The sequence below is a fragment of the Streptomyces purpurascens genome (assembly GCF_045040895.1).
GTDB lineage: Bacteria > Actinomycetota > Actinomycetes > Streptomycetales > Streptomycetaceae > Streptomyces > Streptomyces purpurascens.
Map to the genome: position 1 here is coordinate 4,493,269 of NZ_CP108341.1, position 111,891 is coordinate 4,605,159.

Annotated in this window: 105 protein-coding genes, 5 tRNA genes and 1 riboswitch (2 of these 111 cut by a window edge); of the genes, 57 read left to right on the forward strand and 53 right to left on the reverse strand. The window is 71.1% G+C overall.

The window, feature by feature from the left end; all coding sequences use genetic code 11:
- Positions 1 to 88, forward strand: the final stretch of a protein-coding gene (locus OHU35_RS20450; RefSeq protein ID WP_189727302.1) for a hypothetical protein. It extends 254 nt beyond the left edge of the window; 88 of the gene's 342 nt are visible here — the last part of the coding sequence; the start codon falls outside the window, past its left edge; its stop codon occupies positions 86 to 88.
- Positions 89 to 156: 68 nt separating this feature from the next.
- Positions 157 to 288 (forward strand): hypothetical protein, encoded by a 132-nt coding sequence (locus OHU35_RS20455; RefSeq protein WP_267943305.1) that lies wholly within the window; start codon positions 157 to 159, stop codon positions 286 to 288.
- 38 nt (positions 289 to 326) lie between these two features.
- Here OHU35_RS20455 and OHU35_RS20460 read toward each other — a convergent pair whose 3' ends face one another.
- Positions 327 to 1,958: a helicase HerA-like domain-containing protein gene (locus tag OHU35_RS20460; protein WP_405509284.1), complete on the reverse strand. Its 1,632-nt coding sequence runs from the start codon at positions 1,956 to 1,958 to the stop codon at positions 327 to 329.
- Positions 1,959 to 2,064: 106 nt separating this feature from the next.
- Here OHU35_RS20460 and OHU35_RS20465 point away from each other — a divergent pair, with 106 nt between their 5' ends.
- Positions 2,065 to 2,361: a type II toxin-antitoxin system VapB family antitoxin gene (locus tag OHU35_RS20465; RefSeq protein WP_003999914.1), complete on the forward strand. Its 297-nt coding sequence runs from the start codon at positions 2,065 to 2,067 to the stop codon at positions 2,359 to 2,361.
- Positions 2,362 to 2,492: 131 nt separating this feature from the next.
- Positions 2,493 to 3,110 (forward strand): LytR C-terminal domain-containing protein, encoded by a 618-nt coding sequence (locus tag OHU35_RS20470; protein WP_405509286.1) that lies wholly within the window; start codon positions 2,493 to 2,495, stop codon positions 3,108 to 3,110.
- A gap of 15 nt (positions 3,111 to 3,125) precedes the next feature.
- Here OHU35_RS20470 and upp read toward each other — a convergent pair whose 3' ends face one another.
- Entirely contained in the window at positions 3,126 to 3,761 is a 636-nt protein-coding gene (gene upp, locus OHU35_RS20475) for a uracil phosphoribosyltransferase (RefSeq protein ID WP_193482977.1), read from the reverse strand.
- A gap of 131 nt (positions 3,762 to 3,892) precedes the next feature.
- Here upp and OHU35_RS20480 point away from each other — a divergent pair, with 131 nt between their 5' ends.
- From OHU35_RS20480 to OHU35_RS20515, 8 genes are all read left to right on the forward strand, one after another.
- Positions 3,893 to 4,126: a hypothetical protein gene (locus tag OHU35_RS20480; RefSeq protein ID WP_189727368.1), complete on the forward strand. Its 234-nt coding sequence runs from the start codon at positions 3,893 to 3,895 to the stop codon at positions 4,124 to 4,126.
- A 461-nt stretch (positions 4,127 to 4,587) separates the two neighbouring features.
- Entirely contained in the window at positions 4,588 to 5,124 is a 537-nt protein-coding gene (locus tag OHU35_RS20485) for a hypothetical protein (protein WP_189727367.1), read from the forward strand.
- Positions 5,125 to 5,180: 56 nt separating this feature from the next.
- Complete coding sequence (gene tadA, locus OHU35_RS20490; RefSeq protein WP_229873178.1) at positions 5,181 to 5,612, forward strand: tRNA adenosine(34) deaminase TadA; 432 nt, start codon at positions 5,181 to 5,183, stop codon at positions 5,610 to 5,612.
- 45 nt (positions 5,613 to 5,657) lie between these two features.
- Positions 5,658 to 5,742, forward strand: a tRNA-Ser gene (locus OHU35_RS20495).
- A gap of 116 nt (positions 5,743 to 5,858) precedes the next feature.
- Positions 5,859 to 6,035 carry a hypothetical protein gene (locus OHU35_RS20500; RefSeq protein ID WP_189727299.1) on the forward strand — a complete coding sequence of 59 codons (177 nt, stop codon included), beginning with the start codon at positions 5,859 to 5,861 and terminating at the stop codon, positions 6,033 to 6,035.
- Complete coding sequence (locus tag OHU35_RS20505; protein WP_189727298.1) at positions 6,035 to 6,328, forward strand: Dabb family protein; 294 nt, start codon at positions 6,035 to 6,037, stop codon at positions 6,326 to 6,328. Before OHU35_RS20500 ends, OHU35_RS20505 begins: the two co-directional genes overlap by 1 nt.
- Positions 6,329 to 6,481: 153 nt before the next feature.
- A complete protein-coding gene (locus OHU35_RS20510; RefSeq protein ID WP_189727297.1) occupies positions 6,482 to 7,348 on the forward strand; it encodes an RNA polymerase sigma factor SigF in 867 nt (288 codons plus the stop codon).
- A 269-nt stretch (positions 7,349 to 7,617) separates the two neighbouring features.
- Positions 7,618 to 8,520: an RNA polymerase sigma factor SigF gene (locus tag OHU35_RS20515; RefSeq protein ID WP_189727296.1), complete on the forward strand. Its 903-nt coding sequence runs from the start codon at positions 7,618 to 7,620 to the stop codon at positions 8,518 to 8,520.
- Positions 8,521 to 8,915: 395 nt separating this feature from the next.
- On the opposite strand, the gene OHU35_RS20520 is transcribed toward OHU35_RS20515, so the two are convergent.
- Entirely contained in the window at positions 8,916 to 9,116 is a 201-nt protein-coding gene (locus OHU35_RS20520) for a hypothetical protein (RefSeq protein WP_189727295.1), read from the reverse strand.
- Between the two features lie 215 nt (positions 9,117 to 9,331).
- Between OHU35_RS20520 and OHU35_RS20525 the strand changes: the two genes are divergently transcribed.
- The 3 genes from OHU35_RS20525 to OHU35_RS20535 all read left to right on the forward strand — a co-directional run bounded on the left by OHU35_RS20525 (position 9,332) and on the right by OHU35_RS20535 (position 13,290).
- Entirely contained in the window at positions 9,332 to 9,820 is a 489-nt protein-coding gene (locus OHU35_RS20525) for a MarR family winged helix-turn-helix transcriptional regulator (protein ID WP_189727294.1), read from the forward strand.
- 13 nt (positions 9,821 to 9,833) lie between these two features.
- The gene (locus OHU35_RS20530; protein ID WP_405506269.1) at positions 9,834 to 12,380 is read left to right on the forward strand and encodes an MFS transporter; all 2,547 of its coding nucleotides are present in this window, start codon (positions 9,834 to 9,836) and stop codon (positions 12,378 to 12,380) included.
- Between the two features lie 88 nt (positions 12,381 to 12,468).
- Positions 12,469 to 13,290: a YceI family protein gene (locus OHU35_RS20535; protein WP_189727292.1), complete on the forward strand. Its 822-nt coding sequence runs from the start codon at positions 12,469 to 12,471 to the stop codon at positions 13,288 to 13,290.
- Here OHU35_RS20535 and OHU35_RS20540 read toward each other — a convergent pair.
- Positions 13,273 to 13,983, reverse strand: a complete 711-nt coding sequence (locus OHU35_RS20540) for a GAF and ANTAR domain-containing protein (protein ID WP_189727291.1) — start codon at positions 13,981 to 13,983, stop codon at positions 13,273 to 13,275. The genes OHU35_RS20535 and OHU35_RS20540 overlap by 18 nt on opposite strands.
- A gap of 58 nt (positions 13,984 to 14,041) precedes the next feature.
- Positions 14,042 to 14,764 carry an ANTAR domain-containing protein gene (locus OHU35_RS20545; RefSeq protein ID WP_189727290.1) on the reverse strand — a complete coding sequence of 241 codons (723 nt, stop codon included), beginning with the start codon at positions 14,762 to 14,764 and terminating at the stop codon, positions 14,042 to 14,044.
- 216 nt (positions 14,765 to 14,980) lie between these two features.
- Here OHU35_RS20545 and OHU35_RS20550 point away from each other — a divergent pair, with 216 nt between their 5' ends.
- Positions 14,981 to 15,334: an STAS domain-containing protein gene (locus tag OHU35_RS20550; RefSeq protein ID WP_372498763.1), complete on the forward strand. Its 354-nt coding sequence runs from the start codon at positions 14,981 to 14,983 to the stop codon at positions 15,332 to 15,334.
- A 10-nt stretch (positions 15,335 to 15,344) separates the two neighbouring features.
- Positions 15,345 to 15,815, forward strand: a complete 471-nt coding sequence (locus tag OHU35_RS20555) for a PPOX class F420-dependent oxidoreductase (protein ID WP_189727288.1) — start codon at positions 15,345 to 15,347, stop codon at positions 15,813 to 15,815.
- Positions 15,816 to 15,828: 13 nt separating this feature from the next.
- Here the strand turns inward: OHU35_RS20555 and OHU35_RS20560 are convergent, their stop codons facing one another.
- The 8 genes from OHU35_RS20560 to OHU35_RS20595 form a co-directional block, all read right to left on the reverse strand.
- The gene (locus OHU35_RS20560) at positions 15,829 to 16,584 is read right to left on the reverse strand and encodes a TetR/AcrR family transcriptional regulator (protein ID WP_189727287.1); all 756 of its coding nucleotides are present in this window, start codon (positions 16,582 to 16,584) and stop codon (positions 15,829 to 15,831) included.
- 128 nt (positions 16,585 to 16,712) lie between these two features.
- Entirely contained in the window at positions 16,713 to 18,209 is a 1,497-nt protein-coding gene (locus OHU35_RS20565) for an MFS transporter (RefSeq protein WP_189727286.1), read from the reverse strand.
- Positions 18,210 to 18,327: 118 nt separating this feature from the next.
- Positions 18,328 to 20,532, reverse strand: a complete 2,205-nt coding sequence (locus OHU35_RS20570; protein ID WP_189727285.1) for a glycosyltransferase family 39 protein — start codon at positions 20,530 to 20,532, stop codon at positions 18,328 to 18,330.
- Positions 20,529 to 21,974: a bifunctional glycosyltransferase family 2/GtrA family protein gene (locus OHU35_RS20575; RefSeq protein ID WP_189727284.1), complete on the reverse strand. Its 1,446-nt coding sequence runs from the start codon at positions 21,972 to 21,974 to the stop codon at positions 20,529 to 20,531. Before OHU35_RS20575 ends, OHU35_RS20570 begins: the two co-directional genes overlap by 4 nt.
- A 14-nt stretch (positions 21,975 to 21,988) precedes the next feature.
- Complete coding sequence (locus OHU35_RS20580) at positions 21,989 to 23,644, reverse strand: cell wall metabolism sensor histidine kinase WalK (RefSeq protein WP_189727283.1); 1,656 nt, start codon at positions 23,642 to 23,644, stop codon at positions 21,989 to 21,991.
- A complete protein-coding gene (locus OHU35_RS20585; RefSeq protein ID WP_189727282.1) occupies positions 23,641 to 24,381 on the reverse strand; it encodes a response regulator transcription factor in 741 nt (246 codons plus the stop codon). The genes OHU35_RS20580 and OHU35_RS20585 overlap by 4 nt, the downstream gene beginning before the upstream one ends.
- Before the next feature lie 200 nt (positions 24,382 to 24,581).
- Positions 24,582 to 25,454: a DUF2797 domain-containing protein gene (locus OHU35_RS20590; protein WP_189727281.1), complete on the reverse strand. Its 873-nt coding sequence runs from the start codon at positions 25,452 to 25,454 to the stop codon at positions 24,582 to 24,584.
- A gap of 133 nt (positions 25,455 to 25,587) precedes the next feature.
- Positions 25,588 to 25,971 (reverse strand): hypothetical protein, encoded by a 384-nt coding sequence (locus OHU35_RS20595; protein ID WP_189727280.1) that lies wholly within the window; start codon positions 25,969 to 25,971, stop codon positions 25,588 to 25,590.
- 103 nt (positions 25,972 to 26,074) lie between these two features.
- Between OHU35_RS20595 and OHU35_RS20600 the strand changes: the two genes are divergently transcribed.
- Complete coding sequence (locus OHU35_RS20600) at positions 26,075 to 26,551, forward strand: MarR family winged helix-turn-helix transcriptional regulator (RefSeq protein ID WP_189727279.1); 477 nt, start codon at positions 26,075 to 26,077, stop codon at positions 26,549 to 26,551.
- On the opposite strand, the gene OHU35_RS20605 is transcribed toward OHU35_RS20600, so the two are convergent.
- The 3 genes from OHU35_RS20605 to OHU35_RS20615 all read right to left on the reverse strand — a co-directional run bounded on the left by OHU35_RS20605 (position 26,521) and on the right by OHU35_RS20615 (position 28,523).
- Positions 26,521 to 27,045 (reverse strand): NUDIX hydrolase, encoded by a 525-nt coding sequence (locus OHU35_RS20605; protein ID WP_405506275.1) that lies wholly within the window; start codon positions 27,043 to 27,045, stop codon positions 26,521 to 26,523. The genes OHU35_RS20600 and OHU35_RS20605 overlap by 31 nt on opposite strands.
- An 88-nt stretch (positions 27,046 to 27,133) precedes the next feature.
- Positions 27,134 to 27,400, reverse strand: coding sequence for a hypothetical protein (locus OHU35_RS20610; RefSeq protein WP_189727278.1), 267 nt, complete (start codon positions 27,398 to 27,400; stop codon positions 27,134 to 27,136).
- 148 nt (positions 27,401 to 27,548) lie between these two features.
- Entirely contained in the window at positions 27,549 to 28,523 is a 975-nt protein-coding gene (locus OHU35_RS20615; protein WP_405506278.1) for an SGNH/GDSL hydrolase family protein, read from the reverse strand.
- Positions 28,524 to 28,937: 414 nt separating this feature from the next.
- Here OHU35_RS20615 and OHU35_RS20620 point away from each other — a divergent pair, with 414 nt between their 5' ends.
- Positions 28,938 to 29,237, forward strand: coding sequence for a hypothetical protein (locus OHU35_RS20620; RefSeq protein WP_031102606.1), 300 nt, complete (start codon positions 28,938 to 28,940; stop codon positions 29,235 to 29,237).
- Positions 29,238 to 29,313: 76 nt separating this feature from the next.
- Here the strand turns inward: OHU35_RS20620 and OHU35_RS20625 are convergent.
- Both OHU35_RS20625 and OHU35_RS20630 read right to left on the reverse strand, forming a co-directional pair.
- Positions 29,314 to 29,386: transfer RNA gene (locus OHU35_RS20625), tRNA-Arg, on the reverse strand.
- 184 nt (positions 29,387 to 29,570) lie between these two features.
- Positions 29,571 to 29,661: transfer RNA gene (locus OHU35_RS20630), tRNA-Ser, on the reverse strand.
- Between the two features lie 164 nt (positions 29,662 to 29,825).
- On the opposite strand from OHU35_RS20630, the gene OHU35_RS20635 reads away from it, so the two are divergent.
- Together OHU35_RS20635 and OHU35_RS20640 are read left to right on the forward strand one after the other, a co-directional pair.
- Positions 29,826 to 30,341 carry an SSI family serine proteinase inhibitor gene (locus tag OHU35_RS20635; RefSeq protein ID WP_359891390.1) on the forward strand — a complete coding sequence of 172 codons (516 nt, stop codon included), beginning with the start codon at positions 29,826 to 29,828 and terminating at the stop codon, positions 30,339 to 30,341.
- Positions 30,342 to 30,707: 366 nt separating this feature from the next.
- Positions 30,708 to 35,264: a PAS domain-containing protein gene (locus OHU35_RS20640; protein ID WP_405506281.1), complete on the forward strand. Its 4,557-nt coding sequence runs from the start codon at positions 30,708 to 30,710 to the stop codon at positions 35,262 to 35,264.
- A gap of 22 nt (positions 35,265 to 35,286) precedes the next feature.
- On the opposite strand, the gene OHU35_RS20645 is transcribed toward OHU35_RS20640, so the two are convergent.
- Positions 35,287 to 35,865 carry a TetR family transcriptional regulator gene (locus OHU35_RS20645; protein WP_189727274.1) on the reverse strand — a complete coding sequence of 193 codons (579 nt, stop codon included), beginning with the start codon at positions 35,863 to 35,865 and terminating at the stop codon, positions 35,287 to 35,289.
- A 164-nt stretch (positions 35,866 to 36,029) separates the two neighbouring features.
- Between OHU35_RS20645 and OHU35_RS20650 the strand changes: the two genes are divergently transcribed.
- Positions 36,030 to 37,229, forward strand: coding sequence for an MFS transporter (locus OHU35_RS20650; protein ID WP_405506283.1), 1,200 nt, complete (start codon positions 36,030 to 36,032; stop codon positions 37,227 to 37,229).
- Between the two features lie 106 nt (positions 37,230 to 37,335).
- The gene (locus OHU35_RS20655) at positions 37,336 to 37,878 is read left to right on the forward strand and encodes a GNAT family N-acetyltransferase (protein WP_405506285.1); all 543 of its coding nucleotides are present in this window, start codon (positions 37,336 to 37,338) and stop codon (positions 37,876 to 37,878) included.
- A gap of 43 nt (positions 37,879 to 37,921) precedes the next feature.
- Here OHU35_RS20655 and OHU35_RS20660 read toward each other — a convergent pair whose 3' ends face one another.
- From OHU35_RS20660 to OHU35_RS20685, 6 genes are all read right to left on the reverse strand, one after another.
- Complete coding sequence (locus OHU35_RS20660) at positions 37,922 to 39,601, reverse strand: long-chain fatty acid--CoA ligase (protein WP_189727271.1); 1,680 nt, start codon at positions 39,599 to 39,601, stop codon at positions 37,922 to 37,924.
- Between the two features lie 148 nt (positions 39,602 to 39,749).
- Entirely contained in the window at positions 39,750 to 40,310 is a 561-nt protein-coding gene (locus OHU35_RS20665) for a SigE family RNA polymerase sigma factor (RefSeq protein ID WP_189727270.1), read from the reverse strand.
- Between the two features lie 96 nt (positions 40,311 to 40,406).
- The gene (locus OHU35_RS20670) at positions 40,407 to 41,615 is read right to left on the reverse strand and encodes a lipid-transfer protein (protein ID WP_405506288.1); all 1,209 of its coding nucleotides are present in this window, start codon (positions 41,613 to 41,615) and stop codon (positions 40,407 to 40,409) included.
- Between the two features lie 409 nt (positions 41,616 to 42,024).
- Positions 42,025 to 42,444 (reverse strand): MaoC family dehydratase, encoded by a 420-nt coding sequence (locus OHU35_RS20675; RefSeq protein WP_405506290.1) that lies wholly within the window; start codon positions 42,442 to 42,444, stop codon positions 42,025 to 42,027.
- Positions 42,441 to 43,355: a bifunctional MaoC family dehydratase N-terminal/OB-fold nucleic acid binding domain-containing protein gene (locus OHU35_RS20680; RefSeq protein ID WP_405506292.1), complete on the reverse strand. Its 915-nt coding sequence runs from the start codon at positions 43,353 to 43,355 to the stop codon at positions 42,441 to 42,443. Before OHU35_RS20680 ends, OHU35_RS20675 begins: the two co-directional genes overlap by 4 nt.
- Before the next feature lie 166 nt (positions 43,356 to 43,521).
- The gene (locus OHU35_RS20685) at positions 43,522 to 43,848 is read right to left on the reverse strand and encodes a hypothetical protein (protein WP_189727266.1); all 327 of its coding nucleotides are present in this window, start codon (positions 43,846 to 43,848) and stop codon (positions 43,522 to 43,524) included.
- A 331-nt stretch (positions 43,849 to 44,179) separates the two neighbouring features.
- Between OHU35_RS20685 and OHU35_RS20690 the strand changes: the two genes are divergently transcribed.
- The 4 genes from OHU35_RS20690 (at position 44,180) to OHU35_RS20705 (ending at position 47,005) form a co-directional block, all read left to right on the forward strand.
- Positions 44,180 to 45,046, forward strand: coding sequence for a bifunctional DNA primase/polymerase (locus OHU35_RS20690; protein ID WP_405506294.1), 867 nt, complete (start codon positions 44,180 to 44,182; stop codon positions 45,044 to 45,046).
- 325 nt (positions 45,047 to 45,371) lie between these two features.
- Entirely contained in the window at positions 45,372 to 45,830 is a 459-nt protein-coding gene (locus OHU35_RS20695) for a hypothetical protein (protein WP_405506296.1), read from the forward strand.
- 9 nt (positions 45,831 to 45,839) lie between these two features.
- Positions 45,840 to 46,397: a DinB family protein gene (locus OHU35_RS20700; RefSeq protein ID WP_189727263.1), complete on the forward strand. Its 558-nt coding sequence runs from the start codon at positions 45,840 to 45,842 to the stop codon at positions 46,395 to 46,397.
- 35 nt (positions 46,398 to 46,432) lie between these two features.
- Complete coding sequence (locus OHU35_RS20705; protein WP_405506299.1) at positions 46,433 to 47,005, forward strand: GNAT family N-acetyltransferase; 573 nt, start codon at positions 46,433 to 46,435, stop codon at positions 47,003 to 47,005.
- Positions 47,006 to 47,182: 177 nt separating this feature from the next.
- Here the strand turns inward: OHU35_RS20705 and OHU35_RS20710 are convergent, their stop codons facing one another.
- Positions 47,183 to 51,271, reverse strand: a complete 4,089-nt coding sequence (locus OHU35_RS20710) for an AAA family ATPase (protein ID WP_405506301.1) — start codon at positions 51,269 to 51,271, stop codon at positions 47,183 to 47,185.
- Positions 51,272 to 51,649: 378 nt separating this feature from the next.
- On the opposite strand from OHU35_RS20710, the gene OHU35_RS20715 reads away from it, so the two are divergent.
- The 3 genes from OHU35_RS20715 to OHU35_RS20725 are packed head-to-tail and all read left to right on the forward strand — an operon-like array spanning position 51,650 to position 53,162.
- The gene (locus OHU35_RS20715) at positions 51,650 to 52,120 is read left to right on the forward strand and encodes a hypothetical protein (protein WP_405506303.1); all 471 of its coding nucleotides are present in this window, start codon (positions 51,650 to 51,652) and stop codon (positions 52,118 to 52,120) included.
- Positions 52,121 to 52,163: 43 nt separating this feature from the next.
- Positions 52,164 to 52,373, forward strand: coding sequence for a ferredoxin (locus OHU35_RS20720; RefSeq protein WP_189727259.1), 210 nt, complete (start codon positions 52,164 to 52,166; stop codon positions 52,371 to 52,373).
- Positions 52,374 to 52,388: 15 nt separating this feature from the next.
- Entirely contained in the window at positions 52,389 to 53,162 is a 774-nt protein-coding gene (locus OHU35_RS20725) for a PIG-L deacetylase family protein (RefSeq protein ID WP_189727258.1), read from the forward strand.
- A 19-nt stretch (positions 53,163 to 53,181) separates the two neighbouring features.
- Here OHU35_RS20725 and OHU35_RS20730 read toward each other — a convergent pair whose 3' ends face one another.
- The 6 genes from OHU35_RS20730 to OHU35_RS20755 all read right to left on the reverse strand — a co-directional run bounded on the left by OHU35_RS20730 (position 53,182) and on the right by OHU35_RS20755 (position 59,352).
- The gene (locus OHU35_RS20730) at positions 53,182 to 53,940 is read right to left on the reverse strand and encodes a glycosyltransferase family 2 protein (protein ID WP_189727257.1); all 759 of its coding nucleotides are present in this window, start codon (positions 53,938 to 53,940) and stop codon (positions 53,182 to 53,184) included.
- Positions 53,941 to 54,167: 227 nt separating this feature from the next.
- Entirely contained in the window at positions 54,168 to 54,419 is a 252-nt protein-coding gene (locus OHU35_RS20735) for a hypothetical protein (RefSeq protein WP_189727256.1), read from the reverse strand.
- Between the two features lie 439 nt (positions 54,420 to 54,858).
- Positions 54,859 to 56,211: an ice-binding family protein gene (locus OHU35_RS20740; protein WP_405506306.1), complete on the reverse strand. Its 1,353-nt coding sequence runs from the start codon at positions 56,209 to 56,211 to the stop codon at positions 54,859 to 54,861.
- Between the two features lie 597 nt (positions 56,212 to 56,808).
- On the reverse strand, positions 56,809 to 57,096 hold the full coding sequence (locus tag OHU35_RS20745) for a cold-shock protein (protein ID WP_405506308.1): 288 nt from the start codon (positions 57,094 to 57,096) through the stop codon (positions 56,809 to 56,811).
- A 663-nt stretch (positions 57,097 to 57,759) separates the two neighbouring features.
- A tRNA-Ser gene (locus tag OHU35_RS20750) sits at positions 57,760 to 57,846 on the reverse strand.
- A gap of 63 nt (positions 57,847 to 57,909) precedes the next feature.
- The gene (locus OHU35_RS20755) at positions 57,910 to 59,352 is read right to left on the reverse strand and encodes a S1C family serine protease (protein ID WP_189727253.1); all 1,443 of its coding nucleotides are present in this window, start codon (positions 59,350 to 59,352) and stop codon (positions 57,910 to 57,912) included.
- A gap of 288 nt (positions 59,353 to 59,640) precedes the next feature.
- On the opposite strand from OHU35_RS20755, the gene OHU35_RS20760 reads away from it, so the two are divergent.
- From OHU35_RS20760 to OHU35_RS20770, 3 genes are all read left to right on the forward strand, one after another.
- Positions 59,641 to 60,468 carry a glycerophosphodiester phosphodiesterase gene (locus OHU35_RS20760; protein ID WP_189727252.1) on the forward strand — a complete coding sequence of 276 codons (828 nt, stop codon included), beginning with the start codon at positions 59,641 to 59,643 and terminating at the stop codon, positions 60,466 to 60,468.
- A gap of 153 nt (positions 60,469 to 60,621) precedes the next feature.
- A complete protein-coding gene (locus OHU35_RS20765; RefSeq protein ID WP_189727251.1) occupies positions 60,622 to 61,260 on the forward strand; it encodes an ATP-binding protein in 639 nt (212 codons plus the stop codon).
- Positions 61,261 to 61,382: 122 nt separating this feature from the next.
- The gene (locus OHU35_RS20770) at positions 61,383 to 62,348 is read left to right on the forward strand and encodes a DUF5926 family protein (RefSeq protein WP_189727250.1); all 966 of its coding nucleotides are present in this window, start codon (positions 61,383 to 61,385) and stop codon (positions 62,346 to 62,348) included.
- A 245-nt stretch (positions 62,349 to 62,593) separates the two neighbouring features.
- Here the strand turns inward: OHU35_RS20770 and OHU35_RS20775 are convergent, their stop codons facing one another.
- Together OHU35_RS20775 and OHU35_RS20780 are read right to left on the reverse strand one after the other, a co-directional pair.
- Positions 62,594 to 63,226, reverse strand: coding sequence for a hypothetical protein (locus tag OHU35_RS20775; RefSeq protein WP_189727249.1), 633 nt, complete (start codon positions 63,224 to 63,226; stop codon positions 62,594 to 62,596).
- 55 nt (positions 63,227 to 63,281) lie between these two features.
- Positions 63,282 to 63,947 (reverse strand): bifunctional DNA primase/polymerase, encoded by a 666-nt coding sequence (locus OHU35_RS20780; RefSeq protein WP_189727248.1) that lies wholly within the window; start codon positions 63,945 to 63,947, stop codon positions 63,282 to 63,284.
- A gap of 503 nt (positions 63,948 to 64,450) precedes the next feature.
- Between OHU35_RS20780 and OHU35_RS20785 the strand changes: the two genes are divergently transcribed.
- Complete coding sequence (locus tag OHU35_RS20785) at positions 64,451 to 65,965, forward strand: PP2C family protein-serine/threonine phosphatase (protein WP_405506312.1); 1,515 nt, start codon at positions 64,451 to 64,453, stop codon at positions 65,963 to 65,965.
- A 76-nt stretch (positions 65,966 to 66,041) separates the two neighbouring features.
- Positions 66,042 to 67,532 carry an aminopeptidase P family protein gene (locus OHU35_RS20790; RefSeq protein ID WP_189727246.1) on the forward strand — a complete coding sequence of 497 codons (1,491 nt, stop codon included), beginning with the start codon at positions 66,042 to 66,044 and terminating at the stop codon, positions 67,530 to 67,532.
- Positions 67,533 to 67,581: 49 nt separating this feature from the next.
- Here OHU35_RS20790 and OHU35_RS20795 read toward each other — a convergent pair whose 3' ends face one another.
- On the reverse strand, positions 67,582 to 68,391 hold the full coding sequence (locus tag OHU35_RS20795) for a triphosphoribosyl-dephospho-CoA synthase (protein WP_405506315.1): 810 nt from the start codon (positions 68,389 to 68,391) through the stop codon (positions 67,582 to 67,584).
- Between the two features lie 9 nt (positions 68,392 to 68,400).
- Entirely contained in the window at positions 68,401 to 69,036 is a 636-nt protein-coding gene (locus tag OHU35_RS20800; RefSeq protein WP_405506317.1) for a hypothetical protein, read from the reverse strand.
- 183 nt (positions 69,037 to 69,219) lie between these two features.
- On the opposite strand from OHU35_RS20800, the gene OHU35_RS20805 reads away from it, so the two are divergent.
- Positions 69,220 to 72,213 (forward strand): glycine--tRNA ligase, encoded by a 2,994-nt coding sequence (locus OHU35_RS20805; RefSeq protein ID WP_405506319.1) that lies wholly within the window; start codon positions 69,220 to 69,222, stop codon positions 72,211 to 72,213.
- Between the two features lie 89 nt (positions 72,214 to 72,302).
- On the opposite strand, the gene OHU35_RS20810 is transcribed toward OHU35_RS20805, so the two are convergent.
- Positions 72,303 to 72,770, reverse strand: coding sequence for an ATP-binding protein (locus OHU35_RS20810; protein ID WP_189727242.1), 468 nt, complete (start codon positions 72,768 to 72,770; stop codon positions 72,303 to 72,305).
- 244 nt (positions 72,771 to 73,014) lie between these two features.
- On the opposite strand from OHU35_RS20810, the gene OHU35_RS20815 reads away from it, so the two are divergent.
- The 9 genes from OHU35_RS20815 (at position 73,015) to OHU35_RS20855 (ending at position 82,888) form a co-directional block, all read left to right on the forward strand.
- The gene (locus OHU35_RS20815; RefSeq protein ID WP_189727241.1) at positions 73,015 to 73,827 is read left to right on the forward strand and encodes a hypothetical protein; all 813 of its coding nucleotides are present in this window, start codon (positions 73,015 to 73,017) and stop codon (positions 73,825 to 73,827) included.
- Positions 73,828 to 73,988: 161 nt separating this feature from the next.
- Positions 73,989 to 74,732, forward strand: a complete 744-nt coding sequence (locus OHU35_RS20820; protein WP_189727240.1) for a YcnI family protein — start codon at positions 73,989 to 73,991, stop codon at positions 74,730 to 74,732.
- A gap of 94 nt (positions 74,733 to 74,826) precedes the next feature.
- Positions 74,827 to 75,480, forward strand: coding sequence for an SCO family protein (locus OHU35_RS20825; protein WP_189727239.1), 654 nt, complete (start codon positions 74,827 to 74,829; stop codon positions 75,478 to 75,480).
- Positions 75,477 to 75,950: a copper chaperone PCu(A)C gene (locus tag OHU35_RS20830; protein WP_189727238.1), complete on the forward strand. Its 474-nt coding sequence runs from the start codon at positions 75,477 to 75,479 to the stop codon at positions 75,948 to 75,950. Before OHU35_RS20825 ends, OHU35_RS20830 begins: the two co-directional genes overlap by 4 nt.
- Before the next feature lie 13 nt (positions 75,951 to 75,963).
- The gene (locus OHU35_RS20835; protein WP_189727237.1) at positions 75,964 to 77,979 is read left to right on the forward strand and encodes a copper resistance CopC/CopD family protein; all 2,016 of its coding nucleotides are present in this window, start codon (positions 75,964 to 75,966) and stop codon (positions 77,977 to 77,979) included.
- A 6-nt stretch (positions 77,980 to 77,985) separates the two neighbouring features.
- On the forward strand, positions 77,986 to 79,275 hold the full coding sequence (gene efeB, locus OHU35_RS20840; RefSeq protein ID WP_405506323.1) for an iron uptake transporter deferrochelatase/peroxidase subunit: 1,290 nt from the start codon (positions 77,986 to 77,988) through the stop codon (positions 79,273 to 79,275).
- A 62-nt stretch (positions 79,276 to 79,337) separates the two neighbouring features.
- Positions 79,338 to 80,270, forward strand: coding sequence for a prephenate dehydratase (pheA, locus tag OHU35_RS20845; RefSeq protein ID WP_189727235.1), 933 nt, complete (start codon positions 79,338 to 79,340; stop codon positions 80,268 to 80,270).
- A 540-nt stretch (positions 80,271 to 80,810) separates the two neighbouring features.
- Complete coding sequence (serS, locus tag OHU35_RS20850) at positions 80,811 to 82,088, forward strand: serine--tRNA ligase (protein ID WP_189727234.1); 1,278 nt, start codon at positions 80,811 to 80,813, stop codon at positions 82,086 to 82,088.
- Entirely contained in the window at positions 82,085 to 82,888 is an 804-nt protein-coding gene (locus tag OHU35_RS20855) for an HAD family hydrolase (RefSeq protein ID WP_405506326.1), read from the forward strand. Before serS ends, OHU35_RS20855 begins: the two co-directional genes overlap by 4 nt.
- Positions 82,889 to 82,915: 27 nt before the next feature.
- On the opposite strand, the gene OHU35_RS20860 is transcribed toward OHU35_RS20855, so the two are convergent.
- The 6 genes from OHU35_RS20860 to OHU35_RS20885 form a co-directional block, all read right to left on the reverse strand.
- Positions 82,916 to 83,019: transfer RNA gene (locus tag OHU35_RS20860), tRNA-OTHER, on the reverse strand.
- Between the two features lie 268 nt (positions 83,020 to 83,287).
- Positions 83,288 to 83,584, reverse strand: coding sequence for a hypothetical protein (locus tag OHU35_RS20865; protein WP_405506328.1), 297 nt, complete (start codon positions 83,582 to 83,584; stop codon positions 83,288 to 83,290).
- A gap of 102 nt (positions 83,585 to 83,686) precedes the next feature.
- Entirely contained in the window at positions 83,687 to 84,406 is a 720-nt protein-coding gene (locus OHU35_RS20870; RefSeq protein WP_189727231.1) for an ABC transporter permease subunit, read from the reverse strand.
- 9 nt (positions 84,407 to 84,415) lie between these two features.
- Positions 84,416 to 85,327: an ABC transporter ATP-binding protein gene (locus tag OHU35_RS20875; RefSeq protein WP_184593781.1), complete on the reverse strand. Its 912-nt coding sequence runs from the start codon at positions 85,325 to 85,327 to the stop codon at positions 84,416 to 84,418.
- The gene (locus OHU35_RS20880; protein ID WP_189727230.1) at positions 85,324 to 86,241 is read right to left on the reverse strand and encodes an ABC transporter permease; all 918 of its coding nucleotides are present in this window, start codon (positions 86,239 to 86,241) and stop codon (positions 85,324 to 85,326) included. The genes OHU35_RS20875 and OHU35_RS20880 overlap by 4 nt, the downstream gene beginning before the upstream one ends.
- Positions 86,231 to 87,199, reverse strand: a complete 969-nt coding sequence (locus tag OHU35_RS20885; protein ID WP_359891548.1) for an ABC transporter ATP-binding protein — start codon at positions 87,197 to 87,199, stop codon at positions 86,231 to 86,233. The genes OHU35_RS20880 and OHU35_RS20885 overlap by 11 nt, the downstream gene beginning before the upstream one ends.
- Before the next feature lie 178 nt (positions 87,200 to 87,377).
- On the opposite strand from OHU35_RS20885, the gene OHU35_RS20890 reads away from it, so the two are divergent.
- The 4 genes from OHU35_RS20890 to OHU35_RS20905 all read left to right on the forward strand — a co-directional run bounded on the left by OHU35_RS20890 (position 87,378) and on the right by OHU35_RS20905 (position 91,798).
- Positions 87,378 to 89,135, forward strand: coding sequence for an SDR family oxidoreductase (locus OHU35_RS20890; protein ID WP_405506331.1), 1,758 nt, complete (start codon positions 87,378 to 87,380; stop codon positions 89,133 to 89,135).
- A gap of 152 nt (positions 89,136 to 89,287) precedes the next feature.
- Complete coding sequence (locus tag OHU35_RS20895) at positions 89,288 to 89,836, forward strand: RNA 2'-phosphotransferase (protein ID WP_189727228.1); 549 nt, start codon at positions 89,288 to 89,290, stop codon at positions 89,834 to 89,836.
- 84 nt (positions 89,837 to 89,920) lie between these two features.
- Positions 89,921 to 90,823, forward strand: coding sequence for an LLM class flavin-dependent oxidoreductase (locus OHU35_RS20900; RefSeq protein WP_189727227.1), 903 nt, complete (start codon positions 89,921 to 89,923; stop codon positions 90,821 to 90,823).
- Positions 90,824 to 90,910: 87 nt separating this feature from the next.
- The gene (locus tag OHU35_RS20905; RefSeq protein ID WP_405509289.1) at positions 90,911 to 91,798 is read left to right on the forward strand and encodes a Cof-type HAD-IIB family hydrolase; all 888 of its coding nucleotides are present in this window, start codon (positions 90,911 to 90,913) and stop codon (positions 91,796 to 91,798) included.
- A 38-nt stretch (positions 91,799 to 91,836) separates the two neighbouring features.
- Here OHU35_RS20905 and OHU35_RS20910 read toward each other — a convergent pair whose 3' ends face one another.
- The 4 genes from OHU35_RS20910 to OHU35_RS20925 all read right to left on the reverse strand — a co-directional run bounded on the left by OHU35_RS20910 (position 91,837) and on the right by OHU35_RS20925 (position 99,045).
- On the reverse strand, positions 91,837 to 92,889 hold the full coding sequence (locus OHU35_RS20910; RefSeq protein ID WP_189727226.1) for a M23 family metallopeptidase: 1,053 nt from the start codon (positions 92,887 to 92,889) through the stop codon (positions 91,837 to 91,839).
- Positions 92,890 to 93,010: 121 nt separating this feature from the next.
- Complete coding sequence (gene cydD, locus OHU35_RS20915; protein ID WP_405506334.1) at positions 93,011 to 96,499, reverse strand: thiol reductant ABC exporter subunit CydD; 3,489 nt, start codon at positions 96,497 to 96,499, stop codon at positions 93,011 to 93,013.
- 12 nt (positions 96,500 to 96,511) lie between these two features.
- Positions 96,512 to 97,516 (reverse strand): cytochrome d ubiquinol oxidase subunit II, encoded by a 1,005-nt coding sequence (cydB, locus tag OHU35_RS20920; RefSeq protein ID WP_189727224.1) that lies wholly within the window; start codon positions 97,514 to 97,516, stop codon positions 96,512 to 96,514.
- 20 nt (positions 97,517 to 97,536) lie between these two features.
- Complete coding sequence (locus OHU35_RS20925) at positions 97,537 to 99,045, reverse strand: cytochrome ubiquinol oxidase subunit I (RefSeq protein ID WP_189727223.1); 1,509 nt, start codon at positions 99,043 to 99,045, stop codon at positions 97,537 to 97,539.
- 139 nt (positions 99,046 to 99,184) lie between these two features.
- Here OHU35_RS20925 and OHU35_RS20930 point away from each other — a divergent pair, with 139 nt between their 5' ends.
- Positions 99,185 to 99,571 (forward strand): cyclophilin-like fold protein, encoded by a 387-nt coding sequence (locus OHU35_RS20930; protein WP_405506337.1) that lies wholly within the window; start codon positions 99,185 to 99,187, stop codon positions 99,569 to 99,571.
- A 23-nt stretch (positions 99,572 to 99,594) separates the two neighbouring features.
- Here OHU35_RS20930 and hisC read toward each other — a convergent pair whose 3' ends face one another.
- On the reverse strand, positions 99,595 to 100,674 hold the full coding sequence (hisC, locus tag OHU35_RS20935) for a histidinol-phosphate transaminase (RefSeq protein ID WP_405506339.1): 1,080 nt from the start codon (positions 100,672 to 100,674) through the stop codon (positions 99,595 to 99,597).
- A gap of 431 nt (positions 100,675 to 101,105) precedes the next feature.
- Here hisC and OHU35_RS20940 point away from each other — a divergent pair, with 431 nt between their 5' ends.
- From OHU35_RS20940 to OHU35_RS20950, 3 genes are all read left to right on the forward strand, one after another.
- Positions 101,106 to 102,218, forward strand: a complete 1,113-nt coding sequence (locus OHU35_RS20940; RefSeq protein WP_189727221.1) for a LacI family DNA-binding transcriptional regulator — start codon at positions 101,106 to 101,108, stop codon at positions 102,216 to 102,218.
- 310 nt (positions 102,219 to 102,528) lie between these two features.
- Entirely contained in the window at positions 102,529 to 103,620 is a 1,092-nt protein-coding gene (locus OHU35_RS20945) for a metallophosphoesterase family protein (protein ID WP_267943300.1), read from the forward strand.
- A 183-nt stretch (positions 103,621 to 103,803) separates the two neighbouring features.
- Positions 103,804 to 104,670, forward strand: coding sequence for a hypothetical protein (locus OHU35_RS20950; RefSeq protein WP_359891303.1), 867 nt, complete (start codon positions 103,804 to 103,806; stop codon positions 104,668 to 104,670).
- Between the two features lie 81 nt (positions 104,671 to 104,751).
- Here OHU35_RS20950 and thiC read toward each other — a convergent pair whose 3' ends face one another.
- Positions 104,752 to 106,536, reverse strand: coding sequence for a phosphomethylpyrimidine synthase ThiC (gene thiC, locus OHU35_RS20955; protein ID WP_405506342.1), 1,785 nt, complete (start codon positions 106,534 to 106,536; stop codon positions 104,752 to 104,754).
- Positions 106,529 to 106,718: riboswitch (TPP riboswitch) on the reverse strand. (Overlaps the previous gene by 8 nt.)
- Before the next feature lie 72 nt (positions 106,719 to 106,790).
- On the opposite strand from thiC, the gene OHU35_RS20960 reads away from it, so the two are divergent.
- On the forward strand, positions 106,791 to 108,428 hold the full coding sequence (locus tag OHU35_RS20960; protein ID WP_405506344.1) for a YibE/F family protein: 1,638 nt from the start codon (positions 106,791 to 106,793) through the stop codon (positions 108,426 to 108,428).
- Between the two features lie 191 nt (positions 108,429 to 108,619).
- Here the strand turns inward: OHU35_RS20960 and OHU35_RS20965 are convergent, their stop codons facing one another.
- From OHU35_RS20965 to OHU35_RS20980, 4 genes are all read right to left on the reverse strand, one after another.
- A complete protein-coding gene (locus OHU35_RS20965; RefSeq protein WP_184593809.1) occupies positions 108,620 to 109,054 on the reverse strand; it encodes an SsgA family sporulation/cell division regulator in 435 nt (144 codons plus the stop codon).
- Positions 109,055 to 109,152: 98 nt separating this feature from the next.
- Positions 109,153 to 109,887: an IclR family transcriptional regulator gene (locus tag OHU35_RS20970; RefSeq protein WP_268249378.1), complete on the reverse strand. Its 735-nt coding sequence runs from the start codon at positions 109,885 to 109,887 to the stop codon at positions 109,153 to 109,155.
- A 336-nt stretch (positions 109,888 to 110,223) separates the two neighbouring features.
- Positions 110,224 to 110,436 (reverse strand): DUF5326 family protein, encoded by a 213-nt coding sequence (locus OHU35_RS20975; protein WP_020271174.1) that lies wholly within the window; start codon positions 110,434 to 110,436, stop codon positions 110,224 to 110,226.
- A gap of 156 nt (positions 110,437 to 110,592) precedes the next feature.
- A complete protein-coding gene (locus OHU35_RS20980) occupies positions 110,593 to 110,910 on the reverse strand; it encodes a cupin domain-containing protein (protein ID WP_184593813.1) in 318 nt (105 codons plus the stop codon).
- A gap of 60 nt (positions 110,911 to 110,970) precedes the next feature.
- Between OHU35_RS20980 and OHU35_RS20985 the strand changes: the two genes are divergently transcribed.
- The 3 genes in view from OHU35_RS20985 to OHU35_RS20995 are tightly spaced (at most 6 nt apart) and all read left to right on the forward strand, a layout consistent with a single transcriptional unit that may run on beyond the window.
- Positions 110,971 to 111,348, forward strand: coding sequence for a phage holin family protein (locus OHU35_RS20985; protein WP_189727216.1), 378 nt, complete (start codon positions 110,971 to 110,973; stop codon positions 111,346 to 111,348).
- Between the two features lie 6 nt (positions 111,349 to 111,354).
- Positions 111,355 to 111,846: a low molecular weight protein-tyrosine-phosphatase gene (locus OHU35_RS20990; protein ID WP_405506348.1), complete on the forward strand. Its 492-nt coding sequence runs from the start codon at positions 111,355 to 111,357 to the stop codon at positions 111,844 to 111,846.
- Positions 111,843 to 111,891: the beginning of a cystathionine gamma-lyase gene (locus tag OHU35_RS20995; protein WP_405506350.1), read on the forward strand. The gene runs 1,157 nt beyond the window's last position; the window shows 49 of its 1,206 coding nt (coding positions 1–49); the start codon lies at positions 111,843 to 111,845; its stop codon lies off the right edge, out of view. Before OHU35_RS20990 ends, OHU35_RS20995 begins: the two co-directional genes overlap by 4 nt.

The following is a 111,891-nucleotide window of genomic DNA, read 5'->3' on the forward strand; positions in this document are numbered from 1 at the left end:
CGCGTACACCGCGCCGCGCCCCGCGCCCGTACCGCCGGGCCCGCCGCACGCCCCTCGCCCCCCGCGTTCCGAGGTCCTGCGCTGCTGACCCGACCGGACACCGGTCCCTCAGCCCCGCACGGAACAGGAACGACGAGGAACGACGAGGAAACAGCCATGCTTCAAGACCCGTACGCGGTCCTGCGCGCCCTGCTGCGCGCGGAGGCCGTGCGCAGCGCCCCCAAGCCCCACTCCCAGCCGGACACGCGGAAGCCGCAGCAGCCCTCGAAGGAACGAGACCGCGGCTGATCCACCCGCGGCGGCGGAGGCGGCGGCCGCACAGAGAACTACCGCCTCCGCCGCCCCGAACGCCGAGCCGTCCCGAACAGCGACCGCGTGATCTCCCGCCCGATCTGCGTCCCCACGGACCGGGCCAGGGACTTGAACACCCCACTGCCGACCACCTGCTCCACGGCGGACGGCCGTTCCTCCACACGTTCCTCCGCCCGTTCCTCCACCGGGGCGGTGACATCACGCATCTCGTCCGGCCCCTTCGCCCCGCGGCCGCCCCGGCCGCCCCGGTCGTCCGTCAGCCGCTCGTACGCCGACTCCCGGTCCACGGCCCGGGCGTACCGCTCGTACAGCGGCGACTCCTCGACCGCCCGGTCCAGGGCCTCCTGCCCGACCGGACCCATCAGGGACTCGGGCGCGCGCAGCCGGGTCGCGGCGACCGGCGTCGGGGCGCCCTTCTCGCTCAGCACCGTCACCACCGCCTCGCCCGTCCCCAGGTTGGTCAGCACCTCTTCGAGGTCGTAGGGGGACTTCGGGAACGTCTTCACCGTGGCGTTCAGGGCCTTCTGGTCGTCGGGGGTGAAGGCGCGCAACGCGTGCTGGACGCGGTTGCCGAGCTGGGCGAGGACATCGGCCGGTACGTCCTTCGGAGTCTGCGTCACGAAGAAGACGCCGACCCCTTTCGAGCGAATCAGGCGCACGGTCTGCGTGATCGACTCCAGGAACGCCTCGGAGGCGTCGTCGAAGAGCAGATGCGCCTCGTCGAGGAAGAAGACCAGCCGGGGCTTGTCGACGTCGCCCAGCTCGGGCAGGTCGTGGAAGAGGTCGGCGAGCAGCCACATCAGGAAGGTCGAGAACAGCTGCGGCCGGTCCTGTACGGCGTTCAGCTCCAGGACCGAGACGATGCCGCGTCCGTCCTCACCCGTCCGCAGCAACTCGGCCGTGTCGAACTCCGGCTCCCCGAAGAAACCGGACGCGCCCTGCGCCTCGAAGGCCGTCAGGGACCGCAGGATCACCCCGGCCGTCGCGGCCGACAGACCGCCGATCGTCTTCAGCTCCTGCCGACCCTCGTCCGAGGTCAGGAAGGTCACGACCGCCCTGAGGTCCTTGAGGTCGATCAGCTCCAGGCCCTTGGTGTCGGCGTAGTGGAAGATCAGGGCGAGGGACTGCTCCTGAGTCCGGTTCAGCCGCAGCACCTTGGACAGCAGCACCGGGCCGAAGCCGGTGACCGTGGCCCGGACGGGGATGCCGCGGCCGATGCCGCCGAGGGCGTAGTACTCCGCCGGGAAACCCGTCGCCGTCCAGCGCTGGTGGACGTCGTGGGCCCGGCCCTCGACCCGGGCGTCCGAACGGCCCGGCGCCGCGATCCCGGAGAGATCGCCCTTGATGTCGGCGAGGAAGACGGGCACGCCCTGGGCGGACAGCTGCTCGGCGATCAGCTGGAGCGTCTTGGTCTTGCCGGTCCCGGTGGCGCCCGCGACCAGGCCGTGGCGGTTGAGCATCGCCAGCGGCACCCGGATCTGCGCGTCCGGCAGGCACCGCCCGTCCCAGAGCAGGGCGCCCAGATGCAGGGCGGGCCCGGAGAAGGCGTAGCCGGAGGCGATCTTCAGGGCCTCCTGGGGGAGGGCGGCAGCGCGCTCCGACACTTCCGGAGCCGGGGCCGACGGCATGGTCTCGCGGTCCGGCATATTCACGCCCCTGTTCCCGGTTCGTACCGCCTTGTGGGGTTTTTTTCAGCGTCGCACTACGGCGCCATGGCTGCGCCCGGAACGTCTTGCCCGGTAGGCTTTCCGTGTGATCTTCAAGCGCATCGGAAACGGCCGGCCGTACCCCGACCACGGCCGGGAAAGCACCCGGCAGTGGGCGGACGTCGCGCCGCGCCCGGTCCGCCTCGATCAGCTCGTGACGACCAAGGGGCAGCTGGACCTGGAGACCCTCCTCGCCGAGGACTCGACGTTCTACGGCGACCTCTTCGCGCACGTCGTGAAGTGGCAGGGCGATCTGTACCTGGAGGACGGCCTGCACCGCGCGGTGCGGGCGGCGCTCCAGCAGCGCCAGGTGCTGCACGCGCGCGTGCTGGAACTCGACTGACCCCTCGCCGGTAACGGGTTGGCCCTTTCGGGTTCGTCTGGTTCGTCTGGGCGATGTCGAATGATCATCTAGTAGGCATCGTCGCCCAGGCGCACTACGCTGCGTTCATGAGCATGCTGACTCCCCCCGGCATGGGCGGCAAGTACCGCATCACGGGCAACAAGTACCCCCGGATGCGGGGCCCCCGGCGGCGCGGGCGGCTTGTCGTCGTGGTCGTCGCCTCCGTCGCCGTGCTCGGCGTGGGCGGCTGGGGCACGCTGCAGCTCATCGATGTCTTCACCGGCGGCGGCGGAAAGGCTTCGGCAGCCGGCAACGGCACGGACTGCGCCCCCAGGACCAAGGCGAGCGCCTCGCCCGCCGCGAAGGCGCTGCCCGAGCCGCGCACGATCACGGTCAACGTCTTCAACGCCACCACCCGCGGCGGCCTGGCGAAGAAGACCGCCGACGAGCTGAAGAAGCGCGGCTTCAAGATCGGCGACGTGGGCAACGCGACCAAGCAGTACGACAAGAAGGTCAAGGGAACCGGCGTGCTGCTCGGCCCCGCCACCGCCCTCGACACGTCGCTGCCCGTGCTCGGCACCCAGCTCCCGGACGCCGAACGGCGTACCGAGGCGGCCCGCAAGGATGCCGCGGTCGACCTCGTCATCGGCGACGGCTTCAAGGAACTGGCGAAGAGGCCCGACGCCGACCGGGCCCTGACCAAGCTGGCCAGGCCCGAGCCGGCGCCTACGCCGAAGAAGGGCTGCTGAGGGGCTCGGAGGTCCTTACTCCGCCGCGCCGTACATCCGGTCGCCCGCGTCGCCGAGGCCCGGCACGATGTAGCCGTGCTCGTTCAGGCGCTCGTCGACCGAGGCGGTCACGACCGTCACCGGGGTGCCGGCCAGCTCGCGCTCCATGATCTCGACGCCCTCCGGGGCGGCCAGCAGCACCACGGCGGTCACGTCGTCGGCGCCGCGCTTGATCAGCTCCTGGATCGCCGCGACCAGCGTGCCGCCGGTGGCGAGCATCGGGTCCAGCACGTACACCTGACGTCCCGACAGGTCCTCCGGCATCCGCGTCGCGTACGTGGAGGCCTCGAGCGTCTCCTCGTTGCGGATCATGCCGAGGAAGCCCACCTCGGCGGTCGGCAGCAGCCGGACCATGCCGTCCAGCATGCCGAGCCCGGCCCGCAGGATCGGCACCACCAGGGGGCGCGGGTGGGAGAGCTTGACGCCCGTGGTCGTGGCCACCGGCGTCCGGATGTCGACCAGCTCGGTGCGCACGTCGCGCGTGGCCTCGTAGGCGAGCAGGGTGACCAGCTCGTCGGCGAGACGGCGGAAGGTCGCGGAGTCGGTGCGCTGGTCGCGCAGCGTGGTGAGCTTGTGGGCGACCAGTGGGTGGTCGACGACGTGGAGACGCATGTCCACAACAGTAGCCGGGCCGGGTGAGCCGGGGCGCACGGCAAGCCCGTCGGCGGGCTGTCACCCGTTCACCGGCGTCAATCGCTCGTCCGGGGGAAGGCGGGAAGGACGAACTGGGGGTGATGAGCCAGATGCCCGACCGGGATTCCCGAGAAGATCTGTCGCCGCGCGCATGGCCCGGGGCGGACCCGGCAGCCGGCCGGACGGACGAGCCGGACGTGTCCTCCGCCGAGCGCCGCCGACGCCGCGCCCGCTTCCTGCGCGACCTCGCCGAGGCCCGCGAACTGCGCGACCGCGTCCAGCCCCGCCGCGCCAAGACGGCCCGCCTGCGACACGCCATGCGCATGCGCACGTTCCGCTGGTAACACCGGCCCGCGTCGACCGACAGCACCGCACGGGTTTGCCTGTGGCGCCCCGACCCGTCCGCCCGCGGGACCGGGACGCCTTTCACCGGTAGGACCCACACGCGTTCCGCCGGTGGGACCCGGGCGCGTTCGCCACCAGGAGCCGCACGCGTCCGACCGTGGGACCCGCGCGTGTTCCGCCGGTAGGAAACGGGTGAGGAAACCGTCGGAGAAGATCACGAACCGCGCGGGCGTTGTCGCGGTGACCGTGCGTGCAGTGGGGGAAAGCCGCGTACGATCCGCAGGTGGCGGCAACGAGCGTGCGATCAAAACTGCCGGACACAGGGTGCCGAAGACGTCCCCTGAACGCCTTGTTTCTGCCACGATTCCGAGTGGGCGGGGCTCGGACGAGCACTCCCCGCCCTCAACCTCCGCCGGGGGGACCCCCAACCGGCACGCCTATGACCAGTGGGAGAGTCACGGTGTACTTCGCCGCACTGCTCGCGCGCACCGAAGACGGGTGGAAAGCGAGCGACACAGAGCTCGACGATGTGGAAACCCTGTCGGATCTGGCCGACCTGGCCCGTGAATCCTCCCCCGACGAGGACACGGTGCTCGTGCTCATCGAGCAGGAGGACGCCTGGTTCGGCGTCGTCCGCGTGGACGGCGAGGACGACCCTCGTATCTACGTCTCGGACGCCGCAGCCGCTGCCCGCAGCAGCTACGGCGAGATCCTGCTCACCGACGAGCTGCTCGGCCGCGATCCGGACGACGGGGACGACCTGGACGCCCTCGACCTCGACGGCACCGAGGACGGTGAATCCGACGAGGACGAGGACGACGACGGCGCCAGGGCGACCGGCTCCGCCGACGCCGTCCCGCACGGCCCGGTCGGCGACCCCCAGATCCTCGACGACCTCGGCGTCAGCGAGAAGGAGCTGCGCCTGATGTCGACGGAGGCCGTCACCGAGATCGCCGAGTCCCTGGGCGCCTCGGAGACCCTGGAGACCGTCCGCTGACCGGTCCCGTCGGCCCGGGACCGCCCGATCCGGTACGCGACCCCTGGCGGCCGGCGATGCGACTCGCCCTGGACGAGGCCGCCGAGGCGGTCCGGGGCGGGGACGTCCCCGTCGGCGCCGTCGTCATGGCCCCGGACGGCACGACCGTGCTCGCGGCCGGGCACAACGAGCGCGAAGCCGGCGGCGACCCGACGGCCCACGCGGAGGTCCTCGCCATCCGTCGGGCCGCCGCCGGGTTGGGCCAGTGGCGGCTCGCCGGCTGCACCCTCGTGGTGACACTGGAGCCCTGCACCATGTGCGCGGGCGCCATCCAGCAGTCCCGCGTCGACCGTCTCGTCTACGGCGCCCGTGACGAGAAGGCCGGCGCGGCCGGCTCCCTCTGGGATCTGGTCCGCGACCGGCGGCTCAACCACCGGCCCGAGGTGATCGAGGGCGTGCTCGCCGGGGAGTGCTCCCGGCTACTCACCGAGTTCTTCCGGAGCCGCTGAATACCGATTTCAAAGCACGCCGCACCTTGCTGTAAGGTCTCCCTCGGTAGCGTGTCCGAGCGGCCGAAGGAGCTCGCCTCGAAAGCGAGTGTGGCGCAAGTCACCGAGGGTTCAAATCCCTCCGCTACCGCTTGAGAAGGGCCCCGTCTGATGACGGGGCCTTTCGTGCGATCTGCCCCTTCGTGCGCTCGGACCTTCGTGCGATCATGTGCGCTGCATGGGACATCAGTGACAGGGGAGGCCGCGATGGCGGTGAACGCGAAGAAGGTCGCCGTCTACGTCGTCGTGGTCTTCGCGACGTACGTGATCATCACGGACCCGGCCAAGGCCGCCGACTACGTCCAGATAGGCTTCCAGGGCATATCGGACGCCGCCGGGGCCCTCGGCGACTTCGCCACGTGGGTTGCGAACGGAGCAAAGTGATGATCCGCCACCTGGTCCTCTTCAAGCTCAACGAGGGCGTCGAGCGCGACGACCCGCGCGTCGTGAAGGGCGTCGAGGCCTTCCGCTCGCTCGACGGCGCGATCCCCGAGATCCGCTTCTGGGAGCTCGGCTGGAACGTCAGCGACCGCCCCATCGCCCATGACTTCGCCATCAACTCGGCCTTCGACGACGCGGACGCGCTGCGCCGGTACGTGGAGCATCCCGACCACCAGGCGGGTGTCGCGCTGTGGCGCGAGTTCGCCACGTGGGTGATCGCGGACTACGAGTTCTGAGGCCCGCGGCCCGAACTACTTCGAGCCCTCCGTCGCTTCGACGGGGGGCTTTCTGCTGCGCGAGCGCATGTACGCGGTAATTCATCCCTCAACACGTAGTTATGGGGTGCTTGCACACAGTGCGCATGTGTTGTGATGCTATGACCGCTTTTGATGGAGCGGTTGACGGACGGGTTGACGGATGACGAGGTGGAGTTGACCGTGCTGGCCAGTACTGCGCCTCAGGCACCGTCCTCGGAACCCGCTCCCCAGCGGAGCCGCGGCGCCGACACCCGCGCCCTCACACAGGTCCTCTTCGCCCAGCTCAAGGAACTCCAGCCGGGCACGCCGGAGCACGACCGGGTGCGCGGGGCGCTCATCGAGGCCAACCTCCCGCTCGTGCGCTACGCGGCCGCCCGTTTCCGCTCCCGCAACGAGCCGATGGAGGACGTCGTCCAGGTCGGCACCATCGGGCTCATCAACGCCATCGACCGCTTCGACCCGGACCGGGGCGTGCAGTTCCCGACGTTCGCGATGCCGACGGTCGTCGGCGAGATCAAGCGGTACTTCCGCGACAACGTCCGTACGGTCCACGTGCCGCGCCGGCTCCACGAGCTGTGGGTGCAGGTCAACAGCGCGACCGAGGACCTGACCACCTCGTTCGGGCGCACGCCGACGACCTCGGAGATCGCCGAGCGGCTGCGCATCACCGAGGACGAAGTGCTGTCCTGCATCGAGGCCGGGCGGTCGTATCACGCGACCTCGCTGGAGGCCGCGCAGGAGGGCGACGGACTGCCGGGGCTGCTGGACCGGCTCGGCTACGAGGATCCCGCGCTGGACGGCGTGGAGCACCGGGATCTCGTACGGCATCTGCTCGTACAACTGCCCGAAAGAGAGCAGCGGATTCTGCTGCTGCGGTACTACAGCAATCTCACGCAGTCTCAGATCAGTGCGGAACTCGGTGTCTCGCAGATGCATGTCTCGCGGCTACTCGCGCGTAGCTTCCAAAGGTTGCGGTCTGCGAACAGGATCGACGCGTAACCGCAAACAGGAGCGAGAGGGTCACTGAGGCGAGGGAATCGCTCATCAGGGCCGTTCCTGGCAGTTGTGAGCCGAAAGGCCGTCAGACCCCTTGTTTGCAGGGCTTATTCGCGTCTCAGATGTCGACATGTCACTACAGCGTGTTGCCGACATGTGACATTCTGCGTGAAGCGCGTTTGCCGGGGCTTCGGCTCCGGTATTCAGGTGAAGGCTGCGTTCCTCAGACGGGAGCGTTCGCCGCGACCGTCCCGCGACCCAAAGGGGGTGGCATGTCCGCAGAACAGGGCAGCTCGAAGGTGCTCACGCTCGCGGAGAGCGAGACAGCTCCCCATGCTCTCGACTCACTCGGCCCCATCGATAATGCTCCGGCACTGGCGGCCGAGCCCGTCCCGGCCCTGCCGGCTGCGGGCGCCATCGACACCCGCACCCTGTCCCGCTCCCTGTTCCTGCGGCTGGCCGCGCTCGACGAGGACAGCCCCGAGCGTGCGTATGTCCGTGACACGCTGATCGAGCTCAATCTGCCGTTGGTGCGGTATGCCGCGGCGCGGTTCCGTTCGCGGAACGAGCCGATGGAGGACATCGTCCAGGTCGGCACGATCGGGCTGATCAAGGCGATCGACCGGTTCGACTGCGAACGCGGGGTGGAGTTCCCGACGTTCGCGATGCCGACCGTGGTCGGGGAGATCAAGCGGTTCTTCCGCGACACGTCGTGGTCGGTGCGGGTGCCGCGGCGCCTGCAGGAGCTGCGGCTCGCCCTGACCAAGGCCAGTGACGAGCTCTCGCAGAAGCTGGACCGGTCTCCTACGGTCACCGAACTCGCGGCCGTGCTCGGGGTGTCCGAGGAGGACGTCGTCGACGGGCTGGCGGTGGGGAACGCGTACACGGCGTCCTCGCTGGACTCGCCGGCTCCGGAGGACGACGGCGGCGAGGGCTCGCTGGCGGACCGGCTGGGGTACGAGGACACCGCGCTGGAGGGCGTGGAGTACCGCGAGTCCCTGAAGCCGCTGCTGGCCAAGCTGCCGCCTCGTGAGCGGCGGATCATCATGCTGCGGTTCTTCGCGAACATGACCCAGTCGCAGATCGGCGAGGAGGTCGGCATCTCGCAGATGCACGTCTCCCGCCTGCTGACGCGGACGCTGGCGCAGCTGCGGGAAGGGCTGATCTCGGACTGACGACGCGGGGCGGCCCACGGCTCTCACCGTGAGGCCGCCTGCGGTTTCGTCGTGGACCGCCTATGGCTTCGTCGTGGGACGCCTGCACTTCGTCGTGGAGCGCCTGCGGTTTCGTCGTGGAGCGCCTGCGGTTTCGTCGTGGGTCGGGGCCGTGTCGGGGGGTGTCCGTCCTCGGAACGGCGCGATGGGGTTGGACGCCGACTCGCTGTTCGTTGACGCGCCAACCGCTGCGGGCGGACACCCCCCGACACGGCCCCTTGCGTAGCTCCCCAGCTGCGGGCATGCGTGCCGCTAAGGGCGGCACGGGTGGGCGCAGCGGCACCCCGCTTCGCCGGGGTGCGGACCCACCCGGCCTCAGCAGAAGCGCCGAGCAGCTGGAAAACCGGCCGTGCGCGTTACGCCAGCGCCAGCCAAGCCACCGCCGCGACCACCGCTACGGCGACTACGACGCCGAGGATGAGACCGATGCGTGGCCCGCCGCCGGCGGCCGTCGCCGCGGCCTGCCGCCCCTGCGGCGCCTCGTCGACGAACGCGCGGAACATCTGGGTGTTGCCGGCAGGGTCGTGATTGCCCTGGGGGGCCTGGTTGTTAGCCATGGCCCGAGACCCTAGCGAAAACGCCGGGGCTCCCCAAGTGGGGGTTGGCCTTCCGTTTGCCCCGGGACGACCGGTACCGCCACCCTCGTGGCCAGCACATTTACTGACGCAATACTTGCCTTTGCCAAGTTTTGATGCCGCATTCACCTCCTTTATTTGCCTTCAGCAACCAACAGCTCCTATGGTTGCCCTAAGCAACGAAAGCGGGAGGTGTCGTGGCCGAGAGGGCGCAGTACGAAGAGCTGGTCCGCCAGTTCAGTGCCTTCGGCGCCGTGAAGCGGGAGCTCGGCCGGATCATGCCGGCCGAATGCCCCGGCGGGTCGGCGGCCGTTCTGACCCTGCTGGGCCGCCATGGCGACATGCGCATGAGCAAGCTCGCCGAGCTGCTCGCGGTGGACATGTCGGTCACCAGCCGCCATGTCGCGCACGTCGTGGACCGGGGCTGGATCGAACGCTCCCCCGACCCCGCGGACAAGCGCTCACGCATCCTGCGCCTCACGCCCGCGGGCGACGCGCAGCTCGACGAGTTGTCCCGGCGGACCACCGAGGTGCTTCAAGAGCGCCTGAGCGACTGGTCCGACGAGGACGTCCGCCGGCTCACGCAGCTGATGGCGCGGCTGCGGGAGAGCTTCGACTGCCGGCCCGCGCCCCGGGCGGCACCACCCGCTGTCGAACAGACCACCCGTACACCCGCAAACACGTAAGAAAAGGAAGCCCATGGCAACGACCACACCAGCCGGTGTGCGGGCTCATGCCAAGCACGGAGGAGGCTCGCACAGTCCCTCCGGCGACGGCACTCCGATGACGCACCGGCAGATCATGGAGGCCCTCACCGGCCTCCTGCTCGGCATGTTCGTCGCGATCCTGTCGTCGACGATCGTCTCCAACGCCCTGCCCCGGATCATCGGCGACCTCGGTGGCGGCCAGAGCGCCTACACCTGGGTCGTGACCGCGTCCCTGCTGACGATGACCGCGTCCACGCCGCTGTGGGGCAAGCTCGCCGACCTGTTCTCCAAGAAGCTGCTGATCCAGGTCGCCCTGGTCATCTTCGTGCTGGGGTCGGCGGCGGCGGGCATGTCGCAGAACCCCGGCATGCTCATCACGTTCCGCGCGGTCCAGGGCATCGGCATGGGCGGTCTGTCCGCGCTGGCCCAGATCATCATGGCGGCGATGATCTCGCCGCGTGAGCGCGGCCGCTACAACGGCTACCTGGGCGCCGTCTTCGCGACGGCCATGGTCGGCGGTCCGCTGGTCGGCGGTGTCATCACCGACACCGACTGGCTGGGCTGGCGCTGGTGCTTCTACGTCGGCGTGCCCTTCGCCGTGATCGCCCTGATCGTGCTGCAGAAGACCCTGCACCTGCCCGTGGTGAAGCGGAAGGTCAAGGTCGACTGGGCCGGCGCGTTCTTCATCACCGCTGCCGTCTGCCTGCTGCTGGTCTGGGTGACCTTCGCCGGTGACAAGTACGACTGGCTGTCCTGGCAGACGTACGCGATGGTCGGCGGTTCGCTGGTGCTGCTGGCGGTGTTCGTCCTCATCGAGGCGAAGGCCAGTGAGCCCATCATTCCGCTGCGGCTGTTCCGCAACCGCACCATCACGCTGGCCTCCATCGCCTCCCTGTTCGTCGGTGTCGCGATGTTCTCGGGGACCGTGTTCTTCAGCCAGTACTTCCAGCTGGCGCGGGACAAGTCGCCGACGATGTCCGGGGTCATGACCATTCCGATGATCGCGGGGCTGTTCGTCTCCTCGACCGTCTCCGGGCAGGTCATCACCCGCACCGGGCGCTGGAAGGCGTGGCTGGTCGCCGGCGGTGTGCTGGTGACCGCGGGCCTCGGCCTGCTGAGCACGATCCGGTACGACACCGAGTACTGGCACATCGCGATCTTCATGGCGCTGCTGGGTCTCGGCATCGGCATGATGATGCAGAACCTGGTGCTCTGCACGCAGAACCAGGTGGAGCCGGGCGACCTGGGTGCCGCCAGCTCCACGGTGACCTTCTTCCGGTCCCTGGGCGGTGCCGTGGGCGTCTCGGCGCTGGGCGCGGTCCTGGGCAACAAGATCACCGACTACGTCAAGGACGGCCTCGCCGACCTCGGCCCCAAGGGCGCGGCCCTCGGCCACGCCGGCACGGGCGGGGGCGGCATCCCCGACCTCGACGCGATGCCCGCGCCGCTCCGCACCGTCGTGGAGAGCGCCTACGGCCACGGTGTCGCGGACGTGTTCCTCTACTCGGCTCCGTTGGCGCTGCTCGCGCTGCTGGTCTCGCTGTTCATCAAGGAGGTTCCGTTGAAGACGAAGGGCGGGCTGGCGCAGGCCGCCGAGCCGGAGACGCCTGCCGAGGCCGTGGCTCCCGCCGAAGCCGTGGCTCCCGCCGCGGAGAAGGCCGTGCCGAGCTGGGCCGTTGCCGAGACCGAGGCGGTCGACGGCACCGGGGCCGAGGGCACGCAGCGGCTCGCCGCCGTCGCCACGGCGGTCCGTGCGGAGGAGGCCTCCGGCGGTGCTCCCGGCGTCCCCGTTCACGGGTTCGTCCGCGGCGCCGAGTCCGCGCCCGTGCCGCAGGCCGCCGTCACGCTGATCTCGCTGGCCGGGCGTCAGCTGGGCCGGTCCGTGGCGCAGGCCGACGGCTCGTACGCGGTGGACGCCCCGGGCTCCGGCTCGTACGTCCTGATCGCCTCCGCCGACGGCTTCCAGCCGCAGGCGTCCACGGTCGTGGTGAACGGCGAGCCGGTCGCCTACGACATCCTGCTCAGCGGCACCAGCGGGCTGACCGGTCTGGTGCGGGCCGCCGAGAACGGGCAGCCGGTCAAGGACGCGATGGTCATCGTGACCGATGTGCGCGGCGACCTGCTGGCCACCGGGACCACCGGTGAGCAGGGCGACTTCACCTTCGCCGAGCTGGTGCCGGGGGCGGTGACCGTCGCGGTGAACGCCGCCGGGTACCGGCCGCGGGCCCTGCCCGTCGAGGTGGGCGGCACCGGGGTCACCCGGGTCGAGATAGACCTGGACTCGGGCGCCCGCGTCCAGGGTGTCGTCCGCGCCCCGCACGGTCCGCTGGCCGATGCCCGGGTGACGCTGGTCGACCAGGCGGGCAACGTCGTCGGCTCGGCCACGACCGGCACGGACGGGGCGTACGCCTTCACCGACCTGGACGGCGGCGAGTACACCGTCATCGCCACGGGCTACCCGCCGGTGGCCACCGCCCTGACGGTCACGGGCGCCGGCGCCGACGGCCACGACATCGAACTCGCCCACCCCGGCGAGTAGTCCGACCCCGGCCCGTGGCAGGTGGGCGCGCTCTGAGCGGAGGTGCGCCCCCTGTCGCGGGCCGGTTTCTTTCTGAGGAGTAGCTGAGATGGGACTGACCGCGAGGATCCGTACCCGGGACGGTTGGGCCGTGTCGCACGCGGTCGTCACGGTGGCGGACATGAGGGGCGCGCAGGTGCTGCGTGCCGAGGCCGACGCCGAGGGCGCCGTACGGGACGCGACGCCGCTGGAGGCGGGGGCGTACACCGTCATCGTCACGGCCGTCGGGTACGCGCCGGCGGCCTCCAGCGTGATCGTCACCGCGAGCGGGCGGGCCGAGGTCGGCACGGTGACGCTGGCGCGGCAGGGCGGCACCGAACTGCCGCCGCCGGGCCCGTGGACCGTCGACCCGGTGCACTCCAGCGTGGCCGCCGTGGCACAGCACCTGGGCATCTCCAGCGTGCACGGCCGGTTCACGGAGTTCTCCGGCTCGATCGAGATCGCCCCGGACGACGTCACCAAGTCCCGCGTGGAGGCGGTGATCCGGGCCGCGTCCGTCGACACCGGCAACGGCATGCGCGACGGGCACCTGAAGTCGCCGGACTTTCTCGATGTCGAGCGGTTCCCCGAGATCACCTACCGGTCGACCGGGCTGACGGCGGCCGGTTCCGACCGGTGGACGGTCCACGGCGAGCTGGGCATGCACGGTGTCGTACGGCCGGTCGACCTCGATCTGGCCTACCTCGGCACGGGCCCGGACCCCTGGGGCGGCACCCGCGCGGCGTTCCGCGCCACGACCGAGCTGCACCGCGAGGACTTCGCGATGAACTACAACCAGGTCCTCCAGGCGGGCATCGCCGCCATCGGCACGACGCTCAAGGTGGAGCTGGACATCCAGGCCGTGCAGGGCGAGTCACTTCCGGCTGCCTGAGGCCGGGTCCGACGGCCGGGACACTCTCGCCACCAACTGGTCGCACAGGTCGCGGAGTTTCACGTTCCGGTCCTGCGAGACCCGGCGCAGCCGCTCCAGCGCGATGCTCGCGTCGATCCGCTCCCGGGCCATGAGGATGCCGATCGCCTGGTCGATGACGCTGCGGGAGAGCAGCGCGGTGCGCACGTCGGCCGCGGACTGACGTCGGCGTTCGATCCGCAGCGCCACGTCGATCGCGTCCCCGGCCCGTGCCGCGAAGGCCCGGGCCGCCTCCAGGTCCGCGCCCAGCGCCCCGGGCCGCTCGCCGTAGAAGTTGAGCGCCGCGCCCGTCTCGCCCTCGACCTCGATGGGCACGGCCAGCACACACCGGACGCCCGTGGACAGGGCGTACCGCGTGTACGACGGCCAGCGGGACTCCGCCGACAGATCGGGGGCGTACTGCTCGGCACCGGTCTCGGCGGCCTCGACGCAGGGGCCCGAACCGTTCTCGTACTGGCGCAGGTCCAGGCCGCTGGGCAGGCCCTCGCTGCCGGCCAGGGTGAGCAGCCGCCCGGCCCGGCGCACCGTGATACTGCACGCGGCGGCGCCGGGCACCTCCATCACCGCACGGTCGGTCAGATCGTGCAGCAGGGTGTCGAGACCACTGCTGCGCACCATCGCCTGGTCCAGCGTGTCGGACGTCTCGGAACTCATGACCGTACGTGTATCCCGTCGTCCCGCGCCCACGCCCCCGGACGTAACCGGGCTCATGTCAGGTGCTGTTGTGCGTGCCGACGATCCGGCGGGCGAGGTCGCGCAGTTTCACGTTCTCCCGCTGGGAGGCCCGTACCAGGCTCTCGAAGGCCGCGGCCGCGTCGATGCCCTGGCGCTCCATGAGGATGCCGGTGGCCTGGCCGATCAGGTCCCGGGTGTGCATGGCCTCGGTGAGCTGCTCGCGCACGGTCGCGGAGTCCAGGGCGATACTGACGTGCGCGGTGAACAGCCGGCCGATGTGCGTCGCGTCCTCGTCGAAGACGCCCGGCTTGCGCGCGTAGGCCGTGAGCACGGTCAGCCGGCGGCGGTCGGCGCGCAGCCGCAGCGACAGCGCCGAGCGCAGCCCCAGGGCCGACAGCACGTCCCAGCCGTCGTCCGCCTCGCTGTCCCCTATCCGCGCGACCGGGCTGTTCCACAACCGCTCCCAGTGCCCGTGCGGTTCGCGGCCGGTGTGCCGGGCCTCGGCGGAGCGCACGACCTCGTCGGTCCAGGCGAGCGTTCGGAGCCGGCTGCCGCGCTCGAGCACGGAGACGCCGGCGTGCTCGGCCCCGGGCATGAGATGCACGGCCAGCCGGACGGCCGTACGCAGGGTGTTGTGGGGCGTGAGCGTCTCGTGCAGTTGCTGAGACGCCACCGTCAGGGCTTCGGCCAGCTCGGAGCCAACCGGAAAACGGGGCAAATCAGGAAACTCGGACGCAGCCACCACGAACCTCTTCGGCATGCACGGCCATGGCCGTGCGCAGGAGAGCTCCGCAGCACATTCCCGACTGCGAGCACAGGACGGACAGCACTCTAGCTGCTTGGTTGCGTCCAGGTGACGTCCGGCCGACGGCCGCGACAGGCGCTTCCGCAGCCGCGCCCCGGCGTGGTGGAATGGGCCCAAGGGTCAGGAAGCGGCCTTACCGGAATCCGGACGAACGTCTGCCAGGTGAGTGCTGTGACTTTCATCCCGAATCCCACCGAACCGCGGGACCTGCCCGGCCGTGTCTGCCTCACGATGCCCGCGGAGATCGACTTCTGCAACGCCGCCGAGCTGCTCCCGCTCATCATGTCCGCGGCCCGGGACCGTGGCGACCGGCTGGAACTGCTCGTCCTCGACCTCTCCTGCACGTCCTTCATGGATTCCCAGGGCGTCCGGCTCATCAACGACATCCGCCACCGGCTGCGCCCCGAGGCCCGGGTGCGTCTGGTGGCCCGGCCCGACGGCGTCACGAGCAGCGTCCTGGAGCTGACCGGACTGCGCCGGGACGTCCCCGTGTACGACAACCTCGCGGAGGCCATGGCGTCGTAGGCTGCCGCCCATGGCACCGAACATCGCGACGAACACCCGTGTCTCCCTCGACGAGTTGCTCGACTTCGTGCGGCCCCGGCACCACGCGATCCTGCTGACCCGGCGGTCCGGCGACGGCCCTCAGGGCTCGCCGCTGACCTGCGGTGTCGACGACTCCGGCCGGATCGTGGTCTCCACGTACCCGGAGCGGGCCAAGACCCGCAACGCCAAGCGGGACCCGCGCGTGAGCCTGATCGTCCTGAGCGACGACTGGAACGGCCCGTGGGTACAGATCGACGGCACCGCCGAGGTCATCGACACCCCCGACTCCATCGAACCGCTCGTGGAGTACTACCGGAACATCGCCGGTGAGCACCCCGACTGGGACGAGTACCGCGCGGCCATGGTCAAGCAGGGCAAGTCGATCATCCGGATCACACCGGAGCGGTGGGGGCCGGTGGCCACCGGCGGGTTCCCGGCGCGGCTGGTCGAGGGGGAGTAGCCCCGGAGGCGGCTCAGGCGCGGGCGACGATCGTCTCGATGCCGGCGATCAGCAGTTCCAGCGCGAACTCGAAGTCCCGCTCCAGCATCTCCGCCACCGTGTCGCCGCCGCGGGCCGCCATCATCTCCTGGGAGTCCCGGATGAGGTCGGCGGCCTGCGGGGACTCGGTCGCCGTGCTCATGGCGTCCTGGAAGTACTCGTCCAGGGTCATGCCGGTGGCCGCGGCCCGGGTGGAGAGATGGCCCTCGAGCGTGCCGTATCCGTAGACGAACTGGAAGACGGCCGAGATCGTGCTCGTCAGCCGGTTCGCGGGCAACCCGGTCCTGCGGATCACGCGCTGCACGGCCCTCGAGTACGCCAGGTTGTGGGGACCGATGTTGAGGTAGGTGCCGACCAGCTGCGACACCCAGGGGTGGCGCACCAGCAGGCCGCGGTACTCCCGGGCGAGGGCGCGCACCTGGTCGCGCCAGTCCTCGTCGGCTTCCGCCTCGGGCAGCCGCATCTCGCCCATGGCCCGGTCCAGGACGAGTTCGAGGAGGTCGTCCTTGGTGTCGACGTACCAGTAGACGGACATCGCGGTGACGTTCAGCTCACCGGCCAGCCGCCGCATCGAGAACTTGGCCAGCCCTTCGGCGTCCAGCAGCCGGGCCGTGACCTCGGTGATCCGATCCCGGTCCAGCCCCGACGGCTGCCCGCCACCGCGCCGCCGGTGCGCCTTGCCGCCCAGCCACACACTGCTCCGCGCGGCTTTGTCGGCTGCTTTCGCCATGGCGCACCTTTCCTGACTTTCCAACGCCGATCATGCTAGGCGCCCTGTCTTTTGCCCGGGAGCGCGGGGAACCGCGCGATCAACCACGGCGAAGCCGCACGCGCAGGACCACCGCACACCCCGAGCTCCTAGGCGGATTCTGCCCGCTCGGCCCGCCTCAACAACGCCGCCGCGACCAGCCCACCCAGCAGAACAGCCACCGCCCCCACCAACTGACTGCTCTCCAGGCCGGAGGCGAACGCGTCGGATATCCGGGCCTTCTCCGAAGCCGAGTCCGCCGCCGCCAGCGCCGCCGGCAACGACGTCGCGGACACGGCGACCAGCGACGCGAACCGCGAGTTGAGCACGGCGCCGAGGACCGCGACACCAAGGCCGTTGCCGAACTCCGCGAGCGTCCCGTTGATGCCCGCTCCCACACCCGCCTTCTCGGGCGGAATCGCGCTCATGATCGCGTTGGCCATGGCCGGCATGGACAACGCCACACCCCCGCCCATGACGATCAGACCGAGCAGCATCCCGCCGTACCCCTGCCCGCCGAACAGCGCGATCGCCGCCAGCCCCGCGGACACCAGCGTCATACCGAGCGCGATGGCCGCCGGCGTACCGGCCTTGAGCACCAGCTTCGCCCCGAGCCCGGAGAAGTTGAGCACGACGACGGTCAGCGCCAGCGGCGCGGTCCGCAGCCCGGCGTCCAGCGGCTCGTAGCCGAGGACGAACTGGAGGTGCTGCGTGAGCAGGAACAGCGACCCCGTCATGCCGAACGCCACGAGGATCGTGCCCGCGACCGCGCCCACGAACTTCTGGTTGCGGAAGAAGTGCATGTCGAGCATGGGGTTCTCGATGCGCAGCTCCCACATCACGAACACACCGAGTACGGCCACGCCGATCAGCGCGGAGACCAGCACCTGGCCGGACGTCCAGCCGTGCTCGGGCCCGGTGATGATCGCGTACACGCATGCCGCCATGCCGATGGTCGACAGCACCGCGCCGACCAGGTCGGGCCGGTCGCCCTCCTTGTGCTTGGACTCCGGGACGAGCGCGGCGACCGCGACCAGGCCGAGCACGGCGACCGGGATGTTGATCAGGAAGATGGCGCCCCACCAGAAGTGGTTCAGCATCACACCGCCGATCAGCGGCCCGGCCGCGAAGCCGAGCGAACTGACCGTCGACCACAGCGCGATGGCCTTCACCCGCTCCTTGTCGTCGAAGATCTGCATGACGACGGCGAGGATCGTGGTCATCAGCAGCGCGCCGCCGACGCCCATGCCCGCACGGGCCGCGATCAGCTGGGCCGGGCTCTGGGAGAGGCCGGCCGCCAGCGAGCCCACGCCGAAGATCGCGAGGCCCGCCATCAGCAGCAGCTTGCGGCCGTAGCGGTCGGCGGCGTTGCCCGCGGTGAGCAGCAGGCCGGACTGGACCAGCGCATACGCGTTCATCATCCACTGGACGTCGGCGGTCGTGGCGTCCATCTCGCGGGTGAGCGAGGGGATCGCCACGTTCAGGATGGTGTTGTCGAGCAGCACGGTGAGCTGCGCGAGGCAGATGACACCGAGGATCAGCCAGCGTTGGGGGTGGCCGCCGGAAGCCGTCTGGGGTGGGGCCTGCTCCTGTGGGGATGTCGTCATGCTGTACACCGTAGAACAGTTCCCATACGGCGTACAACAGAGATACGGCGAGGGGCGGTGGCACTCGGCCACCGCCCTTCGCCGTACTCAGCCGTACTCGACCGTCCTCGGGGGACTGTCAGCCGCTCGCCTTCTGCGTGAGGTCGTAGAAGGTGGCCGAGCCGACCGTGACCTTCTTGAAGGTGGCCTCGATCCAGGAGGTGATCTGGGAGGACGTGCCGTCGCTGCTGCCGCCCATGCCGCCGCCGCTGCCCGAGCCGATGAAGTAGTGGATCTTTCCTTCCGCCACGTACTGCTTGAACTGGGCCAGCGTCGGGGACGGGTCCGTGCCGTTGAAGCCGCCGATGGCCATCACCGGGTCGCCGGTGGACAGCTGGTAACTCGCCGCGTTCTGGGCGCCGATGGCCGCCGCGACCCAGGTGTAGTCACCCGCGTTCTTCTCCAGCAGCGCCTTGGCCTCGGCGCTGACGCTGGCGCCGTTGAGCAGGCCGCCCATGCCGCCACCGCCGCCGCCCATGCCACCGCCGTCGCCGGTCCGGCCGCCGGGGCCGCCCTGCTGCTGGTTCTGGCCCTGGGTGTTGCCGTTGCCGTTCCGCTGACCCTGCCCGCCCGGCATGCCGCCGCCGGGGAAGCCGTTGCCGTTCGGCTGGTTCTGGCCGCCCTGCTGGTTGTTCCGGCCCTGCTGGTTGTTCTGGCCGGGCATGCCGCCCCCGCCGGGGCCACCGCCCATGCCACCGCCGGGGCCGCCGCGACCGCCCGAGACCGCCGGACCCGCGGTGACGATCGAGCCGGAGTGTCCCTCGTTCAGCGTGGTGAGGGTGTACGCCGCCGGACCGGCCAGCGCGGCGACGAGGCCGAGCCCCGCGGCCCCCAGGGCCAGTCGACGGCCCAGCCGTCCGGCGAAGACCAGGCCGAGGGCCGCGGTCAGACCGCCGACCAGGACGAGCCACTTCAGCCAGGGCAGGTAGTCGGAGGAGCGGTTGAGCAGCACGTAGCCCCAGGCCGCGGTGGCCGTCGTCGCGGCCGCCAGGGTCAGCGACGCCCACGCCTTGTCGCGCTTCTCCCAGAGCAGCGCCGCGCCCATGCCGACCAGCGGGGCGATGTAGGGGGCGAGGGCCACGGTGTAGTACTCGTGGAAGATGCCCTGCATGTAGCTGAAGACCACCATGGTGATCAGCAGCGAGCCGCCCCACACCAGGAACGCACCGCGGGTCGCCGAGGTCCGGCGGGCCTTGCGTGTCGCCACCAGGCCCGCGACGAGCAGGATCAGCGCGGCCGGGATCAACCAGGAGATCTGGCCGCCGATGGAGGAGCTGAACATCCGGTCCCAGCCGGTCTCGCCCCAGGCGCCGCCGCCGTTGCCGCCTCCTCCGCCGCCGCCCCCGACGCTGCCGGTCTCGTCGCCGTTGAGGCGGCCCAGGCCGTTGTAGCCGAAGGTCAGTTCCAGGAAGCTGTTGTTCTGCGAGCCGCCGATGTACGGCCGGGACGACGCGGGCCACAGCTCGACGATCGCGACCCACCAGCCGCCGGAGACGACGATCGCCGCGAGGCCGGCCGCGAGCTGGCCGATCCGCTTCCTCACCGTCACCGGGGCGCAGACGCCGTAGACCAGCGCCAGCGCCGGGAGGATCAGGAAGGCCTGGAGGGTCTTGGCGAGGAAGGCGAAGCCGATCGCGGCACCGGCCCAGAGCAGCCACTTCGTCCGGCCGTCCTCCAGGCCCCGGATGACGAAGTAGCAGGCGGCGGCCATCAGCAGCGCCAGCATCGCGTCCGGGTTGTTGAAGCGGAACATCAGCGCCGCGACGGGGGTGAGCGCGAGCACCGCGCCCGCGATCAGACCGGCAGCGGGGCTGAACCGGCGGCGCACCGCCGCGTAGACCACGGCGACCGTGCCGACGCCCATGAGGACCTCGGGGGCGAGGATCGCCCAGGAGCTGAGTCCGAACAGCCGCACCGACAGGGCCATCGGCCACAGTGCGGCCGGGGGCTTGTCCACGGTGATGGCGTTGGCCGCGTCCAGCGAGCCGAAGAAGAACGCCTTCCAGGACTGGCTGCCGGCCTGCACGGCCGCCGAGTAGAACGAGTTGGCGTAGCCGGAGGCGCTCAGGTTGTAGAGGTAGAGCGCGGCGGTCACCAGGAGCAGGCCGAGGAAGGCCGGGCGGGCCCAGCGGGGGTCCTCGGGGCGGCCGTGCCACAGGCGTCGCACGAAGGGCTTCTTGGGTTCATCGGCGCCGGGAACGGATGCCGGTGGGGTCGGGGGACGGGTCCAGGCACTGGTACTCGTGTCTCTGTCCGCGGTCTGCTGGTCGTAGTGGATCGTCATCGGGAGTCCCTCGGGTCGGTGTCGTGCGGGCGCACCGGCTGCAGCTGCATGGTGGCGTCCCTGCCCCACTGAGCGGTGTCGTGCGGGTACCGGGGGGTGCGCTGCGGGAGCGGCCCGTACGGGTCGTGGCGCGCTGTGGAGAAGGTCGCTGAGGACAGCGGGTGGACCGGAGTGTGCGAGTCGGCCACCGCCGGGTCGCCGTCGCGCCGCTCCGGGAACACCCACGCCCGGAAGAGCAGGAAACGCAGCACGGTCGCCGCGAGGTTGGCGGCGATGAGCACCGCCAGTTCCGTGGAGTGCGCGGGCTCGGACGTGGCCGCGTTGAGCGCCGCGAGCGAGCCGCTGGTCAGGGCGAGTCCGATGCCGAAGACGACCAGGCCCTGCGCCTGGTGCCGTACGGCCCCGCCGCGCCCGCGCACCCCGAAGGTGAGCCGCCGGTTGGCCGCCGTGTTGGCGATCGCCGAGACCAGCAGGGCGAGCGCGTTGGCGAACTGGGACCCGGTGAAGACGCGGAAACCGCTGTAGAGGAGCAGGTAGAAGAGGGTGGACAGGGCGCCGACCACGCAGAATCCGACGAGCTGGCGGGCCAGGCCCTTCGGTACGTCCTTGATCTCGCGGTCGCGCGGGTCGTCCCCGAACGGCCGGGCGATCCGGTCCAGCGGCAGCGATCCGGTGGCCAGGGCCCTGCCGATCCGCCACACGCCCTTGAGGTCGTCGGTCGCGGTCTTGACGATGTGCACGGTCGAGTCGGGGTCGTCGACCCAGTCGACCGGCACCTCGTGGATACGGAGCCCCGCGCGCTCGGCGAGCACCAGCATCTCGGTGTCGAAGAACCAGCCGGTGTCCTCGACGAGGGGCAGCAGCACCTGCGCCACGTCCCGGCGGATGGCCTTGAACCCGCACTGGGCGTCCGAGAAGCGGGCCTGCAGCGAGCCGCGCAGGATGAGGTTGTAGGCCCGGCTGATGAACTCCCGCTTGGGGCCGCGCACCACGCGCGAGCTACGGGCGAGCCGGGAGCCGATCGCGAGGTCCGAGTGGCCGGAGATCAGCGGCGCCACCAGCGGGAGCAGCGCGTTGAGGTCGGTGGACAGGTCCACGTCCATGTACGCGAGCACCGGGGCGTCGGAGGCCGACCAGACGGCCCGCAGGGCACGGCCGCGGCCCTTCTGCTCCAGCCGGAAGAGGGTGACCTCGGGGATCTCCGCCGCCAGCCGCGCCGCCACCCGCGGAGTCGTGTCCGTGGAGGCGTTGTCCGCGATCGTGATGCGGAACGCGTACGGAAACGTCCTCTCGAGGTGCTCGTACAGTCTGCGGACGCACGGCTGGAGGTCCTTCTCCTCGTTGTAGACGGGGATCACTACGTCCAGGACAGGCGTACCGGCTGGCGCGGCCGGGAGGTGCTCCCGCGCCGGCAGGGTGCCGGGAGAAGAATCGGTTCGCATGGAACCGACTCTCGTCAGGCGCCCTGTTGTACCGATGTGGTGACGCTGTGGCGTGCCTGTGAGTGCTGTTGCCAGCTCATTTCCGGCTGCGGCGGGGCCGGGAGCGCGGGCAGGTGCACCGTGAAAACGGTCCGCCCGGGCACGCTGTCGACGGTCACGGCACCGTCGTGCGCGGTCGCCACGGCCTGCACGATGGCGAGGCCGAGACCGGTCGATCCGGTGGTGCGGGAACGCGCGGAGTCGCCGCGCGCGAACCGTTCGAAGACATGCGGGAGCAACTCGGCCGGAATGCCCTGCCCGTTGTCCTCCACGTCCACGCACAGCCAGGGCCCGCGCCGCTGCACCCGCGCGGTGACGGTCGTACCGGACGGTGTGTGATTGCGGGCGTTGCCGAGCAGGTTGACGAGGACCTGCTGCAGCCGGGCCGCGTCCGCCGACACGAGCGCGGGCTCGTCGGGCAGGTCGAGGCGCCAGTTGTGGTCCTGGCCTGCGGCACGGGCGTCGCTGATGGTGTCCACGACCAGCGGGACGAGGTCGGTCTGCTCGAACTGGAGGGGCCGCCCCGCGTCGAGCCGGGCGAGCAGCAGCAGATCCTCGACGAGGAGGGTCATCCGCCCGGCCTCGGACTCGATCCGCCCGAGCGCGTGCCGGGTGTCGGGCCCGACGTCCTCTCTTCCGCGTCTGGTCAGCTCGGCGTACCCGCGAATGGAGGCGAGGGGGGTGCGCAGCTCGTGACTGGCGTCGGCGACGAACTGCCGAACCCGCGTCTCGCTCTGCTGCCGTGCGTGCAGCGCGCCGTGGACGTGGTCGAGCATCCGGTTGAGCGCGGCACCGACCTGTCCGACCTCGGTGTGCGGATCGGTCTCGGAGTCGGGGACGCGCTCGCTGAGGTTGACCTCGCCGGTGTGCAGGGGCAGTTCGGAGACCCGGGTTGCGGTGGCGGCGACCCGGCGGAGGGGGCGGGTGGCCACGCCGATGAGGACGGAGCCGGCGATGGCCGCGGCGACCAGTCCGGCGCCGGTGACACTCACCTCGACGAGGATGAGGGTGTTGATGGTGGTGGTGACGGACTCGGTGGGCAGGGCGACGTAGTAGCTGCCGCTGCCGTCGACTTCGGTGACGTACTGCACGCGGTACTCGCCGAGGCCGGGGATGTCGATGGTGTACATACGGTGCGTCGTCGGCACCTCGGCGAGCGCGGACTTCTGCTCGTCGTTGAGCGTGACGGCCAGGTTCGGCTGGAAGGGGCCGTTGTCGTTGGAGGTCTCCTTGGCGAGGACCGCCTGGGTGACGCTGCCGTCTGCGCTGACCTCGGCGGCGACGGTGCCCGGCTGCGCGGGTCCCCTGGCGAAGCCGGTGATCCTGTTCGCCGACCCGGCGTCCTGCTGTTCCTCGCCCTGCTCGTTCCCGCCGTTCCCGTCTCCGTCCTGGCGGCCCCCGGGTTTCATGGGTCCCGACAGCCGCTTGCCGGCGTCGTCGACCTTCGCGTCCAACTGCTCGTACAGATGCGACCTGAGCGCGAGCGTCGTCACGGTCCCGATCACCGCGCACACCACCGCGATCAGCACCACGGACGCGACGACGAGCCGCGTCCGCAGCGTGCGCGGCTTGCCCGCGCGCGACTTCTCGCCTTCGCTCTGCTGCGTACGGGACCGTCGTCGCCCGCTCATGACACCGCGGGCTTGATCAGGTAACCGGCACCACGCCGGGTGTGGATCATCGGCTCGCGCCCGGCGTCGATCTTCCGCCGCAGATACGAGATGTAGAGCTCGACGACATTGGCCTGCCCGCCGAAGTCGTACGACCACACGCGGTCGAGGATCTGCGCCTTGCTGAGCACGCGCCGCGGGTTACGCATCAGGAACCGCAGCAGCTCGAACTCGGTCGCGGTCAGATGGATGTTGTCACCGGCCCGGGTCACCTCGTGGCTGTCCTCGTCGAGGGTGAGGTCGCCGACGACCAGCGTGGAGTCGGACCGCCGGTCGGCGGCACCGGACCGCCGTATCAGCCCGCGCAGCCGCGCGACGACCTCTTCGAGGCTGAACGGCTTGGTGACGTAGTCGTCGCCACCGGCCGTCAGCCCGGCGATCCGGTCCTCGACGGCGTCCTTGGCGGTCAGGAAGAGCACGGGCACGTCCGGCAGCTCCCGCCGCAGCCGCCCGAGAACCGCCAGCCCGTCCATGTCGGGCAGCATCATGTCGAGCACGACGGCGTCGGGCCGGAAGTCGCGCGCGGTCTGGACGGCGCCCTGGCCGTCCCCCGCGCTCCGGATCTGCCATCCCTCATAGCGAAGGGCCATGGACAGCAGCTCGGTGATCGACAGCTCGTCGTCCACCACCAGCACGCGGACGGGGCTCCCGTCCGGCCTCAGCAGTTCGGTGCGCCCGTGGGGCGAGGTCGTGGTCATGTGAACACGATGTCGGGGACCTCTGAGAGCACCCTTTCGGCAACCTGTGAATTCCCTGAGAAACGCACAGGCGGTTCTCAGGGAACGCCTGGGAATGTCGGCGTTCGGCGGGGTGAGGGCGGCGGGGGCCGCTGTGTGGGGTGTTGGGGAAGCTGTGGGTCCGCTGGGCGGATCAAGAGAGCCGAATCAAGAGGGGCGGGTCAGAACAACCCGTCCTGCACACCGGCCGCCTCCCTGAACTCCCTCACAGGAACGGACAGTTCACCATCCGCCGCAGGCACCAGCTCCCACCCGGTCATCAACCGCGTATCGAGCACGACGACCCCACCCCCGGTCGCCAGATGCAGATCGGGCCCGGCGGCAGCCACGAGCTCCCCGCTCACGACCCCACCGGCCACGAGCTCACTCACGTGCCCGACGGCCCGGGGCAACCCGGCAAGCCCGAACACCTCAGCATGATCGACAACCCGCAGCGGCTCCCGCACGAGCGACTCCGGCCACCCCTCGAGCGCCACCGCCCGCCCATGCGACTCGGCGACCTCACCGGCCCGATCGGCCACCGTCTGCGGCAACGCGGCCCGCACGGCCCGCTTCTCGGCGTATGGGATCCGGTCGGGCACCCCCAGCGCGGCCCGCAACAGCTCCTCGGTACGCCGCGCGGCCATGAGCGGCCCGGCGCCCAGCCAGCTGAAGCAGACGGCACCCTGCTCCAGCAGCCGGGCCGAGCCTCGCTCCACCGCCGTGATCCCGACCTTGGTCATGCCGGGCCCGAACCACGCCAGATACACGTGATACGGCCGCGGATCGTCCGCGATCGTGTCGGCGGCCACGGAGTGCGCCCGGTCCAGCCGCGCACACTCCTCGCACCGCGCCCCCGTACTCCGCCCCGGCACGGCCACCCGCGCCGGACAGGCATGCCCCCGAGCCCCCACACACGTCCGCACGCCCCCCTCCGCGACCCCGAAGGCCACGCGTTTCCCCCAGGTCAGCGCACTGCGCCGCCCGCCGTCCCACACCAGCACGGGACCGTCCGCCGACCATCGCAGCCCCGAGCACTTCCATGCCTGTGCCATCTCTGCCGAGACTAGAGGGCACCACTGACAACGGCGCCGGGGCGCTCGGCCGGGGCGATCAACGGGGACGACGACAAACCGGCCGACAGGAGGGGTCACCTCACGACGGGAGGGATCATCGCGGCAGGAGGCATCACCTCACGGAATCGGCCCCCACGGCAGCAGCGGCCTCCGTCTCCCCACCCGCACGCACCGGCACGACCCCAGCAGCAGCAACCGGCCGGCGCCCGGCCAGCCGGCACCCCAGGCACTCGTCGTGCCCACCCGGCGCCGACGAGTCACGCACCCGCCAGCCCCACTCCTCCCGGGGCCGGAGGCCGGGCCCCTTCCCCCACCCGGAGAGGTGCAGCGCCCAGGTGACGAGCAGAGCCACGACCCCGATGGCTATTCCACCGGCGATCAGCAAGCCCGAGACCATGACAACCCCGGCACCCGCCACACCGGCCGCGACGCTCCCGATCGCGCATCCGACCCATCCCGCGAACGTGTGCCCGTGGTCATACTGATGTGCGCTCACGCGCTGCCCCCTCATCACACCGATGGACTCCGGGGGCGCACCCCGAACCCTCACCACCCAACCGTTTAGCGCCCAAACCTCTCACGAACTAAGGGAATTGGGAATGCAAGCCAAGCCGCGTCCGGCCGCCACGCCGGAGCAGGCACTGTCGGCGATGGACCACCTCATCGCGACCCACCTGGTCGGACAGCACGAGATCGCTCAGCAGGTCGGCATGAACGTGACCGACCTCACGTGCTTCGCCTACGTGATGGAGGCCGGCGAAAACCTCCTCACCGCAGGCGACTTGGCAGCCCGCGTCCACGTCACGACGGGCGCGGTCACCGGCATCCTCAACCGCCTGGAACGCGCCGGCTACATCACCCGCCGCCCCGACCCGACCGACCGCCGCCGCATCCGCGTAGCCGCCCGACCCGGGGCGGTCGCCCGCGTCCTCGAGGTCTACGAGCCGTACTACGCCCGCCTCACGGAACTCTTCGCGGACTACTCCCCCGCCGAAATCGCGGTCCTCAACGACTGGTTCACCCGCGCGAGCACCCTGGCGGCGACCTACTTGGAGGAACACTGCCGCCCCGACTGACCGGGGACCGGCCGAGCCGGGTAGCGCCTGAAGGCATCGACCCCATCGCCGACGAACGTCCACTGGCCGAATGCCTCCCGCAACTCGCCCTCGGTGACCCATCCGTGCCAGGCGATCTCCGCCGGATCGGGCGCGAGCACCTCGGTGACCACGGCTTCGTGCAGACCCAGCCAGTAGGGACTGATCAGCCCGTCACACAGGAACTTGAGGACGAACCGCACCGGCGCCCGGACGCCCAGCTCCTCGGTGAGTTCACGCGCCGCCGCCTCCTCGTACGTCTCCCCGACCTCGGCGGCGCCGCCGATCAGCCAGTTGTACTGCCCCGGAAACCGGGACACGCCCTCCTGTCTCCGATGGACGAGGATGCGGCCCTCCGGATCACGGCAGACGGTCGTCGCGACACGGTGCAGCCAGTGCCTCTCGATGGCCTCGCTCCGCTCCACCACACCGAGCACGCGATCCTGCTCGTCCACCCGCTCCACCAGTTCACTCATGGCTTCACGATCGCAGCGGGGCCTCCGCCGCCGACGCGACGTATCTCCTGGGCGAAGCGGCTCGCTGACCTTCACCTACCCCGGCTGCCTACCTCGGCCGCCGTGAGTGCCGGTTCGACCGGCGGCGCATGGTGAAGAGGGAGGCGAGGATGCCGAGAGCCCAGGCGATCAAGAGGGCACCCCACAACGGCATGGTCACCATCGGGATGAGAAGGCGGATCTCGACGCTCGTGCGGTTCTCGAAGATGAAGACCAGAGCGACCGCGGTGATCAGGACGAACGGAATGAAGCGGCGGACGCCGGGGCGGGAAAGGAACGGCGGGCGCGCCTTGTGATCTGGGCTGGTCTGGGCCATGGGGTGCCTCTCCCTCACGTTGCCCCTGGCTCCAGCGTCCTCTCTCCGCACGTAACCCGCCACCGAAACGCAGGGCGCGGAACTGGCCTCCGGCTGGTGCCGGAGGCCAGTTCGCTGTGGGATCGTCGGCCGGGGTGCCGGGTGCGGGTCAGGCCACGCCGAGGGCGTTCAGCACGGCCACGGCAACGTGGTCGGCGGCGTTGCGGTGGCCCCGGGCGTTGGGGTGCACGAAGGCAGGCTGGTCAGGGAAGCGGGTGTAGATGCCTTCCACCCACTTGCCGGTGTCGCAGACGCTGTGGTTCTGGGAGGAGTCGTAGAGGTCGACGAAGCCGGCGGCTTCCTGTGTGCCGGTCGACTTCTCGATGGTCTTGTTGAGGGGGCCCAGGACGTCCTGGCGCAGCCAGTCCAGATCGCCCTGGGTGATCGAGCCGAACTGTTCCCAGTCGTTGTAGCGGCACTTGGAGGTGTCCTCGGGAACGACGGTGGGGTAGCCGACGGCCAGGATCTTCGCGTGCGGGGCCCGTTCGTGGAGCACGGTGAGCATCTCGTCGTAGTCCTTGCCCACCTTGGCCAGCCGGGCGGGGATGTCGTCGGCCAGGTTGTCCCGGCACGGAGTGCCCACGCCGCCGCTGCCGCTGCCCAGTTGCAGGCAGGTGAAGAGGATGTCGGCGAAGCCCAGGGTGTTGCCGCCCGCGCCGACGGTGATCACGTCGGTGCCGGGGTCCACCGCCTCGGACTGGGGAGGCACCGGGGGGAAGGGGTAGTCCGGGTCCTCGGAGAGGGGCGGCAGGTGACGGCCGATCGGCTGCTGGGCCTGGAAGGTGATGTCCTCGATGGTGGCGGCGCCGCAGCTGACGTTCGTCAGCCCGATGAGGGAGCCGAGGTCGCGGTCGATGACCTGCGGGTAGGACTGGTCGGTGCGCTCGCAGCCGTCGCGCGGGATCTCGAAGGTGTCGCCTGCGGCCGGGATGACCCCGGCGGTGTAGGAGTCCCCCAGGGCGACCCACTGGTAGGCCGCGGCGGCGGCAGGTTGAGCCCCGGCGAACTGCGCGGGGACGATGGCGCCGAGGGTGAGAGCTGCGGCCGAGCCGAGCAGGGCCAGACGAGTGCGGAAGCGTGCCACGAATCCTCCAGGGATACGGTGTTGGCGTCGCTTTGACCGTAATGAGACTGTCACTAAGCGCACTAGATCCAATACGGACAGTCATTATTTGGTTGCGGGGTGCGTCTATGTAGGTGGCTTGGCGCAACGTGTCGACCACTCGACCCCTGTCGGCGACCACTCTGGTGCGCTTTGCGCAGGACAGTGAAGGTTCCTGATCGACTGGGGGGATCCCGGCCGGACCCGCGTTCTCTCGGCGGCTGTCTTGTTCTTGATCATCGGTAGCCAGGAAGCGCACAGTCTCCCGCTGTCCGAAAGGCGATCACTCGTTTGCGGGACTTCGGCATACGGGGCCGATTTCGTGACAAGGCTCCCGTCGGCTGCCGGAGGCGGTCGAGCGATCCAACCCCCACTCGAAGGAAAAGGAAGTCGACGATGAGCTTCATCCAGACCGGCAAAATCGACCTGAGGTCTGACAACCCGATCGAGACGAGCGGCGGTAACACCTCGACCTTCACGCGCGTCACGTTCCCCACCCCGTTCCCGGCGGGTGCCAACGTCGTCGTCCTCCCGCTGACCCAGACCTTCAACGGCCCGGAGACGCCGGGGATCCGCGTCCATGACGTCACCAACACGGGCTTCCTGATCCGCCTGAACGAGGTGTACGCCGGCGCCACCAAGAGCGATGGGAAGCACACCACCGAAACCATCGGCTGGCTGGCCGCGACCGTCTGAGACCCGCGCCCCGGCCGAGCTCAGAGACATAAGCCAGAGGCCCTGTGGATCACTCCACAGGGCCTCTGATCTGCTGTGCACTCGGCAGGATTCGAACCTGCAACCTTCTGATCCGTAGTCAGATGCTCTATCCGTTAAGCTACGAGTGCTTGTTCTGTTTTATCGCCGCTCTCGGGCCTTCCGGCTCGCTCGCGGCGACAGGAAGAACATTACATGACTGCCGCCGCCATGTGAAATCCGTTTGCCGTACCCCTTGTGAGCTGGGGAAACGGCTGTTCCGGCCGGTACGACAGCGAAGCCCCGGTCGGGTGACCGGGGCTTCGTGATCAGGTGCGGAGGCGGAGGGATTTGAACCCTCGATGGGCTTTAAAACCCAAACCGCATTAGCAGTGCGGCGCCATAGACCGGACTAGGCGACGCCTCCACGCACAAGCTCCCGCGCGAGCGCGAGTCGGTGCTTGCCGATGATGACACAGTCGAGCGCCGTGTCACCAATCGCCCCCCACGGTACTAGGCGGGAAGGTCGCAGGGCAAAAGGCTTGTCGGGCTGTCGCGCAACGTCCCGGGGCACGTCGCGTTAGTCAGGGCATGTCGACTGCCATTTCCCGGGCCACCGCCCGAACCGCGCCCCGGACCACCCCCCGCCCCGGACTGCGGCGCCTCGTCCTCGGTGCCGCCGCCTCCGTCGCCGCCCTCGGATCACTGGCCGCGGTGTCCCCGGCCGCGTACGGCCAGGCCGGGCTCGCCGACGGCAAGAGCAAGGAGCGGGATCACCTCACCGTCACCGTGCGGAACGCCGGCGGCGGGGCCGACGGGACCTTCGAGCTCTACTGCGGACCCGACGGCGGCAGCCATCCCGACCCGCGTGGCGCCTGTGCCGCCCTGGAGCGGGACACGCGGTGGGGGCAGGAGGTCTTCGCTCCCGCCCCGAAGGGCGGCTTCTGCACCATGCAGTACGGCGGGCCGGCCACCGCGCACGTCACCGGCACCTGGGCCGGGCGCTCCGTCGACGCCACGTACGACCGCCGTGACGGCTGCCAGATCTCCCGCTGGGACCGGCTCGTGCCGCTCCTGCCGGACATGAGGGCCGGGCAGGGCGCCTGAGGCGCGCCGCGTCCCCGCATCGACTCCGGCGCCGGCTCTCCCCACAGCCCCGCCCCGTTTTCGTCCGTCGGTACCTCGTCCGGATTTCGCCCCTACCCGTCCGCCATCTCGCCGGCCCGGCCAAAAGGTACAGAACCACCGTCGTCGTAAAGGTCCCGCGAAGGTCCCGCGACGTCGTCGCAGGAGGGCGGGCGTTTCCGGTTACTCGGTCGTCAGTTCGGGGTCACTTGCTCGTGCGACCTCGCTCTCATCCGGCGTCGCGAGCGCAACCGCAGCCCTTAGACTCCCTCGCGTGACACGCTGCGGGACGGTTGGCAAGATGGCCCGAGCGGTCGGCAAGGTGCGGTAACAGGGAGGAAGCGTCTCGTGAGCAGCAGGCCATCCCGAGGCGCTGCTCGCCTCGCAGCCATACTGGATGCGCTCCCCGACGCGTTGGTGCTGGTCAATGCCAACGGGACGGTCGTCAACGCCAACACCATCGCCCTGGAGGCCTTCGAGACTCCGGGGACGGCTCTGGTGGGGCGCGGGCTGCTCGATCTGCTGCCGCAGTTCGACTCCAAGCTCATCCCCGGCTCCATGCGACGGCCGGAGCACCTCGATCCGCATGCCCGGACCAAGCCGACCCGGATGATCGCGCGCAGGACGGACGGGACCGAGTTCCCCGTCGAGGTCACCAGCGCGAATCTGGAGAACGGGCAGCAGGCCTACGACGGTTACGGCTACACCGGCGACGAGCTGCTCATGCTCGTCGTACGCGATCTGTCCGGGACCGTGGACACCGAGGCGGAGCTCGCGCGGTCGCAGCGGCAGACCGAGATGATTCTGCGGGCCGCTTCCGAGGGCGTCGTCGGGACCGACACCGACGGGCGGATCGTGCTCGTCAATCCGGCCGCCGCTCAGATACTGGGTTTCCGGGCCAGCGATCTCGGCGGTCGTGAACTGCACGAACTCGTGCTGCACTCGCGTGCCGACGGGTCGGACTTCCCGTACGAGGAGTCGCCGCTCGCCGACACCCTGCGCTCCGGACGCAAGCACCGGGTGCGCGGGCAGGTGCTGTACGCCAAGGACGGCGGCAAGGTGCCGGTCGATCTGACGACCGCGCCCGTGCGGGACGGCGACCAGCTCGTCGGCGCCGTGATGACCTTCACCGACCGGCGGCCGTACGACGCGGTCGTCGAGGCGAAGGAAGCGGCGGCCAAGCGCCACGAGGAAGAGCTGGAGCGGGTCGCCGAGGAGCACGCCTCCGAGCTGACCGCGCTGCGCCAGCGGCACGTCACCGAGCTGGAGGAGCTGACCGAGCGGCACGCCGAGGAACTCGGCGCGAACGAGGATCGGTACGCCGCGCTCGGGGAGCGGGAGAAGGACCGGTACGAGGCGCTCGCCGCCCGGCACGAGCAGTTGCTGACCCTGCTGGGACGGTCGCTGCGCGGGCCGCTCGAGGAACTGCGCCGCGAGCTGGCCGCGCTGGCCGCCGACGACGCCGGGCAGCTGTGGCCCGAGGCCAACCAGGTGCTGCACCACCTGTCCGCCGGCTATTCGCGGATCACGACGCTCATCGACAACGTCCTCGGCTACCAGCGGCTCGACACGGGCAGCGAGAACATCACCCGTACCAAGGTGATGCTCGACGCCGTCGTCGCCTCCGGGGTCGACGGGGCCGTCGAGCTCATCGGGCCCGGGCGGGTGCAGTTCGCCGTGCACGCGCCGCCCATCGAGGCCGAGGTCGATCCCCGGCTGCTCGCCACCGCCCTCGCGCATCTGGTCGCGGACGTGGCGGGGGTCGACGCGACCGGCAACACGCCCCTGTCGGCGGGCGGTTATCTGGACAACACCGTCGTGGTGGCGGCGGCGCAGCGCGGCGAGGTCGTACGCATCGAGGTGCGCGGGCCGTACGCCGGTGGCGACACCGTGCACGAGCCGATCGTGCGGGGGATCGTCCGAGCTCACGGCGGCGTGCTGCAGACGCATGACGTGCCGGGGATGAGCGGGAGCGCGTACGTCCTCGAGGTGCCGATCGGGGGCGGGGCCGGGGCTGTCGCCGCGGATGCCGCCGCCCAGGCGATGGACGAGGGCGTTCCCGGGGACTCCGGTGAGCAGACCCTCGGCGGGGGGCGGCGCCGGGCACGGCGGTCCTCCACCGATGCCTTCCTGGACGGGGATGTTCCGGCTGAGGGCGACGAGGCTGACGGTTCCGGTGGTTCCGGTGCTGCCACCGGGCGGCGCAGGAGGCGGGCCGCCGGGGAACCGGCCGCTCTTCCGGCGCGGGCTTCCGGTGAGGGTGCCGGGTCGGGCGGTACCGGGCGGCGGCGCGGGCGTCCGGCCGAGGGCGCCGCTGCGGAGGCCGTCGCCGCCGAGGCCATCGGGAGTGCCGTCCAGGGTGTCGCCGAGGGGGCCGTCGTCACGGCCGCCGAGCATGCGGCCGGGACCGCCGCCGTGGGTACGGGGCTGGGCGGGACCGTTCCGCCGCAGGGCGTGCCCGAGGCCTCCGGGCGACGGGCCCGGCGTGAACCCGGTGAGCAGCGCGCGCTGCCGCCGGCGCTGCCCGCGCCGTCCGGTGACGCGGGCTCCGGTTCGGCCGATGCGGCGCAGGGACAGGCCCAGCAGCCGACCGGGCGTCGGCGGCGTGCGCTGGCCGCCGCCAACGAGCGGGCGGCGGCGCAGCAGGCAGCGGGGCCGCGTCCGGTGTTCGCCCTGCCGCCGGCCGAGGCCGATCAGACGGCCCCGGACGAACCGGCCCACCAGGGCGTTCCGGCCGGACAGGCCGACCAGGGACAGGAGGCCGTGGCGGTTGCCGCGGCGGCCGCCGCCGGTGACGGGGTGGCCGAGGAGGGGCGGCACGACGCCGTACCGCACGACCAGTCCGCCGATCACACCCCGCCGCAGCCGCATCCCACGAGTGCGCCGACGGGCCGTCGGCGGCGGGCCGTGGTGCCGCAGCAGGGCGAGGGGGCCGCGGTGCAGGCACCCGGTGCGGCGGGTGCCGCGCCGGCGGGTGCCGTATCGGCTGCTGCCGTACCGCCTGGTTCCGTGCCTGCGGGTCCCGGGCAGGGGGTTCCCGCGCAGCAGGACGCCGCCGGTCAGGTCCCGCCGGGGCAGGGCGCGCCCGTCCAGGTCGGGGTGGCCGCTGCCCAGGTCGCGCCGGGGGCGGCCGTGCCGCCGCAGGGCAACGCCGTGCAGCCTCAGGGGAACGCCCCGCAGGGCGTGTCCGTCCCCGCGCAGGGCGGGCTCGGGCACAGTGTGCAGGCGGCCCTCCCGGGGCAGGCGCTGCAGCCTCCGGCCCAGGGTGCGCAGCCCCTGCCGCAGCAGGGCGTCACCCCACCGGCGCAGCAGCCCTCCGCCGGGCAGCCGCTCCCCGCCGAGGCCGCCCCGGGTCAGGGAACACCGGCCCAAGGCACCCCGGCTCAGGGCACTCCCGCCCAGGGGACCCCGGCTCAGGGCGGCGCCCCCGCACCTCAGCCCTGGCCCGCCGCCGACGACGACAGCACGGGGGCCGGATTCGCCGTACCCCCGAACGGCACACCCCCGCAGGCCCCGCAGCCGAACACCCCGGCTCCGAACACCCCGGCCCCGGGCACCCCGTTGCCGCCGGAGGGCGCGGCGCAGGCGCAGCGGGCGGCCCAGCCGTTGCCCGCTGAGGCCTCGGCGCCCGTCGATCCGAACTCGACGCAGGGGCGGGCGATCAGCGTGCGGACGCTGGGGCAGGGCGTGCCGTTCAACCGGCAGGCGGCCCAGGTCCAGCAGCCGTCGGCCATGTCCGTCCCCCTGCCGACGGCGACACCTCCTCCGCACCAGCCGGGCGGATCGGGCCGGCGCCGCAAGCTCGGCACGCCGCCCGACCCGGCCACGCGTACCGACCAGGCCACGCCTACGGAACCGGCGTCCCGTCCGGAGCAGGGTCAGCGCCCCGAGCAGGCAGCGCGTCCGGAGCAGGCCGCGCGCCCGCATCCGACGAGCGATCCGACGCCCCCGCCGGTCGCCGCCCAGGTGCCCGCCTCGGCGCCCGCGCCCGTCCCGGCGCAGCCGTCCCTCGCCGGTCAGTCCCGGCTCACGCAGCTGACCGAGGGCGGTGGGCGGTCGTACGCCATAGGCGCCCCCGACGAGAACGCCGCCGAGGGGCCCGAGCCGCTGGACGGGCCCGGGGGTGCCGTCGAGGTGGCCGATCCGCCGCGGCCGCAGCCGATGGACGACGAGCTGCCGCCGGAGCCGCTGGACAACCCGCGGCGGCTGCTGGTGTGGCCCGCGCCGGACGTCAGCACCCAGCAGGCGCTGAGCGACCGCGGCTACCGGCCGGTGATCGTGAACTCGCGCGAGGAGGTCAACGCGCAGATCGCGGCGTTCCCCGCCGCGCTGTTCGTCGACCCGCTGACCGGGCCGATCACCCGTACGGCGCTGCAGTCGCTGCGCCAGGCCGCCGTGGCCGCCGAGGTGCCCGTGCTCGTCACGGCCGGGCTCGGACAGGCCTCGCGGGACGCGGCCTACGGTGCCGATCCGGCCGTGCTGCTGAAGGCGCTGGCGCCGCGCGACAGTGAGCAGCACCCGCCACGGGTGCTGCTGATCGAGGAGCACGCGGAGATCGCGCTGGCGCTGACGGCGACGCTGGAGCGGCGCGGGATGCAGGTCGCGCGGGCCGCGAGCGACGCGGACGCGGTGACGCTGGCGAGCGACTTCCGGCCGAACCTGGTCGTGATGGACCTGATGCAGGTGCACGGGCGGCAGGCCGGGTACGCCGGGATCATCGACTGGCTGCGCGCGAACGGGCAGCTGAACCGCACCCCGCTCGTCGTCTACACCGCCGCCGTCGACCAGGCCGACCTGCCGCGGCTGGCCTCCGGGGAAACGGTGCTGTTCCTCGCGGAGCGGTCCACCAGCGGCGAGGTGCAGACCCGGATCGTCGAGCTGCTGAGCAGGATCGGGACCAACTGAGCCAGGGACCGGCGAGCCGGTCCTACCGGGCCGTCAGCCTGCGCGCCGCCTCCTTGACCGACGCGCGCAGGCGGTCCCGGGCGTCCTCCCCGTCGCCGACGAGGATGCGCCGCATCTGCGGGACGACGGCGGTCCAGTTGGCCAGGGCGGTCAACAGGAACAGCAGGTCGGCCGCCGGGACGGCGTCCGTGATGACGCCCCGGTCCTGGCCGTCCTGGAGGGCGGCGACCTTGCGGGCGTAGTGCTCCTGGCGGTCGGCCTCGTGGGGCAGTTCGGCGCTGCCGTACTCCAGGCCCTCCCAGAAGAGCAGGCGCAGCAGCTCCGGGTGGGCGGCGTGGTAGTCCATGACGCGGTCGACCCAGCTCTCGATGTCGTCCGGGACGATGGGGACGTCCTCGGCGAGGTGGAGCATCTTCTTCTCCAGGACGATCGCGAACAGCTCCGCCTTGTTGCCGAAGTAGGCGTAGATCAGCTGCTTGTTGGCCTTCGCCTCGGCGGCGATGCGGTCGATGCGGGCGCCGGCGATGCCGTGCCGGGCGAACTCGGCGACCGCCGCCTCGAAGATCCGGGCCTTGGTGGCCTCGGGGTCCCTTGGTGCCATGGGGGAGAGGGTAGCGCGCCGAGTAACCAACCGTTTGGTTGACAGGGAATCGAAGGGCGTCTCACACTGTTGCCCCGTTATCCAACCAACCAGTTAGTTGCTAGAGCCGACTCCAAGCCCGGCTCCAAGCCCGACTCCAAGCCGACTCCGAGGAGTCCCCTTCCATGCCGTCAGCGACCATGACCACCCGCCGGGCCGGCCAAGCCCCCGTGCGGCAGGCGCGTACGCCCGCCCCCGGCCTCTTCCTCACCCTGATCGCCGTGTGCAGCGCGGTCACCGCCGCCAACATCTACCTCGCCGCCCCGCTGCTCTCGCTCATGGCCGACGACTTCGGCTCGGCCCCCTCGGCCGTCGCCTGGATCGCCTCGGTCGCCCAGCTCGGCTACGCGGTCGGCCTGCTGTTCTTCGCCCCGCTCGGCGACAGCGCGAACCGGCGCCGGCTGGTCGCCGGGCTCACGCTCGTCACCACCGTCGCGCTGGGCGCCAGCGCGGCCGCCCCGGGCGCCACCGCCCTCGCGGTCGCCATGTTCGTCGCCTCGGCCACGACCGTCATCCCCCAGCTGCTCGTCCCGCTGGTCGCCGAACGCGCCCCCGCCGACCGGCGTGCCCGTCATGTCGCGGCCGTCATCGCGGGCCTGTTCACCGGCATCGTCGGGGCCCGGGTCCTGGGCGGACTGGCCGGGCAGGCCTTCGGCTGGCGCTGGGTGTTCGCGGGCGCGGCCCTGCTCACCCTCGTCCTGGGGCTCGCCACCTCGCTCGTCCTGCCGTCGCGGCGGCGGGAAGGCCCGCTGTTCGCGGGACTCGCCGCGCTGCCCTCGGTGCTGCGCCACTCGCCCGATCTGTGGCGGGCGTGCCTGCGGCAGGCCGGGATGTTCGGCGCGTGGAGCGCGCTGTGGACCGCGCTCTCCCTGCTGCTGACCGGGCCCGCGTACGGGCTGTCCACCGCGACCGCCGGGCTCTTCGGGCTCTTCGGGCTGACGGCGAGTGCGGTGGCTCCGCTGGCGGGCGGGTTCGTGGACCGGTTCGGCGCGGCGCGTGTCGTGCGGTCCGCGTATCTGCTCGCGGCCGTGTCCGTGCCGCTGTTCTGGCTGGGCGGGCACGCGTCGGCAGCGCTGTTCGCCGCCGCGATCGCGATCCACGCGGCGCTGGTCGCCTCCCACGTCGCCAACCAGACCCTCGCCCTGACCGCCACGTCCACCCCGGCCACCGCCAACACCGCCTATGTGGTCGCCGGCTTCGCGGGCGGCGCCGCCGCCTCGGCTCTCGGCGGGGCCGCCTTCAGCCACTTCGGCTGGAGCGGGGTGTGCGCGGTGGCGGGGCTGTGGCTGGTGCTGGGGTGGGGGCTGACCTCGGTGCGGCGGTGAGGCGATGCCGCCGGGCGAGAACCCGGGATGCCGGGCGGGCGGATGGACCTCCGCGCGTGCGAAAGGGCCGCGGATAGCCGTACGCCGGAGTGGACATGATCGTCTTGTGCGTCGGGAAACCGTGACCCTGAGCAGGATCGTTTCGGAGGACTGGGCCGCCGTCCACGCCTGGGCGGGTCTGGCCGAGGCCTGCCGTTATCAGCCGTGGGGGCCGAACACGCCGGACGAGACGCGGGAGTTCGTGGCGGGCGCGGTCGCCGCCTGGTCGGAGAGCCCTCAGCGCCGGTTCCCCTATGTGGCGCGCCTCGGGCGGGAGGTCGTGGGGATGGGGGAACTGCGGGTGCGCAGCGCACCCCGGCGCCAGGGCGAGATCTCCTACATCGTGCATCCGCGCGTCTGGGGGCGGGGCATCGGGACGCAGATCGGGCGGCTGCTGCTCGCGCACGCCTTCGGCGAGCTGCGGCTCCATCGCGTCCATGCCACCTGCGACCCGCGGAATCTCGGCTCCGCGCGAGTGCTGGCCAAGCTCGGCATGACGCGGGAGGGGCGGCTGCGGCACACCCTGCTCCTCCGCGACGGCTGGCGGGACTCGCTGGTCTTCGGCGTGCTCGAGGACGAGTGGGACGCAGCGAGCGCCGTGCAGGGGTGAGCCCCCTGGCGGTGGCCAGGGGGCTCCGGGGTGTTCGGCGGGGTCAGCCGAGCCTTGTGATGTCCAGGTCGCCTTCCGCGTACTGCCTGCGCAGCACCTTCTTGTCGAACTTGCCGACGCTCGTCTTCGGGACCGCCTCGATGACCGTCCAGCGCTCCGGGAGCTGCCACTTGGCGATCTGGCCCTCGTCGGCGAGGAAGGCGCGCAGGGTCTCGAAGGTGGCGGTGGCGCCCTCCTTGAGGACGACCGTGGCCAGGGGGCGCTCGCCCCACTTCTCGTCGGGGACGGCGACGACGGCCGCCTCGGACACCTCGGGATGTGCCATGAGCGCGTTCTCCAGATCCACCGACGAGATCCACTCGCCGCCGGACTTGATGACGTCCTTGGCCCGGTCGGTGAGGGTGAGGTAGCCGTCGGGGGAGATGGTCCCGACGTCGCCCGTCTTGAGCCAGCCGTCCTCGCTGAACTTGTCGGCGGGGCGGAGCGGGTCGGCGTCCGGGCCGTTGTAGTAGGCGCCGGCGATCCAGGGGCCGCGTACCTCCAGCTCACCGGCCGACTCGCCGTCCCAGGGGAGGCGTTCGCCGCCGGGGCCGGTCAGGCGGCCCTCGACGCCGGCCGGGAAGCGGCCCTGGGTGAGGCGGTAGGCGAACTCCTCCGCCGTGCCGACCACACTGGCCGGGGGGCGGGCGATCGTGCCGAGCGGGGACGTCTCCGTCATGCCCCAGGCGTGGCAGACCCGCATGCCCAGCTTGTCGAAGGCCTCCATGAGGGAGGGCGGACAGGCCGCGCCGCCGATGGTGACCTGGCCGAGGGAGGAGACGTCACGCGGGTTCGCGGTCAGCTCGGCGAGCAGGCCCTGCCAGATGGTGGGGACGGCGGCCGCGTGGGTGGGCTTCTCGCTCTCGATCATCGCGGCGAGCGGGGCCGGCTGGAGGAAGCGGTCCGGCATCAGCATGTTCACGCCGGTCATGAAGGTCGCGTGCGGCAGACCCCAGGCGTTCACATGGAACTGGGGGACGACGACCAGCGAGGTGTCCTCGTCGGTCAGGCCCATCGACTGGGCCATGTTGACCTGCATGGAGTGGAGATAGATGGAGCGGTGGCTGTAGACCACGCCCTTGGGGTCGCCGGTGGTGCCGGAGGTGTAGCACATGGCGGCGGCCTGGCGTTCGTCCAGCTCGGGCCAGTCGTACGACGTCGGCTTCCCGGCGATCAGGTCCTCGTACTCGTGCACCCGCGCGGTGGCGTCCGCGAGCAGGGAGCGGTCCCCGGGGCCGGTGACGACCACGTGCTCGACCGTCTTCAGGTGCGGGAGCAGCGGGGCGAGCAGGGGGAGCAGCGAACCGTTGGCGATGATCACGCGGTCGGCGGCGTGGTTGACGATCCAGGCCAGCTGCTCGGGCGGGAGGCGGAGGTTCAGGGTGTGCAGCACCGCGCCCATGGACGGGATCGCGAAGTAGGCCTCCACATGCTCCGCGTTGTTCCAGGCCAGAGTCGCGACGCGCTCGTCGCCGGCGACGCCGAGGTCCTCCCGGAGCGCGTGGGCCAGCTGGGCGGAGCGGGCGCCGATCTCCGCGAAGGAGCGGCGGTGCGGCTCGTCCTCACCGGTCCAGGTGGTCACCTGCGATGTCCCGTGGATCGTGGACCCGTGGGTCAGGATCCTCGAGATCAGCAGCGGTACGTCCTGCATCGTGCTCAGCACGGCGTCCTCCCGGGGCGACATTGCCTACGCGGTGGTAAGGGTTGCGCTGATTCTGCGCACATACCGCGCGGTATGTCACTAGGACCGGGCGATCGATCACATCACGCCAAGCGGACGGAGGGGTTCAGTCGCGGCCGAGGCGGCGTGCGAGCGGCCTGCGAGGCAGGGCTCAGTGACGGACAAGTCCCAGCTCAGCGTCCTCGCGGAGCTTTCCCAGCGCACGCGAGACGGCCGACTTCACCGTGCCCACCGAAACGCCGAGCACTTCGGCCGTCTGGACCTCGCTCAGGTCCTCGTAGTACCTGAGGACCACCATCGCCCGCTGCCGGGCGGGCAGCCGCATGATCGCCCGCCACATCGCGTCGCGCAGCGCCTGCTGCTCGGCCGGGTCGTCGCGGCCGGTCACCGGCTCCGGCTCGGGCATCTCGTCGCAGGCGAACTCGTCGACCTTGCGCTTGCGCCACTGCGACGTCCGCGTGTTCAGCAGCGCCCGGCGTACATAGCCGTCGAGGGCGCGGTGGTCCTCGATACGCTCCCAGGCGACGTACGTCTTGGTGAGCGCGGTCTGCAACAGGTCCTCCGCGTCGCTCGGGTTGCCGGTGAGCGAGCGGGCGGTACGCAGCAGCACCGGCTGGCGGGCCCTGACGTACGACGAGAACGATGGATACGGAAGGGTCTGCGCCGCTGGTGCAGCGGCCTTCGACGCGCTGGTGCAGACGATTGTGGTCATGGCTCAACGCTATGAGCGGGCCAGGTCGAGCGGATCGGCCGCAGGTCCCGAAGCGAAGTCCCCCTCAGGTTGTAGTGGTAGGGCCTGCTGCACCTCCTACAGGTGGAGCGGTGGGACCGGGGTACTGCGGGTTGTCCCCTGCGGGTCGGCGGTGAGTACGAGTCCCGACGTGGGCACGCCCGTCCCCGCCGTCACCAGGACCCGTTCCGCTCCGGGGATCGGGTTCACCGCCGTGCCCCTGATCTGCCGGACGGCCTCCGCGATCCCGTTCATCCCGTGCAGGTACGCCTCCCCCAGCTGTCCCCCGTGCGTGTTGAGCGGCAGGCGCCTCTCGGCCACGAAGTCGGGGGCCTCGCCGGGGCCGCAGAAGCCGAACTCCTCCAGCTGCGTCAGCACGAACGGCGTGAAGTGGTCGTAGAGGATCCCCACGTCGATGTCGGCCGGTGCGAGTCCGGAGGTCCGCCACAGTTGCCGGGCCACCACCGCCGTCTCGGGCAGGCCGGTCAGGTCGTCGCGGTAGAAGCTGGTCATCTGCTCCTGCGCCCGGCCCGCGCCCTGGGCGGCCGCCGCGATCACGGCGGGCGGACGGGGCAGGTCGCGGGCCCGCTCCACGGAGGTGATGACGAGGGCCTGTCCGCCGTCGGTCTCCTGGCAGCAGTCCAGCAGCCGCAGCGGCTCGACGATCCAGCGGGACGCGGCGTGGTCGGCCAGGGTGATGGGCCGGCCGTGGAAGTACGCCGCCGGGTTGGTCGCCGCGTACGCGCGGTCGGTCACGGCCACGTGCCCGAACACCTCCGGCTTCAGCCCGTACGTGTGGAGGTAGCGCTGGGCCGCCATCGCCACCCAGGAGGCCGGGGTGAGCAGGCCGAACGGCAGCGACCAGCCGAGCGCCGCGCCCTCGGCCGACGGCTCGCGCTGCCGGACCCCGGAGCCGAAGCGGCGGCCCGAGCGCTCGTTGAACGCCCGGTAGCAGACGACCACGTCCGCCACGCCCGCGGCGATCGCGAGGGCCGCCTGCTGGACGGTGGCACAGGCCGCGCCGCCGCCGTAGTGGATACGGGAGAAGAAGGAGAGCTCGCCGATGCCCGCCGCCTGGGCCACGGTGATCTCGGGGCTGGTGTCCATGGTGAAGGTGACCATCCCGTCGACGTCGGCCGGGGCGAGCCCGGCGTCCGCCAGCGCCGCCCGCACCGCCTCGACGGCCAGGCGCAGCTCGCTGCGGCCCGAGTCCTTGGAGAACTCGGTGGCCCCGATGCCGGCGATGGCCGCACGGCCGCCGAGGGTGTCGTGCCGACGGGGACTCATGACGGGCCTCCTGGGGGCATTGCCGGGCCTCTTGGGGGCATCGCCGGGCCTCTTGGGGGCATCGCCGGGCCTCTTGGGGGCATCGCCGGGCCGCTTGGGGGCATCGCCGGGCCTCCTCGGCTCACGCCGGGCCAGGCACCTGGGGTCCCGCGAGCGCCCGCGGCTGCCGGGGCTGCCGGGGCTGCCGGGGCTGCCGGGGCTGCCGGGGCTGCCGGGGCTGCCGGGGAAACGCGACACACGGCGGCCGGGGTACTGCGGCGTACGGCGGCCGGGGAGACGCGGCACGCGGCGGCCGGGGTACTGCGGCGTACGGCGGCCGGGGAGACGCGGCACGCGGCGGCCGGGGTACTGCGGCGTACGGCGGCCGGGGAGACGCGGCGTACGGCGGTCGCGGAGACGGTGTCGTCGGTCATGACGGTCCGGCGGGAGCCGTCGCCGTCCCGGCTTCCGCCGGAACCGTGACCGTCACCGTGCCGGTGACGTGCTTGCCGATGCCGTTCGCGCCGACGACCCGGACCGTCACCATGGCGCCGTCGACCTCCTCGACCGTGCCGGTCAGCACCATCGTGTCGCCGGGGTGGTTGGGCGCACCGAGCCGGATGGCCACCCTGCGCAGCACGGCCCCCGGACCGAAGTGGTCCGTGATGTACCGGCCGACCAGGCCGTTGGTCGTCAGGATGTTCATGAAGATGTCGGGGGAGCCCTTCTCCCGGGCCAGGTCCGGGTCGTGGTGCACGTCCTGGTAGTCGCGGGAGGCGATCGCCCCGGCGACGATCAGGGTGCGGGTGATCGGGATCTCCAGGGACGGGAGGCGGTCGCCGGCGTTCACCGCGTCACCCCCTGGAAGACGGGCAGCACCAGCGCGTCGTCGTACTGCCGGAACTCGAGCCGGACCGGCATGCCGATCCGCACCTTGTCGTACGGCACTCCCACCACGTTGCTGACCATCCGCACGCCCTCCGCGAGCTCGATCAGCCCGACCGCGTAAGGAGGCTCGAAGGCCGGGAAGGGCGGGTGGTGCATGACCACGTACGAATAGACCGTGCCCTCGCCGCTCGCCTCGACGGTGTCCCACTCAAGGCAGCCGCAGCTGTTGCAGCCCGGCAGCCAGGGGAAACGCAGGTCGCCGCAGCCGGTGCAGCGCTGGATCAGCAGTTCGTGGCGGGCCACGCCCTCCCAGAAGCCGGCGTTGTCGCGGTTGATCACGGGGCGCGGGCGGGGTTCCTTCGGGCGCCGCGACCGGCGTGCGGGGGCGTACTTGAGGATGCGGAAGCGGTGGGTGCCGGCGAGTTCGCCGCCGGCCCGGATGTCCGTACGGGTGGTGACGAAGTGACCCGCCCCCAGCTTGGTGGTCTTCAGGTCGGAGACCGACTCGATCACCGAGTCGAAGGTGATCTCGTCGCCGGGGCGCAGGGGGCGCAGATACTCCTGCTCGCAGTCGGTGGCGACGACCGCGTCGTAGCCCGACTCGTCGAGCAGGCGGAGCAGTTCGTCGTAGGCCGCCGTGCGTTCCGGGCGGTGGGAGAGGCCCGCCATGGTCCACGCCTGGAGCATGGTGGGGGGAGCGATGGCGTCCGGTCCGGTGTACGCGGGGCTGGTGTCGCCCATCGCCTCGCACCAGTGCCTGATCATCGGCTCGTTGACGGGGTCCCGGCCGACCCCGGTGGCGGCGGCCGGGCGGCCCTCGTAGGCCTTCAGGCGCGCCTCGAACTCCTCGTGGACCTCCGGCTCACCGTTCACGATTTCTGACTGTCCGTCAGATCCTGGACGGCGTCAAGGCATCGCACCCCACGGACGCGAAAACGCCTGTGCGGCGGTACCGAAGTACCGCCGCTCAGACGCTTGTCACCCCACGAAGCACACCCACACGGAAGCGGGCCGATGCCGGTACACCGGCCCGCTCAGCTCACCACCACAGCGGGGTGAAGCTGACGGCGGTGTTGTCGTTGCCCTGGTTGACGGCCGTGAAGGCGGAGCCGTTGACCTGGGCGGTGTTGCTCTGGTTCGAGGCGCCCTCGCCGACGGCCTGCTGATTGGTGGTGGACGAGGTGCCGTAGTTGTCACCGCCGACGCCGCTGCCGAGGACACCCGCCTCGGCCTCCGTGACGGACGCGATCGATCCGTTGTCCGCGAAGGAGCCGTTGTCCGCCGTCGCGACACCGCTGAAGAGGGCGGCCGCGAGCGGAAGGGCGGAGACGGCGGCGATGACGCGGGCGGTACGGATGCTTGCCATGGTGTTGTCCCTCCAAGGACTGCTGAAGTACTGCTGTCTCCAGGGAAGTTGGCCGACCGCCCTGGTCCGTTGCTCGACGTCGCGAGTCCAGAGTTGCCCACCGAATCCCCGGCGAACCACACCGGAAGCCCCTATTCGCACTCAAGCGTGATGACATGTCGATAAACCCCTTTGCGTCACTTCAGCACCGGACCGGGGCGGAAGAGACGATTCGAACCCTGGTGCCGCAAGGGGCGAAGCGTTCCAGCACTTTTCGCACACAGGCCTCCGTACCGGCGCGTCGCACCCGCCCCCTCTTTCCTTTTTCGAACGTACGTACGAAACTAGAAGCATGGCCACCACCGACCGGCAGGCCACGACGCTGGCCCTCGCACACGCCCTGTCAGCCGCCGAACGCGGACTCGCCGTCATCCCCCTGTCCCGCACCAAGCTCCCGGCACTGCGCTCCCCGCACCGCGACGACCCCGCCCCCTCCCTCTGCCACGGCGCGTGCGGCCGTCTCGGACACGGCGTGTACGACGCCTCCAGCGACCCGGCCCGCATCCGCGAACTGTTCGCCGCGGCGCCCTGGGCGACCGGCTACGGCATCGCCTGCGGCCTGCCCCCGCACCAGCTGATCGGCATCGACCTGGACGTGAAGACCGGCACGGACTCCTCGGCGGCCCTGCGCGAGCTGGCCCTGCGGCATCTGTTCACCATCCCCCCGACGGTGGTGGTCCTGACCCCGTCCGGCGGGCGTCACCTCTGGCTGAGCGGCCCGCCCGACGTGGTGGTCCCCAACTCGGCGGGCCGCCTCGCCCCCGGCATCGACATCCGGGGCGCCGGCGGCTACCTCGTCGGCCCCGGCTCCCGCACGGACCAGGGGGTGTACGCCGCGGCCCCCGGGACCGAGGCCCTGCCGCCCGCCCCCTGCCCGCGCTCCCTGCTGCGGCTGCTGCTTCCGCCGCCGCGAGCCCACCACCCCACGCCCCCGTCGGCCGGCGGGCACGGCCAGGGCCTGGTCCAGTTCGTCCTGGGCGCGCACGAGGGCCAGCGCAACACCCGGCTGTTCTGGGCGGCCTGCCGGGCGTACGAGGACGGCATCGGCCCGGCGCTCGTGGACCCCCTGGTCGAAGCGGCTCTCCACACCGGCCTGTCCGAGCGCGAGGCCCGGGCGACGATCGCGTCGGCGGCCCGGATGACGGGGCACCGGCTGTGAGCAGCGCCTCGCCGAGCCCGGGCGACCACCACGTCAGCCACCCGGATGACGGGGCACCGGCCATGACCAGCGCCTCGCCGGGCCCGGGCGACGACCACGCCAGCCACCCGGCCGACAGGACACCGGCCACGACCAGCACCTCGCCGAGCCCGGGTGACGACCACGCCAGCCACCCGGCCGACAGGACACCGGCCACGACCAGCACCTCGCCGAGCCCGGGCGACAACCACGTCAGCCACCCGGCCGACAGGACACCGGCCATGAGCAGCGCCTCGTCCGCCAGCACCGAAAGACCTCCATGCACCAGCACGCCAGACCGCCGGCCATGGCGCTCGCACGCCTCACTCTCGCCTCCGGCCGCTCGGTGGACCTCGCCGAACTGCGGTTCTCGTCGACGTACGGCGACCTGCTCTCGACCTACGGCGACCTGCTGGAGGGCTATCCCTGCAGGCCCGTCAACGACCTGCGGATCCGCGAGCTGCTGCGCGCCGCCGAGCGGTCCCACCCCGGCACGCCCGTCCACCTCGTCCCGCCCCCGCGCGAGCGCCCCGACCAGTACGCGGGCGGCCTCGGCCCCGTCGAGGTCCTGCCCGCCGTGGCCTGCCTCGGCATGTTCCACTCCGCCGCCCTCGATCCGGCCCACGACCCGGTCCTGTACCGCTCGCGCCTGGCCGTCGTCTGGTTCCAGCCGGCCCCGCACCTGCCATCGGGCTGCGACACGGAGCGGGCGCTGCGGGACATCGACTGGCCCGGACTGGCCCGGGACACCCGGGCGCTTGCGTAGGGTCGCCCGATGAGCGTTTCCCGTACGGAACTGCCGCGCTGGCAGTTCGAGTTGACCTGGTCCTTGTTCGAGTACCACCTGGAGCGGCTGGAGCCCGAGGACTTCCTCTGGGAGCCCGCGCCCCTCTGCTGGACGATGCGCCGGGCGCCCGACGGCGCCTGGGTACCGGACTGGGCGGACACCGAGCCCGATCCGGTGCCCGTCCCCACGATCGCGTGGGTGAGCTGGCACCTGGGGTGGTGGTGGAGCGTAGCCCTCGACCACATGCGGGGCAGGCCGCCCCGCGACCGCACGGACATCGCATGGCCCGGTGAGGGTGCCCCGACCGTCGAGTGGCTGCGTGACCTGCGCACTCAGTGGCTGGCGGTCCTGGACGACCTCACCGACACCGACCTGGACGCCACGGCTTCGTTCCCGTCGCAGGGCGACCCCAAGTACACCGTCGCGCACATGGTGGCCTGGGTGAACGCCGAGCTGATGAAGAACGTGACCGAGATCGGCCAGCTGCGGATACTGCGGGCGGCGTCGGCGTCGGGGCGGGCCTCCGCGGCTCAGTCCACTGTGTAGCGGCGAAGCCGCCAGGGCCGTGCCATCGTGGTGCCATGACCATCGACGTCCGCCCGGCCACGGATTTCGAGGACGTCCGTGCCGTGCTCGGGCCGAAGTCGCCCGGGGCGAACGTCTGCTGGTGCCTGAGCTACCGCATCCCCTCCAAGCTCAACAAGGAACTGCGCGGCCCGGCCCGCGGTGACTACGTCGGGGAGCTGTGCGGTGCGGACCCTCCCCCGGGCGTGCTCGCCTACGAGGGTGACGAAGCCGTCGGCTGGGCCGCCGTCGCACCGCGCTCGGACACCGCCTTCGCCCGCAACCGCAAGATCCCGCACGTCGACGACCTGCCCGTCTGGTCGCTCTGGTGCGTCCGGGTCCGCCCCGGCCACCGCAAGCAGGGCATCTCGCACGCGCTCATCGCCGGAGCGGTCGCCTTCGCCCGCGCCCGGGGCGCACCGGCGATCGAGGCGTACCCCCTCGACAACGGCGACGCCAAGGTCGACCTGACGATGGCCTACGCCGGACTGAGGAAGAACTTCGAACGAGCCGGCTTCACCTGTGCCGCCCCCACCACATCGGTCCTGGCCGGCCATCCCCGCATCCTGATGCGCCTCGACCTGCGCTGAGCGGACCGGCATGAGAATGCCCGACCGCTGGCGACGGGGGATGCACCAGCGGTCGGGCTATGGCCAAGGGTAACAAGCGCTTACGCGGGAGGAGCCGACTGTCTGTCAGGAAAAGCCAGGTTGTGACTCGTATCACTCAACTACCGTGCGGATCCGCCCTGTTGTCGTACAGCGGTCTCATCGGCTGGAGCACGGCACATCGTAGGAGAGCCGGGGCAGGTACTCGCGCCAGGTGTCCGGCGTCAGAACACCCCGGGTCATCGAGCAGATGCGGCGTACGGCCTCGTCGGTGTCCAGGTTCCAGAGCCGGATGCTGTCGGCGCCGCTGGACACCCCGAGCAGGTGGCTGTTCGGGCTGAACGCCAGGAAGTTGCCGGTCTTGGCGTTGGGGCTCATCGACTGGCCGATCGCGGTGGCCCCGGAAGGGTCGGAGACGTTCCACAGCCGTACGGTGCTGTCGTTGCCGCCGCTGGCCAGGGTGCGGCCGCTCCGGCTGAACGTCAGCGACACGACCGCTTCCTTGTGACCCGTGAGGCGCGCCTCCTCGGAGGCCTCGGCGGGGTCCTCGATGTCCCAGAGGCGGACCGAGTTGTCGTCGCCGGCGCTGGCCAGCGTCCGGCCGTCGGGGCTGTAGGCGAGGGCGTTGACGGCTCCGAGATGGCCCTTGAGAGGTGCGCGGAGCAGGGTCGGCCGGCCGGGGTCGGCCGCGTTCCACAGCCTGATGGTGCCGTCCGCGCTGCCGCTGGCGAGCGTACGGCCGTCCGGGCTGAAGACGAGGGCGTTGACGTAGCCCTTGTGACCGGTGAGGGGCGCGCCGAGTGGGCGGGGCCGGGACGGGTCTCCGATGTTCCACAGCTGGATGGTGCGGTCGTCGGAGGCGGTGGCAAGGACCTGTCCGTCCGGGCTGAAGGCCAGCGGGTCGGCGAACTTGATGCGCAGGGGGATGGCGGCCCCGTGCGGGACAGGGCGTTCCGGATCACGGAGGTTCCACAGCTGCAGGGCCCGGCTGCCCGTCACCACCCCGAGGGTGCGGCCGTCCGGGGAGAACTCCAGGGAGCGGACACCGCCGTCCGGCCGGAACGGCCGGCCCAGCCGCACGGGCCTGCCGGGCGTCCGCACGTCCCACAGCCGCACCCGTCCGTCGAGCGCCGCCGTCGCGAGCACCCGCCCGTCCGGGCGGAACACTCCGGCCCGGCCGATCATGTCCGATGTCGGCAGCGCCCACAGGCGGACCTTGTTGTCGCCGGCCCCGGTGGCGAGGGTGCGCCCGTCGGGGCTGAAGCCGAGCGCGTACATCTCGCCGCTGCTGCCCGCCAGGGGCCCGCCGACCTGCGACGGGTACGCCGGATCACTGACCTTCCACAGGCTCGCGGTGCTGTCCGCGCTGGCGGCGGCGAGCATGTTCCCGTCCGGGCTGAAGGCCACGGACCACACCGGCCCGGTATGGCCGGTGAGCGGTGTACCGATCGGTTCCGGGTGACGTGAATCAGCCATGTTCCACAGCCGGACGGTGTTGTCCGAGCTGCCGCTGGCGAGCGTACGGCCGTCCGGGCTGAAGGCCACGGAGTGCACGGTGGTGGTGTGGCCGGTCAGCTGCTCCCCGGCCCGCTCCGGGCGCCGGGGGTCGGTCACGTCCCACAGCCGGATCGCCCCGTCGTCGCCACCGGCCGCCAGCGTCCTGCCGTCCGGACTGAATGCCACCGAGCGCACGGCGGTCTTGTGCCCGGTCAGGGGCTTGCCCAGCGCCCGCGGCCGGCGCGGATCGGCCACGTCCCACAGCCGGACGGTGTGATCGTCGCCGACGGAGGCCAGCGTGCGCCCGTCCGGGCTGAAGGCGACCAGGTAGATCGTGCTGTCATGGCCGGTCAGCGGCTTGCCGAGCCGCTTCGGCCGGCCGGGGTCCGTCACGTCCCACAGCCGGATCGTGCCGTCGTCGGACGCGCTGGCGAGGGTACGGCCGTCCGGGCTGAAGACCGCGCTGCTCACCCAGCTGGTGTGGCCGGTGAGAGGCTCGCCCAGGGGCTTCGGGCGCTTCGGGTCGGCCACGTCCCACAGCCGTACGGTCCGGTCGTAGCTGGCCGTGGCCAGGGTCCGCCCGTCCGGGCTGAACGTGGTGAGGTAGACGGCGCCCGTGTGACCGACCAGCGGTGTGGCCAGCGGGGCGTTCACGATGGAGATCAGACGGCTGTTCGCGCCCTTGTCGTCCGGCCGCAGCTGATGCGCCACCAGGTCGAGCTGCGCGGACAGCGACGGATCCGTGTACTGGACGCGATCGGCCTGGGCGAGCACCTGCTCGAACACGGCGTCGTCCCGCTGCTTCGAGGCGATGACGGCGGACCCCACGGCCAGCATCGCCAGGACGACCAGCGTCGCCACCGCGCCCCGGCTGATCCAGATGATGCGCCGGCGCAGCCTGACCGAGGCGGCCAGGAACTCCACCGCGCTCCGGGTCAGGAACGTGTCCCCGGCGGATTTCGCCCAGCCGTGGGCCTGTTCCAGCCGGGAGCCCCGGTAGAGCAGTGACGTGTCGCGGTTCGATTCCTCCCAGGACCGGCCGTCCTCCTCCAGGCGCTGGCGCAGCAGATTGCCCTGCCGGTCGTCGTCGATCCAGTCGCGCAGGCGCGGCCAGGCGTGCAGCAGCGCCTCGTGGGTGATCTCCACGGTCTCCGCGTCGAGGGTCACCAGCCGGGCGCGGACCAGCGCCTCCAGGGACTCCTCGGTCTTGCCGGGGTCGGTCGACTCCTCCGCCAGCTTCCGCCGTGTCCCCCGCCTGCGGGTGGCCTGGGTGTCCTCGCCCAGCCGGACCAGCCGGAGCAGGAGCAGCCGCGCCGCCGTGCGCGCCGCCGGGTCGAGGCCGGACCAGGCCCGCTCGGCGGTCGCCGCGACGGCGCCCTGGATGCCGCCGGCCGCACGGTAGCCGGCCAGCGTCAGCCGGCCCGCCTTTCTGCGCTGCCAGGTGGCGAGCAGGGCGTGCGAGAGGAGCGGGAGCACGCCCGCGTCGTGCGCCCCGCGCGGGCCGTCGGCGCTGACCTCCCGGACGATCAGCTCCGCCAGGCCCGGTTCCAGCTCCAGGCCGACGGCCTTGGCCGGTCCCGTCACCGCATCGCGCAGCTCCGCGGTGGTCAGCGGCCCGAGCACCATGTGCCGGTGCTGGAGCGCGTCGGCCAGTTCGGGATACCTGAGGCACCGCTCGTAGAAGTCGGCGCGTATGCCCAGGACCACGACCGCCGGGGCCGGTTCGTCCCGTCCGGCGGGTGAGCACGCGGCGTGCAGGGCCTTGATGAAGGCACGCCGGTCCGCCTCGTCGGGGCAGAGCGTGAACGTCTCCTCGAACTGGTCCACGATGACGACCGGACGCGCACCGGAGGGTGCTTCGCGCCGCGCCCAGGCGGCGAAGGCGGCACGGACGGTGTCCGCGGTGGGGGGAGCGCCGGGTTCCGCCTGTTCCGCGGCGGGCCCGTCAGGCTCCTCTGACCTCAGCTCCGCTTCCGGTTCCGCAGCAGACGGCTGGTCAGAGGCTCCCGCCTCGGATATGAGGACGGGCGCCAGTTCGGGGATGCACCGGGTCAGCTCCGCCAGCGGATCACCGCCAGGGACGAGTTGCACGACCTTGCGCGCCCGGCCGTGTTCCGCACCGTCGCCGCCGCCCAGCGCGCCGTCCCGCAGGGCGGGCACCAGACCGGCGTTCAGCAACGAGGACTTCCCCGCTCCCGACGCGCCGACGAGCATGACCAGGCCGCCCGCCTCCGCCACGGACCCGAGCTGCGTGACGAGCGCGTCCGTGCTCCGCTCCCGGCCGAAGAACCAACGGGCGTCCTCCCGGCGGTAGGAGGCCAGCCCGCGGTACGGGCACACCCCGCCGGGCGCGGGCGGGGCCTCGGCCGAAGGCCCCTCCTGCGCCGGGGACGCCTCGGGGCGCTCGGCGACCGGGTCGGCCACCGCCCGTTCCCACAGCCGCTGCCACTGGCCGAGGTCGTACAGGCCCGGGGACACCGGAGTGGGCCGCGAGCGTCGCGCCTCGGGGATCAGTACGTGCAACACGGCCGCGAGAGCGGCGAACTGGGCGGGTACGTTCCGGGCCCGCCGCCAGTCGCTGATGCGCTGGGCGGACACCCGCACGGGCCGCCCGCGCTCGTCGGCCCGCTGGAGCCGGACGACCGCTTCGGACACACGCTTGAGTGGAGGGTTCCCGGCTTCCTTGTAGAGCAGTGCGAGGCGTTCCGCGAAGGCGGTGCGTGCCCCCGAGTCGGAACTCAAGGTCTCCACTCCTTACTTGTCACCCTGGACGTCCGGACCGGAAAACTCACTCTATATGGCTGACCTGCGGTAATGCCCTCCGTCCGGCACCGGAATCTCCTCTTCAGTAGCCGGAAATGGCAGGATCCGGACGCAGCAACGCACCATTCCGGTCAGCTTCCATGCGCGTCCATCCGCTTCCGTCCGCGCCGGACGACGGCAGCTCCACCGTTCGGCACCGGTCCCCACGAGGGGAGGGACCGGTGTCGGACGACGTGGTCATCCCGGTGGCTCTCCCTGCCGCAACGCGTCCTGCGACCCTGGATAACTGACGATCCGTCAGCTATGGTCGGCGCCTGCCGTACCGCTTCCGGAGCGACGTACCAGCGACGTACAGGGGTGAGCGCGATGGAGACACGTCCCGAGAGCTCGGAGCCGCAGGGCGATCCACGCTGGGTGGCGATGCTCTACCGGCCGGCCGCGAAGTCCTGGCGTGCCGTCGCGGAATCGCCCCACCGCTCGCCCGTGCTGTACGCGCTCGGTGAGATGACCCAGACCATGCGCGCCCGTGGCGACGAGGTGACCGTCGCGCTCTGGGGACCGAAGGACGGCGCGTGGCAGCTGTCCGACCCACCGCTGAAGCAGGCGGCTTCACCTCAGCCGACGAGTCCGGAGGCGGAGTCCCCCGGCGAACCGGCCGTGCTCGCGGAGCGGATGACCGGCCGCCGCCACCAGGTCCTCATGGCCGGGCTGAACAAGGCAGGCCTCTACGACCTCACCCCCGAGGACGACACGACCGTCCGGGCCCTCGTCGAACGGCTCGACGAGCCCGCCGTCCGCCGGGTCGCCCACTGGCTCGCCGCGGCCGGCACCCGCTAGCCGGGCCGGTTCGGCCGACGGCGCGCTGGGCAGAGGAAGGGTCATGAAGGTCTCCGTCGACCGCGAACTCTGTTACGGCTCCGCCGAGTGCGCCCACCGGGCCCCGGCGGTCTTCGAGTTCGTCGACGGGTTCGGCGTCGTCCGCCCGGGCCAGGACCGCACGGACGACCCGGGGGTCCTGGAAGCGGCGGAGAAGTGCCCCAGCCAGGCCATCACGGTCACTGAGGCGCCGTCGTCGCCGGGCCGGCCGTAGCGAGGGCCGGTGCCGATGCCGTCGCCATCGCCGTCGCCGTCGCTGCTCGGGGTCTTCGCCCACCCCGACGACGAGTCCCTGGTGGCGGGCGGCGTCCTCGCCCGGCACGCGTCCGCGGGCGCTCGCACGGCGGTCGTCACCGCGACCTGGGCGGCGGACACCCCACGCGCCGCGGAACTGGCCGAGGCACTCCGCGTCCTCGGCGCCGGCAAGCCGCGCATGCTCGGTCACGCCGACTCGCGCGTGCCGCACTCGGCACCCGGCAGACCGCGCTGGTGCGACGTCCCGCTCGACGAGGCGGTGGGGGAACTGGTCGCACAGATCCGCGACTTCCGCCCGGAGATCGTCGTCACCCACGACGCGTACGGCGGCCTGACCGGTCACGAGGACCATGTGCACACCCACCGCGTGACCCTGCTCGCGGTCCACGCCGCCGGACTAGAACGCCTCTACCCGGACGCCGGCGAGCCCTGGCAGCCGAGCGCCCTGTACCTGGCCACGCACCCGCACTCCGCCGTCCGGGCGTGGGGCGGGCACCTGGCCCCCACGGGCAAGACGATGCACACCGTCCCCGACGACCGGATCACGGCGACCGTCGACGTCACGCCCTGGCTGGAGCAGAAGACCGCCGCCGTCCTGGCCCACCGCACCGAGGTGGCACGGGGAGCCGCCCCGGGCCTGATCGCCGCCCTCCCGGCACCCGATCGGGAGCGGCTGCTCGGCACCGAGTGGTACATCCGCCACGACCCCGTGGGCACGGCACCGCCGCACAGGGACCTCCAGCCCTAGGCCGGTGGCCCCGCTCGGGTCAGTGCCCCACCGGAGCACTCCACCGCAGCCCCGACAGCGCCCGGGCCCGGGCCTCCACGACGGCCATCCGGGCATCCCGCTCGGACCGGTCCACATGGGCCGCCTGCCCGGTCACCTGCCCCTCCCACTTCCGGTACAGCAGTCCCACCTCCCCCGAGAACCACCCGCGGCTCACGGCGTTCAGCGCGAGCAGCAGCCCCGTGTCCTCCGAGGCGGGCAGGGCCATCCACCCGCCGAGCGCGAGCAGCAACTCCCGCCGCACGCACAGCGAGGCGGGATGGACCTGCGCGAGGAAACCGTTCGCCTTCCAGTGCTCGAGCACGGCCCCGCGCTCGATCGGCCCCTGCTCGGGGTCGCCGGGAAACCCGGCCGTCGACCCGTCGGGCATCAGGTCCAGCACCCGCGAGGTCGCCCACCCCAGGGTGCGGTCGCCCTCCAGCACGGCCAGATCCCGCGCGAGCGCGCCCGGCGGCAACTGGTCGTCGGCGTCCAGGACCTTCACGTACGCGCCCTCGGCATGCGCCAGCGCGATGGTGCGCGCCACCCCGGGCCCACCGGCCCGGCCCTGCCGGAACGTCACCCGCACGTCATCGGGCACGTACGGCGCTACGTCCCGGCCCTCCCCGTCCTCCTGGATCACCCAGTGCCACTCCCAGCCCTCCGGCAGCCGCTGCCCGCGCAGGGATCTGTGGGCCTCCGGCAGAAACCGGGCCGACGGTCCGTGCACAGCGGTGACGACGACGATGCGCCGGCTCACGCGCCCCCTCTCCACGACGAACACACGACGAACACGCGAGAGGGGCTGCCGAACCGCTCGACAGCCCCTCTCACCCGCAACATCTATGACCTGCACACCCGTCCACCAGGGGCGGAGCGGGTACAGCGTACCGGCCCCGGGCGTCTGGCAGGGGCCGCGGTCCACACGGGGTCCACTGCTCCTATTGATGCTGCGGTGCCCCCGACGAAGCCGGGGGCACCGACCTGTCAATCCTCGTCCAGAATCACAACGTCATCGTCGTCCACGTCAGTGTTGTTCAGGACGCTGGGATTGTTCAGAACGCTCGGGTTGTTCAGGACGCTGGGATTGTTCAGAACGCTCGGGTTGTTCAGAACGCTAGTAGTGTTGTCCAGCTTAATGGGAATCAGAGCGACGATGTTGTCGTCGGCGATTGCCGGGGCTCCGAGGGCGGCAACAAGAGCCCCTGATGCGATCAGCACACTGGCACTACGACGCATTTTTGTCTCCTTGACGTGAGTGGACGCCGATGGAATCGGTGAAGGCATGGCATTCTCATGCTTCCCCCGCCAAGGAGGATTATCATCCATATCACCCGAATACCCGAGCAGAATCGTGTGACCCCATCGGCCGAAAGGAGGAGTGGCCTCCTGCTTGGCCCGCCTAGAACCGCACGCTGACAGGGTCGAAGACGGTCCGCATAGCCTGGCGGGTCTGTGTGTCGCCGTTGCCGTCAACCCCGAATGAGCGGTCGGTCGCGGCTGCCCTGGACAAGGCTTCGAGGATTGACGTTTTGCTCCTGGCGACGCCCACGCCCCCAGAACTGCCTACGGCGCGCGACGGAATCGATGGCGATCCGCCGCGCGCCGTTTGTGCCACTGGCTGCTGATCTCTACGCCAGAAGCCAGGCAATCCCTACCAGGCACATGGCCAGGTCAGCTAGTGCCCAGACCACGACGGGACGTCTGCCCAGCCGTGACTGTCGTGCCCATCGTGCTTCTTGCCCTCGTCGTGGTGGCCATGCTCATCGTGCTTCTTGCCCTCGTCGTGGCGGCCGTGCTCATCGTGCTTCTTGCCCCCGTCGTGGTGGCCATGCTCATCGTGCTTCTTGCCCCCGTCGTGGCGGCCGTGCTCATCGTGCTTCTTGCCCCCGTCGTGGTGGCCGCCGTCCGTGGGAGTGCCCGTAGGACCGCCCGTGGGACCGCCCGTGGGACCGCCCGTGGGACCGCCTGTCGGAGTGCCCGTCGGAGTGCCCGTCGGGGTCCCCGTGGGAGTGCCCGTCGGGGTCCCCGTCGGAGTGCCCGTCGGGGTCCCCGTGGGAGTGCCCGTCGGGGTCCCCGTGGGAGTGCCCGTCGGGGTCCCCGTGGGAGTGCCCGTGGGAGTGCCCGTCGGGGTCCCCGTGGGAGTGCCCGTCGGGGTCCCCGTGGGAGTGCCCGTCGGGGTCCCCGTGGGAGTGCCCGTCGGAGTGCCCGTCGGGCTGGTCCCGCACTCACCCTGGAAGATCGTGTTGGTGTCCAGATTCACGGCGCCGTTGCGGGCCAGCAGCCGGCCGTTGACGGTCGTATTCGTGTTGGCAGTGATCGTGGTCAAGGCCAGGACGTTGCCCACGAACCTGGTGCCGGTACCGAGAGTGGCCGAGCTGCCGATCTGCCAGTACACGTTGCACGGGTTGGCGCCATTGGTGAAACTCACCGAGCTTGCGGACGCCGTCGTCAGCGTCGAACCGACCTGGAACACCCAGACCGCGTTGGGGTTGCCCTGGCCGTTCAGGGTGAGAGTGCCGGTGATCTGGGCACTGACGGGGATCTTGTAGACGCCCGGAACCAGCGTCTGGCCACCGAGCTCAACGGGATCTCCGGTGTACGTGACGTCCGCTGCCTGCCCCGCGGCCTGGTTGTACGCCGTGGTCAGATCGTTCTGGGCCTGGAGAGCGACGGCGTCAGCAGCGTGGATGGTTCCGGGCGGCAGCACTGCGCCGGGCGGGAACCCCACGACCGCTGTGCCCGGGCTCACCCCGACGTTACGCTCGACCGTCGTCGGGCCGGTGTTGGTGACTGTCGAACCCGCCAGTACTCCGAAATTTCCTGCCGTACCCAGAGGCACGGGCGTGGCAACGGCTTCAGCGCGTGTCGGCGACATCGCGATCACAGCAGCGGCGATCACCGCGGTTACTACCGCAGTGATCCAAAGCGACATGGAGCGCCATCGTGACGCACCAATGAGATTCAGTGTCATCGAGGGGCCAATTCCTGTGAGGGGTGATGCCTGCATCGGCGGTTCTGACGGCGGCATATTATTCGAGGAAGCGATCGATTCACGGTTGCCTCAAGGGCCTTCGCTGGAATTGACCAACCAATCGCGAAATGCTTAATAATGCTTAATGGGCCGGATGGTGCTGACTGCTGCGCTCCGGACGGGGGACGGGGGAACGCCACCAAGTCGCAATTCCCCGCCGTTGACTTGCACGGGGCGAAGCTGCTTCCCGATCTCGAATTCTGTGAAAAGGGGTTGGCAGCCGCTTTCACCTATTTGGAGGGCGAGAGCCTCGCTATTTGCCGCCTGCAACACCGATACGTCACCTGAGCACAGCGCACGGTGGCAGCCAGCGGCTGCCCGCAGAGCTCGGTCGCGGAGACAAGGAGCGGCGGCCACGGGCCACCTTGAGCCCGGCGTCTTTTCGGCCGAGGTCACGCGGTGGGCGGGCCACAGCGTCGCCGTCCTGTTCCGCTCCTACGCCAAGGCCGTTCACCGCAACCAAGCACACCGAGACTCTGATCACCTGGGCGGCGATCACGCTGGATGACCCGCCGCATCATCCGCAGCAAGAAGAGCCCGCCAGTGCGCCCAGCACCCCGCCCGGCTCACCCGGGCGGCCTGACCCAGACGGCCTCACCCGCCGTCCGGCGCAGGACGCGGGGGCAGTCCCGGCGGCACCATCCAAACGAGCTCGCCGTCCTGCGGGCGCTCGGCCGGCGGGCAACACAGCCGAGTCGGCGGCTGAATGTTGTCGGCTCGGACGCCGTCGGCGTCCTGAGTGACGTCGAAACACACCCGACTGCCCGCGGCCAGCACGCGGTCCGCGTCACCGCGAACCGCCGACCGGTGGGCGACGGCATCCCCGCCGCCGTCCTGGGCGATGGCGCCCAGGCCCTGTTCGGGATCGAACCACTTCACCACGCCGCTAGGCACAGGCGCCCCCAGCTCTTGCCGCTCCCGATGGGAGCACCCAGCATCCGCCCGCGCATGATCAGCGACAACCAGCGCGCGCCCTGGCGCGCGAGGCAGACGCCCAGCGCCCGTCCCAGGCGTCACCACCCCAACGGACGCACTGGTAGGCGGTCACCCCCAAGTGACCGAACCCGTGACGGATGCGTGTCGCTGCCGGGCTGTGCCCGCGGGCCAGTGATACTGGCAAGGCGTAGCGGTCCAGGACCTGTTCCCTTCATACAGGCCGGGCCGCGCTTCTCTCCGGTTAACTGACTGGTGACCGGCGGCCTCGGGATCGCGTGGTTCGGGGCCCCGAGGCCGTGGGTCAGCTGGCGTCGGCGCGTTTGGTCTGAGCCAGGCAGTAGGAGCCGGTTCCGGTGGCCAGTGGTGTGACCCACGGGCAGCCCACCCACGGCGTTCGGTCTCCGAGCGTCCAGCGATCAGCTGCGCCGGTCACCTGCGGGTTACGGCCGATGCCAAGTGGCTGCACCGCACGCGTTCTTGGTCCACACCTGGTCCACATGCACTGATCAACAACGCGACACAGCCGGATCAAGGTGAGACAGACCCCATGCAGAAGGGGTGCCCCTCAGCGAGAGGCACCCCTTCTGACCAGCACATCTATGACCTGCGCGGAGGCGGTGGGATTTGAACCCACGGTGACATCGCTGCCACGACGGTTTTCAAGACCGTTCCCTTCGGCCGCTCGGGCACGCCTCCCCGCGCCGGCCGTGATCGGCGGCGCGGGGACAAGGGTAACGGGTCGGTGCGCGCGGGTGGAGATCAGTTGTCGCCGGTGCGCGAGCCCAGGGTGACGTCGACCGTCTGCTGCTTGCCGCCGCGCTCGTAGGTGATCGTGACCTTGTCGCCGGGCTTGTGGGTCCAGATCTCGCCGATCAGGGTGGGGCCGGAGTCGATCACCCGGTCGTCGAGCTTGGTGATGACGTCGCCGGGCTTGAGGCCCGCCTTGGCGGCCGGGCCGCCGGGCTCGACCGGTGCGGCGCCGCCCGCGCCCTGGTCGGTGATCTGCGCGCCGTCCGAGCTGTCGTCCAGGGAGACGGACGCGCCGATCTTCGCGTACACCGGCTTGCCGGTCTTGATCAGCTCCTGGGCGACGTACTCGGCCTGGTTGATCGGGATGGCGAAGCCCAGGCCGATCGAGCCGGACTGGCCGGTGCCGAAGCCGCCGTTGCCGGTGGACTGGATCGCGGAGTTGATGCCGATGACGTTGCCCTGCGCGTCCAGCAGCGGACCGCCGGAGTTGCCCGGGTTGATCGAGGCGTCGGTCTGCAGGGCGCTCATGTACGACGCCTGGCTGCCGCTGCCGTCGCTGGAGGCCACCGGGCGGTTCTTGGCGCTGATGATGCCCGTCGTCACCGTGTCGGACAGACCGAAGGGGGCGCCGATCGCGATGGTCGCGTCGCCGACGGCCACCTTGTCCGAGTCACCGAGGGTGAGGGGCTTCAGGTCGGAGGGGGCGTTCTTGAGCTTGATGACCGCCACGTCGTAGCCCTGCGCATGGCCGACCACCTCGGCGTCGTACTTCTTGCCGCTCGGGAAGGTCGCGGTCAGCTTGCCGCCGTCCACCGCGCCCGCCACCACGTGGTTGTTGGTGACGATGTGGCCCTGCTTGTCGAAGACGAAGCCCGTGCCGGTGCCGCCCTCGCCGCTGTTGCTCTCGGCCTCGATCGTGACCGTGCTCGGCAGCGCCTTGGCGGCCACGCCCGCGACCGTGCCCGGGTCGCGCTTGAGGTCGCCGCCGCTGGTGGAGGCGGAGACCGTCGTGGAGCCGGAGCTCTCGTCGTTGTTCTTCGCCAGGGTGTAGCCGAGGCCGCCGCCCAGACCGCCCGCGACCAGCGCGGCCGCCAGGATCGCGACGACCAGGCCACTGCGGCCGCGGCCGGGCTTCGGCGCCGGCTGCTGGTAGGAGGAACCCCAGCCGCCCGCTCCGTAACCGGCACCGCCGTCGCCGTACGACGATCCGGCACCGCCGTCGCCGTACGACGGGGTGGCCGGGGGCGGGGGCGGCGGCCAGGACGGGTCGGGGGCGGAGGAGGAACCGCCGGGATGCCCGGCGCCATCGGAGGCGCCCTCTCCATGAGCGGCCTGCCCCTGGGCGTCCTGCCCGTATGGCCCCTGGGGTGCCGGAGCAGCGGGAGCATCCACCGGCACGGGGGGTGCGGACGGGGCGGGGGGTACCGCGGTGCCCTCGTTCTCGGTGCTCACAGCTTCTCTCCTCGATCCACGGCTGTTTTTCCTGGGTCGCACTCGGTCACGCTTTTTCACGCTGGCGACGGTCCGGCGCGATACAGCTGTGCTTGTCCCTTTGTATGCCGTCAGCTTTTCCCACGGGACGTCAGAGCACCATAAGCGGTGGCTGTGGGTCCGCGGCCATTCTTTATATAGGTCATTACTGGCGAAAAGTATGCAATTCCAGCACCTCCGTACGGGCCTGTGAATCCGTCGGGTCCGTACGACCGGACGCGTACCCGGACTCGGTGGCACCATGACGCGGTGACCCACGCACGGCAGCATGTGATTCAAGTCGTCGCCCACCGCGGAGCCTCCGAGGAGGCCCCGGAGCACACCCTGGCCGCGTACACCAAGGCCATCGAGGACGGTGCGGACGCCCTCGAGTGCGATGTGCGCCTCACCGCCGACGGCCACCTGGTGTGTGTGCACGACCGCCGGATCAACCGTACGTCCAACGGCCGCGGCGCGGTCTCCGCCCTGGAGCTCGCCGACCTCGCCGCCCTGGACTTCGGCTCCTGGAAGACGCGCGAGGCCTGGAAGGGGCGCGACGAGGAACCCGACTGGGAGCACCCCCCGGAGGACCGCGAGGCGACCTCCGTACTCACCCTGGAGCGGCTGCTCGGACTCGTCGCCGACGCCGGGCGCCGGGTGGAACTGGCCATCGAGACCAAGCACCCCACGCGCTGGGCGGGACAGGTCGAGGAGCGGCTGCTGGCCCTGCTGAAGCGCTTCGGCCTCGACGCCCCGGCCACCGCCGAGGAGTCCCGGGTGCGGGTGATGAGCTTCTCGGCCCGCTCATTGCACCGCGTGCGGGCCGCCTCGCCGACGATGCCCACGGTCTATCTGACGCAGTTCGTCTCGCCCCGGCTGCGCGACGGACGGCTGCCCCTGGGTGTGGGGATCGCCGGCCCCTCGATCCGGATCGTGCGCAACCACCCCGTCTATGTGGAGCGGCTGAAGCGGGCCGGCCACCAGGTGCACGTGTGGACCGTGAACGAGCCGGAGGACGTGGATCTCTGCATCGAGCTCGGCATCGACGCCATCATCACCAACCGTCCGCGCGCCGTGCTGGACCGCCTCGGCCGCTGAGGCCGGCCACACAAGTCCCATCAGACCCACGCACACCCCTTGACCCCACGCCTTGACGGGCGGGATCCTCCCGTCTCGGCCACACCGACGAAAACAAGCCATGCGATTACGGGGAGTGCTCCGGCGCGTTCGGTCCGTATTCGATCGTGGTGAATGCGTCACAGGACGTTGATTGGCCGGTTTCCGGTACAGGCCAATGGGGCATCCACACCGTGGCGTGGGGCGAAGGAGGTCTCGGGGGTGGCGTTGGTGGTGGCACAGGAGGTGCCCACGTCGTCGAGCATGGCCGTACCCCATGGCCCTGCGGGCGTGGGCAAAGCAAGGCACCGTATGCGTTCACAGTTGCGCAGCGGTGGCGTAGCGGATTCGGTCATTGACGACGCCGTACTGATCCTTTCCGAACTTTTGAGCAATGCGTGCAAACACGGCAGGCCGCTCGGAGACGCCCTGTCCGGTGACGGCGACGTCCTTGCCGCGTGGCGCGTGGACCCGGCCGGCCGGCTCATCGTCGAGGTCACGGACGGCGGCGGCCCGACCCGCCCCGCCCCGGCGACCCCGTCGGTCACGGCGCACGGCGGCCGCGGGCTGAACATCATCACCGCGCTGGCCGACGACTGGGGCGTCCGCGACGACATCCGCGGCGAGGTCACGGTGTGGGTCATCGTCCACGACGACGTGTACGACCCGGACGCCGGCCACCGCCGCGACGACTTCGTGACGCGCGTCGCGGCCCCGGCGGTGTCCCAGATATCCGGGCTCGACTTCGCGGACGCCTTCGAGGACATGGACTGAGCGCTGGACCGAGCGCCCGTACGCCGCGCTGGACCGAGTGTTGTCCACAGGATCCCGTCGCCCGAGGCCCGAACGGCTAGGCTCGCGACCGTACGAGACGAGCCGTAACCGGGAGACCATCGATGGCCAAGAAGCGACCCCAGACGAAGGCCAAGCGCCCGCAGATCACGGATGGCGAGGTCCCGGTTGTAGGCGCCCGCGAGCCCTGCCCCTGCGGCAGCGGCCGCCGCTACAAGGCCTGTCACGGCCGGGCCGCGTCCCACGCCGCGACCGAGCTGGTGCACCGCCCCTTCGAGGGCCTGCCCGGCGAGTGCGACTGGGTGGCCCTGCGCGAGCTGGTCCCGGCGGCCACGGTCGAACTGCCCCTCAAGGACGGCCTGCCCGAGGGCGTCCCCGCGGTCACGCTGGCCACGGTCCTGCCGATGGCCTGGCCCGCCCTGCGCCGTGACGACGGCTCGGTCCTGCTCGGCCTGCAGAACGACACCTCGTCCGGCGACATCAGCCGCGACCTCGCCGACACCCTCCAGCGCGCCCTGGAGGCACAGCCCGGTACGCCGGTGCAGGGCCGCCGCGCCCCGGCGGACGGTCCGCGACTGCAGGATCTGCTCGACCCGGAGGGCACCTTCGCGCCAGAAGTGCACAGCGGCTTCGAGTTCTGGGTCCCGGACACGGAGAACGCCACGCCGGAGGTGACCGCCTCCCTGGAGCGGGCCAACGCCGCGGCCATCCCGACCGTCAAGCTCCAGAGCGTGGACGCCGCTTACTGGTGCGAGACGCCGGAGAAGAACCATTTGCGGTGGGTCATGCCGCACGCCGAGGAGCAGCTTCTGGACGCCCTCGCGCGGCTGCACGCCGCGGGCCGCTCCAGCCTCGGCGAGGGCACCCGCCTGGTGGGCTCCTTCCGCGCTCACGGGCTCACGGTGCCGGTGTGGGACCTGCCGAGCGGGGTCACGGCCGAGGACGTGGAGAAGCCGGCGGCGGAGTTCGCCGAGCGCCTCGCCACCGCTCTGGCCACGGACGTGCCGCTCACCCCGGACGAGCGCCGCGCCCGCGGCGGCCTCACCAACCGGCAGGTCACGCTCAGCTGACGTTCGCCGACGGGTCCGGCCGGCCGCCACCCCGGCCGGCCGGGAACACGCGCGCCCCGGGACGGGTGACTCCCCTCACAACTCCCGCTGGAGACAGGCCAGTCGGTGACTGGAAAGGGCGAGATCGAATTTGCGAACCGCCGATCTCTTGTTACCGTTCCCGTAGCCCGGTTGCTGGTGCATCCCCCGTCGCCAGCAACCGGGTCTTTTCGTCCGTGCGACCGTTCACCGAACGCGGCCCCTCCTCAACTACCCGTCCACACGGGTGAGTTGCTTCCCGAGCGCAGCAGCAGCGGCCCCTGTCCCGCCCGCCGGGCGAACTCCGCGACCGCCGTGTACGCCGCCAGATCCCCCCGCACCGGCTCCCGAGGCGTCTCGCACGTCCGCGGCTCGTCCTCGGCGCTCACCGCACACGTCATCCGCACGGTCCGGGCACCGGGCTCCATCAGGGTCAGCACGGCGTCCAGCGCCTCGCCGGTCGCGTTGCGGTAGTAGGTCCGCGCCCAGGTCTGCGCACCCTGCGTCACGACACAGGTCTGCGCCTCGATGCCGTCGGGGGAGGAGACTTCGGGACCGCAGCGCACGGCGGTCGCCAGGCCCTGGCCGAGGGTGGGCAGGGTGGGAACGGCGGAGGGCGCGCTCTTGGACCCCCCGATCGCCTTGTCGTCGGCGTCCGTGGAGGGACGTACTTCGCCCTGTACGGAACCGGAGGCGGGGCCACCGCGATCGGCGGCGCCCTCCGAACGCACGGAATGTACGGACCCCGCGGACGCCACCGCCAGCGGCAGTGCGACCGCACACACCGCCACGACGCCCGCGAGGGCGAGCAGTCTGGTCTTTCGGGGGTCCCGGGAGCGGCCCCGGGCATGACGCGGCATGAACCCGGAACTTAACGCCCCGGGGCCGACGCCGGGCCCGGCGCGCCCGACGGTCCTAGAACTCGGGCGCGCTCACACCCGTACGAGTGAGAGCTTCGACCACGGCGTCCACCACGGCCTCGACATCGGGCACCCACGGCGAGGCGGAGCCGGGCAGCGGCGCCCGCTCCCAGCGGATCTCGCCCTGGCCCGTCTCGGACGGCGGCAGGGCCAGATAGCCGCCCTCGCTGTGGAAGCGGAGGGAACCGGGCACGAAGTCCTTGGCGTAGAGCAGTTCGCCGAGCTGCTCCATGGAGTACGGCTTCACGAGGATCGCCCAGCGGGCGGGGGAGGCGACGACCGGGCCGAGCCGCATGCCCATCCGGTCGAGCGCCTCAAGGGCCCGGGCGGCCGGCAGGGCGGGCAGCGACACCGCGCAGGGTGCCTTGCCGCCGGTGGCCATCACGATCGGCGCCGTGGGCCGGTTGCCCCACCACCAGCGGACCATGCGTCCGTCGGTGGTGGCCGCGAGGAGGCCGGGGTCGAAGGGGTGCGCGCCGGGCACCGTGCACTCGGGGTCGGGGCAGCCGCAACGGCCCGCTCCCTGCGGGTCCGCCGCCACGCCCGGGAGTACGGGCCACTGCCATTCCGTCGCATAGGTCAGGGCCGCGCCGATCAGCTCAGGCGTCCCGTCACCGCGCTTGGACAGGAGCCTGCGTCGCCTTCCGAGGATCTCGCGCATGAGCGCTCGTTCCTTTCCGTTGCACGCCTGGCAACACCGTGGTCCACATCACAACATGTGTCGATCACTTCACTGTGCGTACCTGTTGGCGCATCACACCCCTGCCGTGAGCAGGGGGAACCCCTATGGGCCGAGCTTTGGCTGCCTCCGCGGCCGTCCCGCCCATACTGCGTGTATCAAAAGCACGGGCGTGGCGTAGGGGTGGCGAAGTATGGCGTTTGCCGTCGCGCGTATTTCTCTCCGCCTCCGCCACGGGAGGATGGGGCACGGTCGTCGGTGGATAGGACGCCCGGGTCCGTCGCCAGGTTCCGGGTGATTCCCAACCACCCCTGGCCTTTACCGAGTACGTACCCATCACGACCGTCGTGACGCTCCGTCGAGCAAGCCCAGTCGACCGCAATAAGCCGTCCCCTGCGGCAGTTTTAAGCCAACTTTGCATTTCGGCAAGAGGAAGGGGAGTTGCTCCCTCGGGGCTCACGGACACCAGGAATCCCGGCAGGACAATGCTGGACATCTCCTCACGAGTGCGTGTACATGTGGAGACACTGCTGGCGGCGCAGAATGACATGGGGGTTTGCGATGCTTTTGAGCAGTACGCGCCGGTCGGAAGGCCGGAGACCATGAACGCCCCGCACCCTCCGAAAGTGGCCGGAATCGATTCAACGGTTCCGGCACCCGCACACACTGTCGCGCCCAGCGCGCCGGGTACCTCCCCGGCTGTCCCCGCAAACCCTCAGGCCCCACCCGGCGCGGTACTGCAGGACCGTCTCGCCGGCTGGGTCTCCGACCTCACCACTCTCCACGAGCTGACCGAGCGCCTGGCCCGTACGGCGGCGCTCGACGAGGCGCTCCAGGAAGTGCTGCGGGCCGGAGCCGCGCTCGTGGGCGCCCGGCGCGGCCTCGTCGTACTGGAACCCGGCGACGGCCTCGGTCCGGACACCACCATCGGGCTCGGCCTGGCCCGTGCCGACCTCGGCCACATCGAGACCGTGCCGCGCAGCGCCCTGTCCTACGGGCGGATCCTCGACGGGCTGCCGGGTGGCGAGGACGGGATCGCCGAGCCCGACCTGTTCGCGGCGGAGGGGCTCGACCCCCGGCACCGTGAGGTCGCGGCCCGTCTCGGCTACGCCGCCAGCTACGCCCTCCCCCTGTCCACCGGGACCGCGGGCCGCCTCGGGGCCGCCGTCTGGCTCTACGACGAACCCGCCGAGCCGGACGAGCGCCGGCGCCACCTCGTCGGCCTGTACGCCAAGTACGCCGCCGAACACCTCGCCCGGCTCCTCGAACTGGAGCGCACGCGCACGGCCATGGCGACGATGTCGGACGAGCTGCTCCCCTCGCGGCTGCCGCGGGTGCCCGGCGTCCAGCTCGCCGCCCGGCACCGCACCGGCCCGCGCGGCGGCGGCGACTGGTACGACGCGCTGCCGCTGCCCGACGCCGCCCTCGGCCTCGCCGTCGGCTCCGTCACCGGGTCGGGGCCCAGCGCGGTCGCCGCGATGGGCCGGCTGCGGGCTTCCCTGCGCGCGTACGCCGTGATGGAGGGGGAGGATCCGGTCGCGGTCCTGTCCGACCTGGAGCTGCTGCTGCGGCTGACCGAGCCGGCCCGCTCGGCCACCGCGCTGTTCGGCTACTGCGAACCCGCCGCCCGCAAGATCACGCTGGCCGGCGCCGGGCACAGCCCGCCGCTGCTGATCGGACAGCGCCGCACGGAGTTCGTGGAGACGTCGGTCTCCGCCCCGCTGGGCATGCTCGCCTGCTGGGAGGCGCCGAGCGTGGAGATCCTCGCCGAGCGTGGAGAGACGGTTCTGCTGTACACCGACGGGCTGCTGCACCGCACCGGCGAGGCCACCGACCGTGCCTTCGCCCGGCTGCACGCGGCGGCGGCCGGAGTGCCGCGGGCGCTGCGCTGCGACCCGGGCGCGATCGCCGACCACGTCCTGCGGAGCGTGCTGCCGGACGGGCTGGACGCGGCCGAGGGCGCGGAGGACGTCGTCCTGCTGGCGGTGCGATTCGAGTAACGCTCCTCGTCATCGCCCCGGGGCCGCTTCCGCGCCGCCGTACAGTTGAGGACGGTCCAGTGCCGTATCGAGGAGGATGACCGTGGCGGAGGAGCTCACCCCGGCAGTGCCTGATTCTGCTGCTGACGCAGCGGGCCCGGACGAGAGCGAAGAGCCGATCAAGCAGCGGAAGAACGGACTGTACCCCGGCGTGTCCGACGAGCTTGCCGAGAACATGAAGAGCGGCTGGGCCGACACCGAGCTGCGTGACCTCGAGCCCGTCCCCCAGGCCGCCGAGACCGCCGCCCGCCGGGCCGCGCTGTCCGCGCGCTTCCCGGGCGAGCGTCTGGTGATCCCCGCGGGCAACCTGAAGACCCGCTCGAACGACACCGAGTACGCCTTCCGCGCCTCCGTCGAGTACGCCTACCTCACCGGCAACCAGACCGAGGACGGTGTCCTGGTCCTGGAGCCCAAGGGCGAGGGCCATGAGGCGACGATCTACCTCCTGCCGCGTTCCGACCGGGAGAACGGCGAGTTCTGGCTGGACGGCCAGGGCGAGCTGTGGGTCGGCCGCCGCCACTCCCTGACCGAGGCGGAGCAGCTGTACGGCATCCCCGCCTCCGACGTGCGCGAGCTGGCCGGGGCGCTGGGCGAGGCCACCGGTCCGGTCCGGGTCGTACGCGGGTACGACGCCGGCATCGAGACCGCGCTGACCGACAAGGTCACCGCCGAGCGCGACGAGGAGCTGCGGGTCTTCCTCTCCGAGGCGCGGCTGGTCAAGGACGACTTCGAGGTCGGCGAGCTGCAGAAGGCCGTCGACTCGACCGTCCGCGGCTTCGAGGACGTGGTGAAGGTCCTCGACAAGGCCGAGGCGACCTCCGAGCGGTACATCGAGGGCACGTTCTTCCTCCGCGCGCGCGTGGAGGGCAACGACGTCGGCTACGGCACGATCGCCGCGGCCGGCCCGCACGCCTGCACGCTGCACTGGGTGCGCAACGACGGGCCCGTGCGGTCGGGCGATCTGCTGCTGCTCGACGCGGGTGTGGAGACGCACACGTACTACACGGCGGATGTGACGCGCACGCTGCCGGTCAACGGGCGGTTCAGCGAGCTCCAGAAGAAGATCTACGACGCGGTGTACGAGGCTCAGGAGGCCGGGATCGCGGCCGTGCAGCCCGGCGCGAAGTACCGGGACTTCCACGATGCCGCGCAGCGGGTGCTGGCGGAGAAGCTGGTCGAGTGGGGGCTCGTCGAGGGGCCGGTGGAGCGGGTGCTGGAGCTGGGGCTTCAGCGGCGGTGGACGCTGCACGGCACGGGTCACATGCTCGGGATGGATGTGCACGACTGCGCGGCCGCGCGGACCGAGACGTACGTCGACGGTGTGCTGGAGCCGGGGATGTGCCTGACCGTCGAGCCCGGGCTGTACTTCCAGGCCGACGATCTGACCGTGCCGGAGGAGTACCGGGGTATCGGGGTGCGGATCGAGGACGACATCCTCGTGACCGAGAGTGGCAACCGGAACCTGAGTGCGGCGTTGCCCCGGCGGTCGGATGAGGTCGAGGCGTGGATGGTCTCCGTCAAGGGTTGAGTTCGGTCCCGCGGGTGCGTGGGGGCTGGTCGCGCAGTTCCCCGCGCCCCTAGAAGGCTCCGTCCAGGAAGAGCGCGCCCGCCAGTAGGGGCGCACTGCCGCTCGGGCTCCAGGCTCGGCTGGTGAGGTCGGCGTCCAGAGCTCGCAGAGCCTCGGTACCCGGCTCCGTCGCCGTGCCGCCCGCCTCCAGCACACCCCGCGCTCCCGCCTGGACATGGCGCAGGCCGATCGGGCCCGCGGTGTGGAGCAGTTCGGTGTCCTGGAGGGTGGACATCACCGTGAGCAGGGCGTTCAGGCGGGCCTCGGGCTCGTCCGCGCCCTGGGCGCGGGATGTGGCGAGGGCGGTCAGGGCGCGGCGGACGTGGGGGAAGCCGGCCCTGGCTTCACCCCGCGCGCCGGCCGCGCCGTAGCGGGCCGACACCGTGGAGCCGCGTGAGGGGCGGCGCGGGGCGCGGCGGTCCGGGTGGGCGGCGATCTGCTTGGCCAGGGCCGTCGTGTCGGCCGGCCGCGCCCCCGGGTTCAGCGCCGCCGCGGCGACCAGCAGGCCGAGCGTCCACAGGGCGCCCCGGTGGCCGCCGCCCGTCAGACCCACGGTGTGTTCGGTGGAGCGGCCGATCGCGCCCAGTTCCGCCCGGAGCCGGGCACTGGGCTCGCCCGTGCGGCGGGCCGCGGCGGCCATCGCCGTGAGGCCGGGCAGCAGCGCCCTGGCCGACCAGCGCAGGGCGCTGTGGTCCCGGCGGGTGATCCGGGCGGTCAGATCGCGCGGGTCGGGCAGGCCCGGCTTGGGGGCCAGGGCCAGTTGGCCGACCAGCGCGTCGACGGCGGCCTGCGCGAGCGATTCGTCCTCACGGCTGTTCATCGCCGTACCTCAGGCAGAGGGGGAGGACGAGGGAGCGGGGGCGCCGCTCGGGGGTGTGCCGCCTCCGCCGCCGCTGCCCGCGCCCGTGTTCTCGGCGTCGGGGTCGATGCCCAGGGTGAGGAAGCCCTTGTAGCCCTTGGACGGGTCCTTCTTGCGCACCGCTTCAAGCGTGAGCAGGCCGCTGAAGGCGCCGCCGCCGTAGACCATGTCGTCGGCGGTGGAGCCGTCCTCGCTCTCGGCGGGGGCCGAGCCGCCGGGGTTGGCGGTGGTGTAGCCGGAGTAGTAGCCCCAGGCGTCGCAGTGCCAGATCTCCACGGCCGCGCCGGGGACCGGGGTGCAGCCGTCGGTGGCGTCCACGACGGTCAGGCGCAGCGTCAGCGGAACGCCGCTCTTGCCCTCGGTGATGTTCTTGCGGACCAGCGCGCCGTCGAGGTAGTACGGCCCCTCCGTGACGCTCGACATCAGCTGCATGCAGGTGCCGGAGCTCGCGGAGGAGGTGGCCGTCGCGGTGGTCGTGGCGGTCGTCGTGTCCGCGAAGGCCGACGGGTAGCCGGCCGCTGCCAGGCCGCCCGCGGCGACCGTGCCGCCCGCGACCGCGAGGGCGCGGCGCCGGGTGATGGAGGTGTTCTTGTGGTTTCCCGTCATGGAACGGAGAACCTAGGGACGCCACCCGTCAGGTTCGTGAGGCCGGGCTGAGAGCCCGCTGTGAATCGACCGGAAGCATCCGGCCAACGGGCCGCGGGTCAAAAAACAGCAGGTCAGCGGTAGTTGGCGTGTGAGATCATGGCCGACCTTGCCGGGCCGACTCGGGGAACAGGCGATTCGATCATGAAGAACGTCCAGACGGCGCTGACCATGCAGGACGCCGTCCTCACCCTGCAGAAGTACTGGAGCGACAACGGCTGCATGATCACGCAGCCGTTGAACACCGAGGTCGGAGCCGGTACGGCCAACCCGTCCACGGCGCTGCGCGTGCTCGGTCCCGAGCCCTGGAGCGTGGCCTATGTGGAGCCGAGCGTGCGGCCGGACGACTCGCGCTACGGCGAGAACCCCAACCGGCTCCAGACGCACACCCAGTTCCAGGTCATCCTCAAGCCCGACCCGGGCAACCCCCAGGAGCTGTATCTGGGCAGCCTGAGGGCGCTCGGCGTCGACCTCGGCGCGCACGACGTGCGGTTCGTCGAGGACAACTGGGCCTCACCCGCGCTCGGCGCCTGGGGGCTGGGCTGGGAGGTCTGGCTGGACGGCATGGAGATCACCCAGTTCACCTACTTCCAGCAGGTCGGCGGTGTCGCCCTGGATCCGGTTTCGGTGGAGATCACGTACGGCCTCGAGCGCATCCTGATGAACCTTCAGGGCGTGTCCCACTTCAAGGACATCGTCTACGCGCCGGGCATCACATACGGCGAGGTGTTCGGCCAGAACGAGTACGAGATGAGCCGCTACTACCTCGACGACGCCGACCTCGACACCAACCACCGGCTCTTCGAGGCGTACGCGGCCGAGGCCCGGCGCCTGCTCGACCTGGAGCTGCCGGTCCCGGCGTACATGTACGTGCTCAAGTGCAGCCACACCTTCAACGTGCTCGACGCGCGCGGCGCCATCAGCACCACCGAACGGGCCAAGGCGTTCTCGCTGATGCGCTCTCTGACGCACGAGTCGGCGAAGTTGTGGGAGCGGCGGCGGGCCTCGCTTGAGTATCCGCTCGGCGTGGCGGCCGCACCGGCCCCGGCCGAGCGGCCCGCGCTGCCCAAGGTGCCCGGCGTCGAGACGCTGCTGTTCGAGATCGGCGTGGAGGAACTGCCGTACGCGGACGTGCCCGCCACCACCGAGGCGGTGCGCGAGTCGGTCACCGCCAAGCTGGCCGCGACCCGGCTGGGGCACGGCGCGATCACCGTGATGGCCACACCGCGCCGGATCGTCATCACGGTCGACCTTGTGCAACCGCGCGAGCGGGACACCATGCGGACCGTGCGCGGCCCCAAGGCCGCCGCCGCCTACAAGGACGGCGCCCCCACCCCCGCGCTCCTCGGCTTCGCCCGCAGCCAGGGCGCCGAACCGTCGGATGTACGGGTCGTCGACGTCAACGGCGTCGAATACGTGGCGGTCACCCGTCACGAGGAGGGGCGTTCGGCCGTCGAGGTGCTCAGCGAGCTGCTGGCCGAGGTCGTGTCCGGACTGCGTGCCGGGCGCAACATGCGCTGGAGCGACCCGGGGCTGTCGTTCTCGCGTCCCGTGCGCTGGCTGCTCGCGCTGCTGGGGCGTACTCCCCTGCCCGTGGTGGTCTCCTCCCTCTCCGCAGGCGACACGACACGGGTGCAGCGTCAGGCCCCCTATCCGGAGGTCCGGGTGACCTCCGCCGAGGGCTACCCGCACTTCCTGCACATGCACGGCATCCTGCTCGACCGGGAGTCCCGGCGCGGCGCGGTGGTCCGCGGTGCCCTGGAGGCGGCGGCCGAGGTCGGCGGGCGGATCGACGTGGAGGGCCAGGCCGGTCTGATCGACGAGATCACCGACATCCTGGAGTTCCCCTACGCCGTGCGGGGGTCGTTCGACGAGCGCTATCTCGAACTGCCCGCGAGCGTCCTGACCACCGTGATGCGCAAGCACCAGCGCTATCTGCCGGTGCTGGACGGCGAGCGCCTCATGCCGCACTTCGTCACCTTCGCCAACGCCCTGTGCGACGACGACGTGGTGCGGGCGGGCAACGAGGCGGTGCTGCGGGCCCGTTACGAGGACGCCGCGTTCTTCTGGCGGGCGGACCTGAAGGTGCCGCCGGCGGAGTTCAGGAGCCGGCTGGACAAGCTGACCTTCGAGGACCGGCTCGGTACGGTCGCCGACCGCGCCGAGCGCCTCGCCGTCCTCTCCCTCGATCTGGCCGGGCGTGCCGGGCTGGCTCAGGAGGCGGTGGACGTCGTCCGGCGCGCAGGTGCGCTGGCGAAGTTCGATCTGGCGTCCCAGATGGTGATCGAGTTCTCGGGACTGGCCGGGGTGATGGCCGAGGAGTACGCCCGCCGGTCCGGCGAGTCCGCGGAGGTCGCCCGGGCCCTCGCCGAGATGGAGTTGCCGCGCTCCGCCGGCGGTGCCCTTCCCGCCGGGGACGCGGGGGCCGTGCTGTCGCTCGCCGACCGGTTCGACCTGGTGACCGGCATGTTCGTGATCGGCGCCGCGCCGACCGGGAGTTCCGATCCCTACGGGGTGCGCCGGGCCGCGATCGGGCTGCTCAACGTGCTGCGGAGCCTGCCCTCCGTGGCCGGGATCCGGGTGCGCGACGGCCTGCGCGCTGCGGCCGTACGGTACGCCGCGCAGGGCGTCGAGGTGCCCGCCGAGCGGGTCGCCGAGGCCGCCGAACTGATCACCCGGCGCTATGAGCAGCAGCTCACCGACGCCGGGCACGAACACCGGCTCGTCCAGGCCGTCCTGGTGTGGGCCGACCGGCCCGCCCACGGCGACCGGACGCTGGCCACGCTGGAGCGGCACATCGGCACGGAGGCGTTCGAGGCACTCGCCGCCGCGTTCCAGCGCGTCGTGCGCATCCTCCCCGAGGGAGGCGTGGAGACGGCGGACCTGTCCCTGCTGACCGCGCCCGCCGAGCTGCGCCTCGCCGAGAGCGCCGAGGCCGTACGCCAGGCGCTGCACGGCCGCGAGGACGACCTCGGAGCACTGATCGAGGTCTCCGGGCCGCTGGTCGACGCGATCAGCGCCTTCTTCGACGAGGTGCTGGTGATGGACCCCGACCCGGCGGTCCGTGCGGCCCGGCTGGGGCTGCTCACGCAGGTGGCGGGGCTGGCGCGGACGACGTTGGACTGGGGTGCGCTGTAGGGACAGACATGGCAGCAGACGTTTCACGTGAAACATGGCGGTGGTTTTTCACACGGCGGTCGTGTTTCACGTGAAACACCGCTGCGGGTTCAGACCGCCATCAGCGGCGCGGCGCCCTCGCGCCACTTGAGGACCTTGTCGAAGCTCACCACGGCCCCGCCCCGGCCCGGCTTGTTGCCGATGTGGACGTGGTCGGCGAGCTCCTGGATGAGGCACAGCCCTCTGCCGTTCTCCGCGTCGGAGTGCGCGGGCCGGACCGGCGGGCGGGGCCGGGCGGCGGAGGACGCGGGGAAACCCGGGCCCGCGTCGGCGACCTCGATCCGGCACTTCTCGCCGTCGAGGTAGGCCGTGACCCGGTACGCCTCGGAACCAGGGCCGCGTGCCATGTCCCCGCCGTGCTCCACGGCGTTCGCGCAGGCCTCGCTGAGGGCGACGGAGAGATCGTAGGAGATGTCGGGGTCGACGCCCGCGGTCTCCATCGTGCCGATCAGCAGGCGCCTGGCGAGGGGCACGCTGGCAGCTTCGCGCCGCAGATGGAGTGACCACCAGATGCTCATGCTCCAGCCTCCTGGCTGCGGCTCGACATACCGTTACGTATTGCCCCGAGTCCCCGCATGTAAGCGTGAAGTTGACGTGACGCCGCCCATACGGCGGATGCGCGCTGGTCCTGATCGGTGTATGTGGGAGCGAACATCGGTGTAAGTGGGGGCGCGCGGGGCCAGAGGGTGACGTTCCGGTCGTACGGCATCTTGCGGACCTGCCGCACGAGGCCCGCGGGGCCAGTGCGATGATGAGCCCGCCATGACTGCCCCCCACGCGCGCGCGACGCGCTCCGGACACCCGCTCCGGATCCTGCGGGCCGCGGTGTTCGCCGCGGTCTGCGTCGTGCTGGCCGGGGCAGGTCACGCGCTGGCGTCGTGCGAGGGCATTCCGCTGTGGACGCTGGGCGCCGGGTTCCTCGGGGTGGTCGCGGTGGCGGCCCCGCTCGCGGGGCGCGTGCGCTCGCTGCCGGGCATCGCGGCACTGCTCGCGGTCGGCCAGACGGTCCTGCACACCCTGTTCGGACTCGGCCAGCACGGTACGGCCGCCACCACGTCCTCCGTGCCGACGGGCGCGAGCGACGCCGCGCTGGTCCAGCAGGCCACGCGGCTCCTGTGCGGCACCACGGCGGCGGCGATCAGCCCGGCGCAGGCCCACAAGCTCCTCACCGACGCCCGGCTCCAGCCGACGGGCAGCGCCCACACACACGTGACCACGGACGCCGCACCGGCCTCGCTGTGGCCGTCCCTGCCGATGCTGCTCGGCCATGTCCTCGCGGCGATCGCCGCCGGCTGGCTGTTGCGCCACGGCGACCTGGCGCTGCTGCGGCTCACCGAACTGTCGGCGCAGGGCGTCACCGAAGGGGCGCTGGTGCGCTCCCTGCGGGCGGCGTTCGCGCTGGTGCGCGCCCTGCGTGCCGGCCTCCCGGGAGCGCCGGAGGCGCGTCCGCGCCCCGCGCACGCCGTGCGGCCCGTGCCGGAGATGCCGTGCACGACCGCACTGCAGCACACGGTGATCCGGCGCGGCCCGCCGGCCGTCACGGCTCCCGCTTCCGCACTCGCCCTCGCCGCCTGACGCGACGCGACCACCACTCCGCTTCTTCGGATGTCCCCGGATTCTTCTGAGTCCTCGGATTCCCGGACGGCTCGGAGGAGGGGCCGCCGTCGTGCGGCACGCGCGTGTGCGTGTATCCCTCTTCCTCATCCCGACCCGACTCACAGCGGAGTGCTCCTTCCATGAAGGCTTCCCGTATCGCCGCGGCCGGTGTCGCCGCCGGCGTCACCGTTCTCGCCCTGTCCGCTCCCGCCTTCGCGCATGTCTCCGTGCAGCCCGAGGGGACGGCCGCCAAGGGCGGCTACGCGGTCGTGGACTTCAAGGTCCCCAACGAGCGCGACGACGCCTCCACCACCAAGCTCGAGGTCAACTTCCCCACCGACCACCCGCTGGCCTCCGTCATGCCGGAGCCGGTGCCCGGCTGGGACATCAAGGTCACCAAGTCCAAGCTGGACAAGCCGCTGGAGATGCACGGCGAGAAGATCTCCGAGGCCGTCACCAAGGTCACCTGGACCGCCGACGGTGACGGCATCAAGGCCGGCTTCTTCCAGAAGTTCCCGGTCTCCATCGGCACCCTGCCCGAGGACGCCGACGAACTCGTCTTCAAGGCCCTGCAGACGTACTCCAACAAGGAGGTCGTCCGCTGGATCGAGGTGCCGCAGGAGGGCAAGGAGGAGCCCGACAACCCGGCCCCCGTGCTGGAGCTGTCCGCCGCCTCCGAGGACGGGCACCACGGCTCGTCGGGCGACGAGGCCTCCGACTCCGAGCCGGCCGAGAAGGCCTCCGCCAAGACCACCGCCGCCGAAAGCGACTCCTCCGACGGCACCGACACCACCGCCCGTGTCCTGGGCATCGTCGGCATCGTGGTCGGCGCGGCGGGCGTCGCCTACGGCGTGCTCGCCGGGCGTCGGCGCTCCAACGCCTGACGCCGCTTCCGTTGCACGGCGCGCACCGGGTCCTCGCCCCTCGGGCGGGGACACCCCGGTGCGCGCCGGGTCACCGACATCTGGGATTTTTTCTATGCGCACCAAGACCTTCGCCGCGGCCGCTCTGCTCGCCGCCGCCTCTCTGACCCTGACCGCCTGCGGCAGCGGCGGCGACAGCGACAAGCCCGTCGCCGTGGTGTCGGAGGAGGCCGGCACCGAGAAGGCCGCCACCGTCCTCGACAAGCCGTTCGAGAAGCCGGACCTGGTCCTCACCGACACGCAGGGCAAGAAGTACGACCTCCGCAAGGAGACCGAGGGCAAGCCCACGCTGATCTACTTCGGCTACACCCACTGCCCCGACGTGTGCCCGTCGACCATGAGCAACATCGCCGTGGCCAAGAAGCAGCTGCCCAAGGCCGAACAGGGCGATCTGCGCGTTGTGTTCGTCACCACCGACCCGGACCGCGACAACCCGGCCGAGCTCGGCAAGTGGCTCAAGGGCATCGACCCCCAGTTCATCGGCCTCACCGGCGACTTCGCGACCATCCAGGCCGGCGCCCGCACCCTCGGCATCTCCATCGACGCGCCGAGGAAGGACAAGAACGGCAAGGTCATCTCCGAGCACGGCACCCAGGTCATCGCGTTCTCGCCGAAGACCGACGGCGGCTATGTGCTCTACGGCGAGGACGCCACCGTCGACGACTACACCAAGGACCTCCCCAAGATCGTCAAGGGAGCGAACCCGTGAGGCGTCGACTCGGCCCGCCGGCCCTCGTCCTGGCCGGGGCACTGGCCCTGGCGGGCTGCGGCGGCTCGGACTCCGGCGGTGACTCCGCGGACGGGAAGGCGGAACTCTCCGTCGGCTCCGCGTACATGCCGCAGCCGGTCTCCGACGAGATGGCGGCCGGCTTCTTCACCGTCACCAACAAGGGCGGCGCCGCCGACGAACTGACCTCGGTCACGAGCGATGTCGCCGGGCAGGTCACCGTGCACGAGACCGTCGGCGGAGCCATGCAGGAGGTCAAGGACCTGAAGGTCCCCGCCCACGGTGAACTGGTGCTGAAGAGCGGCGGCGACCACCTGATGTTCGAAGAGTTGAAGCGCAAGCCCAAGGAAGGCCAGACGGTCACCCTCGAGCTGCGGTTCGCCCGCTCAGGCCCCGTCAAGGTCGAGATGCCGGTGAAGTCGGCGACCTACCGCCCGAAGACCGGACACTGAGGGAGGGACCCCTGTGACGCAGACCATCGCCCCCCGCGTCCGGAACCTGGTGCTGCTGCTCCTGGCCGCGGCCTGCGCACTCTTCGCGGGAGCGGGCCCGGCCTCCGCGCACGCCGCGGTGACCGGCAGCGACCCCGGGCAGGGGGCGGTGGTCCAGGAGGCCCCGGCCCGGATCTCGCTCACCTTCTCCGAGCAGGTCGCGCTGTCCGACGACTCGCTGCGCGTGCTCGACCCCGACGGCAAGCGCGTCGACACGGCCGAGCCGTCCAACGTGAGCGGCACGACGTATGCCGTGGGGCTGAAGCCGGGCCTGCCCGACGGCACGTACACGGTGGCCTACCAGGTCGTCTCCGCGGACAGCCATCCCGTCGCCGGTGCCTACACCTTCTCCATCGGCGCCCCCTCCAAGACATCCGCGTCGGTCTCCCAGCAGGCGACCGACGACGGGGTCGTCGGCTGGCTGTACGGCACCGGGCGGTATGTGTCGTACGCCGGGTTCATCGTGATGGCCGGCGGCGCCGCCTTCGTCCTCGCCTGCTGGCGGCGCGGCTCCGGGGTGCGGCCGGTGCAGCGGTTCGTCGTCTCCGGGTGGCTCGCGCTCACCGCCGCGACCCTCGCCCTGCTCCTTCTGCGCGGCTCCTACACCGGCTCCGGGAAGGTCGCCGACGTCTTCGACCTGTCCCTGCTCGGGCAGGTGCTGGAGACCAAGACCGGCGCGGCCCTGGTGTCCCGGCTGCTGCTGCTCGCCGCGGCGGCACTGTTCATCTCCGTGCTGTTCGGAGCGTACGACAAGCGCGAGGACGCCCAGGAGAAGCGCGACCTGACCTTCGGTCTCGCCGTCGGCGGCGTTGTCGTGGCGGCCGGTCTCGCCGCGAGCTGGGCGATGTCCGAGCACGCCTCGGTCGGGCTCCAGGCGTCCCTCTCCATGCCCGTCGACGTCATCCACCTGCTCGCCGTCGCCGCGTGGCTCGGCGGGCTGGGCGCGCTCCTCGTCGCCCTGTACCGGGCACCAGCCGACGCGCCCGTCGACGCGGCGGCCGTACGCCGCTTCTCCCGTGTCGCCTTCGGCAGCGTGCTCGCGCTGATCGCGACCGGGACGTACCAGTCCTGGCGCCAGCTCGGCTCCTGGTCGGCCTTCACCGACACCCGGTACGGGCAGCTGCTCCTGGCCAAGATCGCCCTCGTGGTCGTCCTGGTCGGCGTCGCGTGGATCTCGCGGCGCTGGACAGGGCGGCTGGTGGAGGCCGTGTCGGCATCGGCGGAGCGGGAAATGGCGCGAGTCGGTGCGGGCGCTGATGCCTCCGGCGGCACAGACGCCGACGCCTCCGGCGAAGACCGGACCGGCACGAGCACCGGCCATGACGCCGACGAGCAGCCTGACCCCGAGCCCGACGACACTGAGCCCGACGAAGCGGAGCCCGCCGATACCGAGCCCGCCGACGCCGAGCGCGCCGCGCAGCTCGCCCGGCAGCGGGCCGCTCGGGACACCGCCCGGCAGAAGCAGCTGCGGGACTCCGACCCCGACCGTCTCGGCCTGCGCCGCTCCGTGCTGGCCGAGGCCGGCATCGCGGTCGTCCTGCTCGCCGTCACCACCGTGCTGACGCAGACCGAGCCGGGCCGTACGGAGCAGGAGGCCAAGGCGGCCGCCTCGTCCTCCGCATCCGCCTCCGCCGACGCCGGAGCATCCGGGGCGCTGACCCTGAACATGCCGTTCGACACCGGCGGCGAGGACGGCAAGGGCATCGTCACGGTCGACCTCGACCCCGCACGCGTGGGCGACAACGAGATGCACGTCTACGTGGAGCGGCCCAACGGCCGGGCCTTCGACATCCCCGAGGTGAAGGTCGACTTCACCCTGAAAGCCAAGGACATCGGGCCCCTGCCCGTCGTCCCCGACCACCTCGCTACCGGACACTGGTCGGCGAACGGAGTGCAGATCCCCATGGCCGGCGACTGGCAGGTCGACGTCACCGTGCGGACCTCCGACATCGACGAGGTGACCGTCTCCAAGAACGCGCAGATCGGCTGAACGACCATGGTTGACCAGTCCATTCCGGAGGCCCGTACTTCCGGCACCGCCCCGGGGGAGACCGAAGCGGCCTCCGCCGGGGAGGGCATCTCACGGCGCCGGATGCTCGGCACCGCCGGTGCCACCGGGCTCGTGCTCGGTACGGCGGGCGCGGCCGGGGGATACGCCGCCGCCCCCTCCGAGGCCGCCACGCCGCTCACCTCGCTCGGCACCGACCGGGCGATGTTTCACGGGAAACATCAGCCCGGCATCACCGACGCCCTCCAGGCCCGCGGCCACGTCGTCGCCTTCGACCTGGCGGCGGGCGCCGGCCGCAAGGAGGCCGCCGCCCTGCTGCGCCGCTGGTCGGAGACGGCCCGGCGGCTGATGGCGGGCGAGCCGAGCGGGCACGACGACACCGACGTGGCCCGGGACGCCGGACCCTCGTCACTGACGATCACCTTCGGCTTCGGCCACAGTTTCTTCGCCAGGACGGGCCTGGAGAAGCAGCGCCCGGCCTCCCTCGACCCGCTGCCCGAGTTCTCCTCCGACCGCCTCGACAAGAACCGCAGCAACGGCGACCTGTGGGTGCAGATCGGCGCCAACGACTCCCTGGTCGCCTTCCACGCCCTGCGCGCGATCCAGAAGGACACCGGCTCGGCGGCCCGCATCCGCTGGCAGATGAACGGCTTCAACCGCTCGCCGGGCGCCACCGCCCACCCCATGACGGCCCGCAACCTGATGGGCCAGATCGACGGCACCCGCAACCCGAAGCCGGCCGAGTCCGACTTCGACCAGCGGATCTTCGTGCCGGAGAAGGGCGACCCGGCCTGGATGGCGAACGGCTCCTACGCCGTCGTACGCCGGATCCGCATGCTCCTCGACGACTGGGAGAGGCTCTCCGGCACAGCGCAGGAGGACGTGATCGGGCGCCGCAAGTCCGACGGGGCGGCACTGTCCGGGGGCACCGAGACGACCGCGATGGACCTGGAGAAGACGGACGCCAAGGGCAACCTGGTCGTCCCGATCAACGCCCACGCCCGGATCACCCGGCCCGACCAGAACGGCGGCGCGGCGATGCTCCGCCGTCCCTTCTCCTTCCACGACGGCATCGACACCGACGGAGTGCCCGACGCCGGCCTGCTCTTCATCTGCTGGCAGGCCGATCCGCTGCGCGGCTTCGTGCCGGTGCAGCGCAAGCTCGACCGCGGCGACGCCCTGTCGCAGTTCATCCGGCACGAGTCGAGCGGGCTGTTCGCGGTGCCGGGCGGGGCCACGGAGGGCGAGTACGTGGGGCAGAAGTTGCTGGAGGGGTGAGAGTTCGTCTCTGGGCGGTCTTGTGGGGGATGTCGATTCCGCGAGCCCATTAGGGTGAGGTCATGCCAGCGAGCTATGCGTATCTCGGCCCTGAGGGCACCTTCACCGAAGTCGCCCTGCGCACGCTTCCCGAGGCCGCCACCCGGGAACTCACCCCGTACGTTTCCGTCCAGTCCGCGCTCGACGCCGTACGAACCGGCGAGGCCGAGGCCGCGTTCGTGCCGATCGAGAACTCCGTCGAGGGCGGCATCACCACCACGCTCGACGAGCTGGTCGCCGGCGCCCCGCTGATGATCTACCGCGAGGTGCTGCTGTCGATCACCTTCGCGCTGCTCGTCCGCCCGGGCACCGCGCTGTCGGACATCAAGACGGTCTCCGCCCACCCGGCCGCCCAGCCGCAGGTGCGCAACTGGCTGAAGAAGCACCTGCCGGACGCGCACTGGGAGTCGGCCGCCTCGAACGCGGACGCCGCCCGGCTGGTCCAGGAGGGCCAGTACGACGCCGCCTTCGCCGGCGAGTTCGCGGCCGCCCGCTACGGCCTCGAGGCCCTGGAGACCGGGATCCACGACGCGGAGAACGCCCAGACACGGTTCGTGCTGGTCGGCCGGCCCGCCCGGCCCGCGGCGCCGACCGGCGCGGACAAGACGTCCGTCGTGCTGTGGCAGCGCGACGACCACCCCGGCGGTCTGCGCGACCTGCTGGGAGAGTTCGCCACGCGTGGCATCAACCTGATGCTGCTCCAGTCCCGGCCGACCGGCGCGGGCATCGGCAATTACTGCTTCTGCATCGACGCCGAGGGCCATATCTCCGACCGCCGGATGGCCGATGCCCTGAAGGGCCTGAAGCGGATCTGCCTCCAGGTGCGCTACCTCGGCTCCTATCCGCGCGCGGATATGCGGCCCGAGGATGTCCAGCCGCCGCGGCTGGGGACGTCGGACGAGGAGTTCGTGGAGGCGGCGGACTGGGTGGCGCGGTGCCAGGACGGCCGGTTCTAGGCCGGTTCCAGACCGGTTCCAGGCTGTCGTACCTGCTGATTGTCGTTATCCACAGAAGTTATCCACAGGTGAGCTTCTCGACCTGGGGACAAGTCGACAACGAAACGTGAGTCAGTCGACAAATCGCCCTACAGGCCCCTGATGCGTCCATCGACGGGCAGGTCACCCTTCGTCCACCGTTTTCCTTTGCGTAACTCTTCGGGGTGACCTGAATCCACTCGAAAGTGAGGATAGAGCGGGTTTACACCGGGAATTCTGAGGGGTGATCGGACCTTCCGGAGTGATCAATTCCGAAGTCCACAGATCTTCCACACAGCCTGTGGATAACTCTTCGGCAGGTGTGGATCCCTGTGGACAACTGAACCCCAAGTCCCCGCCCCCGCAAGGGATTCGAGTCAATGCGACGCCTCCGAGGTGCCCCGTTCCAGGGAGAGACGGGCCGTTTATTGACACTGCGCGCAATTCCCCCATAACGGTACGTAATGCGCAGCCGGAATAGTGAGTCGTGGGCGGTCATCGCGCACCGGTAGCCTTGGGCTCGTGATTGACCTTCGCCTGCTCCGTGAGGACCCCGACCGTGTGCGCGCCTCCCAGCGCGCCCGTGGAGAGGACGTCGCGCTCGTCGACGCCCTCCTGTCTGCCGACGAGCGGCGCAGGTCGTCCGGCGTCCGCTTCGACGAGCTGCGCGCCGAGCAGAAGGCGCTCGGCAAGCTCATCCCCAAGGCGGCCGGGGACGAGAAGGCCGAGCTGCTGAAGAAGGCCGGCCAGCTCTCCGCCGACGTCAAGGCGGCCGACGCGGACCGCGACGCGGCAGACACCGAGACCCAGGAGCTGCTCCAGAGGCTCGGCAACCTCGTCCACCCGGACGTGCCCGTGGGCGGCGAAGAGGACTTCGTCACGCTGGAGACGCACGGCACGATCCGCGACTTCGCCGCCGAGGGCTTCGAGCCCAAGGACCACCTGGAGCTCGGCCAGATCCTCGGCGCGATCGACGTCGAGCGCGGCGCCAAGGTCTCCGGCTCGCGCTTCTACTTCCTGACGGGCATCGGCGCGCTCCTGGAGCTCGCCCTGGTGAACGCGGCGATGGCCCAGGCCACCGCGGCCGGCTTCACCCCGATGCTCACCCCGGCCCTGGTCCGCCCCCAGTCCATGGCGGGCACGGGCTTCCTCGGCCAGGCCTCCCAGGACGTCTACCACCTCGCCGACGACGACCTCTACCTGGTCGGCACGTCCGAGGTGGCGCTGGCGGCGTACCACATGGACGAGATCCTCGACGCCGATCGCCTCCCCCTGCGCTACGCGGGCTTCTCGCCCTGCTTCCGCCGCGAGGCCGGTTCGCACGGCAAGGACACCCGGGGCATCTTCCGCGTGCACCAGTTCGACAAGGTCGAGATGTTCTCCTACGTCGCTCCGGAGGACTCGCAGGCGGAGCACCAGCGGCTGCTGGAGTGGGAGAGGCAGTGGCTGACCTCCCTGGAGCTGCCCTACCGCGTGATCGACGTGGCCAGCGCCGACCTGGGCGCCTCGGCCGCCCGCAAGTTCGACTGCGAGGCGTGGATCCCGACCCAGGGCAAGTACCGCGAGCTGACCTCGACCTCGGACTGCACCGAGTTCCAGTCCCGCCGGCTGTCGATCCGCGTCCGTGACGGCAAGCAGGTCAAGCCGCTGGCCACGCTCAACGGCACCCTGTGCGCCGTACCGCGCACGATCGTCGCGATCCTGGAGAACCACCAGCAGGCCGACGGCTCGGTGCGCGTGCCCGAGGTGCTGCGCCCGTACCTGGGCGGCCGGGAGGTCCTGGAGCCGGTGTCCAAGTGACCAACGGTTTCCCCTACAAGCTGATCGCCACCGACCTCGACGGGACGCTGCTGCGCTCCGACGAGTCGGTGTCGCAGCGCACCCGTGACGCGCTCGCCGCTGCCACCGCGGCGGGCGCCGCGCACATCGTCGTCACCGGCCGCGCGGTCCCGTGGACCCGGCACATCCTCGACGACCTGGGCTACCAGGGGCTGGCCGTCTGCGGCCAGGGCGCGCAGGTGTACGACGCCGGTGCCCACCGTCTGCTGACGTCGGTGACGCTGGACCGGCAGCTGGCCGGGGTGGCGCTGGCCAAGATCGAGGCGGAGGTCGGCCCGCTGTACCTGGCCGCGAGCCGCGACGGTCTCGACGGAGAGGTGCTGGTGGGCCCCGGCTACGCGGTCCAGGGCACCCTTCCCGCGACGCCCTTCGCGGACGCGTCGGACCTGTGGACCGCACCGCTGAACAAGCTGTACATCCAGCACCCGACGCTGTCGGACGACGAGCTGTGCGAGGTGGCCACGCGCACCGCAGGCGGTTTCGTCAGCGTCGTCATGGCGGGCGAGGGCATCGTCGAGCTCCTCCCCCTGGGCCTGTCCAAGGCGACCGGCCTGTCCCTGGCGGCCCGCCGGCTCAAGGTGAAGGCGGCCGGCACGATCGCCTTCGGCGACATGCCCAACGACATACCGATGTTCGCCTGGTCCTCCTACGGTGTCGCCATGGCGGACGCCCACGAGGAGCTGAAGGCCGTGGCCGACGAGGTGACGTCCTCGAACGAGGAGGACGGGATCGCTGTGGTGCTGGAGCGGTTGCTGGGCTGAACGTCTGGCCTGTTGTTCGGTGCTCGGCGGAGGATGCACGGATCGAACGTGCGCGGGCTTCCAGCCCGACCATGACTCGCTTCTGATCAACCACAGCGCGAGCCAGTGCCTTACCACTCGGCCAATCCTCCGGGTGGGCGGCCCACGCGAGTGCGATTCGCGTGCTCGAAGCGGCCGCCCCGGGCAGCTCCCCGTATGGGGCGAGCTCTACGGAGTGGGGTAGCGACTACTCCGGAGCCCGCCGCGGGCTGCCCTGAAGGGAGCTGGACGTACTGCCGTGCATGGACATCGTCCCGCTCCTCTCCCAGAACTCGGCGCCGGACTTCCTTGCCCGGCGGGGTGAACACAACCACTCTGCCCGCCGGGCGAATTGGACGCCACCGATTAAATCGCCCGGCCTCAGCGCCTGCGCCACCTGCGCCGCCGGACCTTGCTGAAGAACCAGCCCGCGGGCGGCTCGTCGGAGCGCCAGGGCTGCGGCTCCGGCTCCTCACGGCGCCAGCGCTCGGCGAGCATCCGGGCCCGGGCGGACGGCTCGGAGGTCCCGGCGGAGCGTATGAAGTCGTCGTCCAGAACGAGGTCGTCCCACGCATCGTCTCCAGGCCCGGACCCAGCCCTGGGCTCGGACCTGGCCCCGGACCCCGGCTCGGACCCGGCCTGATCGCCGTCCTCGTACTGAGCCCTCTCGCCCGCCATCCCCGTCTCCTCCCAGCCGTCCAACTCCCGTGTGGTTCCCCTACATCCCGTTTGCCCAGTGTGCCCCGACGGGGGTGAAGCCCCCGTCAAGGCCCGGGCACGTCACTCCTCGCCGGCGAGCGTCAGCGAGCGCAGCTTCTGACCGGCGAACCAGGTGGCCAGGACCGTGACGCCCACCAGCAGCACCGTCGCCGTCGTCAGGCCGACGTCCGAGGTCACCAGGGTCCCGCCAGACACCTTCTGGGCCACGGCCAGCGACCACTGCTGGACGCTCAGCGTGCGGGCGCCCGGCACCAGGGAGCCGAACAGGGCCTCCCAGACGAGCGCGTAGACGAGACCGAACACCACCGCGTGCCGGGAGACCGTGCCGAGCAGCAGGAACAGGGCCGCGTACGCGATGGACGCGACGAGCGCCGCCACCGTGTAGGCCACGGCGATCTGCTGGCCGTTGCCGTTCAGGATGAAGCCCGCGATGAGCGTCGGCACCGCCGAGAACACCATGGTCACGGCGACGGCGACGATCAGCTTGGTGAAGATGATGGTCGGCCGTTTGATCGGCTTGGACAGCAGGTACACCACCGAGCCGTCGTCGATCTCCGGCCCGATCGCGCCGGTTCCGGCGATGACGCCGATGAGCGGCACCATCGTGGCGAGGGCGAGCCCGCCCAGCAGGTCGGAGGCCGTCTGGTCGTCCGCCCCGGCGAGAACGCGCACCGCCACGGCGATGACGATCAACAGCAGGGGCAGGGCACCGAGGATGAGGGCCCGGCGCCGGCCGAGCAGGGCCCGGTAGGTGAGCCGGGCGACTGTGGGGTCATACATCAGGGCCTCCTACGCCGCGACCAGGTACGAGAAGACGGACTCGAGGGACTCGTCGGACGGCGAGACCGTGAGCAGGCGGATGCCGTGCTCGCGCGCCACACGCGGCAGCAGGGCCGTGAAGCGGCCGAAGTCGACGGCCTGGATGCGCAGCGCGCCCTCGGCGTGGTCGACCTCGATCCCGGACGTCGACGGGTCGGCGATCAGCGCGGCCGCGAGGGCGCGGTCGTCGCTGGAACGCACCAGGTAGCGGTGCGGCCGGTCGGTCATCAGGCGCCGGATCTTGCGGAAGTCGCCGCTGGCGGCGTGCCGCCCTGCGACGACGACCTCGATGTGCCAGGCGAGTTGCTCGACCTCTTCGAGGATGTGGGACGAGAACAGCACCGTGCGGCCCTCGTCGCCCATGCGGCGCAGCAGGTCCATCAGCTGCATGCGCTGGCGCGGGTCCATGCCGTTGAAGGGTTCGTCCAGCAGGAGCAGGGACGGGTCGTGGACCAGGGCGGAGGCCATCTTCACGCGCTGGCGCATGCCCTTGGAGTACGTCTGGATCTTGCGGTCCTGCGCGTACTCCATCTCGACCGTGGCCAGGGCCTTCTGGGCCGCCTTGGCGCCCAGTCCGTGCAGCTCGGCGTTGGCCAGGACGAACTCCTTCCCGGTGAGGAAGTCGTACATCGCCTCGCGCTCGGGGACGACGCCGATGTGGCGGTAGATCTGCTCGTTGCGCCACACGGGCTGGCCGTCGAGGGTGACCGTGCCGGTGGAGGGGGCCAGGAAGCCGCCCATCATGTTGATGAGGGTGGACTTTCCGGCGCCGTTGGGGCCGAGGAGGCCCGTGACACCGGGGCCGATGGTCATGGTGATGTCGTTGACGGCGACCACGTTGCCGAACCAGCGGGAGACGTGGTCGATGGAGAGCGTGGTCACAGTCCCACCTTCTTGTAGCGGCGCATCAGGAGGCCGTAGCTCGCCGCGATCAGGCCCAGGACGACGAGGACGAAGACGACGCCCTCGGCGTTGCTCGGGCCCACCCCGCCGGGGAAGGCGGAGGTCGCGCCCAGGAACGCGGACTGCACCCCGTCGACGAGCGTGATCGGCGAGAACAGCCCGATCAACGGCACGGCGTCGCTGCTGCCCTGGACGTCGGCGATGGCCTGCAGGGTGGAGACCGCGCCGTAGGTGATGGTCAGCACGGCGATCACGGCCGCGATGCCGAAGCCGCGGCGCGGGGTGAAGGACGCGATGACCAGGCCGATACCGGCGAACAGCAGTGAGAGCAGTGCCACGGAGACGAGTCCCTGTGCGAACCCCTTGGTCTGGTCCGCGAAGTCGAGCTCGGCCAGCAGCGCGCCCACGTAGAGCACGAGCAGGGGAGCGGCCGTGAGGACGAAGAGCGCCGAGGCCAGCGCCGCGAACTTGGCGCGGACGTAGTCGGCGGTCTCGATGGGCCGCGAGAAGTACAGCGGCACGGTCTTGAAGCGCAGGTCCCGCGAGACGGACTGGGGTGCCTGCGAGGCGACGTACAGGCTGATGACCGCCTGCATGACGATCGCGTAGCGCGTGTAGTCCACGGGCAGGGCGTTGGCCTTGGTGGCGACCGCGACGGCGACCATGATGGCCGCGGGCACGCACATCACCACGAACAGCAGCATCGGCAGCACCTTGGACTTCACCGAGCGGCCGAGGCCGTAGGAGCCACGCAGGGACTGCGAGTACAGGGAGCGGCGGGCGTAGGCGCGGCCCAGGCGGGGGCCGTCGTAGGTGCGGTAGCCGATGTTGTGGATGCGGGTCTGGTCACCCGGTGCCGGGGCGGATGTCCCCGTGGAGTGCTCAACCGCCATGGCCGACCGCCTCCTTCCGCTGCTCGTGCTCGTCGCTGCTCGTGAAGACCTCGGAGATGTGGTGCCGGCGCTGCTCCATGCGCACCAGGCCGAGTCCGAGGTCGGCGATCACGTCCCGGACCAGGTCGTACGTCTCCTCGCCCTGGGCGGTGAGCAGCAGGACGTGGCCGGCGCCCGGCAGGCCGCTGCCGTCCTCGACGCTCACCCCGCGCGCGTGCAGCGCGTCGCGCACCGCGCGGGTGCCGTCCGGGTGCTCGTCGGTGTCGGTGACCTCGATCGCGAGGGTCGTCGTGGTCTGGGTGAAGTCGGTGGTGGAGCTGGAGCGCAGGAGCTTGCCGCCGTCGATGACGACGACGTGGTCGCAGGTGCGCTCCAGTTCGCCCAGCAGGTGCGAGGTGACCAGGACCGAGATGCCGAAGTCGGTGTGGATCCGGCGGATCAGGCCGAGCATCTCGTCGCGGCCGACCGGGTCGAGGCCGTTGGTCGGCTCGTCCAGGAAGACCAGCTGCGGGTCGTGCACCAGGGCCTGGGCGAGCTTGACGCGCTGCTTCATGCCGGTCGAGTAGCCGCCGATGGGGCGATAGCGCTCCTCGTACAGGCCGACGTGGCGCAGGGTGTCGGCCGTGCGCTCGCGCGCCGCCGTGGGCGGCAGGCCGGACATGCGCGCCATGTGGACGACGAACTCGGTGGCCGAGACGTCCGGCGGCAGGCAGTCGTGCTCGGGCATGTAGCCGACCCGCTCGCGGATGTCGGCACCCTTGGTGGCGACATCGAGGCCGAGCACGTCGGCGCGGCCCTCGGTGGCGGGGGACAGACCCAGCAGGATCTTGATCAGTGTGGACTTGCCGGCTCCGTTGGCTCCGACGAGTCCGGTCACACCGGGCCCGACGTCCACGGAGAGCCGGTCAAGCGCGGTCACCCTCGGGAACCGCTTGCTCAGGCTTTCGGTCGCGATCACAGTCACCCTTCGAAGGTAGGGGCCGCGGGCGTGGCGGTCGTCACTCCGCAGAGCTGTATTCGGGTCACCCTCGAGTAGTACGGGCCCTTAGGGGACCTGCTGCCTGAGAGTTACCACGACCGGGGAGCGGCCGCCCCGCGCTATTGACGATTTCTCTAACAACTGCCAGATTCGCCGGATGACGTTGCTCACGGGCGCGCGGGAGCGCTGGGTACGGACCGGCGAAGTCGAGCTGTGCGTGGCCGAGATGGGCGATACCCGTCGCCCGACGGTCGTCCTCGTGCACGGCTACCCCGACAGCAAGGAAGTGTGGTCCGAGGTCTCCGCACGTCTCGCCGGGCAGTTCCACGTGGTGGCGTACGACGTCCGCGGCCACGGCCGCTCGACGGCGCCGCGGCCGCTGCGGGGCGGGTTCACGCTGGAGAAGCTGACGGACGACTTCCTGGCCGTAGCGGACGCGGTCAGTCCGGACCGGCCCGTACACCTGGTCGGGCACGACTGGGGCTCGGTGCAGGCCTGGGAGTTCACCACCGTCCGGCGCACCGAGGGCCGTGTCGCCTCCTTCACCTCGATGTCCGGGCCGTCCCTGGACCACTTCGGGCACTGGATCAACCGGCGCGTGAAGCGGCCCACCCCGCGCCGGGCCGGCCAGCTCCTCGGGCAGGGCGCGAAGTCCTGGTACGTGTACCTGCTGCACACGCCCGTGCTGCCCGAGCTGGTCTGGCGCGGTCCGCTCGGCAAGCGCTGGCCGAAGGTCCTGGAACGGGTCGAGAAGGTGCCGCGCGGCGACTACCCGACCTCGTCCCTGCCGTCGGACGCGGCGCACGGTGCCTGGCTCTACCGGGACAACGTGCGGCCCCGGCTGCGCAGGCCTCGCCCGGACGCGCACGCCCACGCGCCCGTGCAGCTCATCACGCCCCTGGAGGACCGGTTCCTGTCGGAGCGGCTCCACGACGAGCTGGAGCAGTGGGTTCCGCGGTTGACCCGCAGGACGCTCCCGGCGGGGCACTGGATCCCGCGCACCCGTCCGGATCAACTCGCTTCGTGGATCGGGGCTTTCGTGACGTCCGTCGAGGACGGCGGGTCCCCGGCGGCGGCGAGCGGGAAGCACGCCGAGCGGTTCTCCGGGCAGCTCGTGCTGGTCACCGGGGCGGGCAGCGGCATCGGGCGGGCGACGGCGCTCGCGTTCGCGGAGGCCGGCGCCCGTGTGGTGGCCGTCGACCGGGACGCGGAGGCCGCGGCCCGCACCGCCGAGTCGTCCCGTCTCATGGGCGCCGCGGCGGCCTGGGCGGAGACGGCCGACGTCTCCGACGAGCAGGCCATGGAGAAGCTCGCCGAAAAGGTCACCCTCGAGTACGGGGTGGTGGACGTCCTGGTGAACAACGCCGGGATCGGGCTGTCCGGGTCCTTCTTCGACACCACGCCGGAGGACTGGAAGAAGGTCCTCGACGTCAATCTGTGGGGCGTGATCCACGGCTGCCGGCTCTTCGGCCGGCGGATGGCCGAGCGCGGGCAGGGCGGCCACATCGTCAACGTGGCGTCTGCGGCGGCGTACCAGCCGTCCCGGGCCCTGCCCGCCTACAGCACCTCCAAGGCGGCCGTGCTGATGCTCAGCGAGTGCCTGCGGGCGGAGCTCGCCGGGCAGGGGATCGGCGTGACGGCGGTCTGCCCCGGCATCGTCAACACCGCCATCACGTCGACGGCGCACTTCGCGGGGGTCGACGCCCAGGAGGAGACGCGGCTCCAGCAGCGCGCCGCCCGTCTGTACGGGCTGCGGAACTATCCGCCGGAGAAGGTGGCCGCCGCGATTCTGCGGGCGGTGGTGCGCGACGAGGCGGTGGTTCCGGTCACGCCGGAGGCACGGGGTGCGCGGGTGCTGTCGCGGTGGGCGCCGGGGGTGTTGCGGGGGATCGCGCGGGTGAAGCCGCCGATGTGAAAGGCTGCGCGGCGGGCCCAAGGCCCTTGTCTTGAGGGCCCGTTGTCCACAGAACCGCCAATTCCCCTGTGGATAACCATACTTGGCTGTGGATCAAACCTCGGAAGCAATACTCGATCGCGTGATTCCCGTCTCTCCCGCACTCTGGTGGGATGGACGAAAGACGCACCGTCAAGGTGTCGAAGTATCTCTCGAAGCATCTGCGCCATCAGCCGGAGCGGATCGGGCTGGCGCTCGACGAGGGCGGCTGGGTGGAGATCGACACGCTGATCGCAGCGGCCGCCGCGCACGGCTTCCGGTTCACCCGGGACGAACTGGACCATGTCGTCACCACCAACGACAAGCGCCGTTTCGCCGTCGAGGGCACCCGGATCCGTGCCAGCCAGGGCCACAGTGTCGAGGTCGACCTCGGGCTGCCGCAGGCGACCCCGCCCGCGCACCTCTACCACGGCACCGTCGCCCGCAACCTGGACGCGATCCGTGTCGAGGGACTCAGGCCGATGAACCGGCACGACGTGCACCTCTCACCCGACCGCGAGACGGCGACCCGCGTCGGTGCCCGCCGTGGCCGGCCGATCGTCCTGACGGTGGACACGGCCGCCATGCACCGGGACGGCCATGTCTTCCGCGTGAGCGCGAACGGCGTGTGGCTGACCGAGGCCGTACCGCCGCGCTATCTCCGCTTCCCCGCACCCCACTGACCTGCTGAGCGCGTACAGCCGCCGACGGTGACTTGTTTCACGTGAAACACGGGCCACCCGCAGGGCTCCTTTAGGCTCCTTGCCATGAGTCTGCATCTGAGCACCGTGATCCTCCCGTACCGCCGCTGGAACGAAGGCGGCCGTACGACCTGGACGCGCGCCGAGCAGCTCGGCTTCCGCACCGCGTACACCTACGACCATCTGTCCTGGCGCAGCTTCCGGGACGGCCCGTGGTTCGGTGCCGTGCCGACCCTCACCGCCGCCGCGGGGGTCACCGAGCGGCTTCGGCTCGGCACGCTGGTGACCTCGCCGAACTTCCGGCACCCGGTGACCCTCGCCAAGGAGCTGATCTCCCTGGACGACATCTCCGGCGGGCGGGTCACGCTGGGCATCGGCGCGGGCGGCTCCGGTTTCGACGCCACCGCGCTCGGCCAGGATCCGTGGACCCCGCGCGAGCGCGCCGACCGGTTCGCCGAGTTCGTCCCGCTGCTCGACCGGCTGCTCAGCGAGGACGCGGTGTCGTACGAGGGCGACTTCTACTCGGCTCACGAAGCGCGGAACATCCCCGGCTGTGTGCAGCGCCCCAGGCTGCCCTTCGCGGTCGCCGCGACCGGCCCGCGCGGGATGCGGCTCGCCGCCCGGCACGGCCAGGCGTGGGTGACCACCGGCGACCCCAAGCTGTACGAGAACGGCACCCCTGAGCAGTCGATCCAGGCCCTGCGCGGGCAGGCCGAGAAGCTGGCCGACACCTGCGCCGAGGTCGGCCGGGACATGACCGGCCTCGACCGGGTCCTGCTCACCGGGTTCACGCCGGACCGCACCGGACCGCTCCAGTCGCTGGACGCCTTCGTCGACTTCGCCGGCCAGCACGCGGAACTGGGCTTCACGGAGCTCGTGATCCACTGGCCCATCCCGGACTCGCCCTTCGCGGCGGACGAGAAGGTCTTCGAGCAGATCGCCATGGAGGCGCCGGCCCAGCTGCGCTGAGCCCCCCGGGGGCGGCTTCCTCGGGAAAGCCCTGGTGAGAGCGGCATTCACTCACATGTGCAGAGCCCCGCACGCCCGTGCGGGCATCTGCGGGACAATGACCCGGTGACCTCAGCGACCCGACAGCCCGATACCGCGGCCGAGACCCTCCCGCCGCGGCTGATCGCCACCGACCTCGACGGCACCCTGCTGCGCGACGACAAGTCGGTGTCCCCCCGCACGGTGGCCGCGCTGGCCGCCGCCGAGGAGGCGGGCATCGAGGTCTTCTTCGTCACCGGCCGCCCGGCCCGCTGGATGGACGTCGTCAGCGACCATGTGCACGGCCACGGACTGGCGATCTGCGGCAACGGCGCCGCCGTGGTCGACCTGCACGGCGGCCCCGGCGCCCACAAGTTCGTGAAGGTACGGGAGCTGGAGCGGGAGAACGCGCTGGACGCCGTACGGCTACTGCGCGACGCGGCGCCGGGCACGGTGTACGCGGTGGAGCAGACCTACGGCTTCTACCAGGAGCCGGCGTACCCGAAGCTGCACATGGAGATCCCCCACAGTCTCGCCCCGGCGGAGGAACTCCTGGGCCCGGACCACCGGGCGGCCGGGGAGCCGGTGCTGAAGATCCTGGCCTACCACCCGGAGATCGACCCCGACGCCTTCCTGACCCTGGCCCGGCTCTCGATCGGCGACCGCGCCAATGTGACCCGTTCCAGCCCCAGCGCCCTGCTCGAGATCAGCGGCCCCGGGGTGTCCAAGGCCAGCACGCTCGCCCTGTGCTGCGCCGAGCGCGGTATCTCGCACGAGGAGGTCGTCGCCTTCGGCGACATGCCGAACGACGTCGAGATGCTGACCTGGGCCGGCCGGTCGTACGCGATGGGCAACGCCCACCCGGACGTGATCGCCGCGGCCTCGGGACGGACGGTCGCGAACAACGAGGACGGGGTCGCCGTCGTGATCGAGCAGTTGGTGGCCGAGCGGGTGTAGGTGTCGCCCGCTCTTTCAGAAGCGGTCGAGCCGCTCCGTCAGAGCGCCACCCCGCGCGCCTCCAGCCATGACACCGGGTTCACCGCCGAGCCCATCTCCGGTGTGACCCGGGTCTCGAAGTGCAGGTGCGGGCCGGTGGAGTTGCCCGTGGTGCCCGACTGACCGATCCACTGGCCGGGGCTGACGTCCTCCCCCTGGTCGACCGCGACGGAAGCGAGATGGGCGTACTGCGTGTAGTAGCCGCCCGCGTGCTTCAGCACGATCTCGATGCCGAAGGGGCCGCCGCAGGACACCCTCACCACCCGGCCCGTGCCCACGGACCGCACCGGCGTGCCGATCGGCACCGCGAAGTCCTGCCCGGTGTGCCGGCTCGACCACCGCGCCCCGCCGCTGCCGTAGGACGCGGACAGCTCGTACGTCTCCACAGGCGCGACCCACGCACTCGTGAACCCGGTCTCCGGCTGGTCGAGCCGGACGGCCCCACGGCACGCCCCGGCGGCGACCGAGGCGTCCGCCTGCCCCTGGAGCTGCGAGCGGGCGGCTTCGAGCTTCTGCTCGATGTCTGCCTTGAGACCGGCGAGTTGGGTGTTCCGCTTCTCCAGCGCCTGCCACTCGGCGGCGGCCCTGGCCTCGTCAGCGGTGAGCCGTGCCTCGGCCCGACGGCTCTTGGAGATCGCGTTGTTCACGGCGAGGTTCGTCTGTGAGAAGGCGTGCTGACCTCGCATCAGGTCGTCGGGGCTGTCGGCGAGGATCATCTGCGCGGCCACGGGCAGACCACCGCTGCTCCGGTACTGGGCACGGGCGATCCGGCCCAGGTCCTCGTTCAGGCCCGCGATGTGCCGCCGCTGAATGTCCAGGAGTGCCTCCGCCCGCTGGGCTTTGGCCCGCTGCTCATCGGCCTCCTTGCGACCGGCCTCGTACTGCTGCGTCGCCACCGCGGCGTCCTCGTACAGCCGCGCCACCTCGGCGCTGATGCCCGTGTCCCCGCCGCCCCCGGGCTCCTTGTCCGCCGCCGTCGGCCGGGCCGCGAGGGCCGCCAGCGCGCACAGCAGGGCTGGAACGAGCAGACGATAGCGGCGATATGAGCGCATGTCAGTGATCCTCGCCCAGCCCTGCGGGCCCGGTCCTGTTCACGTCGTACGGCTGGGGGACCGGCTGCTCCGAATGGATCAGTGCGCGCGGACCCGACCCGGTGTGGGGTGCTCCCGGCCGCTACCGCGCTCCCGCCAGTTCCTCCGACGCCGCCTCCCGCTCCGCCATCTCCCGCAACGGCCCGGCCACCGTCACCAGCTCCGGGTACGACCCGCGCTGCACCACCCGTCCCTGATCCAGCACGAGCACCTCGTCGACCGCCTCCAGGCCCGCCAGCCGATGCGTGATGAGCAATGTCGTACGGCCCTCGGTGGCGGCCAGCAGATCCGCGGTGAGCGCGTCCGCCGTCGGCAGGTCGAGGTGCTCGGCGGGCTCGTCGAGCACCAGGACGGGGAAGTCGGCGAGCAGCGCGCGGGCCAGCGCCAGCCGCTGCCGCTGCCCTCCGGACAGCCGCGCCCCGTGCTCGCCGACGAGCGTGTCGAGCCCGTCGGGCAGACCCTCGGCCCAGTCCAGCAGCCGGGCCCGGCCCAGCGCGGCACGCAGCTCGTCCTCGGTAGCGTCCTTCTTGGCGAGCAGCAGGTTCTCGCGCAGCGAGCTGTCGAAGAGGTGCGCGTCCTGCGCGCACAGCCCGACGAGCTTCCGTACGTCGTCACTGTGCAGCGCGTACGCGTCCACGCCCGCCAGCGTGTACGCACCCGCCCGCGCGTCCAGGAACCGCAGCAGCAGCTGCGCCAGCGTCGTCTTGCCGGAGCCGGACGGTCCGACCACGGCGACCCTGCGGCCCTCCTCGAGGGTCAGGTCGAGCCCGGCGAGCGCGTCCCGGTCCTGCCCCTCGTACCGCGCGGTCAGCCCCTTGACGGCGACCGGGAACGGCGACGCGGGCGCCTGCCGGGGCCGCACCGGCTCCCCCACGGGCTCCGGGGCGTCCAGCACCTCGTACACCCGCTCGGCGCTCCGGCGCACCCGCTGCCGGTACTGCACGGCGAGCGGCAGCCCGAGCACGGCCTCGAAGGAGGCCAGCGGGGTGAGGACGACGACGGCCATGGTCACGCCGTCCAGCCGCCCGGCCGCGACCGCCTGAGCGCCGGCCAGGGCGGCGGCCGTGACGGTCAGGCCGGAGATCAGCGCGGTGAGCCCGTCGCCGAGGGCCGTGGCGGTGGCGGCGCGCGAGGCGATCCGGGTGAGCGCCCCGTCGGCCTCGCGGGCCTCGGCGCTCCGCGCGGGCAGGGCACCGGCGACGGTCAGCTCCGCGGTGCCGGTGAGCAGATCGGCCACCCGTGTCGCCAGTACGCCGCGGGCGGGAGCAAGCCGGTGCTCCGCCCGCCGCGCCACGGCACCCGTGATCAGCGGCACACCCACGCCCGCCGCCAGCAGCCCGGCCGCGAGCACAGCCCCGGCCTCGGGCAGCAGCCACGCCGTGAAGCCGACGGACGCGCCCGACACGACGACGGCCGCCCCGGCCGGCAGCAGCCACCGCAGCCAGTAGTCCTGCAGCGCGTCCACGTCCGCGACGAGCCGGGAGAGGAGATCACCGCGGCGGGTCCGGCGCAGCCCGGCGGGCGCCAGCCGCTCCAGCCTGCGGAACACCGCGACCCTGGTGTCCGCCAGCATCCGCAGCACGGCGTCGTGCGAGACCAGCCGCTCGGCGTACCGGAACACGGCCCGCCCGATCCCGAAGGCCCGCGTCGCCGTCACGGCCATCATCAGATAGAGCACCGGCGGCTGCTGCGAGGCCCGCGAGATCAGCCACCCGGAGGTGGCCATGAGCCCCACGGCGCTCCCGAGCGCGAGACTGCCGAGCAGCAGCGCGAGTCCCAGCCGCCCGCGCCGGGCGCCGGACATGGCGCGAACGCGCCTGAGGACACCGCCCGAAGCGGCTTCCCCGTCGGGCTCGGCCGGATCGACCGGGACGGGCAGCTCGCCCTCGACGGAACCCCGCTTGTGTACCGAGGCCCGCGCGACCGGCACAGCGGTCGTCTCGGGCTCCGCCAGGCGCACCACCCGGTCCGCCACCCCCAGCAACGCCGGCCGGTGCACCACCAGCAGCACCGTCCGCCCGGCCGCCAGCCGCCGTACCGCGGCCACGACCTCGGCCTCGGTGGCCCCGTCCAGCGCGGCCGTCGGCTCGTCGAGCAGCAGCACCGGCCGGTCCGCGAGAAACGCCCGGGCCAGCGCGAGCCGCTGTCGCTGCCCGGCCGACAGCCCGGCCCCGTCCTCGCCGAGCACGGTCTCCGCGCCCTCCGGCAGGGCGTCCACGAACTCCAGCGCCCCGGCGTCCCGCAGCGCCCGCCGTACGGCGTCGTCGTCGGCGTCGGGCCGCGCCAGCCGTACATTCTCGGCGATCGTCCCGGCGTACAGATGCGGCCGCTGCGGCACCCACGCGATCCGGGAGCGCCACTGCTCCAGGTCGGCATCGGCCAGGTCGACTCCCCCGGCCCGCACCCGCCCCTCGGCCGGCCGCACGAAGCCCAGCAGCACACTGAGCAGCGTCGACTTTCCGGCCCCGCTCGGTCCGACGAGCGCGACCGTCTCCCCGGGCTCGACGGTGAAGGACACGTCCGCCACGGCGTCCGCCGAGCGCCCCGGGTACCGGACCGTCACTCCCTCGAACGCCAGCGCACCCGCGGGCACGGCCTCGGACCCGGACGCCGTAACGGGCGTCTCCAGGACCTCGAAGATCTCCTCGGCCGCGGCGAGCCCCTCCGCCGCCGCGTGGTACTGCGCCCCGACCTGCCGCAACGGCAGATACGCCTCCGGTGCCAGGATCAGGATGACCAGGCCGATGTACAGGTCCATCTCGCCGTGCACCAGCCGCATGCCGATCGTCACGGCGACCAGCGCCACCGAGATCGTCGCGAGCAGCTCCAGCGCGAAGGAGGAGATGAAGGCGATCCGCAGCGTCCGCATGGTCGCCCGCCGGTACTCGCCGGTGATCCGCCGGATCGACTCGGCCTGCGCCTTGGCACGGCCGAAGACCTTCAGCGTCGGCAGCCCCGCGACGACGTCCAGGAAATGCCCGGACAGCCGGGACAGCAGCCGCCACTGACGGTCCATCCGGGACTGGGTGGCCCAGCCGATCAGGACCATGAAAACCGGGATGAGCGGCAGGGTGCCCACGATGATGGCCGCGGAGACCCAGTCCTCGGTGACGACCCGCGCCAGGACCGCCACCGGCACGACCACCGCGAGACCCAACTGCGGCAGATACCGCGAGAAGTAGTCGTCGAGGGCGTCGACGCCCCGGGTGGCCAGGGCGACCAGCGAACCGGTCCGCTGCCCGCTCAGCCATCCGGGCCCCAACCGCACGGAACGCTCCAGCAGCCGCCCTCGCAGCTCGGACTTCACCGCCGCGCTCGCCCGGTGCGCGGCGAGCTCGGTGAGCCAGCCGACCAGCGCCCGGCCGGCCGCGACGGCGGCCAACAGCAGCAGGGGAGTGCCGAGTTCTGCCACAGCCATGCGGTGCTGGAAGGCGCCGACCACCACCTCGGCGATGAGCATCGCCTGCGCGATGACCAACCCCGCCCCGACGGCACCCAGGGCGACGACCGCCCCCAGGAAGACCCGGGTGGCACGGGCGTACCGGAGCAGACGCGGATCGATTGGTTTCACGTGAAACACACCTCAGTGCGCGGTCTCGGCGATGTGCTGCGTACCGATCCGCTTGCGGAACACCCAGTACGTCCAGCCCTGGTAGAGCAGGACGATCGGGGTGGCGATTCCGGCACACCAGGTCATGATCTTCAGGGTGTACGGGCTGGACGAGGCGTTGGTGACCGTCAGGCTCCACTCCGGGTTCAGCGTCGACGGCATGACGTTCGGGAACAGCGTCAGGAAGAGCATCGCCACCGTGGCCACGATGGTGAGCCCCGACAGGGCGAACGCCCAGCCCTCACGCCCGGCCCGTGCCGCGACCAGCGCCACGAGAAGGGAGGCGACGGCCACGACCACCGCGACGAGCGACGCCCCGTCGCCCCGGTCGGCCTGGGTCCACAGCAGGAAGGCGAGGGCCAGCAGGGCGGTCACCAGCCCGACGCGCAGCGCCAGCGTCCGTGCCCGTTCCCGGATCTCCCCGACGGTCTTGAGGCCGACGAACACCGTCCCGTGGAAGGTGAACAGTGCCAGCGTGAGCAGACCGCCCAGCAGCGCATACGGGTTGAGCAGATCCAGGACGTTGCCGGCGTAGTTGAAGTCCTGGTCGATCTTCACGCCCCGCACGATGTTGCCGAAGGCCACACCCCACAGGAACGCGGGGAGCAGCGAGGTCCAGAAGATCGCCGTCTCCCAGTTGCGCTGCCAGCTCTCCTCGGGCCGCTTGACGCGGTACTCGAAGGCCACACCCCGGACGATCAGGCAGACCAGGATGAGCAGCAGGGGCAGGTAGAAACCGGAGAAGAGCGTCGCGTACCACTCGGGGAAGGCGGCGAAGGTGGCACCGCCCGCCGAGAGCAGCCAGACCTCGTTGCCGTCCCAGACGGGTCCGATGGTGTTGATCAGCACCCGCTTCTCGGGCCGGTTGCGGGCGAGCAGCTTCGTGAGCACACCGACCCCGAAGTCGAAGCCCTCCAGGAAGAAGTAGCCGGTCCACAGGACGGCGATCAGGACGAACCAGACGTCGTGCAGTTCCATGACTGTGCAGCTCCCTCGGCCTAGTACGAGAAGGCCATCGGCTTGTCGGCGTCACGGGAGTCGCCGCCGATCTTCGTGGGCGGGTTGAGGTCGGCCTCGGTGAGCTCGGGCGGGCCCGCCTTGACGTACTTGACCAGCAGCTTGACCTCGACGACGGCGAGGATGGCGTACAGCGTGGTGAAGACGACCATCGAGGTGATGACCTCGGCCTGGGAGACACCGGGGGAGACCGCGTCACGCGTCTGGAACAGGCCGTAGACGACCCACGGCTGGCGGCCCATCTCGGTGAAGATCCAGCCCCAGGAGCTGGCGATCAGCGGGAAGCCCAGGGTGAGGATCGCCATGCGCCAGTACCACTTGGTGAGGGTCGGGCCGAGCGCCTTCTTCGGCAGGAGCACGAGATGCGGCACCTCGTCCTCGCCCACCCTCAGATGCTGTGGCAGCAGGAACTTCTTCCGGGTCAGCCACAGCCCGGCCAGGCCGATGGCGAACGACGTCATACCGAAGCCGATCATCCAGCGGAAGCCCCAGTAGGCGACCGGGATGTTGGGCCGGTAGTCGCCGGGGCCGTACTTCTCCTGCTCGGCCTTGTTGACGTCGTTGATGCCGGGGACGTACGAGGTGAAGTCGTCCTTGGCGAGGAAGGACAGCAGGCCGGGGATCTCGATGGCGACCTTGTTGTGCCCCTTGTCGACGTCACCGACGGCGAAGATCGAGAAGGGCGCGGGCTTCTCGCCGTCCCACAGCGCCTCGGCCGCGGCCATCTTCATCGGCTGCTGCTCGTACATGATCTTGCCGAGGACATCGCCGCTGATCGCGGTGAGCATGCCGCCGATGACGACGGTGACCAGGCCCAGCCGCAGCGAGGTCTTCATCACGGGGACGTGCTTCCCCCGGACCAGGTGGAAGGCGGCGATGCCGACCATGAAGGCGCCACCGGTCAGGAAGGCCGCGGTGAGCGTGTGGAAGACCTGGGCGAGCGCGGTGTTCTGGGTCAGCACCAGCCAGAAGTCGGTGAGCTCGGCGCGCCCCTTCGCCTCGTTGATCCGGTAGCCGACCGGGTGCTGCATCCAGGAGTTGGCCGCGAGGATGAAGTACGCCGACAGGATCGTGCCGATCGAGACCATCCAGATGCACGCCAGGTGGATCTTCTTGGGCAGCTTGTCCCAGCCGAAGATCCACAGGCCGATGAAGGTGGACTCGAAGAAGAAGGCGATCAGTGCCTCGAAGGCGAGTGGCGCGCCGAAGACGTCACCGACGAAGCGTGAGTAGTCGGACCAGTTCATGCCGAACTGGAACTCCTGCACGATGCCGGTGACCACGCCCATCGCGATGTTGATCAGGAAGAGCTTGCCCCAGAACTTCGTCGCCCGGAGGTACTTCTCCTTCTCCGTCCGCACCCAGGCGGTCTGCAGTCCGGCCGTGAGGGCGGCCAGCGAGATCGTCAGGGGGACGAACAGAAAGTGATAGACGGTGGTGATGCCGAACTGCCATCGCGCCAGGGTCTCCGGCGCCAGAGCCAGATCCACGTCGCCGCTCCTTACCTACGCTTGTGAAAGCGTTCACATTCACAAGCCATTATGCAGCACGGACTTTCGAGCCCCAAAGGGGGCCCCTGTCACGGTCGACCCCTTGGCGCGAACTTCAACATATTGTTGAATCTGCGGCATGCAGACACCGCTACAGATACGGATCTCCTGGCCCGCGGGGCACCTCACCGCAACCCTCGACGACACCCCGACCACCCAGGCCCTCGCCCAGGCACTGCCCCTCGTCTCCACCGCCCGCACCTGGGGCGAGGAGGTGTACTTCGACACAGGAGTGTCTGTTTCACGTGAAACAGACGCCCGGCAGATCGTAGAACCGGGCACGGTCACCTTCTGGACCGACGGCGACGCCCTCGCCCTCCCCTACGGGCCCACGCCGATCTCACAGGGCGAGGAGTGCCGCCTCGCCAGCCCGTGCAACGTCCTGGGCCGCGTCGACGGCGACCCCGGCCTGCTCGCGACCGTGCGGGGCGGCGACCCCGTGCGCGTGGAACTCGTAGACGCCTGACCCAGGGCCCGGCTCGCGGAGCACTACAGCTCCTTGCGGAACCCTTCCGCCACCTTCAGGAAGATGTCGTTCGCCTCGGTCTCCCCGACCGTGACCCGCACACCCTCGCCCGGGAACGGCCGGATCGCCACGCCCGCCTGCTCACACGCCTGAGCGAACGCGACCGTGCGCTCCCCCAGCCGCAGCCACACGAAGTTGGCCTGGGTCTCGGGCACCGTCCAACCCTGGGCGCGCAGCCCGTCGACCACGCGCGCACGCTCACACACCAGCGAACCGACCCGGCCGAACAGTTCGTCCTCGGCACGCATCGAGGCGATCGCCGCCTCCTGCGCGAGCTGGCTCACCCCGAACGGCACCGCCGTCTTGCGCAGCGCCGCCGCCACCGGCTCGTGGGCGATGGCGAACCCGACGCGCAGACCGGCCAGGCCGTACGCCTTGGAGAAGGTCCGCAGGACGCAGACATTGGGCCGGTCGCGGTAGAGCTCGACACCGTCCGGCACCTCGGGGTCGCGGATGAACTCGCGGTAGGCCTCGTCGAGCACCACCAGCACATCTCCCGGCACCCGGTCGAGGAAGCGCTCCAGCTCCGCCCGCCGCACGACCGTGCCGGTCGGGTTGTTGGGGTTGCAGACGAAGATCAGCCGGGTTCGGTCGGTGATCGCGTCGGCCATCGCGTCGAGATCGTGCACGTCACCGGAGGTCAGCGGTACCTGGACCGACCGGGCGCCGCTGATCTGCGTGATGATCGGGTACGCCTCGAAGGACCGCCAGGCGTAGATCACCTCGTCGCCGGGGCCGGAGGTGGCCTGGATCAGCTGCTGGGCGACACCGACCGACCCGGTGCCGGTGGCCAGGTGGGAGAGGGGCACGCCGAACCGCTCGGACAGCTCGTTCATCAGCGCCGTACAGGCCATGTCCGGGTAGCGGTTGAAGTTGCCGGCCGCCGCCGTCACGGTCTCCATCACGCCCGGCAGCGGCGGGTACGGGTTCTCGTTGGAGGACAGCTTGTAGGCCACCGGCCCGCCTGCCGCAGCGGGCTTGCCCGGCTTGTAGGTGGGGATTCCCTCCAGCTCGCCGCGCAGCTTGGGGCTCGTCTCGCTCACCGCAGTCCTCCTCGCGAAGACCGGCGGCCCATGACCGCCGCCGACATCCAATACTCCTCACCTTATGAGGATTCGGCGCCGCTGCGTACACCCACGGCGGAGCGGTGAACGCCGGACTCCCACGTCTCACCGGCATCAGGGGCATCGCCGCACGAAGGCGTACGAATCCGGGGGCGCGCCGTACATATATCTACGCGCCGGTGGTGTACGCCGTGGCGCGCATCCCCCGTGCAGGTGAGTTGAGACCTCTTCGCAACCTCGCCCCCTTGGCAGGCTCGTGCGGGCCGACAAGTCACGTACTGGCATGGGAGCGCTTAACTCCCTTGGTTTCCCAAGTAATTGGGGGTAAATGATCATGCAGAAACGTGCCTGTCAACGTGTGCATATGCGTCCGCACTACCCCACCGCATGAGCCCTACTATCGGCTCGCCATGACAGCAGCAGGGAAGCACCAGGTGAGCCGCGCGGAAACCTCACGTCGAGGCAATCGGCCGGGTCGGGCGGGTATCAGAGACGTGGCCGCCGCCGCCGGAGTCTCCATCACGACCGTCTCCGACGCCCTCAACGGCAAGGGCAGGCTCCCGGACGCCACCCGGCGCCATGTCCGCGAGGTGGCCGACCGGCTGGGCTACCGGCCCTCGGCCGCCGCCCGGACACTCCGTACCGGCAAGTCGGGACTCATCGGCCTGACCGTGACGACGTATGGGGATGAACCTTTCACCTTCACGGAGTTCGCGTACTTCGCCGAGATGGCTCGCGCCGCCACCTCCGCCGCGCTCGCCCGCGGCTACGCCCTCGTCATCCTGCCCGCGACCTCCCGCCACGACGTGTGGTCGAACGTCGCCCTGGACGGCACGGTGGTCATCGACCCCTCCGACCAGGACCCGGTCGTCAGCGAACTCGTCCGGCAGGGTCTGCCGGTCGTCTCCGACGGCCGCCCGGCCGGCTCGCTGCCGGTCACGGCCTGGGTCGACAACGACCACGAGGCCGCCGTCCTCGGCATCCTCGACCACCTGGCCGCCGCCGGCGCCCGCCGCATCGGCCTGCTGACCGGCACGACGACGGACACGTACACCCATCTGTCGACCACCGCGTACCTGCGCTGGTGCGAGCGCGTCGGCCAGGATCCGGTGTACGAGGCCTATCCGGCGCACGATCCGTGCGCGGGCGCCGTCGCCGCCGACCGGCTCCTCGCCCGCCCCGACCGGCCCGACGCGGTCTACGGGCTGTTCGACCCGAACGGCACCGACCTGCTCGCCGCCGCCCGCCGCTACGGCCTGCGCGTACCGGACGACCTGCTGCTGGTCTGCTGCAGCGAGTCCACCGTGTACGCCAACACCGAGCCCCCCGTCACCACGCTCTCCCTGAAGCCGCGCCGCATCGGCACGGCGGTGGTGCAGCTCCTGATCGACGCCATCGAGGGAGTGGAATCCGACCGCCCGGTGGAGCAGGTGATACCGACGGAGCTGATCGTGCGCACGTCGTCCCAGCGACGCCCGCCGCGCACGACGGTCAGCCCGCCGCGATCCCCCGAAGGGGCGTAGACCCGGTACCCGGGAACCCCCGGGTCCGGTACCTCGGACCCGGGGCGAGGGAAAAGTTCCGTCCCTGGGGAGAAACAGGGCCGGTCCCCCGGAGAGAAGGGATCGTTCTCGCGAAGAGAAGGAAAGCGAGGACGGTCACACGGTGGTCAAAGCCCGACCCAATCGGGGCGAAAGCCGCGGTGAACTGGACTCTTGCTCTGATTCACCACCCCTGGGTCATCACATGGCGCGATCGGCATTCCTATGATGGGCCCACGACACCGGCGGGCCGCTACGACCAGGCAGTCCGATGCGGTGCAGATGCGGCTTGATGGTGGAGGGGTCGATGACTCAGGGGGCCGGTCAGGGACCCGAGGTGGAGCGCACGGCGACGTTGCGCGACTTCCGGGTGCCCGCGTACGTCCACGAGACCGGTCCGTACGTCCAGAGCGCGAGCCCCGGCGAGGTCGCTCCGCCGCCCGAGGAGACCTATCCCGAGGGATACACGCCGACCCAGCGCGACCTTCCCGTGGTCAACCGGGGTGACACTGTCCAGGTGACCGTCGACCCGGAAACCGCCGCGGCCCCGCCCCCGAACACCGGACAGGGCCCGTTGTACGTCGTGGGCGACGTGCACGGCTATCTCGACCAGCTGGTGGCCGCTCTGCAGGAGAAGGGCCTCCTCGACGCCGACGGCCGCTGGTGCGCGGGCACCGCCCGGCTGTGGTTCCTCGGCGACTTCACCGACCGCGGCCCGGACGGCATCGGCGTCATCGACCTGGTGATGCGGCTGTCCGCCGAGGCCGCGGCGGCCGGCGGCTACTGCAAGGCGCTCATGGGCAACCACGAGCTGCTGCTGCTCGGCGCCAAGCGGTTCGGCGACACCCCCGTCAACTCCGGCGCGGGCACTGCCACCTTCCAGGCGGCCTGGCTGCTCAACGGCGGCCAGAAGACCGACATGGACCGCCTCCAGGACCACCACCTGCAGTGGATGGCCCGTCTCGACGCCGTCGAGGAGGTCGACGGCCATCTGCTCGTCCACTCCGACACCACCGCCTACCTCGACTACGGCCGCTCCATCGAAGAGGTCAACGACACCGTCCGCGAGACGATCACGCGCAACGACGCGGACGAGGTCTGGGACCTGTTCCGCAAGTTCACCAAGCGGTTCTCCTTCCGCGACGAGGGCGGCGCGGACGCCGTGCGCTCCCTGCTCGATACGTACGGGGGCACCCGCATCGTTCACGGGCACAGCCCGATTCCGTATCTGCTGGGCGAGGTCGGCTCCGAGGAGGACGAGGACAGCGGCGACCCGGTGATCGAGGGACCGCATGTCTACGCCGACGGACTCGCCATCGCGATGGACGGCGGCGTGACCATGGCCGGAAAGCTGCTGGTCCAGCAACTGCCGCTGGATACGTGAACGTTCACCGGGCAGGCGTTTCCCGTCACAGGACCGGACGGGTGAAGGGCCAATTTCGGTAAACCCCCTGTCACCGCCTACCTCCACGGCTCTACCATCGGCTTATCCGTAGCAGGCTCCCCTCCGTTTCTGCCCGACGGCTCGTCAGCATGCCGAGCCCCAAGCCCTACGGAGCATCGGGGGATGCACATGAACAGCGTTCCGCAGCACCTGCTGAGCGAGGACCGCCAGGAATACGAGCGGATCCTCGATGAGGTGCTGCGCTCCGCACCACACCGTCCGGAACTGACCGCTGTCGGACAGCGGCTGAACTCGGAACAACTGCGCACCATGGCGCTGAACGCCACCGCACTCATCACGGCAGCCGCGTCGACCGAATACCAGCACTACGTCAAGGTCCGTGAGGAACTGCGCCAGCCGGCGTCGTCCAGCCCGCCGGCCGTGCGCGAGTCCGGTTCTTCCGAGCCGGGCACGGGCCCGGCGGGGCTGGCCGCCGCCATGGGAGAGGTCGCCGAGACCGCCGGCGCGGGCGCCGTCGCCATCGTCGCCGTCCTCGCACCCGTCCTGGCCGGAACCGCCGCCGCGATCTTCCTGCTCGTCGGCTACATCCTGCAGATGCTCGACCCCCAGCAGGCGTTCGCCCGGACCATGCTCACCACGGGCTGGGTGTTCGGCGCCGTGACCGCGGTCGCGATCCTTGTCGCCGCGGTGGGACTGCTGCTCACCGCCCTGCGCAACAAGCCGACGGCCGAAGGCGGTCCGTACGGCGAACTGCAGGGGGAGGTGGCCCTGGCCAGGGACGCCTGGCACGAGGCCCTGCTGGAGCGGGGCATCCTGCCTTTCCTGCGAGAGGCACTCGTCAGCCCGGACGCGGCCGCCGCGCTGCACCACACCTCCTCGTCCACGCCGATCAGCCGCATCCCGCACCTCGGCTACGACCGCCCGGGTTTCACCAGCCCGGACGAAGGCCACCGCGGCTCACGGCCGAGCTACAGCAGCCCGGACTACACCAGCCCGGACTACGGCGGACCGGAACACCAGCCGGAGTAGCCGCGACCCGCAGGCCACGGGGCCAGGGGCCAGGGACCATGTGTCCCCAGCCCTCGGCCCTAACGCCTGTGTGCGGCCACATCAGTCCGCGATCGGCAGGTACACCCGGTTCCCGCTCGCCGCGAACTCCTTCGACTTCTGGGCCATGCCCTCCTCGATCTCGGTCCGTGTGCCGCCGTGTTCACGGCGGATGTCCTGCGAGATCTTCATGCTGCAGAACTTGGGACCGCACATCGAGCAGAAGTGAGCCGTCTTGGCGGGCCCGGCCGGCAGGGTCTCGTCGTGGAACTCCCGTGCCGTGTCCGGGTCGAGGGCCAGGTTGAACTGGTCCTCCCACCGGAACTCGAAGCGGGCGTCGGACAGCGCGTCGTCCCATTCCTGGGCACCCGGGTGTCCCTTGGCGATGTCGGCCGCGTGGGCGGCGATCTTGTAGGTGATCACGCCGGTCTTGACGTCGTCACGGTTCGGCAGGCCCAAGTGCTCCTTGGGTGTGACGTAACACAGCATGGCCGTGCCCCACCAGGCGATCATCGCGGCACCGATGCCGGAGGTGATGTGGTCGTACGCCGGCGCGACGTCCGTGGTCAGCGGGCCGAGCGTATAGAACGGAGCTTCATCGCAGATCTCCTGCTGAAGGTCGATGTTCTCCTTGATCTTGTGCATCGGGACGTGGCCCGGGCCTTCGATCATGGTCTGTACGTTGAAACGCTTCGCGATCCGGTTGAGTTCCCCGAGCGTGCGCAGTTCCGCGAACTGTGCCTCGTCGTTGGCGTCCGCGATGGAGCCGGGCCGCAGGCCGTCGCCGAGCGAGTACGTGACGTCGTACGCGGCGAGGATCTCGCAGAGCTCCTCGAAGTTCTCGTACAGGAACGACTCCCGGTGGTGCGCGAGGCACCAGGCGGCCATGATCGAGCCGCCGCGGGAGACGATGCCCGTCTTGCGGTTGGCCGTCAGCGGCACATAGGCCAGGCGCACGCCCGCGTGGACCGTCATGTAGTCCACGCCCTGCTCGGCCTGTTCGATGACCGTGTCCTTGTAGACCTCCCAGGTCAGATCCTCGGCCCGGCCGTCCACCTTCTCCAGGGCCTGGTAGAGCGGCACGGTGCCGATGGGGACGGGGGAGTTGCGCAGCACCCATTCACGGGTGGTGTGGATGTTGCGGCCGGTGGAGAGGTCCATGACCGTGTCGGCGCCCCAGCGGGTCGCCCAGGTCATCTTCTCGACCTCCTCCTCGATGGAGGACGTCACCGCCGAGTTGCCGATGTTGGCGTTGACCTTCACCAGGAACCTCTTGCCGATGATCATCGGCTCGATCTCCGGGTGGTTGACGTTGGCCGGCAGCACGGCCCGGCCCGCGGCGATCTCGTCGCGGACCACCTCGGGCGAGACGTTCTCCCGGATGGCCACGTACTCCATCTCGGGCGTGATCTCGCCGCGGCGGGCGTACGCGAGCTGCGTGACCGCCTCGCCGTCCCGGCTGCGGCGCGGCTGGCGCGGGCGGCCGGGGAAGACGGCGTCGAGGTTGCGGAGGCCGCCGCGGGGCGAGGTGTGCTTGATGCCGTCGTCCTCGGGGCGGACGGGGCGGCCCGCGTACTCCTCGGTGTCGCCGCGGGCAATGATCCAGTTCTCGCGCAGCGGCTGCAGGCCCCTGCGGACGTCGGTGTCGACGAGTGGATCGGTGTACGGGCCCGACGTGTCGTACAGCGTGACCGCCTGGCCGTTGGTGAGATGCACCTGACGAACCGGCACGCGCAGGTCGGGGCGGGTGCCCTCGACGTATGCCTTGTGCCAGCCGATGGACTTCCCGGCCTCCTCGGACTGTGCGTCCTGAACGGAGGCAGGCGTGCGTGCGTCCTTGTCGGTCATGAGACCTACTCCCTACGCCGGCATTACCCGGTAACAGGTTCGGCGGTCGACGCAGCGGTTTCCGTCCGCCGACGTTCCGTGTGAAACATCACTCGACTTCGGTGATGTTTCATGTGAAACATCGCTGGGACGGAGGTCAGCGCCCTCTCAGCCCGGTGCTCCGAGCTCCCGCGTGTACAAAAGGTGCCTCCACGCTAGCGGCAATCTTGGCGCGGTGAACAGAGGGCCCCCCTCGTTCTTGCGATGATCGGTCGGTGACCACGACGCAGCGTCCCCCTTACCCACCGCCCGAGCCGCCTCGCGGATCCGGCGTCGGCAACGGCCGGGGAGACGGCCACGATTTCGTCCCCCGGGCCGGGTATGAGCCCGGGGCGGGTTACGGGCCCGGGGCCGGGGCCGGTGGTGAGCGTGGTTCCGGCTCTGCCGGGGGATACGGGCCGGGCAACGGCCAGGGTGGCGGCTCGGCCGGTGGGCACGGTTCCGGCGACGGGCAGGGGCCGGGCTCCGGCGGCGGGCACGGTTCCGGAACCGGCGGAGGCGACGGCCACGGCCATGGCCCCGGTTCCGCGCCAGGCGGCGGACACGGGCACTCGCACAGTCACAGCCACGGTCCGGCCGCGCCCGTCTCCATGCATCTGCGCAAGATCATCGCGGCGATCCTGATCCCGTTCGGCGCGGCCGTGCTGGTCGGTCTCGCCGTGCTGTGGCCGGGCGGCGCCCCGTCGCACGAGCGCACCGGCGTCGGCTTCGACCGGCAGACCGAGCAGGCCTCGGTCACCAAGGTCGTGGAGATCAGCTGCAAGGAGGCCGGCGCCTCGGGAGTCCCGCCGACCGGCGACACCTCCACCGCCGAGGGCTCCTCGGCGGAGCAGCAGGAGAAGGGCTCCTGCAAGCGAGCGACGATCCGGGTCGACAGCGGCAAGGACAAGGGCCGCACCTTCACCGAGATCATCCAGCCGGACCAGTCCCGCCAGCTGCACGAGGGCCAGAAGGTCGTGGTCGCCTACGAGCCCTCCGCGCCGAAGGACCTGCAGTACTCGGTCACCGACATCAACCGCCGTCTGCCCATGGGCCTGCTGGCCGGCATCTTCGCGCTCGCCGTCGTGATCGTGGGGCGGCTGCGCGGGGTCATGGCCCTCGTCGCACTGGCCATCAGCTTCCTGGTGCTGAACTTCTTCATCCTGCCCGCGATCCTCCAGGGCTCGAACCCGCTGATCGTGGCGGTGGTGGGCGCGAGCGCCATCATGCTCATCGCCCTGTACATGTGTCACGGACTGTCCGCACGGACCTCCGTGGCAGTGCTCGGCACCCTCATCTCCCTGTTGCTGATCGGCGTCCTCGGCTCGGTGTTCATCGACTGGGCCGCGCTCACCGGCAACACGGACGACAACACCGGCCTGATCCACGGCCTCTACCCGACGATCGACATGAGCGGTCTGCTGCTCGCCGGCGTCATCATCGGTTCGCTCGGTGTGCTCGACGACGTGACGGTCACACAGACCTCGGCGGTCTGGGAGCTGCACGAGGCCAATCCGTCGATGGGCTGGCGCGGGCTCTACCGCGCGGGCATCCGGATCGGCCGCGACCACATCGCCTCGGTCGTCAACACGCTCGTCCTCGCCTACGCGGGTGCCGCCCTGCCGCTGCTGCTGCTGTTCTCCATCGCGCAGAGCGGTGTGGGGACGGTTGCCAACAGCGAGCTGGTCGCGGAGGAGATCGTGCGCACGCTGGTCGGTTCGATCGGCCTGGTCGCCTCGGTGCCGGTCACCACCGTTCTGGCCGCGCTCGTGGTCTCGGCCGACCGCAGCGGGGAAGAGCGCGCCGTGGAAGCCTCGGCGGTCCCGGTCCCGGTCCCGGCACGCGGGGGGAGGGGCCGACGGCGTAAGCGCTGACGGTTCGGATCCCGCGAGGCTGACGTCTCTGAGCCAAGACGCCTCTGAGCCTCGGGTATCCCGGGTACCTCGGGCGGTTCCGGCCGCTCTGGCGCCGAAAGCCGCCTGCCCCGCCGTACGACGAAGCGCTCCTTACGCGGCTCGGCGGCATCCGGTGAAGCGTTACTCCACCAGGCCGCCCGACGGGTGTCTCACCCGGCGCCCTGTTCCGCCAGGATGCGGTCCAGCGCCTCGTCGAGGTGGGCGTCGAAGTCGGCGAGCGAACCTTCCTGGCCCAGCGGCACCAGCTTGTCGGTGCGGTCGAGGAAGGCGACGAGCGGTGCCGTGGAGGACCGGAACAACGCCTGGTCGCTGCCGACCTGAAGCCGGATCAGCACCTCGCCCAGTGTGTCCGGTTCGACGGGAGTGACCCGCACATCACCCTCGCCGCACGGCCTGCCGACGCCGTCGATCAGCAACTCCCGGCCGAAAGCCCACGTCACCGGGGCGTCACCGGGCAGGTGGAACGTCAGCCGGACGGCATAGGGATCACTGGTCTCATAGCGCAGCTCCACCGGAATGCGGAAGGAGAGCTCCTCGGACACGAGGAAACTCATCATGACCTCTGCTTGTACGGACTCGCGCATCGCTAACCCCGTCATTCGCCGTGACTGGCCGGGAACGAACCTCTGACACTTGGTGGAATCTTGCTGAACGTACACAGCAGATCACAAGGAGTGAGTTTTCACATACTGATAGAGAGCGCCAGCGACCCGAGTCGCCGTCCGATCTCGCTCTGCAACTGCCGGGCAGCGGGCAGCAGCCGGTCCTCCTGGTGGGCGGGCAGGGAGATGGCCATCGTCGCGGCCGTGGCGCCGAGAGTGAGCGGGATCGCCGCGCAGACCGCGCCCAGTGCGTACTCCTGACGCTCGGTCACGGGTTCCATCCGCCGCATCCGCTCCAGACGCCGGAGCAGGCTGTGGTTGTCCCGCACCGTGTACGGAGTGAGGGGTTGCACCGGGTAGCGGTCGAGGTGGTCGCGGCGGGCCTCCCCGTCCAGTTGGGACAGCAGGCACTGCCCGATGGCGTGCGCGTGCCCGGTCTCCCGGAAGTCGGCCCACTCCTCGACCGCCGGGGTGCCCGGGGTCTGGGAGACGCACATGACCTCGATCTCGCCCTCGCGGTACGCCGCGTAGTAGACGGGGACGCCGAGCAGGTCTCGCCACTGCGCGAGCGTGTCGACCACCGTGCTGCGACGTTTCTGCCGCGCCCCGCTGCTGCTCAGCCGCTCGGCGGCCTCACCGAGGAAGAACAGGCCCTTGTCCCGGCGCAGATAGCCCTCGTGCACGAGGGTGCGCAGCAGGTGGTACGTCGTGGGCAGCGCAAGCCCGGTCTCGCGGGCCAGCTGCTTGGCGGGGGCGCCGTAGACGTGCCCGGCGACGGTTTCCAGCAGGCGCATGGCGCGCTGTACGGATCCGATGAGGGTCGCCGGAGGCGGGGGTTCGGCGGGAGGCGGTGATGTGAGGGGAGGCGGTGATGCGGAGGGTGCCGCAGAGCGCGGTTGCGCGGGAACGCTGCGCAGGTGGGCCGGTGCGGTGTCAGCCGGGGTCAAGGGTCACTCCCGAAGCGCGAGGGGCCAGCCCGTGCGGAGGAACACGGGTGGGGGTGTATGCCGCTCGCGGGGATGTCCCCGCGTCGAGCCGGACTCTATTCGTCTGCCACCGCACGCAGACGGCCCGGCCGGGAAACTTCCCCCGCCCGAGGGAACGGGTGCTCCCCAGCGTTTCCCGCTACCCCCACCGGTTTCCCACCGGTCTCACCAGTCGCTGCGCGACGAGGAACTCGACGTGAACTTCCGTACGACGTAGATCAGTCCGCCGACCAGCGCCACGAAGACCAGCACCTTGAAGAGCAGTCCGATGACGAACCCGACCACACTGGCGATCAGCCCGCCGAACACGACCAGGGCGATGACCGGCACCGCGATCCACTTCACCCACCACGGCAGTCCCGTGAAGATCTCTCGCATCGCCCTCGTCCTTACCTCTCCACCCGTTCGAGTGCCGGGTCCTGTCGGTCTCCTGATGTTCTGCACTCGATGCTAGGTCCGGGAGGGGGTCGGGCGGGGGCTTCGCACCCCTTGTCCTCCCCTGACCGAACCCCTAGGGAACCCCGAGGCGGTCCGTCAGCTCTCGGGCGGAGAGAACACCACCAGCACCCTGAGGTCCTCGGTGATGTGGTGGAACTTGTGGGCGACGCCCGCCGGCACGTAGACCACGCTGCCGCGTGCCACCTGGGTCGTCTCCAGGCCGACGGTGATCGCGGCACGGCCGCTCACAACGAAGTAGACCTCGTCCTGATTGTGCGGCTTCTGTGGATCCTGCTCACCCGCGTCGAGGGCGTACAGACCGACCGACATGTTCTGCGCCCGCAGAAACTGCAGGTAGGCGCCCTCGTTGGCGGCGCGCTCCGCCTCCAGTTCGTCCAGCCGGAATGCCTTCATCGCCTAGTCCGCCCCTGCCTCTAGTGCCCGTGCCCGATCAGGTCTGCCACGATCAGACACATGAAGAATTTCGTAGTCAAGACGATCGCCAACGCCGGTGCCCTGGCGGTCGCCGTATGGCTGCTCGACAAGATCACCCTGACCGGTGACAGCACGGGCAAGAAGATCGGCACCCTGATCATCGTCGCGCTGATCTTCGGCCTGGTGAACTTCCTGGTCAAGCCGCTCGTCAAGTTGCTCAGCCTCCCGCTGCTGATATTGACGCTCGGCCTGTTCACCCTGGTCGTCAACGCGCTGATGCTGCTGCTCACCTCGTGGCTGGCCGACCAGTTCGACCTGAGCTTCCAGGTGGACGGCTTCTGGACGGCCGTCCTGGGCGGCCTGATCATCTCTGTCGTCTCCTGGGCCCTGAACGTCGTTCTGCCCGACGGGGACTGAGCGCGTATGACGTACCGAGTCTGCTTCGTCTGCACGGGCAACATCTGCCGTTCCCCGATCGCCGAGGTCGTCTTCCGGGCCCGCGTGGCGGAGGCCGGACTCGACAGCCTGGTCGAGGTCGACAGCGCCGGCACGGGCGGCTGGCACGAGGGCGACGGCGCCGACCCGCGCACGGTGGCCGTCCTGGAGGAGAACGGCTACGCCACCGGCCACACGGCCCGGCAGTTCCAGCCGTCGTGGTTCTCCCGCCTCGACCTGGTCGTCGCCCTCGACTCCGGCCACCTCGGCGCCCTGCGCCGCCTCGCGCCCACGGAAGAGGACGCGCGGAAGGTGCGGCTGCTCCGTTCGTACGACCCCGCCGCCGGCGCCGACCTCGACGTACCGGACCCCTACTACGGGGGCGCGGACGGTTTCGAGGAATGCCTTGAGATGGTGGAGGCGGCGAGCACCGGTCTGCTTGCCGCAGTGCGTGCGGACGTGGAGGGACGAGTGGCATGAGTGAATCCGCGAGGGGTGACCAGGGCGGATCGACGGGCGAGACGG

What these genes read in the sequence shown, in the direction of transcription:
- OHU35_RS20455 (WP_267943305.1), top strand. Translation starts at nt 157, where the DNA reads ATGCTTCAAGACCCGTACGCGGTCCTGCGCGCCCTGCTGCGCGCGGAG.
- OHU35_RS20460 (WP_405509284.1), bottom strand. Translation starts at nt 1,958, where the DNA reads ATGCCGGACCGCGAGACCATGCCGTCGGCCCCGGCTCCGGAAGTGTCG.
- OHU35_RS20470 (WP_405509286.1), top strand. Translation starts at nt 2,493, where the DNA reads ATGGGCGGCAAGTACCGCATCACGGGCAACAAGTACCCCCGGATGCGG.
- upp (WP_193482977.1), bottom strand. Translation starts at nt 3,761, where the DNA reads ATGCGTCTCCACGTCGTCGACCACCCACTGGTCGCCCACAAGCTCACC.
- OHU35_RS20480 (WP_189727368.1), top strand. Translation starts at nt 3,893, where the DNA reads ATGCCCGACCGGGATTCCCGAGAAGATCTGTCGCCGCGCGCATGGCCC.
- tadA (WP_229873178.1), top strand. Translation starts at nt 5,181, where the DNA reads ATGCGACTCGCCCTGGACGAGGCCGCCGAGGCGGTCCGGGGCGGGGAC.
- OHU35_RS20500 (WP_189727299.1), top strand. Translation starts at nt 5,859, where the DNA reads ATGGCGGTGAACGCGAAGAAGGTCGCCGTCTACGTCGTCGTGGTCTTC.
- OHU35_RS20505 (WP_189727298.1), top strand. Translation starts at nt 6,035, where the DNA reads ATGATCCGCCACCTGGTCCTCTTCAAGCTCAACGAGGGCGTCGAGCGC.
- OHU35_RS20510 (WP_189727297.1), top strand. Translation starts at nt 6,482, where the DNA reads ATGGAGCGGTTGACGGACGGGTTGACGGATGACGAGGTGGAGTTGACC.
- OHU35_RS20515 (WP_189727296.1), top strand. Translation starts at nt 7,618, where the DNA reads ATGTCCGCAGAACAGGGCAGCTCGAAGGTGCTCACGCTCGCGGAGAGC.
- OHU35_RS20520 (WP_189727295.1), bottom strand. Translation starts at nt 9,116, where the DNA reads ATGGCTAACAACCAGGCCCCCCAGGGCAATCACGACCCTGCCGGCAAC.
- OHU35_RS20530 (WP_405506269.1), top strand. Translation starts at nt 9,834, where the DNA reads ATGGCAACGACCACACCAGCCGGTGTGCGGGCTCATGCCAAGCACGGA.
- OHU35_RS20535 (WP_189727292.1), top strand. Translation starts at nt 12,469, where the DNA reads ATGGGACTGACCGCGAGGATCCGTACCCGGGACGGTTGGGCCGTGTCG.
- OHU35_RS20540 (WP_189727291.1), bottom strand. Translation starts at nt 13,983, where the DNA reads ATGAGTTCCGAGACGTCCGACACGCTGGACCAGGCGATGGTGCGCAGC.
- OHU35_RS20545 (WP_189727290.1), bottom strand. Translation starts at nt 14,764, where the DNA reads ATGCCGAAGAGGTTCGTGGTGGCTGCGTCCGAGTTTCCTGATTTGCCC.
- OHU35_RS20555 (WP_189727288.1), top strand. Translation starts at nt 15,345, where the DNA reads ATGGCACCGAACATCGCGACGAACACCCGTGTCTCCCTCGACGAGTTG.
- OHU35_RS20560 (WP_189727287.1), bottom strand. Translation starts at nt 16,584, where the DNA reads ATGGCGAAAGCAGCCGACAAAGCCGCGCGGAGCAGTGTGTGGCTGGGC.
- OHU35_RS20565 (WP_189727286.1), bottom strand. Translation starts at nt 18,209, where the DNA reads ATGACGACATCCCCACAGGAGCAGGCCCCACCCCAGACGGCTTCCGGC.
- OHU35_RS20570 (WP_189727285.1), bottom strand. Translation starts at nt 20,532, where the DNA reads ATGACGATCCACTACGACCAGCAGACCGCGGACAGAGACACGAGTACC.
- OHU35_RS20575 (WP_189727284.1), bottom strand. Translation starts at nt 21,974, where the DNA reads ATGCGAACCGATTCTTCTCCCGGCACCCTGCCGGCGCGGGAGCACCTC.
- OHU35_RS20580 (WP_189727283.1), bottom strand. Translation starts at nt 23,644, where the DNA reads ATGAGCGGGCGACGACGGTCCCGTACGCAGCAGAGCGAAGGCGAGAAG.
- OHU35_RS20585 (WP_189727282.1), bottom strand. Translation starts at nt 24,381, where the DNA reads ATGACCACGACCTCGCCCCACGGGCGCACCGAACTGCTGAGGCCGGAC.
- OHU35_RS20590 (WP_189727281.1), bottom strand. Translation starts at nt 25,454, where the DNA reads ATGGCACAGGCATGGAAGTGCTCGGGGCTGCGATGGTCGGCGGACGGT.
- OHU35_RS20600 (WP_189727279.1), top strand. Translation starts at nt 26,075, where the DNA reads ATGCAAGCCAAGCCGCGTCCGGCCGCCACGCCGGAGCAGGCACTGTCG.
- OHU35_RS20605 (WP_405506275.1), bottom strand. Translation starts at nt 27,045, where the DNA reads ATGAGTGAACTGGTGGAGCGGGTGGACGAGCAGGATCGCGTGCTCGGT.
- OHU35_RS20610 (WP_189727278.1), bottom strand. Translation starts at nt 27,400, where the DNA reads ATGGCCCAGACCAGCCCAGATCACAAGGCGCGCCCGCCGTTCCTTTCC.
- OHU35_RS20620 (WP_031102606.1), top strand. Translation starts at nt 28,938, where the DNA reads ATGAGCTTCATCCAGACCGGCAAAATCGACCTGAGGTCTGACAACCCG.
- OHU35_RS20635 (WP_359891390.1), top strand. Translation starts at nt 29,826, where the DNA reads ATGTCGACTGCCATTTCCCGGGCCACCGCCCGAACCGCGCCCCGGACC.
- OHU35_RS20645 (WP_189727274.1), bottom strand. Translation starts at nt 35,865, where the DNA reads ATGGCACCAAGGGACCCCGAGGCCACCAAGGCCCGGATCTTCGAGGCG.
- OHU35_RS20650 (WP_405506283.1), top strand. Translation starts at nt 36,030, where the DNA reads ATGCCGTCAGCGACCATGACCACCCGCCGGGCCGGCCAAGCCCCCGTG.
- OHU35_RS20660 (WP_189727271.1), bottom strand. Translation starts at nt 39,601, where the DNA reads ATGTCGCCCCGGGAGGACGCCGTGCTGAGCACGATGCAGGACGTACCG.
- OHU35_RS20665 (WP_189727270.1), bottom strand. Translation starts at nt 40,310, where the DNA reads ATGACCACAATCGTCTGCACCAGCGCGTCGAAGGCCGCTGCACCAGCG.
- OHU35_RS20670 (WP_405506288.1), bottom strand. Translation starts at nt 41,615, where the DNA reads ATGAGTCCCCGTCGGCACGACACCCTCGGCGGCCGTGCGGCCATCGCC.
- OHU35_RS20685 (WP_189727266.1), bottom strand. Translation starts at nt 43,848, where the DNA reads ATGGCAAGCATCCGTACCGCCCGCGTCATCGCCGCCGTCTCCGCCCTT.
- OHU35_RS20690 (WP_405506294.1), top strand. Translation starts at nt 44,180, where the DNA reads ATGGCCACCACCGACCGGCAGGCCACGACGCTGGCCCTCGCACACGCC.
- OHU35_RS20695 (WP_405506296.1), top strand. Translation starts at nt 45,372, where the DNA reads ATGGCGCTCGCACGCCTCACTCTCGCCTCCGGCCGCTCGGTGGACCTC.
- OHU35_RS20700 (WP_189727263.1), top strand. Translation starts at nt 45,840, where the DNA reads ATGAGCGTTTCCCGTACGGAACTGCCGCGCTGGCAGTTCGAGTTGACC.
- OHU35_RS20705 (WP_405506299.1), top strand. Translation starts at nt 46,433, where the DNA reads ATGACCATCGACGTCCGCCCGGCCACGGATTTCGAGGACGTCCGTGCC.
- OHU35_RS20715 (WP_405506303.1), top strand. Translation starts at nt 51,650, where the DNA reads ATGGAGACACGTCCCGAGAGCTCGGAGCCGCAGGGCGATCCACGCTGG.
- OHU35_RS20720 (WP_189727259.1), top strand. Translation starts at nt 52,164, where the DNA reads ATGAAGGTCTCCGTCGACCGCGAACTCTGTTACGGCTCCGCCGAGTGC.
- OHU35_RS20725 (WP_189727258.1), top strand. Translation starts at nt 52,389, where the DNA reads ATGCCGTCGCCATCGCCGTCGCCGTCGCTGCTCGGGGTCTTCGCCCAC.
- OHU35_RS20735 (WP_189727256.1), bottom strand. Translation starts at nt 54,419, where the DNA reads ATGCGTCGTAGTGCCAGTGTGCTGATCGCATCAGGGGCTCTTGTTGCC.
- OHU35_RS20740 (WP_405506306.1), bottom strand. Translation starts at nt 56,211, where the DNA reads ATGCCGCCGTCAGAACCGCCGATGCAGGCATCACCCCTCACAGGAATT.
- OHU35_RS20765 (WP_189727251.1), top strand. Translation starts at nt 60,622, where the DNA reads ATGCGTCACAGGACGTTGATTGGCCGGTTTCCGGTACAGGCCAATGGG.
- OHU35_RS20770 (WP_189727250.1), top strand. Translation starts at nt 61,383, where the DNA reads ATGGCCAAGAAGCGACCCCAGACGAAGGCCAAGCGCCCGCAGATCACG.
- OHU35_RS20775 (WP_189727249.1), bottom strand. Translation starts at nt 63,226, where the DNA reads ATGCCGCGTCATGCCCGGGGCCGCTCCCGGGACCCCCGAAAGACCAGA.
- OHU35_RS20780 (WP_189727248.1), bottom strand. Translation starts at nt 63,947, where the DNA reads ATGCGCGAGATCCTCGGAAGGCGACGCAGGCTCCTGTCCAAGCGCGGT.
- OHU35_RS20785 (WP_405506312.1), top strand. Translation starts at nt 64,451, where the DNA reads ATGCTGGACATCTCCTCACGAGTGCGTGTACATGTGGAGACACTGCTG.
- OHU35_RS20790 (WP_189727246.1), top strand. Translation starts at nt 66,042, where the DNA reads ATGACCGTGGCGGAGGAGCTCACCCCGGCAGTGCCTGATTCTGCTGCT.
- OHU35_RS20795 (WP_405506315.1), bottom strand. Translation starts at nt 68,391, where the DNA reads ATGAACAGCCGTGAGGACGAATCGCTCGCGCAGGCCGCCGTCGACGCG.
- OHU35_RS20800 (WP_405506317.1), bottom strand. Translation starts at nt 69,036, where the DNA reads ATGACGGGAAACCACAAGAACACCTCCATCACCCGGCGCCGCGCCCTC.
- OHU35_RS20805 (WP_405506319.1), top strand. Translation starts at nt 69,220, where the DNA reads ATGAAGAACGTCCAGACGGCGCTGACCATGCAGGACGCCGTCCTCACC.
- OHU35_RS20810 (WP_189727242.1), bottom strand. Translation starts at nt 72,770, where the DNA reads ATGAGCATCTGGTGGTCACTCCATCTGCGGCGCGAAGCTGCCAGCGTG.
- OHU35_RS20815 (WP_189727241.1), top strand. Translation starts at nt 73,015, where the DNA reads ATGACTGCCCCCCACGCGCGCGCGACGCGCTCCGGACACCCGCTCCGG.
- OHU35_RS20820 (WP_189727240.1), top strand. Translation starts at nt 73,989, where the DNA reads ATGAAGGCTTCCCGTATCGCCGCGGCCGGTGTCGCCGCCGGCGTCACC.
- OHU35_RS20825 (WP_189727239.1), top strand. Translation starts at nt 74,827, where the DNA reads ATGCGCACCAAGACCTTCGCCGCGGCCGCTCTGCTCGCCGCCGCCTCT.
- efeB (WP_405506323.1), top strand. Translation starts at nt 77,986, where the DNA reads ATGGTTGACCAGTCCATTCCGGAGGCCCGTACTTCCGGCACCGCCCCG.
- pheA (WP_189727235.1), top strand. Translation starts at nt 79,338, where the DNA reads ATGCCAGCGAGCTATGCGTATCTCGGCCCTGAGGGCACCTTCACCGAA.
- OHU35_RS20865 (WP_405506328.1), bottom strand. Translation starts at nt 83,584, where the DNA reads ATGGCGGGCGAGAGGGCTCAGTACGAGGACGGCGATCAGGCCGGGTCC.
- OHU35_RS20870 (WP_189727231.1), bottom strand. Translation starts at nt 84,406, where the DNA reads ATGTATGACCCCACAGTCGCCCGGCTCACCTACCGGGCCCTGCTCGGC.
- OHU35_RS20880 (WP_189727230.1), bottom strand. Translation starts at nt 86,241, where the DNA reads ATGGCGGTTGAGCACTCCACGGGGACATCCGCCCCGGCACCGGGTGAC.
- OHU35_RS20890 (WP_405506331.1), top strand. Translation starts at nt 87,378, where the DNA reads ATGACGTTGCTCACGGGCGCGCGGGAGCGCTGGGTACGGACCGGCGAA.
- OHU35_RS20895 (WP_189727228.1), top strand. Translation starts at nt 89,288, where the DNA reads ATGGACGAAAGACGCACCGTCAAGGTGTCGAAGTATCTCTCGAAGCAT.
- OHU35_RS20900 (WP_189727227.1), top strand. Translation starts at nt 89,921, where the DNA reads ATGAGTCTGCATCTGAGCACCGTGATCCTCCCGTACCGCCGCTGGAAC.
- OHU35_RS20910 (WP_189727226.1), bottom strand. Translation starts at nt 92,889, where the DNA reads ATGCGCTCATATCGCCGCTATCGTCTGCTCGTTCCAGCCCTGCTGTGC.
- cydB (WP_189727224.1), bottom strand. Translation starts at nt 97,516, where the DNA reads ATGGAACTGCACGACGTCTGGTTCGTCCTGATCGCCGTCCTGTGGACC.
- OHU35_RS20930 (WP_405506337.1), top strand. Translation starts at nt 99,185, where the DNA reads ATGCAGACACCGCTACAGATACGGATCTCCTGGCCCGCGGGGCACCTC.
- OHU35_RS20940 (WP_189727221.1), top strand. Translation starts at nt 101,106, where the DNA reads ATGACAGCAGCAGGGAAGCACCAGGTGAGCCGCGCGGAAACCTCACGT.
- OHU35_RS20945 (WP_267943300.1), top strand. Translation starts at nt 102,529, where the DNA reads ATGGTGGAGGGGTCGATGACTCAGGGGGCCGGTCAGGGACCCGAGGTG.
- OHU35_RS20950 (WP_359891303.1), top strand. Translation starts at nt 103,804, where the DNA reads ATGCACATGAACAGCGTTCCGCAGCACCTGCTGAGCGAGGACCGCCAG.
- thiC (WP_405506342.1), bottom strand. Translation starts at nt 106,536, where the DNA reads ATGACCGACAAGGACGCACGCACGCCTGCCTCCGTTCAGGACGCACAG.
- OHU35_RS20965 (WP_184593809.1), bottom strand. Translation starts at nt 109,054, where the DNA reads ATGCGCGAGTCCGTACAAGCAGAGGTCATGATGAGTTTCCTCGTGTCC.
- OHU35_RS20975 (WP_020271174.1), bottom strand. Translation starts at nt 110,436, where the DNA reads ATGCGAGAGATCTTCACGGGACTGCCGTGGTGGGTGAAGTGGATCGCG.
- OHU35_RS20980 (WP_184593813.1), bottom strand. Translation starts at nt 110,910, where the DNA reads ATGAAGGCATTCCGGCTGGACGAACTGGAGGCGGAGCGCGCCGCCAAC.
- OHU35_RS20985 (WP_189727216.1), top strand. Translation starts at nt 110,971, where the DNA reads ATGAAGAATTTCGTAGTCAAGACGATCGCCAACGCCGGTGCCCTGGCG.
- OHU35_RS20990 (WP_405506348.1), top strand. Translation starts at nt 111,355, where the DNA reads ATGACGTACCGAGTCTGCTTCGTCTGCACGGGCAACATCTGCCGTTCC.